This is a genomic window from Stenotrophomonas riyadhensis, from assembly GCF_040256885.1.
GTDB classification, from domain to species: domain Bacteria; phylum Pseudomonadota; class Gammaproteobacteria; order Xanthomonadales; family Xanthomonadaceae; genus Stenotrophomonas; species Stenotrophomonas riyadhensis.
The window spans coordinates 2340732-2454222 of sequence record NZ_CP155568.1; the positions used below are offsets into that span (position 1 = coordinate 2340732).

The 113491-nt window shown below is 65.9% G+C and carries 95 protein-coding genes (1 of these 95 running past the window's edge); 50 read left to right on the forward strand and 45 right to left on the reverse strand.

Going from position 1 to position 113491, the window contains the following annotated elements; translation table 11 throughout:
• The first annotated feature begins 54 nt into the window (after positions 1–54).
• Positions 55–972 (forward strand): LysR family transcriptional regulator, encoded by a 918-nt coding sequence (locus SriyCCGPB3_RS11085; protein ID WP_350260346.1) that lies wholly within the window; start codon positions 55–57, stop codon positions 970–972.
• 36 nt (positions 973–1008) lie between these two features.
• A complete protein-coding gene (locus SriyCCGPB3_RS11090; RefSeq protein ID WP_350260388.1) occupies positions 1009–1179 on the forward strand; it encodes a hypothetical protein in 171 nt (56 codons plus the stop codon).
• Positions 1180–1198: 19 nt separating this feature from the next.
• Here SriyCCGPB3_RS11090 and SriyCCGPB3_RS11095 read toward each other — a convergent pair whose 3' ends face one another.
• The 7 genes from SriyCCGPB3_RS11095 to SriyCCGPB3_RS11125 form a co-directional block, all read right to left on the reverse strand.
• Positions 1199–3082, reverse strand: a complete 1884-nt coding sequence (locus SriyCCGPB3_RS11095) for a PepSY-associated TM helix domain-containing protein (RefSeq protein ID WP_350260347.1) — start codon at positions 3080–3082, stop codon at positions 1199–1201.
• 46 nt (positions 3083–3128) lie between these two features.
• The gene (locus SriyCCGPB3_RS11100) at positions 3129–5585 is read right to left on the reverse strand and encodes a TonB-dependent siderophore receptor (protein ID WP_350260348.1); all 2457 of its coding nucleotides are present in this window, start codon (positions 5583–5585) and stop codon (positions 3129–3131) included.
• 108 nt (positions 5586–5693) lie between these two features.
• Positions 5694–6737 carry a FecR family protein gene (locus SriyCCGPB3_RS11105; RefSeq protein WP_350260349.1) on the reverse strand — a complete coding sequence of 348 codons (1044 nt, stop codon included), beginning with the start codon at positions 6735–6737 and terminating at the stop codon, positions 5694–5696.
• Positions 6734–7420, reverse strand: a complete 687-nt coding sequence (locus SriyCCGPB3_RS11110) for an RNA polymerase sigma factor (protein ID WP_164160418.1) — start codon at positions 7418–7420, stop codon at positions 6734–6736. The genes SriyCCGPB3_RS11105 and SriyCCGPB3_RS11110 overlap by 4 nt, the downstream gene beginning before the upstream one ends.
• A gap of 120 nt (positions 7421–7540) precedes the next feature.
• Positions 7541–8221, reverse strand: a complete 681-nt coding sequence (locus SriyCCGPB3_RS11115; RefSeq protein ID WP_350260350.1) for a DUF3313 family protein — start codon at positions 8219–8221, stop codon at positions 7541–7543.
• A 265-nt stretch (positions 8222–8486) separates the two neighbouring features.
• Complete coding sequence (locus SriyCCGPB3_RS11120) at positions 8487–8897, reverse strand: hypothetical protein (RefSeq protein ID WP_012511082.1); 411 nt, start codon at positions 8895–8897, stop codon at positions 8487–8489.
• Positions 8898–9072: 175 nt separating this feature from the next.
• On the reverse strand, positions 9073–10191 hold the full coding sequence (locus tag SriyCCGPB3_RS11125) for an AraC family transcriptional regulator (protein ID WP_223224614.1): 1119 nt from the start codon (positions 10189–10191) through the stop codon (positions 9073–9075).
• A 346-nt stretch (positions 10192–10537) separates the two neighbouring features.
• Here SriyCCGPB3_RS11125 and SriyCCGPB3_RS11130 point away from each other — a divergent pair, with 346 nt between their 5' ends.
• The 5 genes from SriyCCGPB3_RS11130 to SriyCCGPB3_RS11150 all read left to right on the forward strand — a co-directional run bounded on the left by SriyCCGPB3_RS11130 (position 10538) and on the right by SriyCCGPB3_RS11150 (position 17567).
• Positions 10538–11626 carry an efflux RND transporter periplasmic adaptor subunit gene (locus tag SriyCCGPB3_RS11130; RefSeq protein ID WP_350260351.1) on the forward strand — a complete coding sequence of 363 codons (1089 nt, stop codon included), beginning with the start codon at positions 10538–10540 and terminating at the stop codon, positions 11624–11626.
• Positions 11623–14670: an efflux RND transporter permease subunit gene (locus SriyCCGPB3_RS11135; RefSeq protein ID WP_350259200.1), complete on the forward strand. Its 3048-nt coding sequence runs from the start codon at positions 11623–11625 to the stop codon at positions 14668–14670. Before SriyCCGPB3_RS11130 ends, SriyCCGPB3_RS11135 begins: the two co-directional genes overlap by 4 nt.
• A gap of 2 nt (positions 14671–14672) precedes the next feature.
• The gene (locus SriyCCGPB3_RS11140) at positions 14673–16202 is read left to right on the forward strand and encodes a TolC family protein (RefSeq protein ID WP_350259201.1); all 1530 of its coding nucleotides are present in this window, start codon (positions 14673–14675) and stop codon (positions 16200–16202) included.
• A 76-nt stretch (positions 16203–16278) separates the two neighbouring features.
• The gene (locus tag SriyCCGPB3_RS11145) at positions 16279–16854 is read left to right on the forward strand and encodes a TetR/AcrR family transcriptional regulator (protein WP_350259202.1); all 576 of its coding nucleotides are present in this window, start codon (positions 16279–16281) and stop codon (positions 16852–16854) included.
• 56 nt (positions 16855–16910) lie between these two features.
• The gene (locus SriyCCGPB3_RS11150) at positions 16911–17567 is read left to right on the forward strand and encodes a TetR family transcriptional regulator (protein WP_350259203.1); all 657 of its coding nucleotides are present in this window, start codon (positions 16911–16913) and stop codon (positions 17565–17567) included.
• Between the two features lie 9 nt (positions 17568–17576).
• Here SriyCCGPB3_RS11150 and SriyCCGPB3_RS11155 read toward each other — a convergent pair whose 3' ends face one another.
• Together SriyCCGPB3_RS11155 and SriyCCGPB3_RS11160 are read right to left on the reverse strand one after the other, a co-directional pair.
• The gene (locus tag SriyCCGPB3_RS11155) at positions 17577–18881 is read right to left on the reverse strand and encodes an NADH-quinone oxidoreductase subunit D (protein WP_350260374.1); all 1305 of its coding nucleotides are present in this window, start codon (positions 18879–18881) and stop codon (positions 17577–17579) included.
• 128 nt (positions 18882–19009) lie between these two features.
• Positions 19010–19891 (reverse strand): LysR family transcriptional regulator, encoded by an 882-nt coding sequence (locus tag SriyCCGPB3_RS11160; protein WP_350259204.1) that lies wholly within the window; start codon positions 19889–19891, stop codon positions 19010–19012.
• Between the two features lie 151 nt (positions 19892–20042).
• On the opposite strand from SriyCCGPB3_RS11160, the gene SriyCCGPB3_RS11165 reads away from it, so the two are divergent.
• Positions 20043–21599, forward strand: a complete 1557-nt coding sequence (locus tag SriyCCGPB3_RS11165) for an MFS transporter (protein ID WP_153855361.1) — start codon at positions 20043–20045, stop codon at positions 21597–21599.
• 676 nt (positions 21600–22275) lie between these two features.
• Here the strand turns inward: SriyCCGPB3_RS11165 and SriyCCGPB3_RS11170 are convergent.
• A complete protein-coding gene (locus SriyCCGPB3_RS11170) occupies positions 22276–23259 on the reverse strand; it encodes a LacI family DNA-binding transcriptional regulator (RefSeq protein WP_110712379.1) in 984 nt (327 codons plus the stop codon).
• A gap of 156 nt (positions 23260–23415) precedes the next feature.
• Here SriyCCGPB3_RS11170 and ptsP point away from each other — a divergent pair, with 156 nt between their 5' ends.
• The 4 genes from ptsP to SriyCCGPB3_RS11190 all read left to right on the forward strand — a co-directional run bounded on the left by ptsP (position 23416) and on the right by SriyCCGPB3_RS11190 (position 29937).
• Positions 23416–25926: a phosphoenolpyruvate--protein phosphotransferase gene (ptsP, locus tag SriyCCGPB3_RS11175; RefSeq protein WP_350259205.1), complete on the forward strand. Its 2511-nt coding sequence runs from the start codon at positions 23416–23418 to the stop codon at positions 25924–25926.
• Positions 25923–26879 (forward strand): 1-phosphofructokinase, encoded by a 957-nt coding sequence (gene pfkB, locus SriyCCGPB3_RS11180; protein ID WP_350259206.1) that lies wholly within the window; start codon positions 25923–25925, stop codon positions 26877–26879. The genes ptsP and pfkB overlap by 4 nt, the downstream gene beginning before the upstream one ends.
• A gap of 74 nt (positions 26880–26953) precedes the next feature.
• Positions 26954–28669, forward strand: a complete 1716-nt coding sequence (locus SriyCCGPB3_RS11185; RefSeq protein WP_350259207.1) for a PTS fructose transporter subunit IIC — start codon at positions 26954–26956, stop codon at positions 28667–28669.
• Between the two features lie 14 nt (positions 28670–28683).
• Positions 28684–29937, forward strand: coding sequence for a carbohydrate porin (locus SriyCCGPB3_RS11190; protein WP_350259208.1), 1254 nt, complete (start codon positions 28684–28686; stop codon positions 29935–29937).
• 86 nt (positions 29938–30023) lie between these two features.
• On the opposite strand, the gene SriyCCGPB3_RS11195 is transcribed toward SriyCCGPB3_RS11190, so the two are convergent.
• Positions 30024–30551, reverse strand: coding sequence for a DUF6622 family protein (locus tag SriyCCGPB3_RS11195; protein WP_350259209.1), 528 nt, complete (start codon positions 30549–30551; stop codon positions 30024–30026).
• A 90-nt stretch (positions 30552–30641) separates the two neighbouring features.
• Entirely contained in the window at positions 30642–31475 is an 834-nt protein-coding gene (locus SriyCCGPB3_RS11200; protein ID WP_350259210.1) for a S1 family peptidase, read from the reverse strand.
• A gap of 190 nt (positions 31476–31665) precedes the next feature.
• On the opposite strand from SriyCCGPB3_RS11200, the gene SriyCCGPB3_RS11205 reads away from it, so the two are divergent.
• The gene (locus SriyCCGPB3_RS11205; RefSeq protein WP_350259211.1) at positions 31666–31944 is read left to right on the forward strand and encodes a hypothetical protein; all 279 of its coding nucleotides are present in this window, start codon (positions 31666–31668) and stop codon (positions 31942–31944) included.
• 31 nt (positions 31945–31975) lie between these two features.
• Here SriyCCGPB3_RS11205 and SriyCCGPB3_RS11210 read toward each other — a convergent pair whose 3' ends face one another.
• Positions 31976–32845, reverse strand: a complete 870-nt coding sequence (locus tag SriyCCGPB3_RS11210) for a methylenetetrahydrofolate reductase (protein ID WP_350259212.1) — start codon at positions 32843–32845, stop codon at positions 31976–31978.
• Entirely contained in the window at positions 32845–33759 is a 915-nt protein-coding gene (locus SriyCCGPB3_RS11215; RefSeq protein WP_180853842.1) for a LysR family transcriptional regulator, read from the reverse strand. The genes SriyCCGPB3_RS11210 and SriyCCGPB3_RS11215 overlap by 1 nt, the downstream gene beginning before the upstream one ends.
• Positions 33760–33935: 176 nt before the next feature.
• Here SriyCCGPB3_RS11215 and msuE point away from each other — a divergent pair, with 176 nt between their 5' ends.
• Genes msuE through SriyCCGPB3_RS11230 form a run of 3 tightly spaced genes read left to right on the forward strand, consistent with a single transcriptional unit; the run spans position 33936 to position 36626 of the window.
• Positions 33936–34517: an FMN reductase gene (gene msuE, locus SriyCCGPB3_RS11220; protein ID WP_350259213.1), complete on the forward strand. Its 582-nt coding sequence runs from the start codon at positions 33936–33938 to the stop codon at positions 34515–34517.
• A 58-nt stretch (positions 34518–34575) separates the two neighbouring features.
• Positions 34576–35553, forward strand: a complete 978-nt coding sequence (locus SriyCCGPB3_RS11225) for a DUF1852 domain-containing protein (RefSeq protein WP_180846777.1) — start codon at positions 34576–34578, stop codon at positions 35551–35553.
• Between the two features lie 38 nt (positions 35554–35591).
• Positions 35592–36626, forward strand: coding sequence for a methionine synthase (locus SriyCCGPB3_RS11230; protein WP_049401536.1), 1035 nt, complete (start codon positions 35592–35594; stop codon positions 36624–36626).
• Positions 36627–36681: 55 nt separating this feature from the next.
• On the opposite strand, the gene SriyCCGPB3_RS11235 is transcribed toward SriyCCGPB3_RS11230, so the two are convergent.
• From SriyCCGPB3_RS11235 to SriyCCGPB3_RS11245, 3 genes are all read right to left on the reverse strand, one after another.
• Complete coding sequence (locus SriyCCGPB3_RS11235; protein ID WP_350259214.1) at positions 36682–37710, reverse strand: tetratricopeptide repeat protein; 1029 nt, start codon at positions 37708–37710, stop codon at positions 36682–36684.
• Positions 37711–37824: 114 nt separating this feature from the next.
• Complete coding sequence (locus tag SriyCCGPB3_RS11240; RefSeq protein ID WP_433963274.1) at positions 37825–38280, reverse strand: hypothetical protein; 456 nt, start codon at positions 38278–38280, stop codon at positions 37825–37827.
• A 91-nt stretch (positions 38281–38371) separates the two neighbouring features.
• Complete coding sequence (locus SriyCCGPB3_RS11245; RefSeq protein ID WP_239506091.1) at positions 38372–38686, reverse strand: hypothetical protein; 315 nt, start codon at positions 38684–38686, stop codon at positions 38372–38374.
• A 142-nt stretch (positions 38687–38828) separates the two neighbouring features.
• Here SriyCCGPB3_RS11245 and SriyCCGPB3_RS11250 point away from each other — a divergent pair, with 142 nt between their 5' ends.
• Complete coding sequence (locus tag SriyCCGPB3_RS11250) at positions 38829–40076, forward strand: arsenic transporter (protein WP_350259215.1); 1248 nt, start codon at positions 38829–38831, stop codon at positions 40074–40076.
• 23 nt (positions 40077–40099) lie between these two features.
• On the opposite strand, the gene SriyCCGPB3_RS11255 is transcribed toward SriyCCGPB3_RS11250, so the two are convergent.
• The 5 genes from SriyCCGPB3_RS11255 to SriyCCGPB3_RS11275 all read right to left on the reverse strand — a co-directional run bounded on the left by SriyCCGPB3_RS11255 (position 40100) and on the right by SriyCCGPB3_RS11275 (position 45528).
• Positions 40100–41533 carry an OprO/OprP family phosphate-selective porin gene (locus SriyCCGPB3_RS11255; protein WP_180846783.1) on the reverse strand — a complete coding sequence of 478 codons (1434 nt, stop codon included), beginning with the start codon at positions 41531–41533 and terminating at the stop codon, positions 40100–40102.
• Between the two features lie 129 nt (positions 41534–41662).
• Entirely contained in the window at positions 41663–42439 is a 777-nt protein-coding gene (locus SriyCCGPB3_RS11260; protein WP_153855372.1) for an ABC transporter permease, read from the reverse strand.
• Positions 42423–43256 (reverse strand): ABC transporter ATP-binding protein, encoded by an 834-nt coding sequence (locus SriyCCGPB3_RS11265; RefSeq protein WP_153855373.1) that lies wholly within the window; start codon positions 43254–43256, stop codon positions 42423–42425. The genes SriyCCGPB3_RS11260 and SriyCCGPB3_RS11265 overlap by 17 nt, the downstream gene beginning before the upstream one ends.
• 14 nt (positions 43257–43270) lie before the next feature.
• Positions 43271–44332: an ABC transporter substrate-binding protein gene (locus tag SriyCCGPB3_RS11270; protein WP_350259216.1), complete on the reverse strand. Its 1062-nt coding sequence runs from the start codon at positions 44330–44332 to the stop codon at positions 43271–43273.
• 74 nt (positions 44333–44406) lie between these two features.
• Positions 44407–45528, reverse strand: a complete 1122-nt coding sequence (locus tag SriyCCGPB3_RS11275) for a 4-oxalomesaconate tautomerase (RefSeq protein WP_153855375.1) — start codon at positions 45526–45528, stop codon at positions 44407–44409.
• Positions 45529–45637: 109 nt separating this feature from the next.
• Between SriyCCGPB3_RS11275 and SriyCCGPB3_RS11280 the strand changes: the two genes are divergently transcribed.
• A complete protein-coding gene (locus SriyCCGPB3_RS11280; RefSeq protein ID WP_153855376.1) occupies positions 45638–46540 on the forward strand; it encodes a LysR family transcriptional regulator in 903 nt (300 codons plus the stop codon).
• A gap of 50 nt (positions 46541–46590) precedes the next feature.
• Here SriyCCGPB3_RS11280 and SriyCCGPB3_RS11285 read toward each other — a convergent pair whose 3' ends face one another.
• Complete coding sequence (locus SriyCCGPB3_RS11285) at positions 46591–48243, reverse strand: ABC transporter ATP-binding protein (protein WP_350259217.1); 1653 nt, start codon at positions 48241–48243, stop codon at positions 46591–46593.
• Between the two features lie 128 nt (positions 48244–48371).
• On the opposite strand from SriyCCGPB3_RS11285, the gene SriyCCGPB3_RS11290 reads away from it, so the two are divergent.
• The 4 genes from SriyCCGPB3_RS11290 to SriyCCGPB3_RS11305 are packed head-to-tail and all read left to right on the forward strand — an operon-like array spanning position 48372 to position 54309.
• Entirely contained in the window at positions 48372–50762 is a 2391-nt protein-coding gene (locus tag SriyCCGPB3_RS11290; protein WP_350259218.1) for a TonB-dependent receptor plug domain-containing protein, read from the forward strand.
• Positions 50763–50770: 8 nt separating this feature from the next.
• Positions 50771–52234, forward strand: a complete 1464-nt coding sequence (locus SriyCCGPB3_RS11295; RefSeq protein WP_350259219.1) for a DUF3526 domain-containing protein — start codon at positions 50771–50773, stop codon at positions 52232–52234.
• Entirely contained in the window at positions 52231–53586 is a 1356-nt protein-coding gene (locus SriyCCGPB3_RS11300) for an ABC transporter permease subunit (RefSeq protein WP_350259220.1), read from the forward strand. Before SriyCCGPB3_RS11295 ends, SriyCCGPB3_RS11300 begins: the two co-directional genes overlap by 4 nt.
• Positions 53587–53598: 12 nt before the next feature.
• A complete protein-coding gene (locus tag SriyCCGPB3_RS11305; RefSeq protein ID WP_350259221.1) occupies positions 53599–54309 on the forward strand; it encodes an ABC transporter ATP-binding protein in 711 nt (236 codons plus the stop codon).
• Here the strand turns inward: SriyCCGPB3_RS11305 and SriyCCGPB3_RS11310 are convergent.
• The 3 genes from SriyCCGPB3_RS11310 to SriyCCGPB3_RS11320 form a co-directional block, all read right to left on the reverse strand.
• Entirely contained in the window at positions 54306–56147 is a 1842-nt protein-coding gene (locus tag SriyCCGPB3_RS11310; RefSeq protein ID WP_350259222.1) for an asparagine synthase-related protein, read from the reverse strand. The genes SriyCCGPB3_RS11305 and SriyCCGPB3_RS11310 overlap by 4 nt on opposite strands.
• 11 nt (positions 56148–56158) lie before the next feature.
• Entirely contained in the window at positions 56159–56860 is a 702-nt protein-coding gene (locus SriyCCGPB3_RS11315; RefSeq protein WP_350259223.1) for a lasso peptide biosynthesis B2 protein, read from the reverse strand.
• 75 nt (positions 56861–56935) lie between these two features.
• Positions 56936–57097 carry a hypothetical protein gene (locus tag SriyCCGPB3_RS11320; RefSeq protein WP_012511114.1) on the reverse strand — a complete coding sequence of 54 codons (162 nt, stop codon included), beginning with the start codon at positions 57095–57097 and terminating at the stop codon, positions 56936–56938.
• A 205-nt stretch (positions 57098–57302) separates the two neighbouring features.
• On the opposite strand from SriyCCGPB3_RS11320, the gene SriyCCGPB3_RS11325 reads away from it, so the two are divergent.
• Positions 57303–58229 carry a hypothetical protein gene (locus SriyCCGPB3_RS11325; RefSeq protein ID WP_350259224.1) on the forward strand — a complete coding sequence of 309 codons (927 nt, stop codon included), beginning with the start codon at positions 57303–57305 and terminating at the stop codon, positions 58227–58229.
• Positions 58230–58535: 306 nt separating this feature from the next.
• Positions 58536–59384 carry an AraC family transcriptional regulator gene (locus tag SriyCCGPB3_RS11330; protein ID WP_350259225.1) on the forward strand — a complete coding sequence of 283 codons (849 nt, stop codon included), beginning with the start codon at positions 58536–58538 and terminating at the stop codon, positions 59382–59384.
• Between the two features lie 49 nt (positions 59385–59433).
• Here the strand turns inward: SriyCCGPB3_RS11330 and SriyCCGPB3_RS11335 are convergent, their stop codons facing one another.
• A complete protein-coding gene (locus SriyCCGPB3_RS11335) occupies positions 59434–60438 on the reverse strand; it encodes an extracellular catalytic domain type 1 short-chain-length polyhydroxyalkanoate depolymerase (RefSeq protein WP_350259226.1) in 1005 nt (334 codons plus the stop codon).
• 221 nt (positions 60439–60659) lie between these two features.
• On the opposite strand from SriyCCGPB3_RS11335, the gene SriyCCGPB3_RS11340 reads away from it, so the two are divergent.
• From SriyCCGPB3_RS11340 to SriyCCGPB3_RS11355, 4 genes are read left to right on the forward strand one after another with little or no spacing between them, the layout of a single operon-like run.
• A complete protein-coding gene (locus SriyCCGPB3_RS11340) occupies positions 60660–62822 on the forward strand; it encodes a TonB-dependent receptor (RefSeq protein WP_110712409.1) in 2163 nt (720 codons plus the stop codon).
• Between the two features lie 32 nt (positions 62823–62854).
• Entirely contained in the window at positions 62855–63733 is an 879-nt protein-coding gene (locus tag SriyCCGPB3_RS11345; protein ID WP_110712410.1) for an alpha/beta fold hydrolase, read from the forward strand.
• 2 nt (positions 63734–63735) lie between these two features.
• The gene (locus SriyCCGPB3_RS11350; protein WP_350260375.1) at positions 63736–64215 is read left to right on the forward strand and encodes a MaoC family dehydratase; all 480 of its coding nucleotides are present in this window, start codon (positions 63736–63738) and stop codon (positions 64213–64215) included.
• 36 nt (positions 64216–64251) lie between these two features.
• Positions 64252–67587 carry a hybrid sensor histidine kinase/response regulator gene (locus tag SriyCCGPB3_RS11355; protein ID WP_350259227.1) on the forward strand — a complete coding sequence of 1112 codons (3336 nt, stop codon included), beginning with the start codon at positions 64252–64254 and terminating at the stop codon, positions 67585–67587.
• Positions 67588–67591: 4 nt separating this feature from the next.
• Here the strand turns inward: SriyCCGPB3_RS11355 and SriyCCGPB3_RS11360 are convergent, their stop codons facing one another.
• Positions 67592–68266 carry a response regulator transcription factor gene (locus tag SriyCCGPB3_RS11360; protein WP_153855390.1) on the reverse strand — a complete coding sequence of 225 codons (675 nt, stop codon included), beginning with the start codon at positions 68264–68266 and terminating at the stop codon, positions 67592–67594.
• 129 nt (positions 68267–68395) lie between these two features.
• Here SriyCCGPB3_RS11360 and SriyCCGPB3_RS11365 point away from each other — a divergent pair, with 129 nt between their 5' ends.
• On the forward strand, positions 68396–70042 hold the full coding sequence (locus SriyCCGPB3_RS11365; RefSeq protein WP_350259228.1) for a fatty acid--CoA ligase: 1647 nt from the start codon (positions 68396–68398) through the stop codon (positions 70040–70042).
• A 129-nt stretch (positions 70043–70171) separates the two neighbouring features.
• Here SriyCCGPB3_RS11365 and SriyCCGPB3_RS11370 read toward each other — a convergent pair whose 3' ends face one another.
• The 6 genes from SriyCCGPB3_RS11370 to SriyCCGPB3_RS11395 form a co-directional block, all read right to left on the reverse strand.
• Positions 70172–70663, reverse strand: coding sequence for a hypothetical protein (locus SriyCCGPB3_RS11370; RefSeq protein WP_164160365.1), 492 nt, complete (start codon positions 70661–70663; stop codon positions 70172–70174).
• A gap of 219 nt (positions 70664–70882) precedes the next feature.
• Positions 70883–71788: a hypothetical protein gene (locus SriyCCGPB3_RS11375; protein WP_350259229.1), complete on the reverse strand. Its 906-nt coding sequence runs from the start codon at positions 71786–71788 to the stop codon at positions 70883–70885.
• A 48-nt stretch (positions 71789–71836) separates the two neighbouring features.
• Positions 71837–73288, reverse strand: a complete 1452-nt coding sequence (locus SriyCCGPB3_RS11380; protein WP_164160360.1) for a hypothetical protein — start codon at positions 73286–73288, stop codon at positions 71837–71839.
• A gap of 87 nt (positions 73289–73375) precedes the next feature.
• On the reverse strand, positions 73376–74950 hold the full coding sequence (locus tag SriyCCGPB3_RS11385; protein WP_164160358.1) for a S15 peptidase family protein: 1575 nt from the start codon (positions 74948–74950) through the stop codon (positions 73376–73378).
• Positions 74951–75105: 155 nt separating this feature from the next.
• Positions 75106–76287, reverse strand: coding sequence for a YadA-like family protein (locus tag SriyCCGPB3_RS11390; protein WP_239496464.1), 1182 nt, complete (start codon positions 76285–76287; stop codon positions 75106–75108).
• 108 nt (positions 76288–76395) lie between these two features.
• On the reverse strand, positions 76396–79752 hold the full coding sequence (locus SriyCCGPB3_RS11395; RefSeq protein ID WP_350259230.1) for a S8 family serine peptidase: 3357 nt from the start codon (positions 79750–79752) through the stop codon (positions 76396–76398).
• A 338-nt stretch (positions 79753–80090) separates the two neighbouring features.
• Between SriyCCGPB3_RS11395 and SriyCCGPB3_RS11400 the strand changes: the two genes are divergently transcribed.
• A complete protein-coding gene (locus tag SriyCCGPB3_RS11400) occupies positions 80091–81395 on the forward strand; it encodes a hypothetical protein (protein WP_350259231.1) in 1305 nt (434 codons plus the stop codon).
• Between the two features lie 289 nt (positions 81396–81684).
• Positions 81685–82425, forward strand: a complete 741-nt coding sequence (locus tag SriyCCGPB3_RS11405) for a DNA/RNA non-specific endonuclease (protein WP_110712422.1) — start codon at positions 81685–81687, stop codon at positions 82423–82425.
• A gap of 18 nt (positions 82426–82443) precedes the next feature.
• On the opposite strand, the gene SriyCCGPB3_RS11410 is transcribed toward SriyCCGPB3_RS11405, so the two are convergent.
• Positions 82444–83352, reverse strand: coding sequence for a hypothetical protein (locus tag SriyCCGPB3_RS11410; protein ID WP_350259232.1), 909 nt, complete (start codon positions 83350–83352; stop codon positions 82444–82446).
• Between the two features lie 133 nt (positions 83353–83485).
• On the opposite strand from SriyCCGPB3_RS11410, the gene SriyCCGPB3_RS11415 reads away from it, so the two are divergent.
• A complete protein-coding gene (locus tag SriyCCGPB3_RS11415) occupies positions 83486–84181 on the forward strand; it encodes an HAD family hydrolase (RefSeq protein WP_350259233.1) in 696 nt (231 codons plus the stop codon).
• A 7-nt stretch (positions 84182–84188) separates the two neighbouring features.
• On the opposite strand, the gene SriyCCGPB3_RS11420 is transcribed toward SriyCCGPB3_RS11415, so the two are convergent.
• From SriyCCGPB3_RS11420 to SriyCCGPB3_RS11435, 4 genes are all read right to left on the reverse strand, one after another.
• Positions 84189–84419, reverse strand: a complete 231-nt coding sequence (locus tag SriyCCGPB3_RS11420) for a hypothetical protein (protein WP_180846831.1) — start codon at positions 84417–84419, stop codon at positions 84189–84191.
• Positions 84416–84841 carry a VOC family protein gene (locus tag SriyCCGPB3_RS11425; RefSeq protein ID WP_197612049.1) on the reverse strand — a complete coding sequence of 142 codons (426 nt, stop codon included), beginning with the start codon at positions 84839–84841 and terminating at the stop codon, positions 84416–84418. The genes SriyCCGPB3_RS11420 and SriyCCGPB3_RS11425 overlap by 4 nt, the downstream gene beginning before the upstream one ends.
• A 10-nt stretch (positions 84842–84851) precedes the next feature.
• Positions 84852–85313 carry a helix-turn-helix domain-containing protein gene (locus SriyCCGPB3_RS11430; protein ID WP_197591892.1) on the reverse strand — a complete coding sequence of 154 codons (462 nt, stop codon included), beginning with the start codon at positions 85311–85313 and terminating at the stop codon, positions 84852–84854.
• Positions 85314–85382: 69 nt separating this feature from the next.
• Entirely contained in the window at positions 85383–86738 is a 1356-nt protein-coding gene (locus SriyCCGPB3_RS11435; protein ID WP_350259234.1) for a sigma-54 interaction domain-containing protein, read from the reverse strand.
• A gap of 396 nt (positions 86739–87134) precedes the next feature.
• Here SriyCCGPB3_RS11435 and SriyCCGPB3_RS11440 point away from each other — a divergent pair, with 396 nt between their 5' ends.
• The 6 genes from SriyCCGPB3_RS11440 to SriyCCGPB3_RS11465 all read left to right on the forward strand — a co-directional run bounded on the left by SriyCCGPB3_RS11440 (position 87135) and on the right by SriyCCGPB3_RS11465 (position 92586).
• Positions 87135–87665: a hypothetical protein gene (locus SriyCCGPB3_RS11440; RefSeq protein WP_350259235.1), complete on the forward strand. Its 531-nt coding sequence runs from the start codon at positions 87135–87137 to the stop codon at positions 87663–87665.
• The gene (locus SriyCCGPB3_RS11445; protein WP_350259236.1) at positions 87662–88285 is read left to right on the forward strand and encodes a hypothetical protein; all 624 of its coding nucleotides are present in this window, start codon (positions 87662–87664) and stop codon (positions 88283–88285) included. Before SriyCCGPB3_RS11440 ends, SriyCCGPB3_RS11445 begins: the two co-directional genes overlap by 4 nt.
• Before the next feature lie 42 nt (positions 88286–88327).
• Complete coding sequence (locus SriyCCGPB3_RS11450; RefSeq protein WP_153855407.1) at positions 88328–89644, forward strand: adhesin; 1317 nt, start codon at positions 88328–88330, stop codon at positions 89642–89644.
• Between the two features lie 99 nt (positions 89645–89743).
• Positions 89744–90448 carry a C39 family peptidase gene (locus SriyCCGPB3_RS11455; protein ID WP_110712431.1) on the forward strand — a complete coding sequence of 235 codons (705 nt, stop codon included), beginning with the start codon at positions 89744–89746 and terminating at the stop codon, positions 90446–90448.
• Between the two features lie 13 nt (positions 90449–90461).
• Complete coding sequence (locus tag SriyCCGPB3_RS11460; protein WP_110712432.1) at positions 90462–91211, forward strand: hypothetical protein; 750 nt, start codon at positions 90462–90464, stop codon at positions 91209–91211.
• Positions 91212–91257: 46 nt separating this feature from the next.
• Entirely contained in the window at positions 91258–92586 is a 1329-nt protein-coding gene (locus SriyCCGPB3_RS11465; protein ID WP_350259237.1) for a transporter, read from the forward strand.
• 100 nt (positions 92587–92686) lie between these two features.
• Here the strand turns inward: SriyCCGPB3_RS11465 and SriyCCGPB3_RS11470 are convergent, their stop codons facing one another.
• Positions 92687–94177 (reverse strand): hypothetical protein, encoded by a 1491-nt coding sequence (locus SriyCCGPB3_RS11470; protein WP_350259238.1) that lies wholly within the window; start codon positions 94175–94177, stop codon positions 92687–92689.
• Positions 94178–94360: 183 nt separating this feature from the next.
• Here SriyCCGPB3_RS11470 and SriyCCGPB3_RS11475 point away from each other — a divergent pair, with 183 nt between their 5' ends.
• Genes SriyCCGPB3_RS11475 through SriyCCGPB3_RS11485 form a run of 3 tightly spaced genes read left to right on the forward strand, consistent with a single transcriptional unit; the run spans position 94361 to position 97128 of the window.
• Positions 94361–95500 carry an SPFH domain-containing protein gene (locus tag SriyCCGPB3_RS11475; protein ID WP_350259239.1) on the forward strand — a complete coding sequence of 380 codons (1140 nt, stop codon included), beginning with the start codon at positions 94361–94363 and terminating at the stop codon, positions 95498–95500.
• A gap of 21 nt (positions 95501–95521) precedes the next feature.
• Positions 95522–96874, forward strand: a complete 1353-nt coding sequence (locus SriyCCGPB3_RS11480; protein WP_164160345.1) for a TFIIB-type zinc ribbon-containing protein — start codon at positions 95522–95524, stop codon at positions 96872–96874.
• A complete protein-coding gene (locus SriyCCGPB3_RS11485; protein WP_049422212.1) occupies positions 96871–97128 on the forward strand; it encodes a hypothetical protein in 258 nt (85 codons plus the stop codon). Before SriyCCGPB3_RS11480 ends, SriyCCGPB3_RS11485 begins: the two co-directional genes overlap by 4 nt.
• A gap of 98 nt (positions 97129–97226) precedes the next feature.
• Here SriyCCGPB3_RS11485 and SriyCCGPB3_RS11490 read toward each other — a convergent pair whose 3' ends face one another.
• Positions 97227–98123 carry a tyrosine-protein phosphatase gene (locus SriyCCGPB3_RS11490; protein WP_350259240.1) on the reverse strand — a complete coding sequence of 299 codons (897 nt, stop codon included), beginning with the start codon at positions 98121–98123 and terminating at the stop codon, positions 97227–97229.
• A 17-nt stretch (positions 98124–98140) separates the two neighbouring features.
• Complete coding sequence (locus SriyCCGPB3_RS11495) at positions 98141–100429, reverse strand: TonB-dependent receptor (protein ID WP_350259241.1); 2289 nt, start codon at positions 100427–100429, stop codon at positions 98141–98143.
• A 122-nt stretch (positions 100430–100551) separates the two neighbouring features.
• Between SriyCCGPB3_RS11495 and SriyCCGPB3_RS11500 the strand changes: the two genes are divergently transcribed.
• The 4 genes from SriyCCGPB3_RS11500 (at position 100552) to SriyCCGPB3_RS11515 (ending at position 105259) form a co-directional block, all read left to right on the forward strand.
• Positions 100552–101193 (forward strand): TetR/AcrR family transcriptional regulator, encoded by a 642-nt coding sequence (locus tag SriyCCGPB3_RS11500; protein ID WP_110712439.1) that lies wholly within the window; start codon positions 100552–100554, stop codon positions 101191–101193.
• A 377-nt stretch (positions 101194–101570) separates the two neighbouring features.
• Entirely contained in the window at positions 101571–102197 is a 627-nt protein-coding gene (locus SriyCCGPB3_RS11505) for a DNA-3-methyladenine glycosylase (RefSeq protein ID WP_350259242.1), read from the forward strand.
• Between the two features lie 112 nt (positions 102198–102309).
• Positions 102310–104019, forward strand: a complete 1710-nt coding sequence (locus SriyCCGPB3_RS11510) for a sensor domain-containing diguanylate cyclase (RefSeq protein WP_350259243.1) — start codon at positions 102310–102312, stop codon at positions 104017–104019.
• 79 nt (positions 104020–104098) lie between these two features.
• Positions 104099–105259 carry a M23 family metallopeptidase gene (locus SriyCCGPB3_RS11515; protein WP_350259244.1) on the forward strand — a complete coding sequence of 387 codons (1161 nt, stop codon included), beginning with the start codon at positions 104099–104101 and terminating at the stop codon, positions 105257–105259.
• A gap of 214 nt (positions 105260–105473) precedes the next feature.
• Here SriyCCGPB3_RS11515 and SriyCCGPB3_RS11520 read toward each other — a convergent pair whose 3' ends face one another.
• The gene (locus SriyCCGPB3_RS11520; RefSeq protein WP_350259245.1) at positions 105474–107417 is read right to left on the reverse strand and encodes a MacB family efflux pump subunit; all 1944 of its coding nucleotides are present in this window, start codon (positions 107415–107417) and stop codon (positions 105474–105476) included.
• A 2-nt stretch (positions 107418–107419) separates the two neighbouring features.
• Positions 107420–108601: an efflux RND transporter periplasmic adaptor subunit gene (locus SriyCCGPB3_RS11525; RefSeq protein ID WP_350259246.1), complete on the reverse strand. Its 1182-nt coding sequence runs from the start codon at positions 108599–108601 to the stop codon at positions 107420–107422.
• 236 nt (positions 108602–108837) lie between these two features.
• On the opposite strand from SriyCCGPB3_RS11525, the gene SriyCCGPB3_RS11530 reads away from it, so the two are divergent.
• From SriyCCGPB3_RS11530 to SriyCCGPB3_RS11545, 4 genes are all read left to right on the forward strand, one after another.
• Positions 108838–109404, forward strand: coding sequence for a hypothetical protein (locus SriyCCGPB3_RS11530; protein ID WP_350259247.1), 567 nt, complete (start codon positions 108838–108840; stop codon positions 109402–109404).
• 53 nt (positions 109405–109457) lie between these two features.
• Entirely contained in the window at positions 109458–110174 is a 717-nt protein-coding gene (locus tag SriyCCGPB3_RS11535; protein WP_121503629.1) for a response regulator, read from the forward strand.
• A gap of 3 nt (positions 110175–110177) precedes the next feature.
• Positions 110178–111254 carry an ATP-binding protein gene (locus tag SriyCCGPB3_RS11540; RefSeq protein WP_049421674.1) on the forward strand — a complete coding sequence of 359 codons (1077 nt, stop codon included), beginning with the start codon at positions 110178–110180 and terminating at the stop codon, positions 111252–111254.
• 189 nt (positions 111255–111443) lie between these two features.
• On the forward strand, positions 111444–112370 hold the full coding sequence (locus tag SriyCCGPB3_RS11545) for an ABC transporter six-transmembrane domain-containing protein (RefSeq protein ID WP_153855419.1): 927 nt from the start codon (positions 111444–111446) through the stop codon (positions 112368–112370).
• A gap of 226 nt (positions 112371–112596) precedes the next feature.
• Here the strand turns inward: SriyCCGPB3_RS11545 and SriyCCGPB3_RS11550 are convergent, their stop codons facing one another.
• Entirely contained in the window at positions 112597–113205 is a 609-nt protein-coding gene (locus SriyCCGPB3_RS11550) for a TetR/AcrR family transcriptional regulator (protein WP_350259248.1), read from the reverse strand.
• Positions 113206–113375: 170 nt separating this feature from the next.
• Here SriyCCGPB3_RS11550 and SriyCCGPB3_RS11555 point away from each other — a divergent pair, with 170 nt between their 5' ends.
• Positions 113376–113491, forward strand: partial view of a siderophore-interacting protein gene (locus SriyCCGPB3_RS11555; protein WP_350259249.1) — the start only. 721 nt of this gene lie beyond the right edge of the window; 116 of the gene's 837 nt are visible here — the first part of the coding sequence; the start codon lies at positions 113376–113378; its stop codon lies off the right edge, out of view.

Here is a 113491-nt window from a genome sequence, read left to right on the forward strand (position 1 = left end):
CTTGCCAACTAGCATGAAAAAGTGAGAGATATTTGTACTCCTGGCGGGATAGTCATGCGCAGCAGCTTCGACCTGAACACCGTCCGTGTCTTCGTGGCCGTCGTGGACGAGCAGAGCTTTTCCGGTGCGGCCCGCCTGCTGGCCCTGCCCTCTTCCAACGTCAGCCGCCACGTCGCCTCGCTGGAACGCCGACTGGGGGTTCGGCTGCTGGAACGCAGTACCCGTCACCTGCGCATGACCGAAGCCGGCAGGCTGCTGTACGCACGCTCAAAACCACTCCTCGACGCCCTGCTCGCCACGCAGGAAGAGCTCGGCGAAGCACAACGCGAATTGAAGGGACTGCTACGGATGAGCATGCCGAACGAGGCGCCCCGGCTGCTTGGCCCCATCCTTGCCGAGTTCTGTAGTCGCCATCCCGGCATCGAGCTGGAGTGCGACACGCGCCTGACCGGCCCGGAAGTCCTGCGGGAAGACATGGATCTTGCGCTCTTCTTCCATCGTGGGCCGCAGGACGACAGCGCGTTCATCACCCGTGAACTGGCGACATTGCCGAGCATCGTGGTCGCCGCGCCGGCGTTGCTGGCCAGGGTTGGGATGCCGCGCCAGGTGCGCGAACTGAAATCCCTGCCCTGCATCACCACCGCTTCTGCACTGAAGGGCCAACCCTGGCAGTTTGTCGACGCTGCGGGGAACATCGTGAAGGTGCCGGTGCGCAGCCGCTATCGGGTGAACAGCGGGGAGCTTGCGGTGGCGGGCGCGCGCCAGGGCCTGGGCTTCGCTATCGTTGCGGCTTACCCCTGCCGGGAAGACCTCGCCGCGGGCCGGCTGCAGAAAGTACAGCTGGATCTGAGCCCGGCGCCGCTGCAGCTGCTGGGTGCGTACAGTCACCGCCATTCGGTCACCGCGCGGGTTCGGGCATTGCTGGAGTTCATCCAGGCTCGGCTGCAGGGCGTCGGAGATAGTGCCGGGTAATACCAGAACCGCATTGCGACCGTCCGCATGTACGACATGGGTACTGCGAATCGCAACGCTCTCAACCGCTCGCAGAGCGTAGAGCAGCCGAAGGAACTACTGTGGGTGAAGGGTGCGGGCCACGTGGATCTGTATGACCGCACCGATCTGATTCCCTTTGCAGAACTGGCGGCTTTCTTCCGGAAGCGCCTGGACGGAAGCATGTGACAGGCCGACGCCCCTGCCCTCACCCTGTCCGAAGCATTGCCACCCACACCGCCATCAGGACACTCCCCGCCACCAGACTCAGCCATACTTTCCCAACACTGCGGGCACTGAAGACGCCCACAGCAATGGCAATGAACAGCACGAACCCCAGCAGTGAACTGGCCAGGACCGAAACGGACGTCCTCACACCCACCAGCGCGGGGAACAACAACGCCAGTGCCGAAGCGGTAACGGCGGTGAACACGTAGCCGCCCAGCGAGGCCGCCAGCACGCGGCTCGCCACCTGCCAGCGATAGGCCGCTTCCCGCCCGGCCGGAGGCTTGGCAGGGCGCGCCGCCTCCGGCGCCCGTGGCCAACGGCGCTGCAGCATCAGGGCCATCCTTGCCAGCAGCAGCCCGAAGGCCAGTGCGACCAGCTCCACCCCAGCCTGCTGCCATGCGCCCCGCTGCAGGTACATCAGCAGCCCCTGCCCGGTGGTTGCCAGATTCACCAGCGGCAGCGCCAGGCACAGTGCTGCGGCCAGCCACAGCTGCTCGATCCAGGCCAGGCGAGGTGGGCGCCAAAGCGCGTGCAGCACCGAGGCGGCGCAGGCCGTAAGAAAAATGCGTATTTCCCATGCGCTGCGACCGCTCATTTCCAATGGCAGCAACCGATTGCCATACAGGTAGACGATGCTTGCCAGCGCCACCCCGGCCAGCGATGTCACGTTGAAGGCTTCCACGCAGCGATAGATGCCTGCCGTGGCCGCGCCGAACTCATGCTCACTGCGCTTGCGCCGCTTGATGGAGAACAGCAGCGTGCCGATGGCGATCATCGCCGTGCCCAGCAGGCCGCTGATGAAGTACAGCCACTTCATTGGCCAGCCGCCGAAATCGGCCTTGTGCAGTGCTTCGATCGTCTCATGCACCTGCACAGCGCCAATGGCATGCGGGTGTGCGCCATGCTGTTGCAGCAGCGTGCCGCTGGCAGCATCGAACACCGCGCGGCTGGCCTCGGTCAGCAGATGCCTGTCTGCGCGCCCCTCGGTCTTGCGACCGATCACCTCCACCACGCTGTGCACGGTGCCGGGCGCCTGGACCATGATCAATGCTGGCGGCTGCCCGCTGATGGCCTGCGCGCGTTCCAGCAGTTGCTGCAGGTCTGGCAGTTGCGCGGAGGATACCAGGATGCCTGGCGGAGCCGGCTGCGCAGGCGACAGCTCGGCTTCGTAGCGCGCATAGGCGTCTTCCGCATCGCCATAGGCAACGTGCACTGGCCACGGCAGATAGCTGCTGTAGAAGAACGTCAGCCCGGTGTAGCCGATCATGAACAGGAACGGCAGGGTCAGCACGGCGCTCAGGTTGTGCGCATCCAGCCAGCTGCGTTGTCCCTTGCCGGGACGGAAGGTGAAGAAGTCCTTGAAGATGCGTTTATGCACCACCACGCCGGACACCAGCGCCAGCAGCATGCAGGCCGTGATCCAGCCCACCAGCCAGTAGCCGGCCATGCCGCCGTGCAGGGTGTAGTGGAAGGACATGAAGTGGCGCCCGCCTTCGGTTTCCCGAAGACGAGGTGGAGGCTGTGGCATGCCGGTGCCGGCATCCACCCAGCGTTCGTGCGCGGTGCCGTCGCCATCCTCCCACGACAGCTCCAGTGGCCAGCCCGGCTGGGCAGGCCAACGGATCTGCCACGCCCGGGCGTCGGCGGCGTTGGCGGCCAGCCAGTGCTGCGCACGTACCGCCTGCGTTGCGGTGTCCACCGCCGGCGAGGAGGCCGGCACGGGGCCGGCCTCCATCCATCGCGTGATCGGCTCACGGAACACGCTGAGCGTGCCGGTCAGGAAGATCGCGCACAGCAGCCAGCCACAGGTCAGGCCGCACCAGGTGTGCAGCCACGACATGCTCTGCCGAAAGCCCGCTTTCATGCCTGCCCCGTGGCGGGCAGGCCGTTGCCCCGCCGGTTGCGGAAGGTCACAGCGAGCCGCGCAGCGTCAGCATCACATTGCGGGGTTCGCCAAAGAAGTTGCCGCGGCGGATCTGGCTGATCATCGCGTAGTAGCGGGTGTCGAACAGGTTGGCCACGTTGACGCCTACGCTCCAGCGCGGATTGATCCGGTAGCCGGCACGCAGGTCCCACACGGCACGTCCCGCTGCGCCCATGCGCCAGTCCGGGTCGTCGTAGGCCGGATAGGAGTAGCTGCTCTGTGCCGATACACCACCGCCCACGGAGAACGCGTTCCACTTGCCCGGCAGCTGGTAGGACGTCGACAGGCGCAGCAGGTGGCGGGGCGTCTCGGCGCTGATGGTCGCGCCCTCATCGTCGCGGCTGGTGACGTGGGTATAGCCCGCCATCATCTGCCAGCCCGGCGCCAGTTCGCCGCTGGCCTCCAGCTCAAAGCCCTTGCTGCGCAGCTTGCCGCCATTGCGGTAGCAATCGGACGACGCCAGCGAGCCACGGCAGCTGCCCGGGTCGGATTCGTCCACCACGGCGTTGCCGGTCTTGCGGATGGAGAACACTGCGGCGGAGACATTCAGGCGGCCATCGTTCAACTCACCCTTCACGCCCAGCTCGTAGTTGGCGCCGATGGCCGGATCTAGCACCGAGCCGGACGCGGTGACGTACGAGCTCTGCGGCTGGAAGGTATCGGCGTAGCTGGCATAGACCGACCATTGCGGACCCAGGTCGTAGACAAGGCCGGCGTACGGGGTGAATTCGTGCTTCTGTTCGTAGTCGCGGCTCTTGGCGCCGGTGAAGCCATCGCTGGACTGGTACTTCACCCAGCTCAGCCGGCCACCCAGCGTGAGGTGCAGCGGTTCTGCCAGCTGCAGGCGCAGGTTGCTGTACACGCCGCTCTGCTGGGCGCGGGCGTTTTCTGACCAGTCCCACGCGGGCTGCAGCGGCTGCGCGATGGCGCTGTGGTCGGGTGCGTAGACATCAATCGGCACGTCGATGGCCAGGTCCGCCGAGCTCTGGCGGGTACGCTGGCGCGACCACATCGCGCCCAGCAGCAGCTGATGGCTGCGGCCGAAGGCGTCGAAACTGCCGGTGGTGTGCAGGTCGATGCCATCACTGCGCACGCGCGAGCGGTTGAAATAGATGTCATAGAAGCGCGAACCGATGCCGGTGGCGCGGTCCACCCCGCCCAGCGGAACCGCGACACGCTGGTCCAGGTCCGACTCGGTGCGGTTCACCGACAGGCGTGCCTTCCAGCGTTCGTTGAAGCGGTGCTCCGCCTCTGCAAAGGCTTCGTCAACGGAGCCTTCCTGGCGGTTCCAGTCCTGGATGAGCGAGGTGGAACGCTTGATGTCCAGCGCCCCGCCATCGGTGTAGCGCGGCAGGCCGAACAGCCAGTAGCCGTCGGTGTCACTGGCCTGATGACGCAGGCCAAAGGTGAGCGTGGTGTCCTGGCCCAGGTCGGCATCGATCACGCCGTAGGCGACTGGAGTCTTCGATGAGGTGCCGCGCTGGAAGTAGTCGCGGTCCTGGTAGGCGGCGACGAGTCGGCCACGTACCGTGCCAGCGGCATTGAGCGGGCCGCCACCGTCGACCTCGAGGCGATAGTTGTCCCACGAGCCCAGCGTGGCCGCCAGATCCAGATGGGCCTGGTCGCGCGGGCGCTTGCGCACCATGTTGATCGCCCCGCTGGGGTCGGCCGCGCCGAGCATCATGCCACCGGCACCGCGCAGCACTTCAACCCGTTCCAGCACGGCGGTGTCGATCGGCAGCCAGCCCACCGGGGCATAGACAATGCCGGCCACGCCATCGACCAGATAGTTGCTGTCGTCCACGGTGAAGCTGCGGATCGAGAACTTGTGGTTGCCGAAGTTGCGGGCGGTCTTGGTCACACCCGTGGTCTGCGCCAGGGCCTCGTCCAGCGTGGTGAGGTTGCGGTCGTCCAGCTGCTGGCGGGTGATCACGCTGACCGACTGCGGGGTCTGGCGGATGCTCTGCCCAAGCTTGCCCAGGCTCAGCTCACGTGCCGTGTAAGCGCCATCGCTTGGGGCATCGGCGGTCACGTTCACCGTCTGCAGGGTGGTCTGGGCGTCCTTGCTGCGCGCAGGCGCTGCTGCTTCCTGCGCCAGGGTGAACACGCCCGGACGGGTGGCATTGACACGCACGCCACTGCCCTCCAGCAGGCGCGCCAGTGCTTCCTGCGGCGTGTAACTGCCGGTCAAGGCCGGAGCGCGACGGCCCGCCACCGCCGATTCGCTGAACAGCACCTGCTGCCGGGACTGCTCGGAAAAGCGGCGCAGTGCGGCATCCAGCGGTTGCGCCGGAATATTGAACTGCACGCGTGCAGCCGGCTGCGACTGTGCAATGGCCGGCGCTGCCAGCGCGCCGGAAATGCACAGTGCCAGCAACGGCAGCCGCTTGGCGTGTACCCCCGTAGAGAACGCGCCAGCAACAAGTGCGCGCTTGATCTTCATGTACCCCATTACCGCTCCATCATGCTTGGCCGCTACTGGCCTCACTGGGGTAAACGGAAAATGGCGGTGGGGTGGGAACCCGCGCCGGAAGAAATTTTCGTTCCGGCGTCAGCGGGTCACAGGCCGTTCGTCGATGCGGTAGCCGCCTTGGGCATTGCGGGTCACCTGCACCGGCAACAGATCCGGCAGTGCTTCCAGGAAGGTGGCCGGGGCATCGGTGGCTGCGTAGCCGGAGACCGGCAGGAACTTCAGCCCTGGGTGGCCCAACGTGACGGGATGGCCCAGATACTGCCCGACCTCCTGCGCCACTTCGTCCAGCGGGGTGCGCCGGAACACCAGGCGTCCATTGCGCCAACCGCCAATGCTGTCTGCGCTTGCGGCGATGGGGCGATAAGCAGCGGTGAGCGTGGTAACGGCCAGGCCCTGTTCGGCGCGCAGGCTGACCGGCGAGGCACCTTCGGCGCGATCCGGCTGTACCCGCACGTGCCCATGCAGCACCTTGACCACGACTTCGCCCGGCCCATTGCGCACATTGAAGGCCGTGCCGACCACCGTCACCCGGCTGCGCTGGGCATCAACGGTGAAGGGCCGGTCGGCCGCCGGGGCGACCTCGAAGAACGCCTCGCCCTGGCTGAGCACCACTTCACGGCGGGATCGATAGAAATGCACGGCCAGCGTGCTGCGTGCATTGAGCGAAATCCGTGAGCCGTCCGGCAATTGCAGATCACGTATCTCGCCCGCGCCGGTGGCCACGTCCTGTACGTAGCTGGGCGCGGCGTACCAACCGTAGCCGACGTACCCCAAGGCCAGCATCGCCACGGCCGCAGCCGCCGCAACGCGTGGCAGGCGCCACGACCGTGCACGCCGCGCCGCCCTGCCCCGCCGTAGAGCGGCAGGTGCAGGTACTGCTGGGGTGATCACCGCATGCGCGTCCGAGGCCAGTACGGGGCGTGGCAGCTGGCCCAGGTCGTGCCAGGTTCTGGTCACATCGGCGAACGCCTGTCGATGTGCTTCGCTCCCGGCCAGCCAGTGCTGCAGGGCCGCCTCGTCCTTCGGTTGCCAGTCCGCATCCTGCCGCCGTACCAGCCACGCGGCCGCCGCCTCATGCAGGGCAAACGGGTCGGAACCTGCGGCAGAAGGGAGATCGGTCATCGGCAGGGAAAATCAGCATCGATGGCAGGCGCCAACGCCTCGCCCGCCTTGGTCGGACGATGCAGTTCCTGCATCTGTGCCAGGGACGCATAGCGTACCCGCACTTCGCAGTAGGCAACCGCTCGCGACAGGTGCTTGACCACCATGCGGCGGGAGATCTGCATGCGAGCGGCCACGTCCTCCTGGGTCAGCCCATCGAAGCGGCAGAGCACGAAGGCCTCGCGTTGACGTTCCGGCAGCTCGGCCAGTGCCTCTCGAAGGCGTTCCAGGCGCTGCCGCTGGGCGCTGAGCTGCAACGGGCACTGTGATTCATCGCTGGCCATGGCGTGGCCAGCCTCCTCCGCGTCTGCCAGCGGCAAGGTCTGAAGGCGTCGCCCAGCATGATGCTCGCGGTATTCGTCGGCCACGGTGTTCATCACCGTCCGGCGAAGGTAGGCGCCCTGTTGATCGCAGGATTCCAGTGCAGGGCATGCCGCAATCCACTTCACCGCACCGTCGTGCAGGGCGTCCTCACCGTCCGCACCTCTGACGCGTGCAAGACCACGGAGGATGGGGCCGCGCCAGCGGGCATAGGCTTTCGCAAGGAGGTTCCCGCCCGTTGGCAAGGCGTCTTCAGGAATGCCCGGCTCTGTGGAGGAGGCCTGTTCCGCGTTGCTGCCCGTGCCCCGGCCTAGCGTGGACACATCACCCTCAGGGCAAATGCCTGCGGTCTGCACAGGTGGCGCGGGGAATTCACGTTGGGAGCCGGAGTTCTGGCCGCCATAGGCGACGGAAGGGGGTGGATGCCGCAAGTGTAGTGAGAGTCATTTGCAATTGGAACTCCCTCCCCCCTCCCTTTCCTGCAGCCGCGGTTCGGATGAGGCCTGGGAACCGGGGTGAAGCGCACGGCAGTTGCGCTCTCCGGGAAGTTGCCGTGATCGCACCATTGGCGCGATGAACTCCACCGCCTCAATCGCGAACCGGCCTGCAAGCGCCTTGGCATGACCGTCCGGGGTGTAGCTTTTCCGGATGTCCCTCATATCGGCTTCGTCGGCGAGCAGCAGCAGTGCTACCTGCCTGCCAGTGCCTGCGTCGATCGCCTCGATCTCGAGGGAGAGCTGCCCCTTGCTCACCGGTCCCATCAGGACCGATGTGGCAATGTTCAGGCCGACAGACACCTCCTTCACCGAGGTGATCCTTGCAAGCAGCAACAGCCCCGTTCCCGGCCGCCCTGCCCCGCTCCAGCCCAGGCGCCTGTCGATCTGCCGCTGCAGCTGACTGCTTACGGCAGCCTTGAGGCGATCACCGACGCCCGGGCTCAGCGTTGCAGCCACCTCTGGCATCAGCAGGACGGGGGCGAGAGTCACCGTCTGGAAGTGCCCGTGCGTGCAGCCCGCTGGCACGATCTCCATCCGACGCTCCCCGTGGATGCTGAGACCTGCATAGGTCCTGGCCTGGTTTGACCTGACCACATGCACCGGACTGCATGCGGCCAGCAACAGCATTCCCACTCCTGCGAGGAGCCGCGGAACCCACCGCCACAAGCTGCCTTTCGCGGCGCGTCCGGAACCGGATGTTCTGGCCAGAGTGGCAGTTCGATCGCCGCCTGATGAATGACTACGGCAGCAGGGAATTGCAGAGTGCATGACTTTCGCAGGTTGAGTGGAACGGAATCAATCGAGGTCGAACATCCCCCATGTGCGGGGCTCGCCTTGGCCGGTCCGGAATGCCGGGCCCGACGATTGCAGGGTGTCGGCAGGATGTCGGCAATCACCAATGCAACATGTGCTTCGGATCGAACAGCACGCACGACACTGCCATGATGATCACGACAAGCACCGCGAATCCTGTGGCAATGGCGCCTCTGAGAAATCCAATCCGGATGAGGATGTGCTTCAACAGGGCCACCTCGCCAAGCAGCAGGACAAAGAGAAGTCCTGCTTGTGCTGCGGCAAGCAGCGCATAGACCAGTGCCCAGCACCCCCATGCGATGGCCGCCACACGAATGACGGACGCCGGAACGTCCATCAGCAGCCCCACCACGATCAGCATCGTCACCGCAATGGTGATCGTGCGCATGTTCTCAGCCACGTTCTTCAACGTGGCGCCTTCCCGCGCCAATCGATCGACCTCAAGGAATCTCGCCGCGAGTTTCGATTCAAACAGCCGTATGCGCTTCATGGTTCTACCCAGGTGAAGGAGGGGTGGCTGGAGAGGACTGCACACGCACTGGTGCAATGGACTACAGACGCGCAACCACCACCGGCAGCACGGCCCGGCGGCAGCCCCGACGTCATTGGGTGGCCCGGTCTCTACCGATGGCTACCCGCCGTGCTGGAACCAGGGTGGATGCTGTCTACCTGGATTCCCGGAACTCGGTTGGCAGGCAACCCGCCCAACGCTTGAATGCGCGGCGGAATGCACGGGCGTCGGAGTATCCAACCGCGTCTGCAACTTCGGCGATGCTCAACTCTGAGTTCAGCAGGAGATCGCGGGCCCGCTCATACCGGGCCTCATCGCGGAGTTCCCGATAACTCGAATCCTGGCGATTGAGCCGGCGCCTGAGCGTTCTCTCGCTTACATTGATCAGGCTTGCGAGTTCGCTCTGCCGGGTGGTCGTCTCGATGTCGCACCGCAGGTGGCTCGACAGCGATTCGACAATCTCATTGCGCACGCCCCGCATTGGCAGCAGCGTGTCGAGCTGGTCGCGTACGATCTTCGAGTTGATCCGGTCGAAGCCTGGCAGCCGCACACTCAACCAGTGTGAGTCGAAGGTCAGGCGGTTGATCCCTGCATCAAAGCGCACCGGGCACTGGAAGAACCGCCGGTAGACGTCCGGATCGGAGGGCTTGGGTAGGGAAAAGTCGACCCGTAGCGGTGCAAAGGAGGGGCCAATTAGGTACCTGCTGACGGCGACGAACCCAGCGAATGCATCCTCCACAAGAACGGATTCCAGCTGGATATCAAAGCGCCGGAATCGGACCTCCATCCGGATTTCACGACCCGCTTCCTCGATCGTGTGAATCAGCATGGCGCCGATTGCCTGCTGGTGGCTGAGCCCATAGTTCAGGGCTTCTCCATAGGTCTCGCAGGTGAGCATCGCCAGGCCGGGAACACCCCAGGAGATGGGTGTCTGCCGGGCTCCCAGGGCGAGGCCCAATGCAGGTTCGTCCAGCAATCGTTCTGCGCGCATGAACAGCTTGCGCATCTGCCTGTAGGACAGCCTTACATCTCTCATCGAGAGATCGCGGTACGTGAAACCAAGCCCGCGGCACAGCTCTTCCGGCGAGAAACCCCGTTCTTCAACAAGCCCAAGGATGGCCCTGGCTCCGGTCGGCACGATTTCTGCGATCTGCGATTCGTGCGTTGAGCCTGGATCGTCGGAGGGGTTCAGAGACGTCGCGTCCAACGCGAGTTCCTCACCGGGCTCACGCCAGTCCATGGAGGTCGGCAGATTCTTGGAGATGGCAGCCATCACGTTTCGAAGGGGCGTTTCGCAGTCCCCATAGTCATCCCGTGGGGGACTGATTTCAATGCAGGAGACCGCGCGTGGCCTAAACGGCCCCCCGCGTGTCCGGTAATGCTCCTGATGGGTCCGGATGATGATCCAGCGTCGATGTGACTGACTGGCTTCAGGTGGGACTGCGTTGTCCGGATGGCCGCTTTGAGTGCGCCGCCTGTCCCAGATGACCTGTACGAGCCCCGGCATGTCCGGAAGTGTCCTGTTCGTGGTCCAGGTGTCCCCCTAAATTTACGCCGCCTGCAGACCTGACCACACCGCGCTGGTCTGTGGAACTGACCACCCATACAAGGAATCGAACGTGAAAACCCATATGACCTGGTCATTGGTGCCTCGTCTCAGCGCGCTGGCCATTGCCCTGTCCGCGATGACGGGATGTTCCGATACACCAGAGAGCGGGACGGCAGAAGCCCGCACCGCGTATGTCGCCTCCGTTCGACAGGCTGCTGGCGATCAGCGCGCTTACATCGGCACCGTGCGTGCCACGCAGCGAGGACAGCTGTCCTTCCCGGTCTCCGGAAAGGTCTCCGCGGTACTTGTTGAACCGGGTGACGTTGTACGCAAGGGACAGGTGCTTGCTCGACTGGATCCGGTCCCCTTTGCAGCGCAGGAGGCGTCCGCTGCCGGCGACGTCGCACGCGCGCAGGCCGCACTGGACGAGGTCCAGCGACGCGTCGATCGACTGGATGTTGCGCAGAAGGCTGATGCGCTCAGCCCGGCGGAGATGACTGCCGCGAAGGCCGAACTGGCGGCAGCGAATGCGGCCGTCCGCAATGCCCGCGCGCAGCACGAGCTCGCCGGCTGGTCACAAGGGGAAGCCACGCTGAAGGCAACGTTTGACGGAGTCGTGGCTGCCCGAAACGTTGAAGTTGGACAGTCCGTGGGCCCCGGCGCTGTTGCCATCCAGGTCGATGGTGCGGGCCGCGAGCTGTCTGTCGCGATTCCGGGCACTGCTCCCCTGGCTGTTGGGCAGGTGGTCAACCTGATCAGCGGCTCGGACACCGTGGCGAGCAAGGTGCTCCGTGTCGACGGCCGCGTTGATGCAGGCGGCGTGCGTACCGCATACATCGCAGTGCCCGAGGCGGCGACCGTGGGTTCGACCTGGTCGGTCCGGATCACTGGAACGGATACAGGCCCAGCCAGGCTTCAAGTGCCATTTCGGGCTGTTCTGCCGTCTGCCGTTGGCGGCAAGGGCCAGGTGCTTCGGCTGGCAAAGGATGGCAAGACGACCGAGCTGGCGGAAGTAGATCTGGGTCAGTATCACGGTGACTGGATCGAGGTGAGCGGGCAGATTTCCGCCGGTCAGCGCGTCGTGGTTGCGGGTGCCAAGGCCATCCGCCCGGGCACGCAGATCAAACCGGTCGACATGAAGATGGGATCAGAACAATGAGCCTCTCTTCATTCTCATTGGCGCGTCCCCGCCTGACCCTGCTGGCGATCGTAGCGATCGTCCTCACCGGCCTCATTCTGGCGCTGGACTTCCCGTCCACTGAAGAGCCCCCCATCACCATTCGCACGGCGACGGTACTCAGCTTCATGCCGGGCGCCGGCGTGGACCGGGTCGAGCAGCTGGTCGCTCGCCCGATCGAGGAGAGCATTCGTGGCATGCCGGAGGTCAAGCGCATCCGGACGACTGTTCGTCCAGGTTTTGCGTTCACCTACGTTGATCTTTACCCCACCGTGGAATCGGAAAAGATTCCCATCGTGTGGCAGCGCTTGCGCTCACGCATGGGGGACATCCAGAGCCAGCTTCCCGAGGGAACGATTGGCCCGGTCGTGGACGACGAATTCGGGCGCGTCGCGGTGATGACCATGGGCCTGACCGGCGATGGCTATAACGCAGGCGAGCTTCGGGCAGAAGCCCGCCGCCTGCGCGATGAACTGTTCCGGCTGCCCGGGGTGGAGCGTGTCTCGCTGCACGGCGTGAGGGACGAGCAGGTCCAGATCATCCTGGACGTGCCTTCCCTGGCTGCGCGTGGGCTCAACCCCAATGTGATTGCCGATGCGGTTTCCAAGCGCAATGTCATTGCGCCGGCGGGTTACGTCGAGATCGGTGGTTCGGAGATTACGCTCAATGTGAGCGGTGACGCCGACAATCCCTCCCAGCTGAAGAGTACGCCGATTCCGCTGCCGAAGGGTGGCTCGGTGCCTCTGGGCGCCCTTGCGCGAGTGGAACGGGTGACCCAGGACCCGCCGATGACGGGTGCATTCGTCAATGGCACGCCGGCTGTGGTGATAGCGGTCTCCATGGCACCAGGACTCAACGTAGTGAGCTTCGCCGATCTGCTGCGAGGCGACGTTGAACGGCTTTCGGAAACGCTGCCGGCCGGCATGCGGCTTGTCCAGATCACGGATCAGGCCGAGGTTGTTTCCACCCAGCTGCTGCGTGTTGCCAAGGTTTTCCTGGAGACCCTGGCCATCGTCATGGCGGTCGTCGTGCTGTTCCTTGGAATGAGGACCGGCCTGATCGTCAGCGCCATCGTGCCGACCACGGTGCTGGGGACGATGGCAATCATGAAGATCCTGAACATCGATCTGCACATGATCTCGGTGGGTGCAATCATCATTGCCCTGGGCCTGTTCGTTGACAACGCGATCGTGGTTGCCGAGGACATGGAGCGGCGGCTCTCGTTGGGTGAGTCGCCGGACCAGGCTGCCGCTCATGCAGGCAGCACGATGTTCGTGCCGCTTCTGGTTTCTTCGCTGGCGATCATCCTCGCGTTCATGCCGCTGGCCATCTCCAGCACGGAAACCGGCGAGTATCTGCGCAGCCTCGGCATCGTGATGGCCATCGCGCTGCTGTTGTCGCTGGTCATCGGCGTTACCCTGATTCCGCTGCTGTGCAAGTACTTTGCCCATCACCATGCCGAACTCAGCCGCACCGCACGCGCGGTCGAGCGGCTGACGGGCTGGTACCGCGGCAAGGTCCGCTGGATCCTGGGGCACAAGGCCATCTACATCGGCGTAATGGTTGCACTGCTGGCAACCTCCGGCTGGTTGTTCACCACCGTCCCCAACGAGCTGATGCCGCCGTCCGAGCGCCATCAGCTGCAGATGGCCATCGAGCTGTCCCCGGATTCCAGCCCGGCCAATACGATGGCGGTTGCTCACCAGATCAGCAAGGTACTGGCCGACGAGAAGCTCGTTCCGGAGATCTCCAGCCATGCCCTGTACATGGGTGATGGTGGCCCACGCTTCATTCTGGCACTGAACCCTCCTACTCCCGCAGGACACCGCGCGTATGCCGTGCTGTCCCTTGCGAAGGGCGTCAAGCATGAGGCGGCCATTGAGCGGCTGCGTTCTGTGATGGCAACACACTTCCCGGATGTGCGGGTGGAGCCCAAGCGGTTCTCGATGGGGTCTTCGGATGCCGGCGTTGCGACGTTCCGCATCTCCAGCAGCGACGGCGCACATCGGATTGCCGCCGAGAAGCTGCTGCGCACGCTGCAGGACACGCCGGGGATGGTGGATGTATCCAGCGATGCCGAACGCCAGGTTGTCCAGCTTGATGTGGACGTCGATCAGCCCAAGGCCCAGGCCGCAGGCATCAGCAGCGCGGACATCGCAAAGAGCATGGACATGCTGCTGACCGGCGCAACGATCTCCCGTTATCGTGAGGGCGACACCGTTCTCCCGGTCATCCTCCGCGGAGAGGCGGCACTGCGCACGGATATCGGCCAGCTTGAGGCACTCCCGATCCTGAAGGCGGATGGCAGCGGAAGCGTGCCCCTGGGCCAGGTGGCCAAGCTTCGGTTGGCGCCGCAGCTGTCTTCAATCCAGCGAGTGAACCAGACGCGCGCGGTCACCGTGCTTGCAAAGAGCTCCGAGCTGACGGCCCAGGGGATCGCGGACAAGGTCGAGCCACTTCTTTCCGAATTCCGCAAGCAGGGTGTGCGTGTTGAACTCGGTGGCGAGATCGAGGAAAGCAAGAGTGCCAACGAAGGCATCGAGAAGCTGCTCCCGCTCTGCCTTGCTGCCATGTTCCTGTTGTTCGTCTGGCAGTTCGAGAGCATCCGCAAGAGCCTGATCGTCCTGGCGAGCATTCCGTTCGTGGTCATCGGCGCGACCTTGGCACTCAAGCTGAGTGGCACCAGCCTGACCTTCATCGGAACACTGGGGCTGCTCGCACTTGCCGGCATCATCGTCAACAACGCGATTCTGCTCATCGATGCGATCGACGAAGGCCAGCGCGATGGCTTGCCTCCTCTCCAGGCCATTGAAGAGGCTGCAGCAAAGCGCCTGCGCCCCATCGTCATGACCAAGATGGTCTGCATTCTCGGCCTTGTCCCGCTGCTGCTGTTTGGCGGTTCCATGTGGACCAGCATGTCGATCGTGATGATCGGCGGCCTTGCCCTTGGAACGCTGATCACGCTGGGGCTCATTCCAGCGCTGTATGCCGCGCTCTATCGCATTCACCCGGCCGAGGAGGCATGATCATGGCTATTGGAAATCGGGTTGCCTGCCTGTCGATTGCTGTGCTTGTGGCGCTGTCTTCTGGCTGCGCCTCTGTGGCCCCCAGGACCGAGATCCCTGACGCTGCAGCCCGGCATCATGTTGGCCAGGCCCCCACGCCGGCGGCGCTGGACGCGGATGTCCTGCCCGGAACGCCCAACAGGCAATGGTGGAAGGACTTCTCCGACCCCAACCTGGATGCACTGGTCAGCCTGGCCATGCGTGGGAATCATGACCTGAAGTCTGCCCTTGCCGCCGTGGTGGAAGCGCGGGCGCTGGCAGGCGCGGCGCGCAAGGACTATCTGCCGAGCGGTGCGCTGCAGGTCAAGGCCGAAGCCATGCAGTCCGCCCAGATCGAAGCGGATCCCTATCGCCAGGATCTTCCCCGCCCCCCTTCCCAGAGACTGCTGTCCGCCGGACAGATGTTCTCCTGGGAACTGGATCTGTTTGGGCGCATTGGCACCGCCGCAGCCATGGCCGATCGCAAGGCCGATGCGGCGGCGGCTGACGCGAGGTCAGCTGCCGCAGTGCTCCAGGCCGAGGTTGCGAAGAACTACTTCCTGCTCAGGATGGACCAGATCAACCTGTCCTCTCTTGAGCGGGAGGTTGAGCTGAGCAAGGCCCGCGTTGTGCGTGTGAAGGCCCGGTATGCGGCCGGGCTGGTCGATCGCAGGGAGGCGCTTGCGGTCGAATCCGAACATGCCGAGCTGGTGGCGCAGGAGGCGGCAACCGTTACCCGGCTGCAGGCGGACAGGGCCGCATTGGCGGTTCTTGCGGGCCGCTCGCCGACCGCGCGGGACGACACCTGGGAGGCGTTGCTGGCCCCGGCTCCACTGCCGGCCCCGCCGGGCCTTGCATCGCTTGCGCAGCCGACCGACCTCCTGGCGCGGCGGCCGGACGTCGCCAAGGCCGATGCACTACTGCGAGCAAGCCTTGGCAACGTCGTACTCGCCGAGCGTGCGCACCTTCCGCGCCTCACGCTGAATGTCTTCGGCGGCATCCTTGCACCGTTCGGTTCGCTGGGCGATTCCAGTGCAAAGCGCTTCTCGGCCGGCCCGGAGCTTCAGTGGGAGTGGTTGAGCTTTGGCCGGAAGAAGGCCAGGGAGGAAGCCGCTCGCGCCGGCAGTGATCAGAACTGGCATGCCTTCGAGCAGACCGTGCTGACGGCGCTGAAGGAGAGTGAGGACTCTCTGCATGCGTGGACGAGTTCCCAGGTCAGGATGCAGCAGGCGGTAAATGCCGAGGCACTCAGCAGCAGATCTTCGGCCTATGCCTCTTCCCGCGTGGACGCCGGAATCGAACCGAAGGATGCCGGCCTGCAGCAGCAGGCGCTGCACGAGAAGGCGCGCAGAGAGCTTGCGGCGGCACAGGCCGGGCTGCTGATGGCCCACGTGCAGGTGCAGCTGGCACTGGGGGCATGGCAGCCCGAGAACGGGGACCCGGAGATTGAAATCGGCAGGCCCATCGCTTCCCGGAAGAGCGCCGAAAGCGAAGCATCCGCGGCGCATCACTGACTGGCTCGAACGGCAACCCGCCAGGCCGTACCGGCCTGGCGGATCGTTCGTCGCCCGCTACATGAGGAAAACTCTCTTGAACGCTACCCACAGTTCGTCCGTGCGTGTGCCCGGCATACTCATCCGCGAAACGGCAGCGCTTATCGTCCGCAATGGCCGGTCTTCGGTGACCGTCAGTGAGATTCTCGAATGCTCGGGCGTCAGCCGTGGCGCGATGTTCCATCACTTCTACTGCAAGCAGGATCTCATCGACGCCACTTTCTCGTGCTGGCTGCAGAACTTCAATCAGGATGTGGAACGGAGAATGCGTGCCAACGGGCTCCGCTCCGGCGCATTCACCCACGCCTACGTGGAATCGGTGGTCGAGGGCTGCAGGCGGCACGACGTTGCAATGCTCTCGGCCCTGATCATCCGCCTGGACCTGACCCAGGTATCCGCGTCGCAGTGGATCGAGTGGATGAAGAAGAAGCTGGCCACCGAGCCGTCCGAGGCCGACGATCCCGCGCTGAAGTCTGCGCGTCTCGCCGCCGATGGTCTGTGGCTTGGCTCACTGTCCTGCCCTGCCCCAGCCAATGAACCGAAGATCGACATTCAAACGCCGCAGATCCCGGTGCAGCGCTGTGGCCACGGTCCGTCCCATCGCCTTGTCTAAGGACGCTCAGGACGCGCGGTCGCGCGCTCATCGAACAGCAGGGATGCAACCTTGCCATGGCTAGAAGAACCAGGGAGGACGCACACGCCACGCGTGAGAGGATCCTCGATGCCGCACTGGTGTGCCTGCTGCGCCATGGGCCCGCCGGCGCCACGCTGGAGCTGATCGCCACCGAGTGCGGCTATTCGCGCGGCGCGATCTACTGGCACTTCGGGTCCCGTCAGAACCTGCTGGGTGAACTTTCCGCGCGAGGGCGGCCAGATGCACCCGAAGGACTGCGGGAAGCCGCCATCCGGCAGTGCAGTGACCCGTTCAAGCTTCTGTTTGCGGACCTGGTCAGGGTCTTTGATCACACGCGCCGCACCCCACGCGTTCGCCGAAGGGTTGAGCTTCTGCTGCGCTCTGGTGCATCACATGAGCTGGGCGGCATAGGCGACGTGCTCGCGGCGTGCGCGATGCCGGAGGTCCGCATGCTGGAGCTTGTATACCAGCGTGCAGGAGCACTGGGCCAGCTCCGTGAGGGCGTTGATACAGCCACTGCGGCGCGCAGCCTTCATGCGATCGCGGTCGGTGTTCTGCTGGGATCAATCCTGGAGCCCGGCATCCTCGACCTGGAGATGGGCGGGGCACGCACCGTGGAAGACCTGCTCAGGCTGCACATGGCTGTTCCCTTCGCGGCCGCCGGAACGTGGCTCAGCCCATGTGTGGGCTGAGCCGGTTCCTCAGCGATCCACTTCGCCGAACACAATGTCGTAGGTGCCAATCATGGCGACGACATCCGCCAGCATGTGGCCCCTGACGATTTCATCCAGAGAAGAGAGATGAGCGAAGCCGGGAGCACGCAGGTGCACCCGGAACGGCTTGTTGGCGCCATCGGAGATCAGGTAGCAGCCGAACTCGCCCTTGGGTGCCTCGACCGCTGCGTAGGTCTCACCTGCCGGCACCTGGTAGCCTTCGCTGAAGAGCTTGAAGTGATGGATCAGCGCTTCCATGTCGGACTTCATCTCCTGCCGGGACGGCGGCGCCACCTTGAAGTTCTGGACCATCACCGGGCCGGGGTTGGCGCGAAGCCAGTCGACACATTGCCGGATGATGCGGTTGGACTGCCGCATCTCCGCGACACGGCACAGGTAGCGGTCATAGCAGTCACCGGCGCTGCCGACCGGAATGTCGAAGTCAACGGCATCGTACTTCGCGTAGGGGCGCTTCTTCCTCAGGTCCCACGCCACGCCCGAGCCTCTCAGCATCACCCCGGTCATGCCCCAGTCCATGGCCTGCTGCGGGGTCACAACGCCAATGCCCACCGTGCGCTGCTTCCAGATTCTGTTGTCGGTGAGCAGGGTTTCGTACTCATCAATGCGGTTCGGGAACTCGCGGGTGAAATTCTCGATGAAATCGAGCAGCGACCCTTCTCTCGCGGCGTTCAGCCGCCGCAGCTCCTTCCCCTTCTTCCAGCGTGACTCCTTGTACTTCGGCATCTGGTCAGGCAGATCACGGTACACACCGCCGGGCCGGTAATACGTGGCATGCATTCGAGCGCCGGATACCGCCTCGTAGCAGTCCATCAGCTCTTCGCGTTCCCGGAATGCATAGAGCATCACGGCCATGGCGCCCAGGTCCAGCGCGCCCGTTCCGATGTTCATGAGGTGATTGAGGATACGGGTGATCTCATCGAACATCGTGCGGATGTACTGTGCCCTGATGGGCGCCTCGATTCCCAGAAGGGTTTCAATCGCACGTACGTAGGCATGTTCATTGCACATCATGGATACGTAGTCCAGCCGATCCATGTAGCCGATGGACTGGTTGAAGGGCTTGGACTCCGCCAGCTTCTCGGTACCCCGGTGCAGCAGGCCCACATGCGGATCCGCGCGCACAACGGTCTCGCCATCCATCTCAAGCACAAGGCGGAGTACCCCATGTGCCGCAGGATGTTGGGGGCCGAGGTTCATCACGTAGTTCCGGATCTCGGTATCCCGCCGATCACCGCGCATGGGAGCGGGGCCGCCCGCCGTCGTCCGCTTCATGTTCATCCAATAGATTCCGTAGACCGAACGCATTCAGCGGAAGTGCTCAATGCTCCAAGCGTCGATGCTACTTCGACGTGGAAGGACGGTTATGGACTGCTTGGTCTGGAATGTGCGTGCGCTGCGCTTCAGCCCACCGCGCTGAGTGCACGGACCGAACACGCGCCATCGCCAGCGCGGAGCAACTGCTCCTCCAACGCTTCGATCGCGGGCGTCCGGACGGCTGCACTGCGCATCAGCCGGAAGCTCGCGGCGGGGAGCACAGGAAGCCCCAATCCACTGCCCGCAATCATCAGGCCATCCTGGATGTCATCCTGAAGAGCGACAGTGATGGCGAGCCCGGACTTCGCAGCCGATCGCAGGCCCTGCTGGTTCGCCGAGGTAAAGGTGACGCGCCATTCCAGGCCGGCTTCAACAAGTGCTCCGATGCACACGTCGCGGTGCATGCACGGGCTGGGCGCGAGTGCGAGTGGCAGCGCCTTCTCCGGTGCGTACTCAAATCCCGAGCCGATGGCCCAGACGAAACGTGTCCGCCTCAGAACCGGCCACTCAACGTCCTCCCGCAGGAACAGGTTCACCGCCAGGTCGAGTGTTCCCGCCTGTATCTGTTCGTTCAGTGCCCCATAGGACTCCACGACTACATCCAGCCGCACCGCGGGGAACCTGCGGGAGAAGCGCGACAGCATTGCGGTCAGCCGGTCGCCGGCATAGGTCTCTGGCACACCCAGGCGCACTGCCCCGGTAACAGGAGTCCTCTGGAACCGGCGAACCAGCAGGCTCTGGGCAGCAAGAATCTGCTCGGCATGTCGCAGGAAGTCTTCGCCGTCTTCGGTGAGTGTCACGCTTCTCGTGGTCCGTTTCAGCAAGGCGCTGCCCGCCTGCTCTTCCAGCTTCCGGATCTGGTGGCTGATGGCGGATTGGCTGAGATTCATGCGCTCACCCGCCTTGGTGAAGCCGCCGGTCTCTACGACGGCGACAAAGGCACGCAGCAGGTCGGGGTCAAAGAACACCGGGGCAATCCATGATGAGGATTGATCAATTCTATTAAATCAAATCATTTTTATCATCATGGAAGTCCCTCCAAGATGGCCGCTCACTTGAAACGCGCAGCTGCAGTCGACCCGGCAGTGCGCCAGATCCCGGACCTGCCTGAGGAGACCCATGACTTCCCTTTCACCTGCCGCTCGAGACCGCCTGACGCTTTCTGCGGCGTGCTTGGCGTCCCTGATGTTCGGGCTGGAAATCTCCAGCGTGCCGGTCATCCTGCCGATTCTGGAGACAGAGCTTGGCAGCAGCTTCAGCGGCCTGCAGTGGATCATGAATGCCTACACCCTCGCCTGCACGACGGTGCTGATGGCGGCTGGCGCACTGGCGGATCGGTACGGGCGCAAGCGCATCTTCGTGATCAGCCTGTTGCTGTTCGGCATCACATCCCTGGCCTGCGGCCTTGCTCGAAGCGGAACGGCGTTGATCGTGGCTCGATCGCTGCAGGGTGCGGCGGGAGGCGCAATGCTGGTCTGCGTGTTTACAGTGCTTTCCCATCAGTTCAGTGACTCCGCACAGCGCGCCAAGGCCTTTGGCATCTGGGGCGTGGTCTTTGGCATAGGGCTGGGTTTCGGACCGGTCATTGGTGCTGGCGTTGTTGTCATCAGCAGCTGGAGCTGGGTGTTCCTGGTGCATGCGCCCCTGGCAGTGGGCGCGACAGCTCTCGCCGTTCTGGGCATCCGGGAATCGCGGGCGCCAAGCCAGCGGAAACTGGACCTTGCAGGAATCGTCTCGCTGTCAGTGGCCGTCTTTTCCTTCACCTGGTACATCACCCAGGGCATTCCTGCAGGCCTTGGAAGCGCCTCTTCCATGGCGGCCGCTCTGGTTGCCGTCATCAGCCTGGCGGTATTCATCGCGGTCGAGCGCAGGGTACCGGACCCGATGTTCGATTTTTCCATCTTCGGCAACCGGCGCTTCTCGGGCGCATTGCTGGGCTCGATGGGCATGAACTTCAGTTTCTGGCCACTGATGGTGTACCTGCCACTGTTCTTCCAGCACGGACTTGGCTACTCAAGCATCGCGACCGGCCTGTCTGTCCTGGCATACACATTGCCGTCGCTGCTGCTGCCGCCTTGCGGCGAGCGTCTCGCTGTGCGCTTCGGGCCTGAGCGCGTGATCCCCGTCGGGATGTTTGCCATGGGCGGCGGGATGCTCATGATGGCGATCGGTGCAGGCGCGGAAAACGCGAGCTGGCTGACCCTGCTGCCAGGCTGCATTCTTGCGGGCTCGGGCCTGGGGGTGATCAATACGCCCATCACCAACACGACGACCAGTTCCGTGCCCAGCGACCGCGCTGGCATGGCATCCGGCATGGATACCAGCGCCAGATTCATCAGCCTGGCCATCAACATCGCCGTGGTGGGGTTGATTCTGGTGAAAGGTACTTACTACGCACTTGAAACGAACCTGCCCGGGGGCGATCCTTCGCATCTGCGATCGCTTGCCGAGGGGTTGTCCGCTGGTACAGCGCGCCTGGATGGGCTGACGGCCGCGGCCCAGGTTGTGTCCAGCGACGTTGCGCACCAGTCGCTGCTTTTCGGCTATCGGCTTGCCATGGCCTACGCGGGCGCATGTGCCTGTGCCCTGGCCGTAGTCAGTGCGCTTACGTTCCGGGGCGATCATCCCGGGCCCACATCGTCCGCCGGGGAATCGAAACTGCCAGAAGACATCTGAGGATTGAGCAGAACATGCTGCGCCCATCCGTGCGGCGCCCGTTCGTAAAACTGGCCGCGGTTATCGGCGGAATGGCAGAATGCCGTCAAGCCCGCCGCAACTTGATTGATGATGCGGCCGATGTTCTTTCGGGTCGGAAACAATCTGTGGCATGGAGGCAGGAGATGTCCATGATGCCGGGCAGGTTCTCAGCGAAGTTCGCGGCGCTCTTTGTTTTGATGGTTGCCGCCTGCACCTCCGTGCCCCCGCTGGCAGGTGCCAGGGAGGCCCGATCACCGGTCCTTGTCAAGCTCCCGCCTGAGCAGAGTGCGGTCCTTGCAACCGGGCTGCTAAGGGGAGTACTGCAGCCAATCAATGGCTGTGTCTACTTCGTGGACCCAGGTGGCACGGCTTATCTTGCGGCATGGCCCGATGGTTACTCGCTGGCCATGAGGGGAAACGTTCCCATAGGGGTGCAGGACGTACGATCGGGGAAAATGATGGCATTCGGAATCGCTGCATCATTCGGAGGAGGTCATGGAAATGATCTGCTCCGTTCGCGCCTTGCCGCGACCATCCCGGCGGGCTGCAGCGGCCCACTCATGACCATTCATTTGATACGCCAGGCAAAGGGGCAGCCATGACCCACATGTACGCGAGGGTATCCCTCCATGGACGGCCGCAAACGGCCGCCGGTTCATCGCAAGGCCGTTGATCCCCTCACCACGCACCGGCCCGTCATCACCAGCCGGCGTACCGGCAGCTCCGGCGCGCGCAGGCGCTCAAGCAACAGCGACATCGCTGCGCGCCCCATCTCTTCGACCGGCTGTTCGATCACGGTGATGCCCGGTTCGACCAGCTCGGTCCAGCGTTCGTTGTCAAAGCCCGCCAGCGCCAGCGCGTCCGGAATTGCCAGGCCTGCACTGCGGGCGGCCTTCAACGCTCCCATGAGCAGCAGGCTGTTGCTGGCGACCAGCGCCTCCGGCCGCGATGGGCCGGCCAGCCACTGATCGACCGTTGCAATGGCCGCTTCAGCCGTGGGCTCAACCTCGCGGTAATCCGGCTGAAGCCCATGTGTACGCATCGCAGCGAGATAGCCGTCGCGACGTTCGGCCGCCGTGGTGCTGGTGCTGCCGAACAGGCCGCCGATGCGGCGATAGCCGCGCGCGACCAGATGCTCGACCAGGCCCGCCATCGCGGCCGGATTGTCGAGCACCACGCTGTCGATCGATCCGCCGGGTGCGGCGCGGTCCACCAGCACCGTCGGATAGTCCAGTGTGAGCCGCTCCAGCCGGCCCACCGTGGTCCGGGTGGGCGCGAAGATCAGTCCACTGATGCGCTCCTCGTGCATCAACTGCAGATACAGCGCCTCGCGCTCGGGGTCCTCGTCGGTGTTGCAGAGGGTGACGCGCAGGCCTTCACGATAGGCAACCTCCTCCACCGCTCGGATCAGCGCCGTGAAGAACGGGTTGCGGATGTCCGCCACGATCAGCCCGATGATGCCGGTGTGCCGGGCACGCAGGCGCCGTGCCTGCAGGTTGGGGTGATAGCCGGTCTGGCGGATCGCCGCCTCCACCCGGCCACGCACGGCCTCGCTGACCGGGCCGCCGCCGAGCACGCGCGACACCGTGGACTTGGAGACCCCCGCCACGCGCGCGACGTCGTTGATGCTGATGCTCATTGGAACCGTTCCCGGAAACTTTCACTGTTCGAGGCCGGATGGCCATTCAGGACAATGCTAACGCCAAAGGACTATTGGCTTTTTGTGCAGTGCACATTGAAATGATCAGTGGGAACGTTCCCAATACGCCGCAGCACCCCTTTGCCGGAGCCCGCCTTGCAGCCCTTGACTACCCCTGCCCCCGTCAGCCGGGAATTGATCCGCCTGGATGCGCGGGCGCTCGACAAGGCCGACGCCATCGCCCAGGTGGCGCAGATGCTGGTCGCTGCCGGCTGCGTTGCGCCGGCTTACGAGGCCAGCATGGGGCGTCGCGAGGCGTTGGCGAACACCTTCCTCGGCCATGGCGTGGCCATTCCGCACGGGCTGGGCGAGGACCGTCACCTGGTGCGCCGCGATGGCATTGCCGTGCTGCAGTTCCCGCAAGGCGTGGAGTGGAATCCGGGCCAGGTCACCCGCTTGGTGGTCGGCATTGCCGCCCAGTCCGATACCCACATCACCCTGCTGCGCCGGCTGACCCGACTGATCCAGGATGACGCAACGCTGCAGCGCCTGTTCACCACGGCAGATGCGAGCGAGATCATCAGCGCGCTGACCGGCGATATTGCGACCACGGCCCCCACTGTGCCGGTGACTGACCTGGCCGACCGTTTCGACTGGACCATCGCCTATCCCAACGGGCTGCACGCACGCCCGGCCACGCGCTGGGCTGAAACAGCGCGCGGCTTCGCGGCCCGCGCACAGGTCCGCGCGGGCGATCAGGCTGCCGATGCCAAGAGCCTGGTGGCGCTGCTGCAGCTCGGGTTGCGCCATGGCGACGCGGTCAGCGTGTCTGCCGAGGGCGCCGATGCCCCTGCCTTGCTGGCCGCGCTGCGCAAGGTCATGGACGGGCTGGTGGCACAGGAAAGGGCCGATGCCGAGCGCGCGGCGCAGCGCAAGGCCGCGCCGGTTGCGGGCTGGAATCCGCCCGACGCACAGGCGGCGATCGTCGGCATCGGTGCCAGCCCAGGCCTGGCGATCGGCCCGGTGCATGTGCTGGCCAGCACGCATGCCGACGTTGCTGACCGCCCCACCCCGCTCGGCGAAGGCGGCGCACGCCTGCAGGAGGCGCTCAGCCGCACCCGCCAGCAGCTGGCCGCACTGCAGGACGACACCCAGCGCCGGCTCGGCGCCTCGGATGCGGCAATCTTCAAGGCGCAGGCCGCGCTGCTCGACGACACCGATCTGATTACCCGTACCTGCCAGCTGATGGTCGAAGGCCATGGCGTTGCGTGGTCCTGGCACCAGGCCATCGAGCAGATCGCCTCCGGCCTGGCGGCACTGGGCAACCCGGTGTTGGCCGCGCGCGCCGCCGACCTGCGTGACGTCGGCCGGCGCGTACTGGCACAGCTTGATCCGTCCGCGGCGGGTGGCGGCCTTGCCGACCTGCCTGCACATCCTTGCATCCTGCTCGCTGCTGATCTGTCGCCGTCCGACACGGCCAACCTCGATACCGGTCGCGTGCTCGGCCTCGCCACCGCGCTGGGCGGGCCGACCTCGCACACCGCGATCCTCTCGCGCACGTTGGGCCTGCCGGCGCTGGTCGCCGCTGGCGCGGAGCTGCTGACGATCAGCGCGGGGAGCGAGGCGATCATCGATGGCAGCAGCGGGCGCCTCTATCTGTCGCCGTCCGAGGCCGATCTCGCCTCGGCACGTGCGTGGATCGCCGAACAGCAGCAGATCCGCGAGCGTGAAGCGGCGCAACGCGCGCAGCCGGCACAGACCCCTGACGGCCACCGCATCGACATCGGCGCCAACGTCAACCTTCCCGAGCAGGTGCCGCTGGCACTGGAGCAAGGCGCGGAAGGCGTCGGCCTGATGCGCACCGAATTCCTGTTCCTCGAGCGCGGGAGCACGCCCAGCGAGGATGAGCAGTACGCCACGTACGTGGCGATGGCCAAGGCACTCGACGGCCGCCCGCTGATCGTGCGCGCGCTCGATATCGGTGGCGACAAGCAGGTCGCTCATCTGGAGCTGCCACGCGAGGAAAATCCGTTTCTCGGCGTGCGTGGCGCGCGCCTGCTGCTGCGCCGCCCCGACCTGCTGGAACCACAGCTGCGTGCGCTGTATCGCGCGGCGAAGGACGGCGCACGCCTGTCCATCATGTTCCCGATGATCACCTCGGTGCCCGAGCTGATTGCACTGCGCGCCATCTGCGAACGGTTGCGCGCCGCGCTCGAGGCACCCGAAGTGCCGATCGGGATCATGATTGAAGTCCCTGCCGCAGCAGCCCAGAGCGATGTGCTGGCGCGCCATGCCGACTTCTTCTCGATCGGCACCAACGACCTGACCCAGTACGTGCTGGCGATCGACCGCCAGAACCCGGAACTCGCGGCCGAGGCCGACAGCCTGCACCCGGCCGTGCTGCGCGCGATCCGCGCCACAGTGGAAGGCGCACGCCTGCATGGACGCTGGGTTGGCGTCTGCGGTGGCCTGGCCGGCGATCCCTTCGGCGCAATGCTGCTGGCCGGCCTGGGCGTGGACGAACTGTCGATGACCCCGAACGACATCCCGGCCGTGAAGGCACGCCTGCGTGGCAACGCGCTGGCCGATCTGCAAGCGCTGGCCACTACCGCGCTGGACTGCGAAACCGCCGAGCAGGTGCGTGCCCTTGATGGAGCGCACGCATGAGCGCCCAGGCCCTCACCGTTACCCTGAACCCGGCGATCGACCAGACCGTGCGGCTGGCGCACCTGCATCCGGGACAGGTGCATCGTGCCCACAGCTCCCGCGACGCCGCCGGCGGCAAGGGCATCAACGTGGCCGCCTGCCTGGCCGATTGGGGCGTGCCGACCACCGCGATGGGCGTGCTCGGCAATGGCAACGACGGCGTGTTCAGCGCGTTGTTCGCCGAGCGCGGCATCGCAGACGCTTGCCTGCGCGTTGCGGGCCGCACCCGCACCAACATCAAGCTGGTCGAAGAGGCCAGCGGCGAGACCACCGACATCAACCTGCCCGGCCTGTCACTGTGTGACGCCGATCTGGACGCGGTATCGCGCCGGCTCGACGCCCTGCTCCAGCCGGACCAGCCAGTGGTGCTGTCCGGTAGCCTGCCGTCGGGGCTGCCAGCCGATGCATGGGCGAGACTGCAGGCGCAGGCGAGCGCCGCCGGTGCGCGCGTACTGCTGGACACCAGTGGCGACGCACTTGCCGCCGCGTTGAGCGGCGCACAGGGCGCACTGCCCTACGCGATCAAGCCCAACCGCCACGAACTGGAGGCCTGGACCGGCACGCCGCTGCCGGATCGCAGCGCCCTGCGGGCTGCAGGCCACGCCTTGGTCGAGCGCGGAGTCGCACTGGTAGCGATCTCGATGGGCACTGACGGCGCGCTGTTCATTGATCGCAGCGGCGCTCTGGTCGCGCGACCGGCGCGACTGGCACGCGGCAGCACGGTCGGTGCCGGCGATGCCATGGTCGCCGGCATTGCCGCCGCATTGCTGGAGCCCTCCCTGGATCTGACGGGTTGCGCCCGATTGGCGACGGCGTTCTCGATGAGCCGGCTGGAGAGCGGCGACGCGCGACGGCTGGACCCGGCGCAGGTGCGCGCGTGGACCGGCGATGTACTGATCGAGCGGTTGGATTGAAACCCCAGCAGAGGGTGCTGCGGCTGGCCCGCCCCCTCCTGCAAGGACGAACCCGAAGAATTCCAGGAGTGCCCATGCAAGCTTCCACCGTAGTCATCGCCGCCGGCGAACGCAGCATCGAGGCGGTTCTTGCCGCCGAAGCGCTGCGTCGCGCTGCCCGCCAGCAAGGGCTCGAACTGGCGATCGAAATCCGCAGCGACCAGGGCGTGACCGGGGCACTGCCCGCCACGCAGGCCGCGGCCGCAACGCAGCTGCTGCTGGTGGGTGACGGCGAGGCGGATGCCGCACGCTTCGGAAACGCCCAGGTCGTACGCGCCAGCCTCGGTGAAGTGCTGGACGACCCGCTTGCCGTGCTGGCGCAGCTTGCCGCGACGTCGGCAACCGCGCCCACCGCGGATGCCGGCAAGCACATCGTCGCCGTTACCTCCTGCCCGACCGGCATCGCCCACACGTTCATGGCGGCCGAAGGCCTGCAGCAGGCGGCCAAGGCACTGGGCCACGCGATCCGGGTGGAAACCCAGGGCTCGGTCGGCGCGCAGGACGCATTGAGCGACGAAGAAATCGCAGCCGCCGACCTGGTGCTGATCGCCGCCGACCGCGAAGTCGATCTGTCGCGCTTTGCTGGCAAACGCCTGTTCAAGAGCGGCACCAAGCCGGCGATCAATGACGGCCAGAACCTGATCCGCAAGGCGCTGGCCGAGGCCGGCGTGCAGGCGGGTACGGCGGGTACGCCGGCTTCAGGCCGCACGACCGAAAAGGCCAGAGCCACCGGCCCCTACAAGCACCTGATGACCGGCGTGTCGTTCATGCTGCCGTTCGTCACTGCCGGTGGCCTGCTGATCGCACTGGCGTTCGCGCTCGGCGGCATCTATGCCTTCGACGATGCACACAAGGGCACGCTGGCCTGGTCGCTGTTCCAGATCGGCGCCAAGTCCGGCTTCATGTTGATGGTGCCGGCACTGGCCGGTTACATCGCCTACTCCATCGCTGATCGCCCGGGCATCGCGCCGGGCATGATCGGCGGCCTGGTCGCGGTCAACATGGATGCAGGCTTCATTGGCGGCATCCTGGCCGGTTTCATCGCCGGCTACGGCGTGCATTGGATCAACCGTGCGCTGCGCCTGCCGCGCAGCCTGGAAGGCCTCAAGCCGGTGCTGATCCTGCCGGTGCTGGGCACGCTGCTGGTCGGTCTGTTGATGATGTACGTGATCGGCACGCCGGTCGCCGGGCTGCTGGCCTGGCTGACCGACTGGCTGCGCGGCATGCAGGGCAGCAGCGCGATCCTGCTGGGCCTGCTGCTGGGCGGAATGATGGCGGTGGACATGGGCGGGCCGGTCAACAAGGCCTCCTACGCGTTCTCCACCGCACTGATTTCCAGCCAGGTCTACACGCCGATGGCTGCGACGATGATCGGCGGCATGACGCCGCCGCTGGGCATCGCGTTGGCCACATGGCTGTTCAGCAACCGCTTCACTGCCGAGGAGCGTGGCACCGCCGGTGCCGCGGGCGTGCTCGGCCTCAGCTTCGTGACCGAGGGCGCGATCCCCTACGCCGCGCGCGACCCGTTGCGCACCATTCCGGCGCTGATTCTCGGCTCGGCCGTGGCCGGTGCGATCTCGATGGCCGCAGGTGTCGAGCTGAAGGTGCCGCACGGTGGTGTGTTCGTGCTGCCGATTCCGAACGCGGTCACCCACCTTGGCGTCTACCTGCTGGCACTGGTGGCCGGCGTGGCCGTCACCGCGGTCGCGCTGCGCGTCCTCAAGAAGCCGGTCACGGCTCCCACCCTGTAAAAGGAACCTCGCCCATGACCTGCTCTTCCCGCCGCCTGTTGCCGGTAGCGATCCTGCTGGCCCTGCCGTCCGTGGCCGCAGCCGCCGACGCGAGCGACGTCCTCACCCCCAAGCTGGCGTACACCGGCGAGGCAGCCGCCACGCTCGATGGCGGCAAGCGCAGCGGCACGGCGTATGCCGGCCAGCTGATGTTCGGTGCCGACGTGGATCTGGACGTTGCGTTTGGCTGGCGGGGCGCGACGATCAAGGCCTACGGTATCAACCGCCATGGCACCAACCTGGCCAACAGCAGCACTGGCAACAGCACCTCGGTGCAGGAAATCTACGGTGGCCAGGGCACGCGCCTGGCCAACCTGACGCTTGAGCAGAAACTGCTGAACGACCGATTGGTGCTGGAAGCCGGGCGCAGCGTCGCCAACATCCATCACCTCGGTTCGGAGCTGTGCCAGTACTTCCAGGGCAATTCGGCCTGCGGCAACCCGACCTACGTGTTCCGCACCAGCAATTTCACCTGGTGGCCGGTATCGAGCTGGATGGCCGATGCCACGGCCTGGGTGACGCCCGATGTCTATGTGCGCGTCGGCGCCTACCAGGTCGATCCCAGCCAGGCCGAGGACGGCCAGCACGGCCTGAAATGGAGTACCAGTCAGGCCACCGGCTGGATCGTGCCCTATACGCTCGGTTGGCGCAGCCCTGCTTCGGCACGACTGAAAGCCCGCTACGAACTCGGTGGCTGGCAGGACAACTCGACCTATCTGGATCCGCTGCGCGATGCCAACGGCACCCCGGCGCTGCTCAGTGGCCAGGACTACGCGAGCCGCCGTGGTCGCTCCGGGGTGTTCGCCCGCTTCGAGCAGCAACTCACCGGGGATGGTGCCGGGCGCGGCCTGACCCTGTTCGGTGCGGCGCTCAAGGGCACCTCCGGCCAGCTGATCGAGGATCATTTCCTGCAGGCGGGCGTGGTGCAGAAAGGCACGTTCGCCGGCCGGCCGCAGGACAGCATCGCTTTCGTTGTGACCCAGCAGAAATACAGCAGCATCGCCTTGGAGAACCTGCGCCTTGCCCGCGCCGCGGCCGGCGGTAGCGGCACGCCGCACGGGAGCCAGGTGATGATGGAGCTGAGCTATGGCATCCAGCTCACCCCGCAGCTCCGGATCGCACCGAACCTGCACTACATCGTGCATCCGGACCAGTTCAACGAACCTGCCCGCCAGCGCGACCTGCCGAATGCGTTGATCGCCGGCATGCGGGTTGATTGGAGCCTGTAAGGACATCGGTGCCGGCCGGCGGCCGGCACCACCCTCCGGGGCTATTAACGGGGCTATTAATGTGACGCATCACGGCGGGGTGAGGCTCAGCCTGCGACCCCCAGCCCCCTCCCCGCTGCGTCCCGTCGCAGCGAGGCCAGATAGCGGCAGTACTTGCCGATGAAGAGGCCGGTGAATCCACCGGCAAGCAGCAGGTAGGCCGCACTGGCGCCGGCATTGGCGATCAATGACGGTGACACCGCGAATGCAACTTCGAAACCGTACTTCACCAGGAACGTGACCAGCAGCAGCGGCAACACGCTGTAGTCCGCGTTGCGCCAGAGCTTTCCGGTGGCGCCATCCAGAGTCAGCTTTACGTGGCCCAGCAGCAGCCACCCCAGTGCCGCGCCGGTGCCGATGCCGGCCAGCCACTCGCCCCAAGCGCGCCAGGACACTCCGTAGCGATGGCTGATCGACCAGGCGCCCCATACGGTGAACAGCGCAGGCACGACGGCCAGTTTCTGCAGTGACGTTTCGCCCGGCTTCATCGCGGCAATGCCGCGCGTGACCAGGAACGCCAGGAGAAGCCAGACCCAGGCGGGTGTCTGCGAGACGATCTGCTGGAGCATGTTCACGAGCGGTCCCCTTGTGATGAGTGGTAGCGAGGTGTCCTCGCCATGGCGCTCACTATTGGCAATCACGCGGCCCGCGGCCAGTGACAGCTGTCAGTCTTCGGGTGTTACGGGGCGGTAGTCCGGCGCACCCAGGACGCTCTCGATCCAGTCCACATAGCGCGATACCCGCACGTTGTGCACCACCTGGCCATAGAAGCCGGCTTCAAGGGCATGCTCGGGAACGGCGCTGATCCATGAGCCCAGCCCCACCAGCTGCCACGCGCCGTGTTCGCGGATGACCAGCGGGCCGCCACTGTCGCCGTTGCCCAATACGCCTTCCAGTGGGAGGCCCTGTGGCGGGGCATCGAACCGATACCAGAGGTAGCGATCATTGCCACCGGTAATGGCGTTGTATGCGCGCCGCAGCGATGTGCGATGCGGCCCGCCCAGCACCAGCCCAATCGCCCCACTGCCAGTGGCGCCCTTTCCGATCAAGGCGGCGACCTGCGTGACCTCGGCACTGCCGCGATAGAGCGACACGGGCTGCACATCGTTCACGGGGGCCGCGAGCCTGATCAGCGCAATGTCATCTGATCCGGCCAGGAACGCATGGATCTTCGCCGGGCTTCCTGTGGCCAGTGCTTCCTTGCCCAAGGCTTCCGGCATTCGCCTGTAGCCCGGATGCACGACCACACGTTCCACGCCGTAGTCCTTGCCGTTGATGGCGATGGTCTGCCCCATACCCTCCATCGGTGCGGCATGCGCTGCGGTCAGCACCCACTGCGGGGCGATCAGAACACCCTGCCCTTCACCCGGCATGTCGGCCAGGGCGGGAAATTCTGATCCCTCGATCCGGTAACGGGCATCGTCCACGTCGTGGCGGATGACCACGGCCCCGGCAGCAAGCGGCAGCGCGGCAAGCGCGAGAAACAGCCAGCGGATCATGGGTGCCTTCATCCTTGCGGTCAGTCGCTGCAGCCTAGCCGAACACGCCGGGCCAAGGGGAGGCATCCGACCAGACTCCCGTGTTCGACGACGAATGCGGGAGAACCGGCCCCGAAGCCGGGGCGGCCACAGGCCGTTAACAGCCCCGCTCTATGCTGGGGCCTCATTGGAGACCCATGAGGTACGCGGCATGACCAGACTGCACACCCTGATGTTGACCGGCTGCCTGTTGGCACTGAGCCCGCTGGCCTCCGCCGAGACCGTGAACCTGACCAACAGCGCCGACGGCGCCAATCGCGATGCGGGCATCGCGGCGGTCAAGAAGAAACTGCAGGACGCGTGCACCGACCGCAAGGGCTCGCCCGATGCAGCTTCGTTCGAGGTGGTCTTCGAGAAGACCAGCGAGAACCCGAACGTGCCCAAGCCGTACTACGTGGACGGCAGGATGAAGTGCGAACTGCCGGGCTGACGGGCCCAGCAGCGCGATCATCAATACGGCATCAGTCGCTGGCGGCCAGTGCGCGCCGCCGGTACCGCTCGATCCAGTCCAGTGATGGCGCAATGCCGCCGAAGGGGAAGAAGTGCGGGCTGACCGCGCCGTGAGCATCCGTCAGCCCACTCAGCAGGCGATCCACGAACACCTCCGGCCCCGCCGTTCCCAGCAGCCGGCCGATTGAAATGCCGTACCGCGCCAGCATCGATGCACTGGCACCCACGCCGCACATCGCGGCGTAGCGGGCCAGCCGCGCAATGCTGGCCGGGCCCGGCACGCCCATCAGTACCGGAACCGTGATGCCACGGGCGCGCAACGCATCCAGCCAGGCCAGCACGATATCGGCATCGAAGGCGAACTGGGTGATGATCAACGGCGCCATGCCCTGCGCTTCGATGGCCTGGCATTTGCGTTCCAACACGCGCCACCGATCCTCGGCGGTCATCGCCGGATGGCCCTCCGGATGCCCACCGATACCCACAACCTTGATGCCGGAGCGCTCCAGAAGCCCTGTCTCGATGAGCGAAATGCTGTCAGCAAACGGCCCGGCAGGCGTGGCCAGGTCACCGGCGATCAGCAGGCACTTCTCTACCCCCGCTTCGCTGGCGGCGCGTTCCAAGAACCGCGCAAGCGCCGCACGCGACCCGATGCGGCGGGCAGAGAGATGCGGCATCGGCTCGAAGCCGAGTTCGCGCACCGTGCGCGCGGCCGCCAGCCGGGCGTCGTCGTCCTCGCTCGCCAGGTAAGGGATCGAGATCGTCGTTCCCGGAGCGATGCGATCCGCTTCCGCGCGCAGTGCCGGCATTGCCTTGGCGCTCACTTCCAGCGAAAACCTGTTGATGAAGGCTTCCGCCCGATCAGGCGCGCGTGCGGGCATCAACGGGCTCCGCCTGCATTGCCGGCGATCGGCGTGCTGTTCCGGGCCAGTTCGACGAAGGCCTGCAGATAGTCGATGCCGGTATCGGCCTCACGCGCACCCAGGTAGATCTGCTTGGGAATGCCCTTCGCCCCCAGGCGCACCGGCACCACGTCCATGCGCGCCGCGTACTCCTCCACCAGCCAGCGCGGCATCGCGGCCACACCACGGCCGCTGGCCACCATCTGCATCATGATGTCGGTGGTTTCGATGGTCTTGTGGCGCCGCGGCGTGATGCCGGCCGGCAGCAGGAACTGGTTGTAGATGTCCAGGCGCTCGAACGGCACCGGGTAGCTGATCAGCACTTCCTGGCCGAGCTGGCGCGGCTTTACGTGATCCACCTTGGCCAGGGGATGGCTCCTGGCCACCACCAGCACCTGCTCGTAGTCGAACACGGGCACGAACTTCAGGCCCGGCTTCAGCAGTGGATCGGGCGTGACCAGCAGGTCGATCTCGTAGCCGAACAGCGCACCGATGCCACCAAACTGGAACTTCTGCTTGACGTCCACATCCACGTCCGGCCAGGCGGCCAGGTACGGCGAGACGATCTTCAGCAGCCACTGGTAGCAGGGATGGCATTCCATGCCGATGCGCAGTGCACCGCGCTCGCCCTGTGCGAACTGGCCCAGCCGCTCCTCGGCCAGGTCCAGCTGCGGCAGTACGCGATTGGCCACCGCCAGCAGGTACTGCCCGGCCTGGGTCAGGCGCAGGCTGCGGCCTTCGCGCAGCCAGACATCGGTGCCCAGCTGCTGTTCCAGCTTCTTCATGCTGTGGCTCAGGGCAGACTGGGTCAGGTTGAGTACGCCCGCGGCGGCGGTCAACGAGCCCTGCTGCTCGACCTGCTGCACGATGCTGAGGTGGATCCGTTCCAGCATGACGATGAATCCCGCTCATGGATTGGTGAAGTAATACCATTTTACGTCATGGAAGGGCATGACTAGGATCGGGTCATGCCTTCGGTTGCCTGCCAGCCCGGTCACCTCGCCGGCCTGCAGGACTGCGCCCCCGCAGATCGCCCGAAGGAGCTCCCCCTCCTGCTGAAAGCGAACAGATGACCCGCCCCCTCCGTATCGTCGCCGTCTCCGGCGGACTGCAGCGCCCCTCCAGGGCTGCAACCCTGGCCGAGCACCTGCTGGACCTGATCGGCGAGGACGTTGCCTGCGAACCGCACCTGATCGAGCTGGGCGAGCTGGCGCCGCAACTGGCCGGTGCGCTGTGGCGCTCGCAACTGCCGGCCAGCGTGGAGCAGCAGCTGATTGCCGTTGAACAGGCGGACGTGCTGGTGGTGGCCACGCCGGTCTACCGCGGCTCGTACACCGGCCTGTTCAAGCACTTCTTCGATTTCATCCACCAGGACGCACTGGTCGACACCCCGATCCTGCTCGCCGCCACCGGCGGCAGCGAGCGCCACGCGCTGGTGATCGACCACCAGCTGCGGCCACTCTTCAGTTTCTTCCAGGCCCGCACCCTGCCCCTGGGCGTGTACGCCACCGACCGCGATTTCGCCGAGGGCCGCGTGCACAACGACGCCCTGATCCAGCGTGCACGGCTGGCGGTGCAGCGGGCGCTGCCCCTGCTTGCGCTGTCCCATCGTGTAGCGCCCGCTGCCGCCGAGGCCGCTGCAGTCCTCTGAATGCCGAATGCCAGCGACCTGCATTCGGATGTCACCCCCGCAACCCGGAACGCCGCCCATGACGACCGACACCTTCACTTTCAGCATCACGCGCATCCCCTTCAACGAGGACTACCAGCCCGCTGACGGCACGCGCATCACCACCAACTTCGCCAACCTGGCCCGTGGCGCATCCCGCCAGGAAAACCTGCGCAACACGATCAGCATGATCAACAACCGCTTCAACGACCTGGCGCACTGGGACAACCCGAGCGCGGACCGTTACGCCGTTGAGCTGGACATCATCTCGGTGGAGATGCACATCGATGGAGCCGATGGCAGCGATCCGTTCCCGCTGATCGAGGTGTTGCGCCCGACCATTGTCGACACGCGTACCGGCGCTCGCACCGAGGGCATCGTCGGCAACAACTTCTCGTCCTATGTGCGTGACTACGATTTCAGCGTGGTACTGCCGGCCAGCAACGAGGGCAAGGCGACCTTCGGCATTCCGGAAGGCTTCGGTGATCTTCACGGCAAACTGTTCCAGCACTTCCTGGAATCGGAGGCCTACCGCGCCAACTTCAGCAAGGCGCCGGTGATCTGCATCAGCGTCTCCAGCAGCAAGACCTACCACCGCACCGAGAACCACCATCCCATCCTGGGCGTGGAGTACCGGCAAGGCGAGTTCTCCCCCACCGACCAGTACTTCGACAAGATGGGCCTGCAGGTGCGCTATTTCATGCCGCCGGGCAGTGTTGCGCCGCTGGCCTTCTATTTCCGCGGCGACCTGCTGGGCGACTACTCGAACCTGGAACTGATTGGCACCATCAGCACGATGGAGGCCTTCCAGAAGATCTATCGCCCGGAGATCTACAACGCCAACTCCGTGGCCGGCAAGGTCTACCAGCCCAGCCTGAAGCACCAGGACTACTCCTCCACCCGCATCGTCTACGACCGCGAAGAGCGCAGCCAGCTGGCGGTCAAGCAGGGCAGGTTCACCGAAGAGCACTTCATCAAGCCGTACCGCGCCGTGCTTGAACAGTGGGCTGCCCGCTGATCCATCGATTCCCCATTCGCCCCAGGACACAAGACGCAATGTCGACGAAGAAACTGCTCCCCACCTCCACCGCCGGCAGCCTGCCCAAGCCCTCCTGGCTGGCAGAGCCCGAAAAGCTCTGGTCACCCTGGAAGCTGCAGGATGAAGGCCTGACCGAAGGCAAGCAGGATGCCCTGCGCCTGTCCCTGCAGGAACAGCAGCACGCCGGCATCGATATCGTCAGCGACGGTGAGCAGACCCGGCAGCACTTCGTCACCACCTTCATCGAGCATCTCAGCGGCGTCGACTTCGAGAAGCGCGAAACCGTGCGCATCCGCAACCGCTACGACGCCAGCGTGCCGACCGTGGTCGGCGCCGTGAGCCGCCCCAAGCCAGTGTTCGTGGAGGATGCGAAGTTCCTGCGCCGGCAGACCACGCAACCGATCAAGTGGGCCCTGCCCGGCCCGATGACCATGATCGACACCCTGTACGACGCGCACTACAAGAGCCGTGAGAAGCTGGCCTGGGAATTCGCGAAGATCCTCAACGAGGAAGCGAAGGAGCTGGAAGCCGCTGGCGTCGACATCATCCAGTTCGATGAGCCGGCCTTCAACGTGTTCTTCGACGAAGTGAACGACTGGGGCGTGGCCGCACTGGAGCGCGCGATCGAAGGGCTGAAGTGCGAGACTGCCGTGCACATCTGCTACGGCTACGGCATCAAGGCCAACACCGACTGGAAGCAGACGCTGGGCTCGGAATGGCGCCAGTATGAAGAGTCGTTCCCGAAGCTGCAGACCTCCAACCTCGACATCATCTCGCTGGAATGCCACAACTCGCACGTGCCGATCGATCTGATCGAGCTGGTGCGCGGCAAGAAGGTGATGGTGGGCGCCATCGACGTGGCCTCCAGCACGGTGGAGACGGCCGAGGAAGTGGCCAACACCCTGCGCAAGGCGCTGCAGTTCGTGGATGCCGACAAGCTCTACCCGAGCACCAACTGCGGCATGGCGCCGCTGGCGCGTGACGTGGCACGGGGCAAGCTGCGGGCGCTCAGCGAAGGGGCCAGGATCGTGCGCGAGGAGCTCTCGGCGTAACCGCTGCAAGAGATCTGCGTCCGGACCTCTGTGCGGGGTCCGGACGCATCTGCACTCAGCGCTTGCGCGCGCGTCGCTCGGGGCACTCCTTCGGATCGAACAGATCGTAGGTCTGCTTGATGGCCAGATTGCGGATCGCCCTGCGGTTTCCCTGCGCTGCAGCCTCACAGGTCCAGTAGATATCCTCATCCTGGTCCTTGGGCACCCCACGCCCGATGGAGTACAGGTATCCCAGCTCGGCCTGTGCAGGCGCGTAGCCCGCCATTGCCGCCTTGCGATACAGGTCGGCGGATCGGGCCTCATCCTTCTCTACGCTGATACCCTTGGCATACATCAGTGCGAGCCTGGTCTGCGCCTCCACATCACCGCCATCGGCAGCCGCTGTGAATGCTTCAAGCGGGCCAAACGCGCCGGGCGTGTCCATCTCGGCACACCACACCTCGTTCTCCTTGCGATTCAGGCACAGCTCCAGACGGGCCTCCTTGACTCCCGCTCGGCCGAGCTCCTGCACGGCTGCCCTGGCATACCACTGCATGGCCTGGGCCTCGTCTTTCGTGAGGCCGGCGCGTCCCTTCTGATAGAGATTGGCAAGGCTGTACTGCCCGGCTGGCGAGCCGAGCTCAGCGGCTCGGCGGAGCCACAGGACAGCCTGGGCATCATCCTGCTGCGGGCCCAGGCCCTGCAGGTACATGATCCCGAGATCGGACTGTGCGTCCGCATTGCCCTGATCGGCAGCCTTGCGTACCCAGTGCAGGGCCTGAGCGGGATCCTTCGGCACGCCATTGCCTCGCAGATACAGCACACCCAGCATGGACTGTGCCGGCGCATAGCCCTGATCGGCCGCCTTGCGGTACCAGTCCGCTGCCTTCGCTGCGTCCCTGTCGACGCCTGCTCCGCGCAGATACCTGTCTCCAAGTTCATTCTGGGCTTCCGCGTTGCCGGCCTTCGCCGCAGCCATCACGCGATCCCGCTCGGCCGCGTTGTCATTGCCAAGTGCCGGCGTGCTGCAGGCCAGGGCAGCCAGCCCCGCACAGAGTGCAACGCGCCGCAGGGCGCCAATCCATTCTTCCGTGAACGTCTGCATTCTTGATCAACTCCAGATGGATGCCGCAGGTAGACCCGGCAGGTGCCTCGATCAGCAAGTGATCGAGGCTGGGGGCGGCATTATAGGTGCGCGCAGGACCACGTGGCCGAGGTTCTATCTGGGTAACGGGCGTGCCTGCTCCTGCGCTCGCGACATCGCAGGGGTCCGTCTCAGCGCCAGCGCCTCCTTGATCCGGCCCATCTCACGCGACCCGGCCTCGGCCAGGCGGCGGGCCTGCTGCCGCTGCTCCCGCGTGAGCGCGGAAGGTGGTGGAGTACCGGCATCCAGCAGCCGCGCCACCGCATCGCGCAACCGCAACTGCGGGCAGAGCCGGGCGGCGCACCAGCGTTCGGCGTAGCGCTTGGCCTGCCGCGCATTTGCGGCAGCCACCACCTTGGTCTGTGACATTTTCCGCGCGTCGAGGAACAGGCGGACACCGAGCACGGCATGCGGCACGATGTTGGCCACGCAGCGGCCGTTCCACCACAGGTCCCAGTGGTCACCGCTCTGCACCCAGCCGGAGGGCCGGCGGGCCGTCATGAAATCGGGAGGGCTGGAGGGCGAATGCATGGCCGGAAGAATACGGTCGGCCGTCGCATGGTCTGAGATTGCGGAGTGGCGCTGGCAACCTCACAACGCTTCTGCCACAGCGAAGCCCTTTCTACCACTCTGGGCCGAGCAGCTTCTCCACCTCGGTTTCGAGCCTCTTGGCGGCTTCCTCCTGCGAGGCCACCTTGATGCACAGCCCGGACTGGGCAGGCCCGGGGGACAACCGGTAACGGTTGATGGTGCCGCCGCCGTCGCCATCCAGTTCCACCCGGGCCACCAGGGTTCGGCCATTGGCGTTGAAGGTCCAGTCCTGGTATTCGAACATCGTTGAGTCCACCGCAACGCCTTGAATGGCTCCCACCTTATGCGGGGTGGTGGTGAAGAACGCCCGAAGAAAACGTTCGCGGAGCGTGCGTGCCAGCGGCACGCGGCAAACAGCCGAGCCTGGGCTCGGCGCTACAGCCCAGGCGCGGCTCGCAAGGTATGATGCCGCCTTCCCCGAACCACCGTGATTGCAGCGGGCGCGTCCTGTTGAGGTACGCGTCGGCGCCGCTGAGACACCCCGCCCGATGCTCGCTTCCTGCTCCTCTTTCCTCATCTGGGCGGCCGTGACCGTGGCGACCCTCGGCCTGCTGTTCCGGCCATTCCGCATTCCGGAGTACGTGTGGGCACTGGGGGCTGCTCTTCTGCTTCCACTGCTGGGAGCGGTGTCGTTCGGCACGACCTTGCACGCAGTGGCCGAGGGCCGCGATGTCTATCTGTTCCTGGTCGGCATGATGGTGCTGGCCGAGCTGGCCCGGCGCGAAGGCCTGTTCGACTGGCTGGCGTTGTACGCGGTCCGCCATGCGGGAGGCTCGGGACGACGCCTGTTCGACCTGGTGTTCCTGGTCGGCACGCTGGTGACTGTGTTCCTTTCCAACGATGCCACGGCGGTGGTGTTGACCCCGGCGGTCTACGCCGCCTGCAAGGCCGCCCGCGCCAACCCCCTGCCCTATCTGTTCGTCTGCGCCTTCATCGCCAATGCGGCCAGCTTCGTGCTGCCCATTTCCAACCCGGCCAACCTGGTGGTGTACGGCCAGCACATGCCATCCTTGATGCAGTGGCTGGCACAGTTCGCGTTGCCGTCACTGGCCGCGATCGGCGCCACCTATCTGGTGCTGCGCTGGGTGCATCGGCGCGAGATCGCGCAGCCGCTGGTGGCGGCGCCGGAGCATCGCCCGCTGACCGAAGGTGGCCGGCTGAGCGCGCTGGGCGTGTTGTTCACCGGCACCGTGCTGCTGGTGACGTCCGCACTGAACGGCCCGCTCGGCCTGGCCACGTTCTGCGCAGGCACGCTGAGTGTGGCAGTAGTGGCGATGCACCAGCGGCGCAGTCCGTTGCCGCTGCTGCGCCATGTGTCCTGGGGCGTGCTGCCGCTGGTGGCCGGCCTGTTCGTGCTGGTGGAAGCAGTGGCCCAGACCGGTGTCATCCAGACGGCGGCCAGCGCGCTGCAGGCCGTTGCGCAGGCTTCCCCACACCAGGCCAGCTGGCTGGCCGGTGGCGCGGTCGCGCTGCTGAGCAACGTGGCCAACAATCTGCCGGTCGGCCTCGCCGCAGGCTCGCTGGGCCAGATGGCCGATCTGCCGGCACAAACCCGCGCCGCATTGCTGGTCGGCGTGGACCTGGGCCCCAACCTGTCGGTGACCGGCTCATTGGCCACGATGCTGTGGCTGGTGGCGCTGCGCCGAGAGGGCGAGCATGTCAGCGCGCTCGACTTCCTGCGCGTCGGTGCGCTGGTGATGCCGCCTGCGCTGATCGGGGCGCTGTTGCTGCTCTGATCGGCGCAAGCGGCACGCAGATGCTAGAAGGCCACCTGCAGGCGGGTATTGAAGGTGGTCCCCTCGTCCCTGCCCTGCCCGGTGCCACTGCGATTGTGGGTCTGCCAGCGGATCGCTTCGAACATCACGCGGCTGAAATCGTTGAGATACCAGTTCGCGCCCAGCGTCCACGCATGCCCCGTTCCGCCAGTGGGCAGCTCGGCATAGTCCACGTCTTCATAGCGGCCCTTCAACTCCCACGCGCCGGCACCGCCGCGGGTGACCGGATCGGCCACCTTCACCCGGCCCCATGTACCGGCCTTGCCCGAATAGGCGGGCATCGCACCGGCCAGGAACCAGCCGGCCGAGATCGCCCAGGCCTGATGGTCCAGATCGTAACGGCCGCTGGCGTCGGCGCCGCGCAGGTTGCGCGTGCCCCATTCGCCGGTCGCCCAGGCCGGGCCAAAGAAGCCGGCAAGCTCGGCGCCGTAGGCGGTGCTGCGATCAGCCCCCGACAAGGTGCCCGGCGCGATCTTCACCAGGTCGTTGAAGTGCCCTGCGATGGCCGAACTGCGAACGACGCCACTCGCGCCTGCGGCGATCTCCTCGTGGAAGGCCCAGGCGCCCAGGTGCACGGTGGCGCGGTCGCTGGCCACGGGATTCCAGTGCACGCGCGTGGCCCAGGTCTGGCTGTCGTTGTCGGTGCCTGCATTGTTGAGGTCATTGCCGGCCACCGACAGGCTGGCATGCCAACCCTTGCCGTAAACACGTTCAGTCAGGCCCACGCCGAACAGGCCGCGTTGCGGCAGCATCAACGTGCCCACGACGTTGCGGTCCTGGAACGGCGTGTTGGATGTGCTGCTGGAGCCGTCGATGCCGCGGTCGTTGAGGCGGTTGCCGACGGTGAGGTCGGCTGGCAACCCGAACAAGGTGTGATCCAGCGTGGCATAGACCGACTTCCAAGCCACTGCGTTGTCGGCGAAGTCGCCCTCCACCGCCCAGCCGAGGATGCCGTAGCGCCCTTCCGCACCCAGGCGCACCGAACGGATCTCGGTACCGGAGATGTTGCGATCGCCCACGGTGGCGCCGTCGGTACTGGAGGCATCGACGAACAGGCGTCCACGTGGGCGGAAAGCCACAGTGCCGTCAGCACTGCTGAATTCCGGGGCGCCCTTGGACCACGACACCTTGGGCAGCCTGGACTGGCTGGACTCCAGTGCGGCGACCCGCGCCTCCACTGCAGGCTCGGGCGGGGCGGGCCGCATGGCCGCAATGCCCTGTTCGCCCTCCACTGCCCGCAGGCGCGCTTCCAGCTGTTGGATCTGCAGTGCCTGCTGCTGCACCAGGCGTGACAGTTCTGCCTGGCTGAGGGGCACCGGCGGGGATGACACGGCCTGTGCACCTGCAGGGCCGCTGGCCAGCAGCAGGCCGAGCGCGACCGATAGCGCTGCGCGTGGCAGCACACTGGAATGTTTCATGGCTCTCTCTCCGGCCAGCCGGCCCCCTGGCCTGGCGCTGGCCTGTTGCGGTGATGCGGGGGAATGACGGGGAGGTGCGCGCCGCCGGATCAGGCCGGCGGCGCGGCGGGCAGGCTCAGGCGGCCGTGCTCAGCTGGTGGCCTGTGCCTGGGCATTGGGACGCCAGGTGATCAGCTTGTTCTCGACCACGTCCAGCAGTGCGTCGATGACCAGCACGAAGGCGGCCAGGATGATGATGCCGGCAAACACACCTACGGCATTGAAGTTGCCCTCGGCCTGAGCGATCAGGTAGCCGAGGCCGGCCGAAGCACCGAGGTATTCGCCGATGATGGCGCCGACGACGGCGAAGCCGACCGATGTGCGCAGCGAGGACAGGATCCAGCTGGCGGCCGCCGGGAAGTACACGTGGCGCAACAGGTCGCTGCGTCCGGCACCAAGGATGCGCGCATTGGCCAGCACCACCGGATTGACCTCGCGCACGCCCTGCATGGCGTTGAAGAACGTGGTGAAGAACACCAGGGTTACGGCCAGTGCGACCTTTGACCACAGACCAAGGCCCAGCCACAGCACGAAGATCGGCGCCAGCACCACGCGCGGGATCGCATTGAAGCCCTTGATGAAGGGATCCAGGATGCGTGCCGAGCGCCGGCTCAGGCCCAGCCAAACGCCGCCGGCCACACCCAGCCCGGTGCCGATGATGTAGCCCAGCGCGGTCTCGGTCAGGGTGATGTAGACATGCTGGTAGAACGAGGTGTCGGACAGCCAGGTCCAGGCCTGCTGCACGATCGCCGTTGGCGACGGGAAGAAGAACGGATCGATCACGCCGAGCGCGATGCCGCCCTCCCAGCCACCGAACACGACGACCACCAGGGCCAGTTGGATGAACTTGTCAGTCTTGGCGTGCATAGCTCTTCTCCACTTCACCGCGCAGGCAGGCCCAGATGTCGCGGTACAGGTCAGTGAAACGGTCATCCAGCTTGATCTCTGCGACGTTGCGCGGGCGTTCCAGATCCACATCGAAGCTGCGCACGACCCGGCTGGCCGGCCCGGACGACAGCACCACCACGCGGTCCCCCAGGGCAATGGCTTCTTCGAGGTCGTGGGTAATCAGGATCACTGAGCGCCGATCCTCCTGCCACAGGCGCAGCAGCTCGTTCTGCATCAGGTGGCGGGTGTGGATGTCCAGTGCCGAGAACGGTTCATCCATCAGGATCACCTTCGGCTCCACGATCAGTGCCTGCGCCATCTGCACGCGCTTGCGCTGGCCACCGGACAACTGGTGCGGATAGCGATGCTCGAATCCGGTCAGGCCAACTTTGGCCAGCCAGGCATTGGCCTTGGCCTTGCGTTCGGCTTCGGCGACGCCGCGGAAGCGCAGGCCCAGTTCGACGTTCTGGAATGCGGTCTTCCACGGCAGCAGTGCATCCTGCTGGAACAGGTAGCCCACCGATTCCTGCACGCCGCTGACCGCGCGGCCGTCGATGCTGACCTGCCCGCAAGAAGGCTTCAACAGGCCGGCCACGGAATTGAGGATGGTGCTCTTGCCGCAGCCGGTGGGCCCGACAATGGCGAGGAACTCGCCATTGCCCACCTGGATGTCGACATCACGGACGGCAGTGAATTCACCGAAGGACATGGTCACCTTGTTGATGGCGACCATGGTCTGTGCAGGCTCCAGCTGCGGCGCGCCGTTGAACTGGCGCACGGTGGCATTGAGGGCCATGGGATTACCTCCGCTTACGGTTGGGTTGCCGGCGCCGCGGCGTTGGCACGCTCGACGAAGGCATTGGTGTAGGTCCTGGAGAGATCGATGTTGGCGCTGGCCACATCCGTGTTGAACTCGCGCAGTACCTTCAGCGGTGTTTCCAGGTCGGCGGGGGTGAAACGGCCATCGCGGGTGAAGATCGCGCGCGCATTCTCCACGGCGCGTGCATAGGTGGCGCGGTCGCCAGACACGTAGCTGTCCGGCAGTGCCGCAACGATGTCCTCGGCGCTGCTGTCGGCGATGAACTTCAGTGCCATCTGCTCGGCGCGGGCGATCTTCTCCGCCGCCTCGGGGCGCTTGTCGAGGAAGCTCTGGTTGGCATACATCACCGAGGTCGGATACAGGCCGCCATAGACCTGGCGGGCACCGTCGTCGCTACGGGCATCGATGATGATCCTGCCGACCTTGCGCTCGGTGATCAGGGTGGCGGCAGGGTCGTAGTTCACCAGCAGGTCGATCTTGCCCTGCTCCAGTGCGGCAACCGCTGCGGCGCCGGAGCCGACGCCGATCAGCGAGATGCTGTCGACCGGAATATCGTGTTGCGCCAGGAAATGGCGAATGAAGAAGTCCGACGACGAGCCGGGTGCGGTGATGCCCACCTTCTGGCCCTTGATGGTCTCCGGGCGGGCTGGATCGAAGGTGGCATTCTCGCGCCCCGCCATCACCAGGCCGGAGTTGCGCGAGAGCAGCACGAAGGCGACCACGTCCTTGCCCTTGGCCTGCATCTGGATGGTGTGGTCGTAGAAGCCGACCGCCACGTCGGTGGAGTTGGCCACGAGTGCCTGCAGCACCTTGGAGCCACCCTGGGCGAAGTTCTCGGTCTTCACTTCGAGGCCGACGTCCTTGAAATAGCCCTTGGCGTCGGCGATGAAGAACGGCAGGTTATTGAGGTTGTAGGAGCCGACGCTGATGCGCACCGGGGCACCTTCGCTGCTGCGTGCGGACGTGCCAGCTGCATCGCCGTCGGGCTTGCTGCACCCGGCCGCGGCCAGGCCCGCCGCGCACAGCGCGGCCATGAAGAACTGCTTGTACATCATCCCTCCCAGGAGTGAAGCATCTACGTTGTAATGGCAGACAGGCGCGCCTGCGCCGGCCGACCGCGTTCAGATCATGCCGCTGACGTCCATTGGCGGGCTTGGGTGGAACTGGCCATGGCAGATGCCGGCGTAGTCGCAAATACACGGCCCTCAAACAGGCGGCGTGCGGTACGCACCACGCTGGCAACCACTGGCGTGTCGCCCGAACTGCGACTGAGGCCCACCTCCAGGGCCCCGCTCGGATGTTCGAGGGTAATGCTGCCGGGCAACTGCACGCATCCGACCAAAGTGTGGGCCAGCGTGCCTGGGGTGACCGCCGCCGTGGCCAGGCCAACCGCGCCGGTGATCGCCAATGCGGTATGGCATTGGTGCGGCATGAAATAGCGCACCTGCAGATCGCCCCCATGCTGCGGTGCCGACAGCAGCACCGGCTTCGGGATGACCTTGTTGCCGGCATCGGCGATGCCCATGCGGGTCCCCGCCTCGATGCGCAGCGCCTCCAGTCGCGCCAGCAAGGCGCTGTTCGCATTCAGCTCAGCCGGCGAAGCATCACCGCGCACCCCCAGGTCTTCGGCGCGCACCAGCATCATCGGCATCGCGCAATCCACCAGGCTGACCGCCACGCCGTCAATGGTTTCCGCAGCATTGCCGCTGGGCAGCAGCTTGCCGGTCCGGGCACCTGCCGCGTCAAGGAACGACAGCCGCACCGGCGAGGCCGAGCCCGGCGCGCCGGCAATGCGCGTGTCACCCCGATACACCACGGTGCCGCCAGGCGTTTCCACTGTGGCGATGATCAACTTGCCGGTATTGACGTTGTGGATGCGCACCTGCGTCTGCGGGTCCTGCGCCTGCACCAGTCCACGCTCGATGGCGTACGGACCCACGGCGGCCAGCATGTTGCCGCAGTTCGGGGAGGTATCCACCACCTGCTGCTCCACCCGCACCTGGGCGAACAGGTAGTCCACGTCGGCCTCGGGCCGGCTGGAACGGTCGATGATGGCGACCTTGCTGGTAAGCGCGTTGCCACCACCGATGCCGTCGATCTGCAGCGGATGACCCGACCCCATCACTTCCAGCAGCAGGCGATCGCGCTCGGCGATGTCCGCAGGCAGGTCGCTGGCCAGGAAGAAGGGGCCTTTGGAGGTGCCACCGCGCATGAGTACGCAGGGAATGCTGAGCAGATCGTTGGACATACGTGTGCTAGATTGATGCGTATAGGGGATGAATGACCCCTCTGTGATTCGATACTGGCATGACGCCAATTGATCTGTGAATTGCTGATTTTTGGATGATTGATACCCAATGAGCATCAATTGCGAAATCCTGGATCTACGCGCGTTCCTGCTGGTGTCCGAGACCCGCAGCTTCCATCGCGCCGCCGAGATCCTGCATGTCTCCCAGCCGGCGCTCAGCCGACGCATCCAGAAACTCGAACAGGCCGTGGGGTCACCGTTGCTGGAGCGCACCACGCGCAGCGTCAGCACGACGGCGGTGGGCGAGAACCTGTTGCCGCTGGTGCGGCGCATGCTGGAAGAGTTCGATGGCTCGCTGTTCTCACTGCGCGGCCGCGAAGACACCCGCGGCGCGACGGTGACCATCGCCTGCCTGCCGACGGCAGCGTTCTACTTCCTGCCCAGCGTGATGGCGCGCTTCCATGAGGCGCATCCGAATGTGCGCTTCCGCATCCTGGACATTCCGGCCACCGAAGGCCTGCAGGCGGTCGAGCGTGGCGAAGTCGAGTTCGGCATCAACTTCATGGGCGCCAACGATCCCAATCTTGATTTCGACGTGCTCGCTGAAGATCCATTCGTGCTGGCATGCCGGCGCGATCATCCCCTGGCTCGCAAGCGCAAAGTGGAATGGGCGGATCTGGCCGAGCACCAGCTGATCACCGTGCACCGCACCAGCGGCAACCGCACGCTGCTGGATGGTGCGTTGGCGCGTGAGAACCTCAAGCTCAGCTGGCACTACGAAGTGACGCACCTGTCCACGTCGCTGGGCATGGTCGAGGCAGGTATCGGCGTATCGGTGCTGCCGAAGATGGCCACGCCCGATGGTGATCATCCGAGTCTGGTGACGCGTTCGATCGGCAACCCGGTGGTGTCGCGCACGATCGGCATCGTGCGCCGGCGGGGCGCCCTGCTCTCCCCCACTGCCGAGCGCTTCCTGCAGATGTTGATGAGCCAGTGGCGCGGCGATGCCTGAGCACGACGGCGGCCCTTGAACCTGCAGGAGGCCCGCATGCCGCCGCTGGCTCAGCGATCACTCTCCAGCTCGATCACCCGGTCAGCCGGGCTCACGATGGCGCGCCGATGGGTGATGGCCACGACGGTTACGTCATTCGCCAGTGCGCGGATGTGGTCCATGATCTCGCGTTCGGTGGCCTCATCCAGCGCGGAGCTGGCCTCGTCCAGGAACAGGATGGCCGGTTCGCCATACAGGGCACGGGCGATCGCGATGCGCTGGCGCTCACCACCGGACAACTTCAGGCCGCGCTCGCCCACCGTGGTTTCCAGCCCCTCGGGCAGTACTTCAATCAACGGCAGGATCGCAGCCTTGCGTGCTGCATGCCGCAGCCGATCATCATCACGCGCGCGCCCCAGCAGGATGTTGTCGGCCAGGCTTTCGTTGAGCAGGATGACATCCTGCGGAACCACCGCGACGGCGGCATGCCACGCCGCACGGTCGATCCGGGACAGGTCAACACCATCGACCAGGATCCGGCCACGTTGGGGATCGATCGACTTCAGGGCCAGCTTGAACAGCGTCGACTTCCCTGCCCCGGTCGGCCCGATCAGGAAATTGATGCCGCCACGTTCGGCCTCGAAGGACACATCGCTCACCCCGCGCCCATTGCCATAGCGGTGGCTGACCTGCTGGAACTCCAGGCGGCCGCCTTCCCCGGCGAAGCGCTGGGCATCGGCCACCTGCTGCTCCTCGGGCGCCGCCCACAGCGTTGAAAGCGGGCCCAGCATGCTCCAGGAGCGCGCGACGTCGTCGATCGAGCGGGCGATCATCTCGAATGGCATGTTGAGCTGGAGCAGCAGCAGGTTGAACAGCACGATGTCACCGATGCTGAGCGCGCCGCTCTGGTAGCGCGGCAGCAACAGCTGGAAGGTGACGATGAACTCGACCGCCAGGCCGGCGCCCAGCAGCGCGATGAAGCCGATGCGCTGCAGTACATAGGCACGCCAGCTGTCGCGCACCTCCTGGGCCTTCTGCTCGAAGCGCTGCACCATCCAGGCGCTGCCACCGAACTGCCGCAATGTCTCCATCGCATTCATGGCATTGCCGACGAAGCGGGCGTTCTGCTGCCCGGCCTCGACCGCGGCTTCGCGATGGATCCGCGCACGCCGGGTGGCAATCGCGGAAAGGGCGACAGCCACTGCGCCGTAGACCAGCACGATCAACACCACCTGCAGATTGATCAGCGCCCCCAGCGTGACCAGGGTCAGCACAATCTGCAGCGCACTGGGAATGAAGGCCACCAATCCCAGCTGCACGACGATCTTCAGCGCCCCGCGGCCTTTTTCGCCAGCCACCTGCAGCTCGGCCGCGTTGTGGTCCAGGAAGAAACTGTTGGTCTTTTTCAGCAGGCGGGTGAAGTAGCGGGTGCTGGTGATGAAGCCAAGGTTCTCGCCACTGAGGAACGACAGGTACTGCACGGTGTTCTGCAGGGCGCTGCCAGCGCCAAGCATGACCGCATACAGCAGGAAGCCGCCCGCGAGGGCGCCGACCCCGTCGCTGGGCAGACGGTCGATCAGGCGCGAGAACAGATAGGGCGCCGCAACAGTGGCCAGGCTGGACAGCACGACACTGCTGGCGATCAGCAGCAACAGCCGACGATCAGTCTTCCAGTACGCACCCAGAATCTCCGCCACGGGGGGCGGAACGGCGTTCTTCGTCATCGGCCTCGTTCCAGCATGGGGTCGGCCCCTCTCCGTCGCTCGCCTGAATGATATGATATAACATCGCCATTCAGGAGCGGCGTGACCCTGCCGCAGGCCACACTCCAATGAGATCGATGGACCGGGGAATGACGAACGCATCCACTGCCATGGCGCGCGCGCGCCTGGCGATCAGCATCGCTGCAGGCTTGCTGGCCAGCCTGCCCGCACTGGCCCAGAACCCCGGCAATGACCGCGGCGCGAAAGCGCCGGTCACACCGCCCGAGGCGCCGACCGCCACCCTGGACAAGGTGCTGGTGGTCGGCAGCAACATCCGCGATGCCGTTGGCGGCGGTGCATCGCCGGTGATCGTGATCGACAAGGAGGCCATCGACCGCACCGGCGTGGCCACCGTGCAGCAGCTGTTCGAGAAGCTGCCGCAGAACTTCGGTGGTGGCGCCAATGGTGCCAACGTCGCCAATCTCGGCGTCGACCGCGATACCGGCAACAACTTCGGCCAGGGCACCGCCCTCAATCTGCGCGGGCTGGGAACCGGCACCACGTTGACCCTGATCAACGGCCATCGCGTGACCTCATCGAACCGCTACCAGTACGTGGATGTCTCGCTGATTCCGCTCAGTGCCGTCGAGCGCGTGGAAATCCTCACCGATGGTGCCTCGGCCATCTACGGCACCGATGCGGTCGGCGGCGTGGTCAACATCATCCTGCGCCGCGACTTCACCGGGTACGAGACGGCTGTGCGCTACGGCGCTGTCACCGCCGGCAGCATGGAGGAGTACCAGGCATCGCAGTCGGCAGGCTGGTCATGGAATGGCGGCCATGTGCTGGCCAGCTATGAGTTCCTCAAGCAGAGCAACCTGCCGGCAGTGGACAAGGACTTTTCGAAGAACGTGCGGGTCAAGCCGTATGACCTCTACCCGGGATCCAAGCGCCACAGCCTGTATGTGGACGGTGTGCAGCAGCTCAGCGATGTGCTGACCCTGAACGTGACCGGCTCGTTCGCCAAGCGCGAGATGGACACCACCATTTCCGGCACCGCCGACGAAACCCGGTTGTTCCCGCACACGCGGCAGTTCGACCTGTTCGCCGGACTCACCCTGGATCTTCCACGCGGGTGGCAGGCGCGCCTGGATTCGGGGTTCGGCAGGAGCGATGTGTCCTATCAGCGCACCACCATCACTGGCAGCTCGGCCAGTACCGCGCCGCCCACGAATACCAACTCCGAATCGCGTTACCTGGACCTGGTCGCCGACGGCGAGCTGTTCAGCCTGCCCGCCGGTGGGGTCCGCGCGGCATTCGGTGCGGGCTACCGCCGCGACGGCTATGAACTGGTCGATCACCGCGGCCTGGAAAAGCCGCTCGACCTGCAGCGTACCGTGAGGTCCGCTTTTGCCGAGCTCAACGTTCCGCTGCTGAAGGATCTGCCGGGCGTGCGGAGCCTGTCCCTGACCGCTGCAGCGCGCTATGACGACTACAGCGATTTCGGTTCCACGCTGAATCCCAAGTTCGGCCTGCTGTGGGAGGCGACCCAGGGGCTTTCGTTCCGTACCAGCTACGGCCGCTCCTACCGGGCGCCGGTGTACCAGGACATGCAGCTGAACAACACCGTGGTGGTGGCGAACGTGCCCAACCCAGGCGCGCCCGGTGGCAACACGATCCTGATGATGCTGTCCAATGGCAACCCGGATCTGGGGCCTGAGCGTGCCAAGACCTGGACCGGCGGCTTCTCGTTCGCGCCGCCGTCCATACCCGGCCTCAAGATCGACGCCAACTACTACCACATCGAATACGCCGACCGCATCGGCAGTGGCTTCGGCGGCAGCTTCCCGTCGCTGTTCCAGCAGTCCACCGCGCCCTACGCAGACATCCTGACCACCAATCCCACGCAACAGCAGATCCAGCAGGCGCGCCAGCTGGGCATTTCGGGCCTGGGCCTGTTTGTCTCACGCGTGGGGCCGTACGCGCTGCCGGCTGGAATGGATGAGAGCAACAGCCAGGTGATCCTCGACAACCGCTTCCGCAACAACGCCTTTACCCGGCAGCGGGGTGTGGACTTCAGTGGGTCCTATGCCTTCGATGCCGGCCAGACCCACATCGCGGTGAACCTGGCCGGGCAGTACATCATCGAATCGAAGCGGCGCGTGACCAGTACCTCGCCCGAGGTGGATGCGGTGAACGCGGTGTACTACCCCGTGGATCTCAAGATGCGCGGCGGCATCATGCTCAGCCGGCAGCAGGCAGCGGGCGGGCTCTTCGTGAACTTCGTGGACAGTTATCGCGACCCTGCCAATGTCGCGCGGCCGCACGTCAGCTCCTGGACGACCGTCGATCTGAATCTCGCCTATCACTTCGGCCCATCGGCAGATACGCAGCGTGGCACATCGCTTGCGTTCAACGTGCAGAACCTGTTCGACCGGGATCCGCCGTTCATCGTCAACAGCATCAACACCGGCTATGACCCCACCAATGCAACAGCGCTGGGTCGCTTCCTGTCCATGACGCTGACGCACCGCTGGTAGGCCGCCGCATGCGCGCCGATACCCCTGCCCTGTCGCGGACCGTCATGGCCATCCAGCAGGCTCTCGCTGTCGCGGCAACCCAGCTTGCGCTGATGTGGCGCGAGCGGCGCGTGCTGTGGCTCGCCCTTGCCCTGTTGCTGATTGCGGGAACATCGGTGCTGAGCGGTGCCGCACGCCTGACCCTGCAGGCGCAGGAGCGCCAGGCCGTGAGCGCGGAAGAGGCGCGGTTGTGGGACAGCCAGGGCACGATCGACCCGCACGGTGCCGCGCATGTCGGGCGTGCCATTCCGGCCCCCGTGCGGCCGCTGGCTGCACTGGACCCGGGGCTGACGGATTACCTGGGAACCTCGGTGTTCATCGAGGGCCACGCACAGAACCAGGCCCGGCACCGCGCGGTTGATGCCGGCACCGCACTCAGCCGCTTCGAGGGCTTCTCTGCGGCGTGGGCGCTGCAGGTCGTGGCGCCGCTGCTGATCATCCTGGCCGGGTTCGCGACACTGTCCGGCGATATTGCCCGCGAGACACTGCGCCAGGAACTCGGCACCGGCGCCTCGGCGGGCGTGCTGATCTGCGGGCGCCTGATTGCCCTGGCGACCGCGTCGCTGCTGCTGGTGCTGGCCATGCTGCTGATCAGCCTTCCGGGGCTGTCCATCCAGTACGGCGGCGCCGCGGATCTCGCTGCCCTGCTTGCACTGGCTGCCGCCTACGTACTCTATCTGCTGGTGTTCTGCGCACTGACCGTGGGGGTCTCGGCGCTTGCAGGCTCCGCACGGACGTCACTGGTGGTGCTGCTGGGCTTCTGGGTGGTGTCCACGCTGCTGGTGCCGAGGGTGGCGCCTGCCATCGCCGAATCCCTGTACCCGACCCCCTCGGCACCGTCGTTCAGGGCCAGCGTGACCGAGGAAGCGGAGAACGGCGCGGATGGCCACGATCCGGCCGACAAACGCCTCGATGCCCTGCGCGCAACGTTGATGGCGCGCTACCGGGTCGACAACGTGGACGACCTGCCGGTGAACTTCCGCGGCGTGGCCCTGGAGTTTGCCGAGGCCAACTCGACGCGCGTCTACAATCGCCACTTTGATCGCCTGCATGCCGCCTACCAGCAGCAGGACGCCACCCAGCGCCTGTTTGGCCTTGTCTCGCCGATGTTGGCGCTGCAGTCCTGGTCGCGCGCCTTTGCCGGCACGGATTTCCCGGCGCATCTGGCGTTCCTGCGTGGCGTGGAGGACTACCGCTATCGGTTGATCCAGGCACTCAACCAGGAAGTGAAGCTGCACAAGGCGCCGCAGGGCGGAAAGCATGTGGCCGACATCGCCGGCATCACCCGTTCAGTGCAGTACCGGCCGCCGCAACAGACCCTGGCCGGTACTGCTGCCGCGCAGCGCGGAAATCTCGTCATTCTGCTGGCCTGGCTGATGCTGGGCTGCGTGGTGGTGCTCATCTCCGCACGGAAGCTGGGGAGATCGCCATGAGCGGTGTGTCGATTGCCCGCTATGAGATCCGCCGACTGCTGCGTGATCGAGCGCTGCCGGTGCTGCTTGTCCTGCTGCTCGCGCTGGGTACCTACGCTGCATGGAACGGCCGCGCATGGGTGGGCCAGCGCGAGGCGGCCATCGCCCTGATCCAGCAGGAAGAACAGCAGACGAAGGAGCACAGCCGCGCATTCGTCGGCAAGGCGCCCTCGGTGCTGCCCCGTGCACAGCCGGTGCTTGCGCCCGGCGCCATGGCACCGCTGTCGATCGGCCAGGCAGACGCCTACCCCTACACCGCCGATGTGGTCGCGCTGGGCGATCCGACCCAGCTGCTCAAGCACGTCTGGGCCGACATCGGCAATCCAGCGGCACGGGCTGCGGGACGGTTCGACCTCGCCTTCATCATCGTCTTCCTGCTGCCGCTGGTCATTCTCGTGGCCACCCACGATCTGTGGTCACGTGAGCGCGAGCGCGGCATCGCGGCGCTGGTGCTGTCGCAGCCGGTGTCGGCAACACGCCTGCTGGTGGTCAAGGTCCTGGCGCGCGGCCTGGTGGTGCTGTTGCCCGCGCTGGCCATCCTGCTGGTGGCGGCGATCGGGGCCGGCGCGCGCAGTCCAGCAGGCCTGGCCATGCTGGCGCTGACCGTCCTGCTGTACGGCGCCTTCTGGCTGGCCCTGGCACTGCTGATCGGCTGCCTTGCCCGGCGTACCACCGAGGCGGCCATCGCCGCCGGCGCGCTGTGGCTGCTGATCGTGGTCATGGCGCCGTCGCTGGCGCTGGCCACGGTGAACCTGATCGCGCCGCCGCCGTCACAGATGCAGTTCGCCACCGAGGTAAAGGCGATGCAGTCCGGCATCGCAACGCGCCAGCAGCGCGAGCATGCGACGTCGGCGCCAGTGAATTCGCCGTCCGCCGTCATCTCCGACACTGTGCGCCAGGCCTATGCCGATCGGGTTGCAGCTGACCGGGAGCTGGCGCGCCTGATTGCCTCGCATGCGCAGGCCGAGGCCGCACACCGCCAGGTTCTGGACAAGGTGCGGCTGCTGCTGCCGGCCGTCGCGACACAGGACGCGCTCGACCGCATCGCAGGCTCGGATGCCGACCGCGCGCTCGACTTCCAGGGGCAGGTCCACTCCTTCTGGCAGGCGCGGCGGCTGTTGCACAAGGCCTATCTGGATCGTGACGCGCCGCAGACCTTCGAAGAGTACGACACCCTGCCCCGCTTCCAGTTCCACGAAACAGCCGGCGTCGCCCAACGTGGTGTCCTCGCCGATCTCGCCGCACTGATCATTGCCACCCTGCTTGTCCTGCTTGCAGCCGGTGCATTGCGCAGCCGGCTGGCAACGCCCTGAGGAGACGTCCACATGCTGTCTGCAAAAAGCCTGGTCATGGAACACGGTGCACATCGGGCGCTGGATGACGTCAGCTTCGAGGTGAAGCCGGGCGAGATATTCTGCCTGCTGGGCGCCAACGGCGCCGGCAAGTCGACCACCATCAAGCTGTTTCTTGGCTTTCTGAAACCCACCTCCGGTGCGGCCGAAGTGGACGGTCTCAGTGCGCACCAGCAGCCGCAGGAGGTACGCCGTCGGCTGCTGTACATCCCCGAGACCGTGGCGCTGTACGACGAGCTGACCGGCTACGAGAATCTGGACTACTTCGCCCGCCTGGCCGGTGTCGAGGAACGCTCGCCAGCGCGGTTGAAGGACGCACTCAGGTCCGCTGGTCTGGCGACCGACGCATTCGGGCGACGCGTGGGCCTCTATTCCAAGGGCATGCGGCAGAAGGTCGGCATCGCACTGGCCATCGTCAAGGAAGCCAGCGCCCTGTTGCTGGATGAACCCACCTCGGGCCTGGACCCAACGGCGTCAGCCGAATTCCACGAGTTGATCGTGCGGCAACGCGATCGCGGCACGGCGATCCTGATGGCCACCCACGATCTGTTCCGTGCCCGTGAGGTGGCGACCACGATCGGCCTGATGCGGGCCGGTCGCCTGCGCAGGACGCTGGATGCGAGCACGATCACCGCGAACGATCTCGAGAGTCTCTATCTGGAAGAGATGAGCCGCAGCGCCTAGGCCACGGTGGCCGCCTGTGCGCCACGCTGGCCGGACCAGCGCCGCAACCACGCTTCGATATTGATCTGTGGGCCGAAGATGCCGAGCACCTGCGACGAGTGGTCCGGGCCGACCTGCTGGATGCCCGCATCGGCCAGCGCGCTGTCGAGATAGCCACGCTTGGCCAGCATTCCATCGACCAGCAGATTCCTGATGAAGTGCTGGTGCCCTTGGGTGACCGCCACGGAGTGATCATCCAGATAGGATTTCACCTTCCGCGACAGCAGCGCATCCGGCAACAGTCCCTTCATTGCACGCCGCGCGATGGTGCGGTCTTCCGCGTCCGCGATGAGCAGGTGCAGCGGAATGCGCGCGAACAGTTCGACAAGCGGCTGTGCACTGATCGGCGATACGCCATGCCAGTGGCCTGCACCTTCGAAGGGATCAAGGACGCTGGTCGGAAACACCATGCGGCCGATATGGGCCAGCTTGTAGGGTGATACGTGATGGCCCTGCGCCTGCGCATGCCGCAACCAGGCCGGCTGCAGGCCATCCTGTTCGGACAGGTCCACCCGCACCCATGTGCAGGGCTTTCCCCAACGACCATTGATGCGGGCCGGCCGCTTCAGCAGTCCCTGCACGACCGCATCCTTCAGCACGCCGTACAGTGAATCGCCGGACTGCGCGGTTTCGAAGGCGACCCGGAAGAAATCCCGATCGATGCCGCGGCGCCAGGCATAGTCGATCGCAGCGGCGTTGCCCTTGAAGCGCAGGAACACCGCATCACCGCCGACACCAGTGAACTGCACGGTGTCACCGTCGAAGGCCAGGTCACGACGGTGGAGAAGATAGCCGGAACAATGCGCCGGCCGGGCCGTGCGTGGGAAGGTCATGATCTCTTCCAGCGCGCAGTGAGGTTGCCTTCGGTACTCGATGTATTCGCAACGCCTGCCCGAGGAATCACTGGCCCCTTGCACTGCCATCCGCGCGAACAGCCGTTCGTCGGCGCCGATGCCCTCATCGTAGTGATGGACACACGTCACCTCCGGTGCCGACGGCGCCTGCAGCAGGCCGGCCAGGATGATCGAGGAATCCAGCCCGCCCGACAGCTGCAGCTGGATGCGCCGGTGCTGGCTGGCCAGTGCACCGATGCAGCCCAGCAGCGTGGAACGCGCCAGCGACACGGCTTCCTGAAGATCCTCGATCGGCGCGTCGCGGGCCAGTCGCACCACGTCCCACTGGCAGTGGCGGCCCGCCGGCTCTCCATCGCGGATGGAAACCGCCTCGCCCGCTTCGACCGCCGTGACCTCCTCGAAGCCGGTCTGCAGGCCATCACGAAACGGGTACAGCAGCGAGTACGACAGGAAGGACCAGTCAACGCTGAAATCGCGCAGGCCCAGCATCAGGCAGTCTTCCATGTTGGAGAAGACCAGCGTCAACTGGCCCACCGTGGTCAGGTAGCACGGGATCTCCGCAGTGGGATCGCGCAGGACGAACCAGCTCGATGTTTCCTGCTGGAATCCGAACGCCACGTAGCGGCCCCAGTACTGTTCGATGATGCTGCGGCCCTGGCTGCTGCAGGCGGCATGCGCTGATGCGGCATCGAGGTCCACGCGACCAGGCACGGCGCCTTCGCCGAACGTCTTGTGGAACAGCTTGCCCAATACCACCAGCGCGTTCGAGCGATCGCATTCGAAATAGCCGTGGTTGTCGCTCTGCACATGGATCGCCGCGCCGTTGTCGTTCAACACGCAGGCGGTGCCGGGTAGCCTGGCACCAATCCTTTCCACGATGCGTTCCGCCTGCGCGGTCGCAGATTCCGAGTGGGTGTTCCAGAGCACGGCGATGTATCGGTACATGGCAGGTTTCGTTACAGCACCAGGATGGGAGCCATCCGGCGCAGGTTGAAGGGGATGTCGGTCAGCACGTGATCGCCGTGCTGCAGCCAGCAGTGCGCGGCGAACGGCTGGGTTCTGACCGCGAACACCCAGGCCGGAACGATGCCGTACTTCGACAGGAATCCGTGCATTGCCAGGCAGTAGAGAAAGCACTCATCGGTCTTGCGGAAGGCTACGGGCCGGAGCCAGTCGAACATCCGCACCCTCAAGGCCAGTTCTTCAATGCTCACCGGCCTGCCGTGGCCGCGATCCGCCCGACGGCGCACGGCCGACACCGTGGAACTGAAAGGAAGGACTGTTCTGCTGCAGGCGGCATAGGCGCACGAGGCGATGAATCGACGCAGGTCGCGCGCCTTGATCGAAGGACGGCCACGCGGCTCGCCTTCGCGTGCCCAGTAGCGTGGCAGCGCAATGGCGGGGCTGGCAGCGGATTTCCCCTGCTGCGGATCCGCGGTGATCAGGCGGCGGTCGATCAAGGCCTGCAGAAGCCTGGGGGTGCTTGCGTCATCGGACTGCAGGGGCCAATCGAGAACGAGCTTGCCAAGGCCTGCGGCGCCGCGTTTTTCAAGGGAAAGATACTTTCCCGTGGCCTGGTCCAGAATCACCATCGCATCGCCGGTGACACAGACGTGGGCGTGCTTTGACAGGAAATACGGGGCGGCAGCTTGCTCCATCATGCGCTCCTGCGCCGGAACCGGAGAAGCGGTGCATGCAGGGTATGCACCGCAGATGCGACATTGCGCGGTAGATCAGGGCGACGTGGTCGGGAACACGCCGTCCCACAACGTGCCGTGGTTGTGCGCCTTCGTTTCCGAAACCACCGAGCCCAGCTCGATCAGTTCGCCACCCACACCCTGATCCTCAGGGTTCTGCTGTCCTGCCACTACACCCAGCTCAATCAGCTCGTTCATGAACATCTCCTATCGTCAGTGGATGTACCCGCGCATTGCGTTGGATCGCGTTGCATTGGATACGGAGCAGCCAAGCCACCATCGCCGCCACATTGCAGGGCGATTGCCGCCAAGGCACCGAAATGTTATGATATAACATATTATTTTGGCGTGACGAATGACGCTGCCTGCCCGCTGTCGATGCGACCCATGAGAGGCAAGAGGGATGAACACCGAGATCAGTGATGACGGGCTGGATCCCACGCTTCTGCTGAAGGGGATGTTTCTCCTGCCGAAGTTCATCCGCTTCGTACGGGAGCGTTGCCCACCGGGCCGCTTCGACGAAGCTGCGCTGGTGGAGGACTGGCGGACGGCGCGTGCCGAGGTGCTGAGGCTGCAGCAGGAGGAAGCCGGTGAGGCGGACGCCATCAATGTCCATGCGTTGCCGGATGAGATGCTGCCGCTGGCTGAGCAGGCGCTGCGGCAACCCTCGATGCACCGCATGACGAGTGTTCTGCCGCGCAGTTGGCGGATGGTCGATATCGATCGACTGGTGATCTTCCAGGAGTGCATCAACCTGCGTCACATCGACCAGCTGGCGGCATCCCTGACCGCCTCGCCCACCGCGCAGGAGGTCATGCAACTTGTCGCGCGAAGCGGCAGCCATGCACATCCGGAAGTGCGCTTCACCCAGTCCGATGGCAGCTACACCTTCGCGTCCACCTCGAACGACCTGCGTTTCCTCGATGTGGCGACCCTCGATCCGGCTGCCATCACCGACTACGAGCCGTTCGGCGCAGCCAGCCACGCCGTCGTCATCTATCTGGGTTTCAGTGACAACCTGATCAGCGCCACCCGGTTTGGCAAGCGCATGGTGCTGACCAATGGCTCCCATCGCCTGTACCTGCTGCGCCAGCTTGGGTTCCGCCATGCGCCCTGCCTCGTTACCGATGCCTCCGACAGCGACTTCAGCGAGGTTCTGCTGCCGGCAGCGGTCAAGCAGGATCGCGGATTCTACCTGGCTTCCCCGCGGCCGCCGCTGTTCAAGGACTATGTCGATCCCCGCCTGACCTGCGTCGTACCGGTCACCCGCAAGCACTACGCTCTGAGGGCCAAGCTCGACCTGCAGAGGATCACGGTTCCGGCGCTGTAATCCTGGGCCGAACCCTCCCTTTCCTGGGGCCACATCGACAGAGATGGCCGGATTGGTGAATCACCTGGCGGAACTGTCGAATGACGCCTGTCGGGTTGACCCATACGCTTCTCATCCTCAACCAGAGAGGATGTCAGCGTGATTGAACAGCCATGGGCTGCCGAACCCGCAGGAAAGGACGCTCCGATCGTCCATGTCCTGATGGGACTGATCTATGTCTGGCATAAGCGCGAACCGGGATCGGTACACGATGACGAGTAAGCGCCACCGTGCTGCCCGGCGTGGCTTTGGGGCGTAGGTACCAGCGTGGAGATTTCGATTGCGGGGCTGAGCGAGGTTGGGCCCGACTATCCGGACCGTGTCGATCTTCCGGTCATGGTGCTTGGGCTCGATCCCATTCCCGATGCCTGGGAAATGCCCTTCCATGCGCATCGGAAGGCACAGCTGCTGGTCGCCACGCGTGGCTTGATCATGCTGGAGACTGCAGCGGGCCTGTGGGTGGTTCCGCCACAGGGCGCGATCTGGATTCCCGGTGGTCTGTCCCATCGGGCCAGCAGCAGTGGACGGCCGCATGGCTTCGTGGTGTTCGTCGAACCCGGTGCCGTCCCGGGACTGCCGGCGCACTGCGCTGCGATGGCAATCACCCCGTTCATGCAGGCCCTGCTGGTGCGCGCATCCGCCCTTCCCCAGCACTATGAACCTGATAGCGCGCAGGACCGGCTGATGGCCGTGCTCCTGGATGAGCTGATCGCCGCGCCACCGGAGTGGCTCCATCTGCCCATGCCATCCGATGCGAGGTTGCGCCGGCTGGCCAATGCGATGCTGGACACGCTAGCCGAACGGGCAACGCTTGAGGTCTGGGCGAGCCGGATCGGAATGAGTGAGCGCAACATGTCGCGCCTGTTCTCTGGAGAAACTGGTTTGAGCGTAAGGCGCTGGCGCAGGCAGCTGCATGTGGTGGTGGCACTGCCGCTGCTGGCCAAGGGCCGGACAGTACAGGCCATCGCCGATGACCTGGGCTACGACAGTGCCGGGGCGTTCGTGACCATGTTCCGAAAGGCCGTGGGGGCACCACCCAAGCGCTTCCTGGCGGAACGAGGCACTCGGCAGCCGGTATCGGACGCCGACGATCAGCGGCCGCAGGAGCCACGTTGACGGATGCGGGAGCGCGTGTCTCCCGCACCGGCAAGGACTGCCCTTTCCTTCAGCGCTGGTAGTCCTTCAGGAACAACCAGGTGATCAGTGTGGCATCCGGCCCCTTCGGGTCGGTGAACGGCAGGCCGGACTGGCTGCCGCTCCACGCATGGCCCATGCCCTGCACCACATAGTGCTGCACCAGCGTCCTGCCACCGTAGGCGTAGGTATCCACCGTATACGCACGTCCACCCGGCACCTGGCCGTGATAGGTGCTGGTCGGCACGTACTTCACCGAGTCGTTGTCCAGGCCGTCGTCGGCCAGATCATTGGTCTGCAGGAACTGGCGCACGGCCTGCTGGCCGTTCACCGGATTGACGGTGAGATCGGCGCTGCCATGGAACACCAGTACCGGCAGCGGTCGCGGCGACGGCGATCCCGAGCACTGCCAGGCCAGACGGCCATTGCTGTCCGGCGAATAGATGCTGCCGGCCAGCAACGCATAGGCGCTGCCGGAAATCGTGGTCGCACCCTTGAACATGCCGCCGGAGTGGATGGCGCCGGCAGCGAACACATCCGAATAGCAGGCCAGCATGATCGAGGTCATCGCACCGCCTGCGGAAATGCCAGTGACATAGACCCGGTGCGGATCCACGCTGTAGCCCGCCTTCACCTTGTCCACGATGCCGGCCAGGATCGAGGCTTCGCCGCTGTCGCGGGCCTGGTTGATCGGCAGCTGCCAGTTCCAGCAGCGGGCCGGATTGGAGGTGACGTTCTGCCGGGGGTAGACCACAATGAACCCTTCGGTGTCGGCCACATCGTTGAAACCCGACGCCTCGCCCATCAGGTTCGGCCCGGTCACGCAGCCGTGCAGCACCAGCAGCAGGGGCAGTGGCTGGCTGTCGTCATAGCCGGCCGGCACCCATACCTGGTACTCGCGGGCGCCGAACAGATTGCCGTACAGGCCGATATCCCAATGCCCGGCAGGGCCCGCGGCGAGCGCACTGCCCGCCGTTGCCAGCCAGGTGCACAGCACCAGCACTGTTGCCTTGATCGAATCGATTCCGGATTTCATGACCAGATCCTCATGCGTGAGTCGTGGATGAAGGAGTACCGGGGACCGCTTCCGGTTGGGGGCGCGCCCAGTATCCGCATCCACCGGCCGCTGCCGACTGGACCTAGGTCCACTCGCTGCCGGCCGATGACACCGCTAGCCTTGGCTGCAGGGGTGGCAATGGGCCATCCGCACGTTCATGCCTGGGGGAGGACCGAATGAAACGGAATTGTTTGAGTCTCATGATCGGCGCGCTGCTGGCCACGGGGCCGGTACTGGCACAGGACGCGCCGACGGCAGGCAGATCCGCTTCGCCGACCAACCTGGACAGCATCAAGGTCACTGCACGCAAGCGCGAGGAAACCCTGCAGGAAGTGCCGGTGGCCGTCACCGCCTTTACCTCGGAGGCGCTGGACAGGATGAATGTCCAGGACATCAGCGACCTGGACGCGCAGGTGCCCAACCTGACCATCTACGCGGCACGCGGCGCCAGCAGCACGGTCACTGCCTACATCCGTGGCATCGGCCAGTCCGACCCCACCTGGGGCGCGGACCCGGGCGTCGGCATCTATCTGGATGACGTCTACATCGCACGTCCGCAGGGCGCGCTGCTGGACGTGTTCGATGTCTCGCGCATCGAAGTGCTGCGCGGCCCGCAGGGCACGCTCTACGGCAAGAACACCATCGGCGGTGCGATCAAGTACATCTCGCGCGGCCTGCCGACCCAGACCGAGGGCTTCGCCCAGATCACCGTGGGCAACTACAGCCAGCTGGATGCAAAAGCGGCCATCGGCGGCCCGATTGGTGGTGCCGACAGTGGCCTGCGCGCCCGCGTGGCGGTGGCCAGCATGAACCACGACGGGTTTGGCGAGAACACCTTCAACGGCCAGCCGGTCAGCGACAAGCAGATCAATGCCGCACGACTGAACGTCGGCGCGTATGCGGGTGACGACTTCGACGTGCAGTTCGCGCTGGACTGGATCGACGACCAGTCCGGCATGCGCGGCTCGAAGATGCTGGCGCCCAATCCGTTCCTGCGCGCCTATCCACCGATGGACAGCCGCTACGACATCCGCTCGGGCATGCGCAATCTCAACAACGTGGAGAGCAAGGGTGCCTCGGCCACGGTGAACTGGCGGCCGAACGAGGATATTGCGGTGAAGTACGTGGTCGCCAAGCGTGAATCGGACAGCGAGGCCAACATCGACTTCGATACCACGCCGGTCAAGCTGGCCGACGTGGGCGGCACCTATCACGACGACCAGGTCAGCAACGAGGTGCAGTTGAACTACGATGCCGGCGGCCGCGTGCGCGGCGTGGTCGGCCTGTACCAGTTCAGTGGCGAGGCCGGCGGGCAGATCCAGAACAACTACTTCAGTGCGCAGTTCGCCGACAACCAGGGCAAGGTGCTGACCGACAGCATCGCGCTGTACGCGGACTGGACCTTCGACCTGACCAGCAAACTCAAGCTGGATGTGGGCGCCCGTTACACCGACGAGGACAAGCGCGCGATCGTGCTCAACCGCCTCTACGCCGACCCGGGCTTCAGCCGGCCAGTGGCGGTGACCGCGGACTTCGACAAGAAGACCAACTTCAAGAACGTCTCGCCCAAGGTCTCGCTGGACTACCAGATCACCCCGGACATCATGGTCTACGGGCTGGCCACCCGTGGCTTCAAGTCAGGCGGCTACAACATCCGCGCCAACGCTGTGGCCGTGCCGCGCTCGGCCGAGCCGTTCGACGACGAGACCGTGGACAGCTACGAAGTCGGCAGCAAGATGGCCTTCCTCGACCAGCGCCTGTTCCTCAATCTGTCGGCCTTCTACAACAAGTACAAGGACATCCAGCTGTCAGTGTTCACCGGCCTGGATACCAATGGCGATGGCATCGACGATTCCTTCTTCGGCGACTTCACCAATGCCGGCGCGGGTACGGTCAAGGGCCTGGAAGTCGAATACCAGTACCTGCCCAGCCAGCACTGGCTGATCTCCGGCAACCTGGCCTGGCTGGACACCAAGTACGACGAGTACATGGACCGCGGCGTCAATGTGGCCAAGCAGATGAAGTTCACCAATGCGCCGGAATTCTCCGGGGCGTTCAACGTGGAGTACCGTACCGAGCTGGCCAATGGCAGCAACCTGTCGGCACGGGTGAGCTACAGCTACCAGAGCGAAGTCTGGCCGACCACCGACCTGAGCCCGGTGATCAGGCAGAACGGCTACGGACTGGTCAATGCCGGTGTGATCTGGCGGCTGGATGATGCGTGGACCTTCTCGCTGCAGGGTACCAACCTGACGGACAAGGAATACCGCACCACCGGCTACAACATTCCTGCGGTCGGTACGCTGATTGGTTTCTATGGCCCGCCGCGCCAATATAGCCTCAGCGTCCGTTACGATTTCTAGAGCATCCGATTCGATTTCCAGGAAGCCCCTGCATGATGCAGTCTTACGTAGATCTGTACTGGAACAGTGACGATGGCCTGCGCCTGCACGCGCGTGACCATGCAGCGGACGCCGGGCAGGCGCCCCGCGGCACCGTGGTCTGCATTCCCGGCCTGACCCGCAATGGTGCCGATTTCGATGCACTGGCCGAGACACTCACCGCCGAGGGCTGGCGCGTGATCGCGGTCGATCTGCGCGGTCGCGCCGGTTCGGAGCGCGCACATGACCCCACCAGCTACAACCCGCGCACCTATGCGGACGACATGGTCGCACTGCTGCGCTCGCAGAACATCGACAAGGCCGTGTTCGTCGGCACCTCGCTGGGCGTGCTGGTGACCATTACCCTCGCCTCGCGTGCGCCTGAGCGGATTGCCGGGGCGGTGCTCAACGATGCTGGCCCCAAGGTGCCACGCGAGGCGCTGGCACGGATCGGCAAGTACGCCGGCAAGCCGGTGCCACCGATGGATCTGGAGCAGGCCACGGCCTATGTGGCGTCGATCGGCAAGGCCGCGTTCCCGCGCTTCAGCAGCGATGACTGGCGAGCAATGGCGGTGCGTACCTTCCGCCCACGCAGCGATGGACTGCTGGAGCTGGACTACGACCCGGCGGTGATCCGAACGACGCGCCCTTGGCTGCTGTGGTTGCTGCGCCCGGTGCTGTGGCGTGCGGTACGCGGGCTGACCGCACGGGTGCCGGTACTGGTGGTGCGCGGTGCGCTGTCCGACATCCTGCCGGCCGATGTCGCGCGGCAGATGGCGGCCACCTCGGACAGCGCACGCTTGGTGGAAGTGCCGGACGTCGGCCATGCGCCGATGCTGTCCGAGCCGGAGGCGCGCCAGGCGATCCTGACCTTGCTGGAGCGTGTGGCGTGAGCATGGAGGACACTGGCATCGCCCTGCCTCCTGCCCTGGTGGCGTTGCAGCAGTGGGCGGCCAGCGAGCGGGTGAGTGGCGTGACCCGCGTGGACCAGACGCGCATCGATGCCTTTGCCGACGCCACCGGCGACCACAACTGGATCCACGTCGATCCCGGCCGCGCGCAGGCGCAGCTGCCGGGCGGGCAGACCATCGCGCATGGTTTCCTGCTGCTCTCGCTCACCGTGCAGGACGATGTGGCCGCCCTCGCTGGCTTCCCCGGCATCGACCACGTGCTCAACTACGGCTTGAACAAGGTCCGCTTCCTGGCACCGGTGCCAAGCGGGTCCGGGGTGCGGGTACGCTCGCAGCTGGTGTCACTGGACGCGCGCCAGCCCGGCCAGTGGCTGCTGACCCAGCGCAAGGCCGTCGAGCGGGTTGCCGATGGCGCGCTGGCACTGGTCGCTGAGCAGCTGTCACTGATCGTGGTCGCCCCCTAGCACCACCCTGCCCGGTTCTCTCCCTACACTGGAGCGATGTTGACGCCCTCCATCGTCCTCTTCGCCTGCATTGCATGGACCGCACTGCTGTTTGGCGTCGCGCTCTGGGGCGAACGCCGGGGGCATCGGCTGTCGAAGGCATGGCCGCTCATCTATGCGCTGTCGCTGGCGGTGCACTGCACCGCGTGGACCTACTACGGCGCGGCCTCGCAGGGCCTGCAATGGGGCTTCCCGATTCCACCCACCCTGGCCGGCATGGCGTTGATCTTTGCCTTCGGCCTGCCGTTCCTGCTCCGCCTGGGGCGGCTGGCCAAGCAGCACAACAGTGCCACCATCGCCGATCTGGTCGTCGCACGACTGCGTGCCGATCGCGGCCTCGGCTTCACCATCACCCTGGTGGCACTGTTCGGCATCATTCCCTACATCGCCCTGCAGTTGAAGGCTGTCAGCCAGGGCCTGGGCGCCCTGCTGGGCGATCGTTTCGCGCCTGCTGCCGCGCAGCTGGACATGTCGTTCTGGTTCGCGTTGACGATGGCCGCGTTCACCCTGCTGTTCGGTGCACGCAAGGCATCGGCCACCGAGCCCAATCGTGGCATCGTGGTCGCGCTGGGGCTGGAGTCGGTATTGAAGCTGGTGGCGCTGCTCGCCATTGGCCTCTATGCGGCGCTGTCGGTGCGCCAGGCGGGCACGCCGCTGCTGGAAAAGATGGCACAGCTGCCGCCGCCGGCCATCATGCCGGACTATCTCACCATGGTCGCGCTGGGCGCGATCTCCGCGTTTACCCTGCCGCACCAATTCCATGTCGGTGTGGTCGAGCTGCGCCAGACCTCGGACCTGAGGACGGCACGCTGGATGTTCCCGGTCTACCTGCTGCTCATCGGGCTGCCGTCGGTGCCGATGGCGCTGGCCGGTGCCGCGCAGCTGCCCGCATCGGTGTCACCTGACCTGTATGTGCTGGCGCTGCCGCAGGCCGGTGGCCACCACCTGCTGGCGCTGCTGGCCTACCTGGGCAGCCTGAGCGCGGCCACCGGCATGATGATCCTGTCCGGGCTGACCCTGTCGATCATGCTCGGCAACCATGGCTTCGGCTCACGGTTGCTGGACGGCATTGCCGGCGGTGCCGCGGCAGCCGACCTGCGTCCACGCGTGCTGGCCTTCCGCCGTGCCGGCATCCTCGCCGTGTTCCTGATGGCGTGGCTGTACAGCCGGGCGATGAGCGACACCGAGGCACTCAGCGATTTCGGCCTGATGTCCTTCACCGCCCTCTCGCAGCTGGCGCCGGCGGTCCTGCTGGCGGTGTATCGCCCGCGCACGCCCTCCCCGGCCATCATCGCCGGCATCGTGCTGGGATCGCTGGCCTGGTTGTGGCTGGTACTGCTGCCGATGGTGGTCCCTGCCACGCCCCCGGCCGCGGGCGCCGATGAACTGCACTGGCTGGCCGTCGTTTCGCTGCGCGTGCAGCCGGGGCACATCGCCCTCAGCATGGGCGCAAGCCTGGCGATCAACCTGTTGGCGGTTGCCCTGGTATCGCGGGCAGTGCGCCCATCGCAGCCCCGGCGGCGCGACGCGGTGGCTGCAGCTTCGTTGCGCAGGACCGCCGGACGCTTCCTCGGCCAGGAGCGTGCGCGCCAGCTGATGGAGGGGCCCGCCGGACAGATGCTGGATGACGACCGGGTCACTGCGGTCGAACGCGAGCTGACCGCCGTGGTCGGTGCGGGCATGGCACGCCTGCTGGTGGAGGCCGCTCGCGATGGCGGCACTGCGCCACTGGATGCGGTGACCCGTGCAGTCGGCGAAGCAACCCAGGTACTGCGCTTCAACCAGCGCCTGCTGGAGGCGGCGCTGGAGAACATGAGCCAGGGCATCAGCGTGGTCGACGCACAGCTGCAGCTGGTGGCGTGGAACAGCCAGTACGCGGCATTGTTCAAGTTCCCGCCCGAGCTGCTGCAGGTCGGGCAGCCGGTGGTCAACCTGACGGCGTGGGCGCTGGCCGAACTGAAGATCGGCGATGGCCCCGGTGACTCCCGCGACAAGGCCTTGCAGCGTCGCGTTGCCCACATGCGGCGTGGCACACCACACCTGTCCGAGCGGATCTTTCCTGACGACACCATCGTCGAGATCCGTGGCAACCCGATGCCGGGCGGTGGCTACGTGGCCACCTTCACCGACGTCACTGCGTTCCGCCGCGCCGAGGAAGCGCTCAAGCGCAGCAATGAAACCCTGGAGCGCCGCGTGCAGGACCGCACAGCACGGCTGGAACAGGCAGTGCACGCCGCCGAGCGCGCGAACGTTGCCAAGACACGCTTCTTGACGGCGGTCGGCCACGACCTGATCCAGCCACTGCATGCGGCACAGCTGTTGACCGATGCGATGTCACAGCACATCGAGTCGGAGTTCCTCGACAGCTTCCTGCGCCAGATCCGTGGTGCGCTGGACTCCACCGACGACCTGTTGTCCGGGTTGCTGGATATCTCCCGGCTTGAGGCGGGCGGGCTGGTCGCCGACCCGCGTCCGTTCGCGCTTTCGACCGTGCTCGATCCGCTCGCGCAGGAGTTCGCGGTGCTGGCGGCGGCGCGCGGGCTGCAGTTCCGCTACCTGCGGACCCGTGCCTGGGTCCACAGCGATCCGTTGCTGCTGCGCCGGGTGCTGCAGAACTTCCTCGCCAACGCCCTTCGCTACACCCGCCATGGCGGCGTCCTGCTGGGCGTGCGCCGCCAGGGGCACGCCCTGTCCATCGGCGTGCACGATACCGGCCCCGGCATCAGCGCCGAGCAGCAGGCGGCGGTGTTCGAGGAATTCCACCGCGTCGATCGCAGCAACGGCCAGGGCCTGGGGCTTGGCCTGACCATCGCACACCGCATCGCCGACCTGCTGCATGCCCCTTTGCGGCTGCACAGCACGGTGGACCGCGGCTCGGTGTTCTCCATCGCCGTGGCGCGGATCGCAGCACCAGCGGCACCGCGGATCGAACCGCCTGCCAGCGGCAGCAGCACGCTCAAGGGTATCCGCGTGCTGGTGGTCGACAACGATGCGGATGCGCTGGCGGCAATGCAGCAGTTGCTGCTGTCGTGGGGCTGCGACGTCATCGCGGTGCGTGATGCGGATGGCATCGGTTCGTCGGCGCGCGATGCGGCGCTGTGGCTGTTCGACTACCACCTCGATGACGGCGACACGGGTGTGTCACTGTTCACGCGGCTGGTTGCGGCGCACGGGCCACGGCCTACGGTGATCCTCAGTGCGGATACCGGCGGCGAGACCCGCGATGCCGTACGTGGCGCCGGTCTCTCGCTGTTGAACAAACCCTTCAAGCCACTGGCGCTGCGCTGGGCGATCAACCATCTGCTGACGGCCCGTTCCACAAACATGGCCTGACGAGTCAGGGGCTGCGCGATTCTTCGATCTGGCGGGAGGGGTCGGCCAGGCCCATTTCATGCAGCACCCGGATCGCCTGCGCACGATTGCGGACCCCGAGCCGTTCCATGATGCGGGTCATGTGCGCCTTTACCGTTCGCAGCTGCACCCCGAGCCGATCGGCAATCTGCTTGTTGAGCAGCCCCTCGGCCACCAGGCTCAGCACCCGGTACTGATGCGCGGACAGGCTGGCCAGCCGCGCAGCCAGATCAGCATCCTTGCTGAAGGGCACCACGCGTGCCACGGGCTCGCGCAGCAACGCCGGGATCCAGCGCTCGCCGTCCAGCACGGACTGCAGTGCGGCCTGCAGCTCGTTCAGGCCCGAACTCTTGGGCAGATAGCCAGCAGCACCCAGGTCGATGGCGCGGCGGATCACCTGCGGCTCTTCATTGGCCGAGACGATGATGATCGCCAGCCCTGGCTGCAGTGCGCGGATGGTGGCCAGCCCAGCCAGGCCATGATTGCCCGGCATATGCAGGTCAAGCAGCATCAGGTCGATCTGTTGGCGTTCAAGCACCTCAAGCACGCTGTCCAGCGCGTCGGCCTCGCTGATCTGCAGATCGGCAACCGCCTCTTCGGCCGCGCGATGCAGTGCGGCGCGGAACAAGGGGTGATCGTCGGCAATGAGCAGGGTTGGCATGTCCAGGCGAGAGTAGCAAATCGTCCGCCTTTGGGAAGGCGTACCTAGGTACGCTGGCGTCACGCGGGCGTGCCGATAGTGTGGTGGCATGAAGGGCGTCATCCGATGCGTCGCCCACGAGGACTCACCATGTCATTCTCCCTTGCTCCCGACGCCTCCGCCTGCCCGCTGCTGATCAAGCAGCTGCTGCACACACCGCTGGCAGTAAGCCCGGACCAGGAAATTGTCTACGGCGACTCGGTCCGCTTCGACTACCGGACGCTGCAGGCGCGCATCGGCCGGCTGGCAGGGCTGTTGACCTCGCTCGGGGTCAAGCAGGGTGACACCGTGGCGGTGATGGACTGGGACAGCCACCGCTATCTGGAGGCCTACTTCGCCGTTCCAATGATCGGTGCGGTGCTGATGATGGTGAACATCCGCCTGGCACCCGAACAGATTGCCTACACGCTCAACCACAGCGGCGCACGGGTCGTCCTCGCCAATCGCGAATTCCTGCCGATACTGCAGGCCATCGACGAACAGCTGCCGGACCTGCGCGTACGCGTTCTGTTGGATGATGCCGGCGGTCCACTGCCAGAGGGTTTCGTGACCGAGTACGAGGCCGGCCTGCGCGCAGCCTCTGCGGTCACCGATTTCCCGGACTTCGACGAGAACACCCGGGCCACGGTGTTCTACACCACCGGCACCACCGGCCTGCCCAAGGGGGTTTACTTCAGCCATCGGCAACTGGTCCTGCACTCACTGACGGGCATGGCGGCGCTGGGCAGTGCGGCCAACCAGGGACGCCTGCATCGCGGTGATGTCTACATGCCGATCACCCCCATGTTCCATGTGCACGCCTGGGGCCTGCCCTACGTCGCTACGCTGCTGGGCATCAAGCAGGTCTACCCCGGGCGCTACGTGCCCGCCCAGCTGCTGGCGCTGATCGCCCGCGAGAAGGTGACGTTCTCGCACTGCGTGCCAACCATCCTGCACATGCTGCTGGAACACCCGCTTGCGGCCGACACCGATCTCGGCAACTGGAAGGTGATCATCGGCGGTGCGGCCCTGCCGCGTGCACTGGCGCAGCGGGCTCTGGCTCGCGGCATCGACATCTTCGGTGGCTATGGCATGTCCGAGACCTGTCCGCTGCTCACGCTTGCCCAGATCGATGCGGACGCCGTGACGGATGCGGATGAGGTGCTTTCGCTGCGTACCAAGGCCGGCATTCCGGTGCCGCTGGTGGAGCTGCGCATCGTCGATCCGGACATGAACGACGTTCCCCACGATGGCATCGCCACCGGTGAGGTGGTGGTGCGCGCGCCCTGGCTCACCCAGGGCTACCTGCACGACCCGGACGCGTCCAGGGCGTTGTGGGCGGGCGGCTACCTGCATACCGGGGATATCGGCAACATCGACGAAGGCGGTTACCTGAGGGTGACCGACCGCATCAAGGATGTGATCAAGACCGGAGGCGAGTGGATTTCCTCGCTCGCTCTGGAGGACATCATCGCCCTGCACCCGGCGGTCAGCGAAGTCGCAGTGATCGGCATCACCGACACGAAATGGGGCGAGCGGCCGCTGCCGCTGGTGGTCAGGATGCCCGGCACTGAAGTAAGCGAGGCGGAGATCATCGAGCTGATCGCAGCCCGCAGCCGCGCCGGGGATATCTCACGCTATGCGATTCCGGAGCAGGTCAGTTTCGTGGATTCGATCGAACGGACCAGCGTGGGCAAGATCAACAAGAAAAAGCTGCGTGGGCTGCATGATCCGGCGGCTGGCTTGGGCCGCGCGTGACGCTCGCCTGTTCGCCGACGTCACTGTTCGTCCGGCAAGGCGCGGAGTGGCGCCCCGGGTCGATGATCTCCTGGGGCGCCACTGTTCTGCAGCAGACTCGGATCGTGCCCTGACCAGGACAGGTCACGCTCAGTCGATGCAGGGCCCCTTCGCAGCAATCTCTGTGTTGGCCCCCTTCGCACTGATGCCGGCGGGGCCCTGGCATGCGTCAAAGCTGTACTTGATCAGCTTCCACGCCCCGCTCGACCACCGGTATGTCCACGACTCGGAGGCACCGCTCGGCAAGGTATTGGAGATCGAGATGACCTCGCCCTCCACTCCGCGTGCAGGCAATGGGACCGGCGGCCCCGCCGCGCCCGCGGGCTTGAGGTTGCCTGCAGGCTGATAGGTGTGCGAGATGGTCAGTTCGCCCGTCTGCAATGCGGGCGCATAGGCGGGTGAGTTCCGCTTGATCCAATCGACAATGTAGCCGGCTTCCAGCGAATCCGAAGCATACCTGGCCTTCGCAACCACAGTGGCGGACGTCGTGCCCGCAATCGGTCCCGCACTGACACTTGCGGCGGAGACTCCGCCCAACGCGATCACCAATGGCAACGCCACGCCCAACAGCGAGAACTTCATACCCTGCTCCTTGTGTGTATGCAGCTTTCCCAATGGGCCGTCGATGGCCCGGGGGCAGTGTAGGCATTGCGGGCAGGCCTGGCATCGGCGCAGTCATGCCCATTGCTCATATCCATCAGGCTCCGCGCATGATCCAGCGCGCCGATGGCCAGGGTGCTGATTGCATGGACTGCACCACCTGCATCCGCACTGCCCGCATCAATGGCTGCCGGTCCGGCGCTACCACGCGGGAAGCGCCTTGACGCCGAATCTGAAAAGCAGGTCACGCTTGCGGTCTGGATCGAGTTCGCTGTGATCCACGGTGCTCAGCGGCCAACGTTCGTACGTGCTGCACAGGCCGGCAGGTTCGGTCTGTGCGGACACATCCCTTGCCCAGTCGACGTCCCTCGGGTCGACACCCCGCTCAAGCCACCGCTCCACATCCCGGGCAGTGCCATGGCGCAGCGCCGAATCAATGGCCAGCAGGCCGATCGCACGCCGCCCGTCCTCACGGGTCGCCTTGTTCCAGGCGGCCTCTGCGACGCCCTGCAGGAACCGGTATCGCTCTTCGGATACCGGCGGCAGGCCCTCGTGGCCATGCCCCTCGATCACGTCGGTCCGCACCAGGCAGAGCAGCTGGGCCGGTGCCAGCGTCGGGTCGTTGGCGTCCAGTGCCGCCTGCAGAGCGGGGAGATCGCCCTGCGCGATGGCCGGTTGCAGGCGCGCCCGGTGTGCGCTCATCGCTTCCAGCTTCGCGTTCATGGCGGCCAGCTCCTGGCGCGACATCGCCGAGGGATCGAACCACGCCGAATCGCAGCCCGCGAAGAAGCTGACCGCGCTGACACCTGCGGCAAGCAACAGCACCAGCCCAAGGCCGATCCGTCTTACACCCACCCACCATGCAACCGCCGCAACCAGCGTGGCACCCAGCACTGCTGCCAATGCCGCGCACAGCAACAGGATCGGCAGCAGCATCATCACCCCCATCCCGGCGTACATGCCACTCGGCCTGGCCAGCGGTACAAGTGCGCCGATCAGGTACATCAGCAGCGCCACGCCGAGCAATGCAGCGACTGTCAGCATCCAGCGACGGAAGGCTCCGAGCTGCAATGGCGGCCTGGCGGGATTGGGGGACGGGCTAGTCATGCGATCCTCTCCTACGGAATTCATCCCTGTACGGCGCCCTGCGCGCACTCACAAGGTCAACAGCCACGCTTCCAGGGCCTGCGTATCGCGCATGTCGCCCTCGTAGCGATGATCCGGCACATGCGGTTCATTCGAACCCCGCACTCGCCCCCTGAAGACCTTCATCGGCACCGAGATCCTGGCCAGTCCGCTCGGCAGCCGTTCCGGCCGCACGTCCATGTAAAGACTGTCGGCCGAAGTCTCGACGCCGACCTGCACCGCGCCGAGCCGTTTCCACAGGTCCAGCGCATCCAGGCAGGCCGAGCCACAGGCAGCATCCGCCACGACCACGACCCTGCCCTTGCGCACAGGTGCGACCGGGCCTGCGGTGGGTGCTGCACCTGCGTTGGCCGCGTGTGGCTCGCGCCACAATGCCTCGCCCCGCCCCCTTGCCTGGGCCATTCCCGCCGTCACGGATTCCAGCATGCGACGCAGCGCCGGTGATGCGTCGGGCGCCTGTTCCAGCTTCTGCTGGAAGCCGCGAAGCTGGGCGATGTTGGCCTGCGAAGTCCGCCACTCCACCCAACTGTGGTCGGGCAGCGCGTCCACCGCGGCACGGCCCCAGATCAATCGCGCCAGTTCGATGCTCCATTGCGACGCACCGCCACTGTTGCCTCGCACGTCCAGCACAACCCATGGTGCCTGCTGCAGCGTTTCGGCTTTCGGAGCAAGCTGCTCAAACAGCGCGGTCAGTTCCCTGAAGTTCTGCTCGGTCGGGTCGGCATTGAAGCTGCTGGTGGTGATCCAGTAACCGCCATCGGGCATCGCGTGCCAGCCGTTGGCCGGACGGACGCTGCGCCGGGTGTCAGCGAGCCGCTCCTTGCGCTGTGCAGCCTCCAGCGGTTGCCAGCGCAGTGCATAGGATTTCTCGCGACCATCCACCTGGAAAACGCATGTTTGCAGTACTGGCACGTAAGGATTGCCCTGCTCCAGCAACACCTCGCCACCGCCATGGAGGCGGCTGGCCTGCAGGTTCCAGCGCCCGTTGAAGTCTCCGATCCGGCGCGCAGCCAGCGTCTGTGCATCGATGCCATCACACGACAGCAATCGCGCCCCCAGTGGCGGGTGAGCGGGGCCGCCGTCCACGGTCATGACCACCTGCGTGTCGCCATCGAAGCCGGTCAGGAAGCCGGGCCAGCGCGTCGGCAGCCCGGGGGCAGCGGCAAGCGTGTTGAGACTGACGTGGCCATCGTTGAAGGAGGCCGCATAGCCCTTCATGGCCCACCAGTAACCCGCGAAACTCTCCGCCTTTCCAGCGCGGGAGCGTGCCAGTGCCAGGGCCGCGTCCAGCTGGGCGCCGAATCCGGGGTTCTGCCGATCAACGGCCCCTGGATGGCTGCCGCGCATCGCCGCATCGGCAGCCTCCAGATCCTTCTGCAGCGTACTCGGCCAGTCGATCGGCGCGTCCTGCGTGGCAGGTGCAGCCAGCACTGCACCCAGCAGCAGCCATGCAATGGCCATGGATTCATTCCTCTACCGGATCGACCTGCAGTCTCGCAGCTTTCCGCGCTGACGTACCGTGCCCGCCGCAACGGGCACGGCACCACATCAATGCAGCGGCACCTTCAATACCGACGGCGCGCTGGCCGGCGAACTGAAGGTCACCGCCCCACCCAGCTGGCTGATGCCTGCATAGCGCAGGTCCACGGTATCAACCACCAGGGTCAGGCGGCTGCCGGCCGGTAGGTTCCAGCTGCTCGCTTCCAGCCGCAGGTCGAGCGTCTTCGGCTGGCCCGGCGTGGCACCGCGCAGCGTGTACGGCTTGTGGCTGATCAACTGGCCGTTGCCCAGCACATCCTCGGCGTACAGGTAGGCATACAGCGTGGTATTGGCGCGGCTGGGCGTGACCGTCAGGCGCACTTCCGGCGTACCGTCCAGCCGTTTGGCACTCCACTGGATCGGCCCCTGCCAGACGCCGGCAGCGCTGCGGCCAACAAACGGCACGTAGGCACCCGGCGGCAGATTGATCATCTGCAGCGCGCCGGAGGCCATCGCCACGCCGGAATTGGCTGCGGTCAGCAGCCCGCTGCCGATGCGGTAGTTCCAGCCAGTATTGCTGCCATTCTCGACCAGGTCACCGGTCGGCAGCAGCAGGCCAGAGGGTGCGGTCAGTCCGTAGCTGATGGCGCTCTTGCTGGTCGCCTGCCAATCCGGATAGCGGCTCCAGCTGCCATTCTGTGACTTCAGCTGCACCGCCGGCTGGCGGTCGATGCCGTTGGCCACAGCCTTCAGATAGTGATCGAACCAGTCGCCCACCTGGTCATAGACTTCATTGGGGATGCCCAGTGCACCGAACGCTTCGTTGAGCGCGTGGTCGCCATGGCGCAGCTGCAGCTGCTTCGGCCCCTTCAGCCGGTTGAAGAAGTCAACCAGCTGGCCCGGCGGGAACAGGCTGTCGTTGAAGGCGTTGGCCAGGAACACCGCCGGCTGGTTGGCGTTGATCTCGTCGATGCTGGCCGCAGGACTGCGTTGCGCCGCCACCGGCAGCAGCGACTCCACGGCGCCCTGGTAGTTGCCGACCAGCACATTGCGGTTGATCGTGGCCAGCTCCGAGCCGGCACGTCCGGTCACCAGTCCGGCCGCCACCAGCAGGGCGATGCCCTGTGCGCTGGGGGTGTCGTTGCTGTAGAGCGACGCCTGCAGATCGGCCCAGCCACTGAGCGCTGCCACGGCCTTGATGCGCGGATCGCGCGCCGCCGCCAGCAGGCTGGTGCCCGCACCGTAGGAGATGCCCGAAACGCCGATCCGGGCCGGGTCGGCGCGGGTGTTGTCCAGCGCCCAATCGATCAGGGCGCTGACATCTTCGACCGTGGCTGGCCCAGCGATGTCGATGCTGCCGCCGGATTCCCAGAAGCCACGCGAGCTGTAGCTGATCACCACATAGCCGCGCCGCGCCAGCGACTGCGCCACCCCCACGTATTCCACGCTGGGCACCGCCCAGCTGCTGGGCATCACCAGCAGCGGATAGCGCCCGCTGCCCGCGTCCTGCGGTTCGATGACGAAGGCCCCGAGAGGCGTTCCATCCCAGCTGGGAATGGTGCGGTGGGTGGTCTTGACCGTGGCGGCCCAGGCGGTCGGCGCCAGGCCGGTCAGCAGGATCAACAGCAGCAATACCTTGCGCATCGTCGTCTCTCCCCGTCGGTGGTGGTGCAACGGGTTGGACCGTACCAGTGCGAATGGTGGGTGGCACCTTGCGACGCAGCATGACGTTTGCTGCACGTTCGCAGCGGTTGTTGGCTGAACAGGGGGCGGAGGCCGCCCCCTGCCCCATCATCGCGTCACAGGTCCACGCCGAAACCCATGCCTGCAGACTTCTCGCCATTGCTGAAGGCGCCACCCAGTGAGAAGGAGGCGCGTTCGCCGATGCGCCTGCCGTAGCCGATCGACAGCGCCTGCTCGCCCCCCTGGAAGCCGGCACCCACGGCAATACGACCACGCGGGCTCTGTGAGCCGGCAGCGTTGATGGCCATGTTCAACATCGCCGAACTCATCGCCCCCATGCGATCGATGCGCTGGTCCTGGTGGCGCAGGCGGCGCTCCATTTCCTGTTTCAACCCGTTGTTGTCCAGCGCGAACTGCGCCAGGCGCTGGTCGGTGTAGGCATTGGCCGTCGTCACCGCCTGCGCGGACTTGGTATCGGTATAGGAGTTGGCCGAGGAGAGCGTGGTTGCGCTGCTGGCATCGGTGTAGGCCTTCGAGGTCGTCACTGCCGCGGCGCTGCTCGCGTCGGTGTAGGCGTTGACGGAGTTGATGGTCGCCGTGGCCCGCGCATCGGCATAGCTGTTGGCCGAGGACAGCGTGTTGGCATTGGCGGTGTTCATCTGATTGAGGTTCACCGCATCGGTGCCCTGCGTGGCGGCGGCCACGTTGGTCAACTGGCGTTCGTTGCCGGCGCTGCCCACCGATACCGAATTGGCCCGGTCGGCGACGGAGCCATTGCCCAGTGCGACGCTGTCGTTCGCAGAGGCGATGGCACCATTGCCCACGGCGCTGCTGTTGTTGCCACTGGCTTCGGACAGGCTGCCCAGCGCGGTGCTGTTTTCGCCCGTGGCGTTGCTGCCAGCACCGGAGGCGGTGGAGAACGAGCCCGTCGCGGAGCTGCCGGAGCCACTGGCACTGCTGAAGTCACCACTGGCAGTGGCGCTGTCGCCGATCGCCGCGCTGTTGGCGCCGGATGCCGAGGCGCCCACGCCCACGGCGGCGCTCTGGTCGCCAGAGGCGCTGCTGGCTGCACCGATCGCCGTGCTGCCGGTGCCGCTGGCACTGGCGCCGGTGCCGACGGCCGCCGAAAGATCGCCGCTGGCATCGGCGCCATTGCCACAGGCCAGCGAGGCGGCACCACCGGCGCTGGCGCCGCCGTTGGACACGCCGCCGAAGCCATCGTCCAGCTGGCAGGTATCACCGGCCCACGCCGGTGCGGTTGCCATGGCCAGTGCCACGGCAAGGATGTGCTTGTGCATCGTCTTCACGGTACCCCCGAGGTCCATCAGGAAGGGTTCCCGGCAGGCGCCGGGAACGTTGGGAAACAGGCCGCCCCTGCACAGGGCGGCCTGGATGCTGCAGGCGCCTTACGGCGTTACGGTCAAGGCGACACGGACAGCAGTCTTCGGCGTGCTCGGGTCGTTGCTGCCGACACAGACGAAGCCCGAATAGCTGCCCGGCGCGAGGCCCCCGGCATTGATCTGCACCTGCGTGCTCTGGCTGCCGCCTGCGGAGATGCGGCCCAGGGCGCGGGTCGGTGTGCCGATCCAGCCGGCACCGCAGGCGTTGCTTCCGCCCAACCCATAGGCCAACCCTGGGGCGCCGGTGGTGGCGGACCAGGCACCACTGCCATCCGGGTTGATGATCGCGCCGCGGTACACGCTGTCGCCGCTGGTGGCGTTGAACCAGAACCAGCTGGTGGCCAGAGGCGCACGCACCGAGACCACCAGCCAGTAGCGGCCTGCGGGCAGGTTGACGTTCTGGCCCGCCGCGGCCATGTCCAGGTTGATGGTGGCCAGCGTGGCTGACGTTCTTACGCCGGGGCCGCTGACGGTGGAGGTATAGGTCCACAGTGCCACCTGCGGGCTCGATTCCGGATTGCCCTCCGGATTGCCGCCGACATCACGGAAGATCGACCAGTTGATGTTGGTCGATGTCGCCAGCGTGCCACCGTTGACGAAGCCGTCAGCGACGATACGGGTGATGCCGGTGGCCTCGCCCAGGGTGAAGTCATCTGCAGCGAGCTGTGCACGTGCACCCACAGACACGGCATCGGTGAAGCGTGTCGAGCGACGCCCGTTGGCGTTGTTTGCCGCCTGTGCGACCAGCGTGCGGGTACCTACTCCGGAATTGTCGATCTGCCACTCCAGCGGTGAGCCACCGGTATTGGCGATCTGCAGGTTCACCGCTCCGCTGCCACCGGTCGGCAGGGTCAGCGTGTTCGACGGCGGCGTGGCGGCAATCTGCGGCGGCGGCACCGACACAGCGATCGGCAGGCGCAGCAGTGGCTGGCTGGTATCCCCCCCCTGCGGCGCCAGGGTCAGCCTGGCAAAGCGCCAACTGCCATCGTTCGGTACCGAACCGGTGGTGACGATGATCCGCACCGACTTGCTCTCGCCCGGCGCCAGAGTGAACACCGATGGCGAGACAACCGCAGTCAGGCCCTGCACCTTCGCCGTCCAGGTCTGCCGGGTCGGCAGCACGTTGCGGAACACGCGGGTGAAGCTGCAGCTGTCGGGGCAACTGCGCTTGCCCAGGCTTGCGATGTTGAGCGACGACACTTCACCGCCATTGGCCGGATTGGCGCCCAGGAAGTTGGTCTTGGTCTCGTTCAGCACCAGGCCTGCACGCAGCGCCTGGTCCACCTGGATGCGGCCCGCGCCCATCGCGAATGGATCGGCCGGAGTGACGCCGTCTTCTTTCAGCACTTCCTGGCGCGCGGTCATCATCAATGCCGAGCGTGTCTCCTGCACCGTCCAGTCCGGACGCGCCTGGCGCAACAGTGCGGCGGCGCCCGCGTGATGCGGCGATGCCATCGAGGTGCCGTCCATCAGGCCAACGGCGTTCTCCGAGCCGGTCACCTCGTTGCCTGCGATTACCGCCAACACGCGCACGCCCGGGGCCGTGACGTCCGGCTTGACCAGATCGAAGATCCCGGCCGGGCCACGCGAACTGAAGTCACCCAGCACGTCGGGCGTGTTGCTGATCTTGCTGGCCGGATAGGCGATGCCAGCGGTTGCGTTGTTGCCAGCGCTGGCGGCGAAGGTCCGCAGTGCATTGGCGTCCGACTGATCGATGGCGAAGGCGGGAATGGTGGCCCCCGCCACGTTGGGCAGGATGGGGGCCGGCTGGTTGTTGCCGATCAGCACGGCGATCGCACCCGCAGCGGCGGCGTTGTTGACCTTGTCGCTGAAGTTGCACGAGCCACGACGGATCACCGCAATGGCGCCCTGGAAGGTGTTGGCCGCGAACGGCGCGCACCCGTCGTTGGCGCTGTCGATGCCTGCACTGACGCGCAACGGCGTGGTCGCCGGAATCGGCGTTGCGAACGGCACGCCGCCCGAACCTTCGGTCAGCAGGATGGCGGTGAGCGCCGGCGGCACGCTGCCGGGGCCGCTGACCGCAGCGAACAACACGATGTCGCCGCGGCCATGCGTGGCCGCCGCGGTGCTGCCGGTCCAGGGCTCCAGATGACCCATCGTGTTCGGGCCCGGGCCGGAGTTGCCGGCGGATGTCGCCACGTAGATGCCGGCATCGGACGCATTGAGGAAGGCCAGCGAGACAGCTTCTCCCCACGGCGCGGTACCGCCGGCAATGGAGTAGTTGATGACGTCGACAACGCCATCGGCGAGGGCCTGGTTGACCGCTGCCAGCGTCGAGGTGTTCGGGCAGAAGCCGCGCCCGGTGGACACTTCGGTGTAGCAGGCGTCGTAGGCGATGATGTTGGCGCGCGGCGCAACGCCGGAAATGTGGATCTGGTTGCCCCGGTAGGACGCGGTGTGCGGGTTGCCCGCTGCAGTGGAAGCGGTATGGCTGCCGTGGCCGTTGGTGTCACCAAAGCCGGGCTCTTCGCGTACATCCGCAACGCCACACTGGTTGCCCGGCGCACCGCAGACAAAATCGTAGCCGCCGATCAGCTTGTTGTTGCAGCGGCCTTCGTCGATGCCACCCGGTGCGCAGGTGCCAAGATAGTTGCCCGCACCCAACGGATTGATGTGCTCGTAGCCATCCTCCGCACGGGCGGTGAAGGCCGGGCTGCCGAAGTTGATGCCCGAATCGATGACACCGATCACCACACCTTCGCCACGGAACGGCGTGGGGGTGCCGTTCCACAGCGCGGGTGCGCCGATCAGCCCCGGTCCGACATCGGTATCCTGTTCGTACTCCCGGTATTCCTCGACCAGCTCCACATCGGGAAGTGCGCGTACGCGCTCCGCTTCCTGCGGATTCATCTGCAGCACCGATGCGTTGATCGCATGCTGCATGCGCCGCTCGACCTTCACGCTGCGGCCCAGTGCGGCATTGATGCGGGCCTCGTGCTGTACCTGGCGATCCGCGAGGAAGCGCACATAGTCCTGTGAACGTGCCCCCCGCACCGCAATGCGTGGTGTTGGCGCATTGCCCGTGGCCGCGGCCGCGCGCGCGGCGCTGGCGGACGGACGCATGCGTTCCGGTGCCGCGAGGCCCTGGATATCCCCCTTGTAGGTGGCCAGCGGCTCCTCGCGATAGACCACGATGTAACGGTTGGAAAGTTCGGCGAAGCCGCTTCCCGGACCGGTCGCTGCAGGCCCGGCCGGATTGCCGGCGCGTGCATCCACGGAGGGATTGCCCGTCTTCGACTGGGCGCCGGTACTGCGTATGCCCACGGCTGCGGCAGCCAATGCGGCCCCCGCCACCAGGGTCAGTGCAACCCATTTGCTTCGTTTGATCCATGCATTGCGCATCGAATACCCCTTTTCATTGAAAGCCCGAGATGCACGCCGGCGTCAGCGCCGGCGCTGTGATGTCTGGTGCTTCAATTGCGGGTGCGGCGCGTAGTCCCCGACGCCTTGCACCCCGCTGCGCCCCGGCAGCAGAATCGACACTACCTCAAAATTTGACGTGGCGCACAGTTTTTCGTGACAGCTGCAAGGCAGGGATCAGTACGCGAAAGTATGGATGCCTTCCTGCAGGGCGTAGCCATGGCCTGGGCAGCCGAAGCGGCACCGCGTTCGTTGTCCATCATTGAAGGGCAGCAGTATCCAGTGCTATGACTGTCTGTGCCCATCAATGCACGGATGCCATGGACACTCTCCGCTTCGTACTGATCGCCTGCGCTGCCTGTGCAGCAGGACCGGCATGGTCCGTTGAATCACCGATCGCCGATGCGGACGCGAGTCGAATCTTCAGGGAAGCGCGGGCACTGTGCCAGGCCGATGGCGGACAGTTGTGGGGCCAATCCCTGTGCGGGCCGATGATGCTGGTTGATCCAGGGAGCCGGCAGGTCATCGCCTCGCACGCAGACGCACAGGGTGCGCTGAAGGCGCGCGGCAACGTGTTCGCAGGCCAGCTTCCGGCCGATGCGATCGTCGCCAATACCGCCGTGGACTGGTCCGGCACACGCTGGACGCAGCTGCTCTGGCCATTGCCGCAGGACGCGTCCCGGCGCAGTACCCTGCTGGCTCACGAAATGTTCCATCGCCTGCAACCGGCGTTGCCCATCATCGCGCCGACCGAGGGCGGAAACGAACACCTCGACACGCTTGAAGGACGCTACTGGCTGCAGCTGGAATGGCGCGCACTGGCGGATGCGCTTGCGGCCACCGATGCAGTGGCGCAGCACACTGCGATGATGGATGCGCTTGCATTCCGCGCCGAACGCCACCGCCAGTTCCCTGCGGCCGCGCAGGAGGAAGCGGCGCTGGAATTGAACGAGGGCCTGGCTGAATACACCGGCGTGGTCGTCGGCAACCCGTCGCCCGCGACACGCGTCCGGGCGGCGCTGCATGACCTCCGGGCGCACGTTGCTGATCGCAGCTTCGTCCGCTCTTTCGCCTACGCCACCGGCCCGGCCTATGGCCTGCTGCTGGACCAGGCGGCCCCCGGTTGGCGCAGCGATCTCGCCCACCACGCCCAGGATCTCGGCACGCGTCTGGCCGAAGCGACCGGTGCCCCTCCACAGACGGACGTGACCGCACTGCGGGCAGCTGCCGCGCGCTACGACGGGCCAGTACTGCGCGAAGCCGAAACGCTGCGCGAACAGCAGCGCCTGGCGCAGCTGGAACACAATCGTGCGCGCTTCGTGACAGGCCCGGTGGTGCGCCTGGACCTGCGCAGCATGCGCATCCAGTTCAACCCCAACACGATGCAGCCGTTGCCTGGCCGTGGCACGGTGTATCCAACGATGCGACTGACCGACGTCTGGGGCAGCCTGGATGTCACCGACGGTGCGTTGATGCAGAGCGACTGGAAGGCGGTGTTCGTGCAGGCGCCCGCAAGTACTGAGCCGCCACTGCAGGGGCCGGGATGGTCGCTGAACCTGAAACCGGAGTGGTCGCTGGTGCCGGGAACACGCAATGGCGACTACGTGTTGAAGGCGAACCCCTGACGACACCTACAGGCGCCGCGATGCCCTAGCAGGCCTGGGTTTCAGCCAAGCCCTGCTCCATCTGACACATCTCCAGTGCTTGCGCGCTGTCACAGCTTGGTCTTTTCGTCGTTGACCGAAAGACGACAGCTTGTGACGCTTACGACACCGCACGGCCTCCACGGCCCTGTCATCGCGGTCACGTCCCACCGCAATCCGCAGCACCCGTCTCCGCAACGTCCTCCCATGACTTCGCCCCGGCCCGGTCGTGGCGGACGGCTGCGCCCTGAACTTCTGCTGGAGAACCGCAATGCGCCTCGCAAGCTTCTTCTTCGCGTTCGTCCTCAGCGCCGTCGCCGGCGCAGCCCAGGCCCAGGTCGTCACCCTCAACAAGGGCGGCTTCGTGCTCACCTACGACTGCAGCATCCACAGCGCCACCCGCTACGAATACACGCTCACCGCAGACACCGGCTCGGAAGCGCGCCCCTCCAGCTTCTACAAGGACCCGGACCTGCCCGCCGGCTGCCTGGGCCAGACCAGCACGGCCTCATATGCCAGCATCAAATCCGGCTATGACCGCGGTCATCTGGTCACCTCCAACCACATGGACTACAACGCGACCTACATCCGTCGCGCCAACTACATGACCAACATCGTTCCGCAGGTATCCAGCTTCAACCAGGGCATCTGGGTGAAGGCCGAGAACGTGGCCGAGTGCTACCGCGACATCGCGCCGGTGGATGTCTATGGCGGCGTGGTCTATGGCGATGCCTCCAATGACTACTTCCTGGCCAGCCACGGCATTCCCACGCCGGAGTTCTTCTGGAAGACGATCATCACCCGCGACCCGAACACCGGCACCGCCAAGGCGATCAGCTGGATCATCCCGAACGAAGCGAACCTGGGCAGCCTGGACAACTACCTGGTGACCATCGCCGACCTGGAAGAGCTGCTGGGCGCCAGCTATGTGGCCATCAACGCGCCGGCCTCGCTGAAGGCCATGCTGCCGGCCACGACCTGGCCGCAGCCGGCGGGCTGTGATCTGAGCTGATCCGCCAGGACGCCCGACTCAATGTGCTGGCGTTGCGAGCTGTCGCGACGCCAGCGTTCTGGCAACCCGGTACTGGGCAGCGCTGGCGGCCAGCATCGCCAGTGCCAACAGCAGCAGTCCGAACGGCCCAGGCACCTGCGCGATCATCAGCAGGACGCCAGACACGAGTATCACGATCAGCGAGGCCGTTCCGGTCAGCAGCGCTGCTGTGGCCAGCACGCGCCCCATTGCCGGAGCAGCGGAAGGCGTAATTCCGGTCACAACGCCGGCGGTTGAAGCCAGTGCCGCCAGCACCAGCGTGAGCAGCAGAACGATCTGCAGCTCCAGCCAAAGGCCATCCCCCACCGTCGGGGAACCGGACTCCAATGCCATCAGGCGAAGCTGCACGAGAATTGCTGGCAGGCACGCGCCACCGAGCAACAGCATGCCGGCGCCCACCTGACTGGCGCTGACCACGCCGGTGTGCGGCCCCTGGATTGCGCGACCGCGTTGCAACAGGAGTGCAGGCAGCAGTGCGACCGCTGTCAGCAACAGCGTGTGCAGCAGTGAAGCGGCCACCACCCAGACCAGGGAATGTGCGTCCGGTGGGCCCATCTGCAGGTACATCCACACCGACAGATGATCCAGCACGATCAACATCAGGTAGAAGGACACGCCTGACGCGAGCGGATGCCGGATCCACAGTGCGCCTCCTCGCCCGAACAGAACGGTGGAAGCCAGCACGGCCGCCGCGGCGAAACAACACAGCCGGAACGCCAACGAAACCAGGGCATCGGCGAAGCCACTGGCCCCGATCTGCATGCCATGCCCGCGCGCCACGGCCATGCCTTCAATGAAGCCCGGCAGGAACAGGCTCAGCACGGACAGCTTCGCAGCCATTGCAAATACGACGGGATAGGCGCTGAAGAACAATCGCAGCCGGTTCAAGGCTCGCTCCTGTGCAACGGTATCGGTACGCAACCGTGGACAGTCTAGCGCTCTGTCCGGCAGCGTGCCCTGCCTGCGTGGCTATGGGAAAATGGCAGGCGCCCGCCCCTATCGCATGCCCCAGGAGTTGTAGATGTCCCGTTTTCCCTTCGATGCCGTGTTGTTCGACTGCGATGGCGTACTCGTTGATTCCGAGCCACTGGTGGCCCGCGTGCTCTCGGAAATGCTGACCGAACGTGGTTGGCCGCTGACCCCGGCGCAGGCCGGCGAGGTGTTCCTGGGCCAGTCCGTGGCCCATCTGGCGGGGCTGATCGAAGAGCGCACCGGCAAGCCGTTCACCGAGGAATGGCTGGAAGAATTCCGTCAGCAGCGCAACCGGGCGCTGGAGCGCGACCTGGTTGCGATCCAGGGCGCGCCTGAGGCCGTGCGCGCGATCGGCGCCGCCACTGGCGGCCGGATCGCCTGTGCGTCCGGCGCCGACCTGCACAAGGTGAAGCTGCAGCTGGGCAAGGTCGGCATCCTTGATGCCTTCGGTGCCCATGTGTTCAGTGGCCAGGACATGCCGAACACCAAGCCTCACCCGGATGTCTATCTGGCCGCCGCCGCAGCGCTGGGCGTGGACCCGAAGCGCTGCGCGGTGATCGAGGATACCGTGACCGGTGCAACGGCTGGCGTGGCAGCCGGAGCCACCGTATTCGGCTTCAGTGAGGGCGGTCCGCACCACAGCGCGCCCGAAGCCCTGCGCGCTGCCGGTGCCAAGGTCATCTTCCAGCGAATGGAAGACCTGCCCGCCCTGCTTGCCGCCCACGCCATCGACGCCGTGGCCTGACGCAGCATCATCCCGCAGCGCCCAGCGAGGCGCTGCGGCGCTTGCCCGCGTAATGCAATGCAAACAGATACAGGCCGGTGAACAGCTGCAGGAACAGGGGGGGCAACGGCGAATAGGTGAGCCACGCCGCAGGCTCGCCCTGCCCCATCCCACGGGCGACGAAGTTGGCGATCACCGCCAGGGTGAACACGATCGAGGTCCAGCGGTGCAGCGGCCGGGCCCAACGGCCGCGGCTCATTGACGGCGCCTCGCATCGGAGCGGGCTTCGATCATCTTCCAGCCGTTGCCCGAGGGGTCACGGAATCCGGCATCAATGGCGCCGAAGCGCTCGATCGGCTCCTGGGTGAACTCCACGCCCTGTGCCAACCATTGCGAGTAGCGCGCCTGGCAGTCATCCACGGCCAGCACCAGCGGTGGCATCGCCCCCTTGGCCACCAGCTGCTGCAGCGCCTGCGCCGTGGCCGCATCATGGGTCGGTGGCCCCGGCACGAACAGGCCCAGCTGGAAGCCGTCCTGGCCGGGGCTGCGCACGGTCAGCCAGCGATAGCTGCCATTGCGTACGTCGGTGTGTACTTCGAAGCCGAGCGTGTCGACGTAGAACGCAAGCGCTTCATCCTGGTCTCGTACGTACAGGCCGACCGTGTTCACAGTGTTCGTCATGGGACCTCCCTCAGGTGGGGCCCACGTTAGCAACGGCCTGGCGGCGGCGCTTCTCCAAAACTGCGATGTTGAGGTCGGGCCGCTGGGCGGCACGCGCATGGCACTCGGGCACTACGTGCTGTGGCCCCTGTGCTGCCCGTTCCCGCTCGCGCACGTTGCCGGGGCTGTCGCCGGTGATGTCTCGGAAGATACGGCCGAAGGTGCCGAGGCTGGCCCAGCCGGTCTGCGCCGCGATCTCGGTGACCGCCAGGTCGGTATCACGCAGCAGCGCCACGGCACGCTCGATGCGACGGCTGAGCAGGTAGCGGTGCGGCGGCAGCCCGAACGCCTGCTTGAACGAACGCGCGAAATGCGCCGGCGACACCGCACTGACCTCGGCCAGGCGCGCGACCGGCCACTCCTCGTGGCTGGCGCGGTCCATCCGGTCCTTGGCACGCAGCAGGCGTCGCAGCAGTTCGGGGCTCTGGTTCATCTGGCTCGCGTGGCCACACGGGGGCGTTGACCGAAGGGTGGGCGGAGCGCCCCGCCGCGTCAACCCGGCTCAACGCTGCGCCGGCAGCTCCAGCCGGTGCTTGCGGCAGAGCCGGTACACCGTCACGCGCGAGATCTGCATCTGCCGCGCGCACTCGGAGACGTTGTAGCCGGTCTGGCGCAGGGTCTGCAGCAGTACATCGCGCTCGGCCTGGCCGCGGGCATCGTGCAGCATGGCGCTGGGCAGCGCCTGTACCGGCTCCCCCAGTTCCAGGTCACGCTCGCTGATCAGCTCGCCTTCGGCCATGATCGCCGCCCGCTGCACCCGGTTGAGCAGCTCACGAACATTGCCGGGCCAACCGAAACGCCGCATCGCCTGCAGCGCCATTGGCGAGAAACCACGCGCGCGCACGCTGTGGCGCAGCCGGAAGCAGCGCAGGAAGTGTTCGCCCAGCAGCTGCACATCAGCACCGCGTTCGCGCAGTGGTGGCATCAGCAGGCGCAGCACGTTCAGACGGTAGTACAGATCGCTGCGGAACCGCCCCTGTGCCACCGCCTGTTCCAGTTCCACGTGGGTGGCGGCCAGCACCCGCACATCCGCGCGCAACGACTGGCTGCTGCCGACGCGCTCGAAGGTGCCCTCCTGCAGTACACGCAGCAGGCTGGTCTGCGCCTCGGCGGGCAGGTCGCCGACTTCATCCAGGAACACCGTGCCGCCGTGTGCGGACTCGAACACGCCGATCTGGCGCTTGTCGGCGCCGGTGAACGAGCCGCGTTCGTGGCCGAACAGTTCCGACTGCACCAGGCTGGCCGGAATGGCCCCGCAGTTGACCGCGATGAACGGCTTGCCCGCGCGACCCGACAGCGCGTGCAGCGCATGCGCCGCCAACTCCTTGCCAGTACCGGTCTCGCCAGTGACCAGCACCGGCAGTTCCACCGGGGCGAACTTGTGCAGCACTGTGCGCACCGCATGCAGCGCAGGACTCTCGCCAATCAGCGCACGCGGCCCTTGCCCGCCACAGGCCTCATCGATCGAGGGATCATCCGCATCGAACTGCTGGCGTATCGCGCAGACCAGGTCCTGCAGCCCGAACGGCAGGGTGAACCGTGCAAGGCAGCGCTGCAGCAGGGGCAACCACGCCGGTGGTGTGACGCCGGCACCCGGTGGCAGAACCGCCAGCCACGGTAGATGCAGATGCTGCTCGATCCACGGCTCAAGCAAATGCAGGTCGGTGGCATCCAGATGGCGCAGATCCAGCACCGCAAGCAGTCGGTCACGCCCGCGCAAGCCGATCGCCATCGCAGGATCAGGGTGGATGCTGCGCACGTACCAGCCTGCAGCCGCCATCGCGCTGCGCTCGCTCGCCAGCGGCTGGCCAAACCAGAGCACGCAACGCGATGCAGAAACTTCCGGGACCGCTGCCATGCTTCCCCCAGCATCCGGACACCGTCGGCGGACTGTCAGCCAATCGCCGGCGTGCCGCCCTCCGCCGGGACCCCTACGGCCGCCACGGCGGCCTTTGTTGGGCGGATGCTAGCGCCCCGCTAAACGGCGTTGCAATGAGCAGCGCGTCAAGAAATACGCACCTGAAGCTGCACCGTTGCACTCTGCGCCGGTCGCTGTAACAGGAATGCGACAGTCATCCCGCCGCCTTGCCCCGCAGCGCTTGGCGCTGCGGAATCCCAACATTTCTGCGACGCCGCTGTAACACACCGGGGCCACCCCATCGCGCGGTCGTTTGTCTCCCCGCTTGGCGCGCAGGACTTTCGACGTTGGCACGGTTGATGCGTGGATCCGCCGCACCCATCGCGGGAGATCGGCATGGACGGCACCACCCTGATTCGTGGCTTGGCTGCGTCGCTGGGATTCACCCTGCTGGCGATCGTCACGAGTGCATCCGCCTCCGGCGCACGCCAGGGCGTGAAGCCGCAGCCGGGCGAAATCGTCCTGTTGCGAGATGTCTCCGCGCGGCCGGCCTATCGCATGGCACCGCCGGGCATGGCGCTGATCGCCGATCCGAAGCCGCAGCGCGAAATCGCCGCTGCACTGGGAGCGGGTGGCCCTGCCATCGGGATGGACGAACTCAGCGACGAGGACTACGCCGGAATGGGCGCGGGCCAGGCCAGGCCCATGGCCGCACCTGGCGGCACCACGGTCGAACGGGTCACCCAGCAGGCCCTGGGCAGCACCCTGGGACGCAGCAGCGACGGCATGGTCGGCAGCAGCCTCGGCGGCGCCATGAGTGGACCGCTGGGCGCCGTCGGCAACAGTACCCGCGGCATTGCCGATACGGTGCGTGGCGCACTGGGTCAGTTCCCGCTGCAGGGCACGGCCCCGGCAGGTGGCAAATGAGGCGCCTGTGCTGGCTGCTGCTGGGGCTCGGGCTGGGTGCCACGCCCCTGCCGGCGATGGCCGACGACTACAGTGGCATGCTCGCGTACCTGGACGTGACCCGCATCGACGGCCGCGCCCTGGCCGGCTCGAGCGGGGCCATCGCCGTGAACCAGGCGGCGGGCGACCTGAACCTCCAGGCCAATCTGCGTGGCATCGCCCGGGGCGAACGCGCCGAGGTGGCGATCAGCACGCAACAACTGCAGCAAGGCAACCGGGTGCTGTCGGCACCGTTGGCTGCCTCCGCGCAGATCGGCGGTAATGCGCTGGCAGGTGCCAGCGGCATCGCTTCAATCAACCAGGCCAGCGGCATCGCCAACACGACGCTCAACGTCGTCAGCGCGACGCTGGCCCGACAGGGCATACGCGAAACCGACGACACGGCCCTGGCCGCAGAAGGTTCCGCGTTGGCAGGGGGGCGGGACGACGCCGGTCACGGCGTCGCGACGGGCACCCGCAGCGCCGGTGTCGCCAGCACCGCACTGCGGGGATTCGACGGGATCCTGCAACTCAATCAGATCGCGGGCAGCGGCAACGACACGGCCAATGTGCTGGGCCTGGTCGTGCAGGACCGTCCGTGACAACCACCCACCGATGCACCACCCGATGAGAGAGAGGGCACCATGAAAGCGACCGTCAAACGGACCATGCTCGCCATGGCGATTGCCACTGCCTCGACCGCCGCTGCGGCCAATGGCTGGGACAACCAGAACGCCAACGCGAACATCAACCACAACCACACCGTCAGCGAAACCCGCAACGACACCCACAACCATACCGACAACGACGTACGCAACCGCACCGTCAACGTCAATGTGCAGAAGCACAGCAACATCCAGGCCGACGAGCGCAAGGAAAAGAACAACCACGGCGTCGACGTGAACCTGGAGAAAGACCTGCGCCTCAGCACCGACGTCAATTTCTCCGGTGACCCGAACATCACCGGCGACATCGACCTCGACTCCGCGGCCATCGCGGTGATCGACAACCGCCAGTCGATCAGCAACAACGCCACCAGCAACAGCCTGGTCACCAACCGCGCTTCGATCGGTGACAGCGTCGGTGCCGGTGCCTCCGGCAATCTCGGCTTCAACGTGGTGTCCGGCGACAACAACGCCCAGGACAATGCCGCGTCACTGTCCGCGGCCGACGCGTCCTTCAGCTTCGGCATGGCTGACGCCGAGGTGTTCGTCAACCAGGCCGGCTTCGGCAACGTCACCCAGAACTCGGGCGTCACCAATGCCGCCAGCCTCGGTGGCAATGCCTTCGGCGGCGCATCGGGCAACATCGGCGTGAACATCGCCTCGGGGAACAACAACGAGCAGAAGAACGCGCTCGCCGCCTCGGTCGCGACCACGGCGGTGGCGCAGTCGAGCATCAGCTCCAACCAGGTCTCCACCGGCAACACGGTCAGCAACGCCGGCTTCGTGAAGTCGTACACCGATACCGTGCAGGTCGGCATGCATGGCGGCGTCAGCGGCCTGACCCTGGCCTATGGCGCGGGCACCTACCGCGGTACCGGCAACGCCTACCAGATGGCCAACTACTACCTGGATACCTGGAATGGCGAGCTGCCGCACCCGGGTGGCAACAGCACCGGCCACATCGATCTGGACAACGAAATCCAGAACGCCACGATGAACCCGAATCGTCCGGGGGTCGGTGGCCTGGGCTTCGATACGCGTGAAAGCGGCACCAGCCAGTTCGTCGAACTGGGCGTGGCCGACCTGTACGCCAGCCTCAGCGGCACGGTCAGCACCACGCGCTGGGTGAACGTCGATGCCACCAACACCTCGGCATTGTCGGGCAGTGCCTTCTCGGGCGCCTCCGGCAACATCGGCGTGAACGTGGCGTCCGGCACCGGCAACCTGCAGGCCAACAGCCTGGCCCTGGCCGTCGCCCAGCCCAGCACCGGCGGCGGTGGTGGCAGCGGCGAGTAAGCGCAACACCCCGGCCGTCCGCCAATGGCCGGGTTCCCGGGAGCCCCTGTTCCTCCTCCCCCTTGGGACAGGGGCTCCCCCCTGCTGCCGGAGAACGTGATGATCCGTTGCCGACGCTCACTGCGCCTGCTGCCCTGCCTGTTGCTGCTGGGTACGGCATCGGCGTGGGCGGGCGATGTCCGCTTCAGTGGCGTGCTGCCCAACGGGGCACTGCTGCAGCAGAAGGTGGAGAGCATGCAGGAGCGGCGCTACCGCAACGTGGTGCGCCAGCACACCGACTACAGCTGCGGCGCGGCCGCTCTGGCGACGATCCTGCGCCATGCCTATCACCTGGATACCGATGAAGCGACGGTGATCGAGGGGATGATGGGGGTCTCCGATCCGGCGCTGGTCGCCGAGCGCGGCTTCTCGCTGCTCGACATCAAGCGCTACGTGGAATCGCTGGGCATGCGCGGACGCGGCTACCGCATCGACGAGGCTCGCCTGCGCACCCTGCGCGTGCCGGGGCTGGTGCTGATGGACGTGCGCGGCTTCCGTCATTTCGTGGTGCTCAAGCAGGTTCGCGACGGTGTGGTCGAGGTCGCTGATCCCATCCTTGGCAACCGCAGCCTGGCGCTGCCCGAGTTCCTCGCTGCATGGCCATCGCGAGCGGTATTCGTGGTGATCGGCAGCGATTTCGATCGCAACACGGTTCTGCTGCAACCCAGCGAACGGCCCAGTGCCCGCGCGCTCTACGCGCGGCAGGGGCCGATCACCGATGCCGAGCTGGTCGACTTCGGCTTCAGCCATGCCGACCTGTTCTGAAGGAGGTGCGTCCATGTTCCGTCACTCCCTGCCGATCGTCCTGCTGCTGGCGATCCCTGCCCTGCCCCTGCAAGCGGCAGAGGGCGCGCCTGGCCACGGCCTCAAGGAAATTCCGGACCCCGAACTGAACCTGATGCGCGGCCGCTACACCGTCGGCGGCAATACCGTGGCGTGGTTCGGGGTAACGATGGTCTCGCAGTGGCAGGCCGGTAATGGCACGACCCTGCAGGGTGCCCTGACCCTGGGCATGGACTTCCGCGGCGGCGGCTCGCCGAAGCTGAGTTTCCAGCCCAGCGTGCACGTCACCGCCGCTGACGCGCCCTTGCCCGGAACACACGGCCGCACCATCGACAGCAGTGGCCTGGCCAACGTCAGCGGGCTGGTGCAGAGCGTGCAGGTGGCCGGCGATGGCAACAGCGCACGCAATGCCACCACGCTGACCGTACGCGATGGCGGCGTGCCCACATTGCCAGGCGGCGACGCGCGTTCGGTCAGTACGCAACAGTCCGGCGCGACCGCCACCGCTGTACTCGATGGCAACCAGTTGCGCCTGCAGTTGCAGGTGGATGGCCAGGGCCTGGTACAGCAATGGATCCGCAATGGCAGCGTCGGCCAGGGCATCGCCCTCGCCGGTGATGGCCAGATCGCCAGCAACCAGCTGCGGCTGGAACTGGTACGCGACACCGTGGGCGGCAACCTGCCCTTGAGCCAGAACGTGGCCCAGGCAATCGCGCTGAACCGCGGCATGGGGCCGGGCCAGTAGCACGGCACGGCATTGGGGGAGACGCTCCACAACGCAGGACACGAACATGCACACCCTGATGAGGATCACCCCGTTGGCGCTGGCGGCGCTGGCGGGCACCGCCCTGGCTGCAGCGCCGACGGCCGACGACGGCGCGGACGTGCAGGCACTGGCCAACCAGCTGGAGCAGCTGAAATCCAACTACGCACAGGAAGTGCGGCGCCTGCGCGAACTGGACATGCAGGTGCAGGCCATGCAGGCGCGCTTGAGTGGGCGTACGGCGGCCATCGGGCAAGGATCGGCAGCGGGCACGGGCACGGGCACGGGCACGGCAGTCGAGCATGGCTCGACTCTACAGAGTGGTGCAGCCGTTCCGCCGGGCAGCGAGGGATACGCCAGCACCGCCGCCGAGGCGCAGCAGGCCAGGCAGGAGTCGCGGCGCAGCGTGGACGACGTGAAGCAGCAGCAGTCTGCACTGTTCTCACGCCGCTTCACCATCGAGAACAGCCTCACCTACGCCCGCTACGACCGCAAGCAGCTCACGCTCAATGGCTTCCTGGCCCTGGACGCGATCTTCCTCGGCAACATCGCCATCGAGAACGTCGAATCCGATTCGCTCACCTACAACCTGGCCGCTCGCTGGGGCGTCAGCCCGAACCTGACCCTGAACCTGGACGTGCCCTACCTCGCACGGCGCACGGTGTACCAGAAAGGCGGCGCCGGCGGAGCAGCCGCCGCCATTGCACAGGAAGAGACCAACGGCAACGGCCTGGGTGATATCGGCCTGAGCGCGAACTACCGGTTGTTCGGCGAACGCGGCTGGCGCCCGGAGACCGTGCTCACCGCCGGTGTCACCGCCCCCACCGGGCGTGCGCCCTACGGCCTGGACTGGAAGGTGATCGAGCGCGATGACGACGACTACATCCGCTTCGCCGTGCCGCGCGAGCAACCCACCGGCAATGGTGTCTGGCAGGCCAACGTCGGCCTGTCGATGGTGAAGACCGCCGACCCGGCCATCCTGTTCGCCAACCTGGGCTACGTGCACTCGTTCCCGCGGGGCTTCAGTGACATCGACAGCAATCCGGACACGGTCAACCCGGGCGACGTGAAGCTGGGTGGTTCGGTGTACTTCGGCGCGGGCGTGGCATTCGCCTTCAACGAACGCACCAGCCTCAGCCTGTCCTTCAGTGACCGCATCAGTGCCCGCGCCTCCACCCGCTTCCAGGGCGGCAAGTGGATGAAGGTGATCGGCAGCGATGCCAACGCGGCGTCACTGAACCTGGGCGTGACCTATGCGTTGAACCAGCACACCACGTTGGTGACGTTGCTCGGCATCGGGCTGACCCCGGATGCACCGGACTTCACGTTGGCGTTCAAGATTCCGTACATGTTGTAGCGGCAAGCCGGCCCTTGACGACACTACAGCCGCTTATCCACCTCCCCGCCTTGCCCGGGTCTTGCCTGGTAGGCGGGGTCGCCTGCTTCTGGCGCCCCACTCAAAGGCGCGGCACGCGCGACCCCTTTGGTGCGGCCTCCCTGCACTCTTTCACGAACAGGCCGTGCGTCGTGACTCCAGTTCCTCCCGCGCCGGGCGCATCAAATCTCCTCTCAAGCGTTGCTTCCCTTGCCTTTTTGAGACGCAGAGGTGTCACCTTCTTGTCCAGATAGTTCCACAAGCCGTCCAGAGTGGTGATCGGTGATCCGAGCATGCCTGAATTGAAGCCGCTCAACACTGGGGCGTTCCAGACATGGTCGAGGACCATAGTCCAACTCGGCGCCTGCGCATCGGCCTGTATCAATTCCTGCAGGTGCTCGACAAGCCCACTCCACGCCAACGATTCGGCTTCGCTCAGATCAATGTTGGCAGCACGCTGACCAACTTCGTAAAGTAGCCTAGTCACGACGGTCCGCAAAGCACGACCTGTCATCTCGCCGCTTCTCAGCTTTGCGACCACCGGCATGATCAAACCCAGGGCAGCCACGGCCCATTTCAGTTGCTCTTCGACATTGCGATGCTCTGGCGATACACCGAAAAGGAAGCCCGGCACATGCACCGAGCGATACCAGTCGATGCCTGCTCCGTCGGTCTCGACTATGGAGGTCTCACCTCGATGGCAGTCCAGCTGCCCCAAGGCGTCGAGGTAACGCACAAATTCAGCCGCGGGTGCGAAGATCACCGGCTCCGGTGCGGCTCCCAGCGCTGCGGGAGCCGCCGGAATAGGAAGTAGCGGGGGAAGCGTCAACTGAATCGACTGCAGCTCGTCGACCCCGGAGAAACAGGTCAGAGTGCAGGAACGTTCACCAATGGGCTGCATGACAGGAGCAGCTCCGGGCCAAGCGATGGAAATGCCCGTGAATTTGTTGGCTTGCTTCAAACCATTCCGCAGCTTGTTGAACTCAGCCGTGCCGAAGGTGCCCTTCGACTCGAGTGTGGACCACTTGCCCAGATTACTGCCCAAAACAAAGTCAGGGTTCCCCGTATTTGGTGCTGGCGTCAGCCCTTGGAGGGAAACCGCCGGGTTATGCAGAATCGAGTAATGCCAGAAATGCTTGAGGACGTCCCCCATGCCGTTGAACGTGAACCATCGCTCCGCAGCTAGCCTTGCATAGAGCATTCCCAGTACGAACGCGCAGCTGGTCTTTTCTGAGGACTCAAGAAACTTTACAAACGAAGCTCTCTTAACAAAACCGGCACCTGGTACCGGCGCAACCACATCAAGCGTGGAACGCACCAGCTGAAGACGACGTGCCAAGTGCATCGCCAGCTTTTGCCAGTCCCATGGCATCGCATTGATCCTTGCCATGCCAAACGCATTCGTGCCGTATCCACAATCCTCAGCCGCAGCAACTACCAAAGCGCTGTTTGGTGGCAGAAGAGGGTCGAGCGCCACGGTGTGAAACTGGGTACTGACGAACGTACTTCCCCCTAGTGCGAAGTTGATCGCTACCCCTGGGATCGGTACTCGAAAATCAACCTCACTGACCATGAACACTCTTCCCTGAACTGTGATTGGACGCCACGATCATGCCCGGCCCCAACCCACCGCTGCAACCTGAACACGGACGCTCGCGCAGTGCCAGCCTGCGCCCCCCTTGCTCGTACTCCTGCTGCTATATTCAGCCAAGCTCGGCAGGCACGGTGCCTGCCCTCGAATCACAGGGAGTTGGACATGGGTCTGGTACAGGCGGTGAAGGGTGCGGTAGGCGGTGTGCTGGCCGACCAGTGGAAGGACTTCTACACCGTGCCGACGGGCCTGCCGTCCACGGCGGCCCTGTTCGCGGCGGTGCCGCAGGGCACCAATGCCGGCCGCGGTTCCAACACCAGCGGCTCGTCCAACATCATCACCAACGGCTCGAAGATCATCGTGCCGGAGGGCTATGGCCTGCTGCTGTTCCAGGACGGCGCGATCACCGCGTTTGTCGCCGAACCGGGCGGCTACGAGTGGCGTTCGGACGATCTCAACTCGCAGTCGATCTTCGCCGGAGACGGCCTGGTCAGCACCTTCATCAAGCAGAGCTGGGAGCGCTTCAAGTTCGGCGGCCAGCCGGGTTCGCAGCAGGCCGCGTACTTCGTCTCGCTGAAGGAGCTGCCGGACAACCGCTTCGGCACCCAGTCGGAAATCTACTGGGACGACGGCTTCCTCAATACCCAGGTCGGCGCGGTCACCCGCGGCTCCTACACGCTGAAGATCGTCGACCCGATCCTGTTCGTGAAGAACTTCGTGCCGGCCAGCTACCTGCAGCCGGGCCAGGTGTTCGATTTCACCGACCTGGACAACGCCGCCGCCAGCCAGCTGTTCAATGAAGTGGTCGGTTCGCTGGCTCCCGCCTTCAGCCTGTACACGAACGATCCGAGCAAGGGCAACCGCATCACCAAGCTGCAGCAGGACTCGCTGGGCTTCGCGCAGAGCCTGTCGGCCGCGGTCGAGCAGGGTTACCAGTGGAAGTCCGATCGCGGCCTGGCCATCGTCAAGACCGCCATCGTCTCGATCGAGTACGACGCCAATACCCGCGAACTGCTGAAGACCGTGCAGCGCGCCGATGCGCTGTCCGGTTCGCGCGGCAATTCCAACCTGCAGGCCAGCGTCGCCCAGGGCATCCAGTCAGCCGGTGAGAACGGCGGCGCGGCAGGCCTGGTCGGCGTCGGCATGGCCTCGGGCATGTTCGGTGTCGGCGGCATGCAGCAGCCGGTCACCCCGGCTGCCGACGATCCGGTCGCCAAGCTGAAGAAGGCCAAGGAAATGCTGGACCTGGGCCTGATCACCCAGGGCGACTACGACGCGCTCAAGGCCAAGGCACTGGGCCTGTAACCGGCAGGACACGCAACCAACATGTCCGATCCCCGAAACGGCCCACCGCCGCTGCCCGGATCCGCGCCCGCGACGCCACCGCCCTTGCCGGCGGCGTCGTTGGACGGGCCGGGTTCGCCGCAGGACGTACCTCCCCTGCCCGGCAGCTTCCCGCTGGACACCTCGACGCTGCCGCAGGCCATCCGCGATGAAGTGGAAGCGCCCGATCCTGTGGCCATCGATACTTCGGCCAGCGAGCTGAAGGACGGCCTCAACCGCTGCCCGAAGTGCGGCGCCACCGACATCCGGCCCAAGGCCGGTACCGACATCCTGGTCTGCCTGTACTGCCGTCACGAATGGCATGGTGCGCGGGTCGAGGAGGAGTTCGGGCTGGGCGAGGCCATCGACCAGCTGCGCGGCACCGTCATCGCCTCCGGCGCACGCGACATCGATGCCGACACCTCGGCGTTGATGACCTTCAAGTGCACGGGCTGCGGCGCCGAAGTCACAGTCAACACCGAGAGCACGATGACGGCGCGCTGCCACTGGTGCCGCCATGTGTTCGGCGTCAACGAACAGATCAGCAATGGCGCGGTGCCTGATGCGGTACTGCCCTTCCATATCAGGAAGGACGATGCGGTCGCGCGCATCCGCCAGTTCGTCGACAAGCGCCGGCTGTTCGCGCTGAAGGCGTTCAAGGAACAGTTCACCCCGGAAAACGTGGTGGGTGTGTTCCTGCCCTACATGATCGTCGACAGCAATGTCAGCGCGGCCGTGGCCGGCAAGGGCGAGATCCAGACCCGCCAGTACACGGTGGGCAGCGAAAAGAACAAGCGCACCGTGTATGACGCTGACATCTACCAGATCGAGCGCCAGGTCGACTTCACGGTCGATGATCTGCCGCTGGAATCGTCCGCAGAACGCGGCAATCTGGATATCCGCGCCAACACCAACAACATCATCAACACCATCCTGCCGTTCGATACCAAGAACGCGGTGAAGTGGAACGCCTCGTACCTGGCCGGCTTCACCTCGGAGAAGCGCAACCTGGACGTGGAGGCGCTGCGGCCACGATTGGAGGACCAGCTGCTGTCGATTGCTCGATCGCAGGTGGAGTCCTCGGTGCGCGGTTACAACCGCGGCGTGCGCTGGGAGCAGGAACAGCTGGAAGTGCATGGCACCCGCTGGGTGTCGATGTACCTGCCGGTCTGGCTCTACTCGTACCACCAGCCCGGCAAGAACGGCGGCATGCTGCACTACATCGCGGTGAACGGCCGCACCGGTGAAACCATGGGCAGCGTGCCCGTGCAGCAGTGGAAGATGCTGCTGGCGGCGCTGACGGCCGGCACGGTCATCGAAGCACTGGCAATCCTCATCCTGATGGCGACCTCATGAGCGACGATAGCGGCCTCTGGCTGTTGGCGGCAGGTCCGGCCGGCGCAACTGCGCTGTACTGGGCGCTGTACCGCTATTACCGCAACACCGACAAATCGCATTCCTTCGAACACGAAACCGAGGTGCAGGCGAAGCCGGTCACGGGCTCGAACCAGAAGGTCGGCCAGGTGCGTGGCACGGAGGCCACGCGCATCGAAGGCGACAACGTGTACCAGTACCGGATACGGGTTGCCAGGGTAAAGCCCGACCGGTAGGGCCAGGCCGTACCTGGCTGCGGCAATGCCGGCCGCTGGCCGGCATTGCCTCGTTCGCTTGACGTCACCGGGGAGCCGGCCAGCAGCCGGCACTACCCTCAGCCGGCCTGCCCCAGCCGCACCTTCAGCTGCTGGATCTCCTGCTCGCTGACCCCGATCGACTTCAGGTAGCCCTCCGCACCACCGTACTGGCTGTGCAGTGCCGCCAGGAACTGCTCCATGTTGTCCGGTGCGGTACCGGACATGCCAGCCATCTTGCGGGCGATCTGCGGGTTCTGCTTGATCAGCGCCAAGATCTGCGCGTTCATCGCACTGTCCTTCGGCTGCCCTTCCAGATAGTGCGCGGAGATCGCGTAGTTGTGCACGATCTCGGCCTTCGGCACGCCTGCCAGGTCCAGCAGCAGGCCAGCGATGATGCCGGTACGGTCCTTGCCGGCCGTGCAATGGAACAGCACGGCACCGTCCTGCTGCGCGGCGATGCGCTGGAACACCTGCTTGAACTGCGGCTGGCTGTGGCCCAGCCACTGCACATAGGCTTCGCCGAGCGAATCGGGGAAGCTGGTCATCATCTTCTGCAGGTCCATCTTCTCCGTGCCCATCAGCGAGATGCGCTGGTAGTCGAAGCGATCATCCCTGGCCAGCAGGTCCGGTGACTGCGCTTCCTCATCGGCGGTGCGCAGGTCGATGTCCAGCTTCACGCCGGCCGCGGCCAGGGCGTCGCGGTCGGCATCGGTGAGGCGGCCGAGATCGGCGGTGCGCACGAACGCATCGGCCGGAATCGGGCCATGGCGGCCCTGCAGGCCGGCGAAGGTGCGCACGTTCCAGGCTCCCTGCAGCGGGATCACCCGCTGCGCGTCGGCAGCGACCGGCTTCACGTTGGCAGCGGCCGTCGGCTTTGCGGCGGTGGCCTGCGGTGCATCGGCAGCAACGGCGGTCACGGCCAGCGGCAGGCTGAGCATCAGGGCCAGGGCAAGTTCGGTAGAGCGGTGCTTCATGGAGTTCTCCGTTCGAATCAGAAGTTGACGGCCACGTCCAGGCCGAAGGTGCGCGGGTCATTGAAGATGCCGGTCTGGCCCAGCGCCGGGCTGTTGAGCGTGTAGAACAGGTGCTGCTCATCCAGCAGATTGCGCGCCCACAGCGAGAACGACATGGTGGTGCCGGTGCTGTTGACCGGCACATCCACCAGCGCCACCCGTGCATTCACCACGAACGAGCTGTCGGTCAGCATCTGGTCGTACTCGCTGGTGTAGTAGCCATCGGACCAGTTGCCGTCCACATGGAATTTCAGCGCCGAGAAGTTGGCGAACGGGACCAGATAGTCGACCGACAGGCTGCCCGCGTTCTTCGGCGCCAACAGCGGCTGCACGGTCACCTGCACGCCCGCACCGAACGGGTCGGTCGCTGTCTGCGCATCGATCTTCGTGTAGGCGTAGTTGAGGCCGAGCGTGAGGTTGTCGACCGGCATCACGTTGAACTCCAGCTCCGCACCCCGGGACTTGCCATCGCTCAGTGCATTGGTGGTGACCATGGTGGTGCGGGTTTCGCCGCTGTTCGGGTCGAACGGCAGCGAGAAGTCCATTTGTTTGTGCGCGATGGTCGAATCGAACACCGCCAGGTTCAGGCGGGCGCGGTTGTCCCAGAACTGCGACTTGAAGCCGAGCTCGTAGGCGGTCACTTCTTCCGGACCGAACGCGGTGTAGTTGGTCGAGCGCGAATTGGCACCGCCGGCCTTGAAGCCCGTGCTGTACTTGGCGTAGACCATCGCGTGCTCGCCGAGGTCGTAGGCGATGTTGACCATCGGGTCGAAACGGCTCCAGCGGTCCTTGAAAGCGAGATTCGTCGCCGCGCCGTTGACGGTGTACAGACTGCCCTTCTTGTCGTCACGGGTGTAGCGACCGCCGGCAGTCAGGTGCAGGCGCTGCAGTGCTTCCGGCGTCCACGTGGCCTGGCCGAACACGCCCAGGCTGTCCGTCCACGCTTTGCTGGCGCGGTCGATGCGTACCCGCGAGAGATCCAGCGGGTTGGTCGCCGGATTCACGGTGTAGCTGTTGCCACCCGGCCCCCAGACCAGCATGTTCGGGGTCTGCGCATTGTCACCGGCAGTCTCGTGGTAGTAGAACGCTCCGCCGAGGAACTGCACCTGCGAGGTATTGCCGATCAGCTGGAATTCCTGGCTGTACTGGTGCTGGTAGACCTGCGCCAGGCTGTAACGACCGAACGGCGTCCCTGTACCACCGTAAGCGGAAATCGCATCGACCAGGCCCATGTCGAACTGGCCCTGGGTGAGTTCACGGTATGAACTGATCGACTTCAGCTCCAGGTTGTCATTCAGCGTCCACGACAGGTTCAACAGATGGCCGCTGGTACGCCCGATGTTGTCTTCCTGCGGTCCACCGAGGATCGCGCTGTCGCGGCGATCCAGGCTGGCACCGGCCTTCTGCAACGGGCTGAGGTACGCGCCCGGCACCAGCACCTGGGTGTGGTACGGCGTGGTGGCGTCGTAGGAGCGATCGAACGCGTACAGCAGCGAGAAGTCATCGCTCGGCTGCCACAGCGCACTCAGGCGTGCGCCGCGCTTGTCGTAGCTGTTGAAGTCGCGCTCGCCGCGCATCGGGTTGTCGGTGGTGCCGCCACGCTTGGCCTGCACGGCGTCGATCTTGAAGCTGACATCGCCCACCTTGGGCAGATCCAGGTGCAGCGCACTGTTGTAGCCGCTGAAGTTGGACACGCCGGCGCTGACGCTGCCGCCGAATTCGCCGGTGGGCGCCTTGGTCACGATGCTCACTGCGCCGCCTTCGGTATTGCGGCCGAACAGCGTGCCCTGCGGGCCCTTCAGTACTTCAATACGCTCCACGTCGTAGAGCATGTTGCCCAGGCCCTGTGCGCGGCCCATGAACACCCCGTCGACGTAGATACCGACGCCGGCGTCGCGGGCCGGCTGGTTGGCGTCGCCGGAGGCGCCGATGCCACGGATGCCGATGTTCAGCGCCGAACTGCGGGTAGCGAACGGCGTGACCCGCAGCGACGGAATGGAGCCATCGGACAGGCTGCCCAGCGAAATCGCGCTGCGGTCCTTCAGCGCTTCGGCATCGACCACCGATACTGAGATCGGGGTCTCCTGCAGGTTGGTGGCGCGTTTCTGCGCGGTCACCATCACCTGGTCGAGGGCAACGACAGTGCGCGCGGCCTCGGCGGATGCCTCGGCGTCGGCACTGGGACTGTCTTCGGCATGGGCCAGTGCCGGCAGCGCGGCGGCAATGGCGAGGGTGAGCAGCGGGCGGTGCAGCAGGGCGTGGCGCATCGGACTCATTCGCGGAAGGAGAAGGCCGGCGCAGTCTGGGAGGCGGGAATTACAAATGAATGACCGTTCATTCACACCTTTTGTGACGTACTATCGGCCTCTGGACGCCCTGACTTCACGCAATGACGCCGAAAACCGCCGTAGCCGTACCCGCTGACGCCCCTGCCGCCGCCCATGCCGAAGCCCAGCGCCGTCGCATCCTCGACGCCGCCCAGAAGTGCTTCATCACCCGCGGTTTCCATGCCGGCTCCATCGGCGATATCGCCGCCGAGGCCGAGATCAGCCAGGGGCTGATGTACCGCTATTTCGCCAACAAGCGCGCCCTGATCCTGGCCCTGATCGAACGCCAGCTGCGTCACGACCAGGCCTCCATCAGCGAGATGCCGGCGGCCTCGGATCTGGTCGATGGCCTGCTCGCTTGCTACCAGCAATGGGCACGCGGCGAGGTGCTGCCGATCCACGGCAATGCCATTGCCAGCGTGGCGCTGTATGCGGAAATCAACGCCGAGGCTCACCGCGACCCTGTGCTGGCCGAGGTGCTGCGCACCCACGACAAGCAGACCAGCGCAGCGATCCATGCCTGGCTGCGCCAGCGTGACCTCAATCTGGGCCGGCGCGTCGACGAGGAAGGCATCGCCGGACGCACCCTGCTGCTGCGGTTGCTGGTGGAAGGCCTGGCCATGCGTGCCGTGCGCGACCCCGACCTGCCGCCGGAACGGGTCCGCGCCCTGCTGGCCGATGCGATTGGTCGTGTAATGGAGTAGTGCCGGCCGCTGGCCGGCATCTCCAGTACCGCGACGTCACGAAGTTGCCGGCCAGCGGCCGGCACTACCCAGCCTATGCAGCCCACCATTGCGGCTGCTGGCGGAAGGCATCCGTGATGCATACGTCGCCTCGCCTGCCGGCCTATCGAACGCTAGTGCCGGCCGCTGGCCGGCATCCGCAATGACCCGGCTGTCACCGGGTTGCCGGCCAGCGGCCGGCACTACCCAGCCTATGCAGCCCACCATTGCGGCTGCTGGCGGAAGGCATCCGTGATGCAGACGTTGCGTCGCCTGCCAGCCAATCGACCGGCATTACCCAACAGCTTCACCGCGAAGCCGCCACACTGCAGGCTTCTACCGCAACGTGAGCCTCAGCCGTGCTGGATGGGTTGCCCGAACATTGGAAGATTCTTCCCCGACACTTCTACCAGCGCCCATCGACCGACGTTGCGCCGGAGCTGCTCAACAAACTGCTGGTGCGCGACGATGGTCGCGCGGCGCGCATCGTCGAGGTCGAGGCCTATGCCGGCAGCATCGATCCAGCCGCACACTCCTACCGTGGGCGGACGCCGCGCACGGCCAGCATGTTCGGCGAGGCCGGCCATCTGTATGTCTACTTCACCTACGGCATGCACTGGGGCAGCAACGTGGTCTGCGGCGAAATCGGCGAAGGCGTCGCCGTCCTGCTGCGCGCGGCCGAGCCATTGACGGGGCTGGAGCGAATGCGTGAACTACGCCCCGCGGCCCGGCGCGACCACGATCTGGCCAGCGGTCCCGGCAAGCTCTCGCAGGCCTTCGGGCTGGACCGCAGCTTCGATGGCGCGGATCTGGTGAGCGGTCAACAAGGGATCGTCATTGCCAGTGATGGCACCGCACCGCCACTCGACCCGGTCGTCGGGCCCCGTATCGGCATCACCCGTGCGGTGGACTTTCCCTGGCGCTGGCATGTTCGCGACCACCGTCACGTTTCGGTGCACCCCTCGCGCGGGCCTCGCAAACCTTGACCGGGATGCGTCACGTCGGCATCACCCCGTCGTGGCGATACATAACGCGGTACGCACTAGCGTAGTGCCCGACAGCCGAAGCCGCCCTCGCCACCCTGCCCTGAAAAGCGCCATGGACGAAGCCGAACGACTGCTTGAACTCGACCGCCTGCACCTGCTCGACACGCCGCCAGAGCCTGTTTTCGATGCGATCGTCGCCGCCGCCCGTGCCGCCACCGGCATGACCATGGGGCTGATCTCGGTAGTGGCCGACGAGCGGCAGTGGTTCAAGGCCAACATCGGGCTGGAAGGCGTCAGCGAGACCGCACGCGAGATTTCGTTCTGCACCCATGCCATCCAGCAGGACACGCTGTTCGAGATTCCCGACGCGCGCCAGGACCCGCGCTTCGCCAGCAATCCGCTGGTCACCGCTGGTCCACGCATCCGCCATTACGCAGGCATCTCACTCGGCTCGGCGCACGGCGCACGCATCGGAACACTGTGCCTGCTCGACCCGATGCCCGGCGTGCTGTCGCCTTCGCAACGCGAACTGATGGTGCATCTGGCCCGGGTCACCACCCAGGTACTGGAGCAGCGCAGCACGCTGATGGCGCAGGTCGGCCAGGCCAAGGCCCTGCATCGCGAATTGAAGCGCAGCGAGGACTTCCTGGAGCGCACCAACCGCGCGGCGCGGGTGGGTGGCTGGGAAATGGACCTGGTCAGCAACGAGGTCCGCTGGACCCGCGAGACCAAGCAGATCCACGGCGTGCGTAGCAACTTCGAACCAACGCTCGAAACCGCGCTGTCGTTCTATCGCGAGGACAGCCGCAGCATCATCCGCACAGCGGTGCAGCGCTGCATCGATGAAGGCATCTCCTGGGAAGTGCAGTTGCCGATGACCACCGCCGATGAACGGGCCATCTGGACCCGTGTGGTCGGCGGCCGGCAGCAGATCGATGGGCGGCCTCGGCTGGTCGGCGCCATCCAGGACATCACCGAGGAGCGCGCCGCGCTGGATGCACTGGAGGCCAGCGAAACCCGCTACCGGCGGCTGTTCCACTACAGCCTTGGCCTGATCTGCACGCACACGCTGGATGGCGTGCTGACCTCGGTGAACCCGGCAGCCGTGCAGTCGCTGGGATTCGATGAGAGCTACATGATCGGGCGCAGCCTGTGCGACCTGATGCCGCCGGAGAAGCGGGCCGCGTTCAAGGCCTATCTTGATCGCATCGCAGTCAACCACACCGATGCCGGCGTCATCGAGCTGATCGCCGCCGATGGTACCCGGCATTTCTGGGCGTATCACAACGTGCTCGACAACGAGGCCACCCCACCCTACGTGCTCGGCCATGCGCAGGACGTCACGGCGCTGCGGATGCAGGAACAGCAGTTGCGCGAGATGTCCTTCAAGGATCCACTCACCCAGAGCTACAACCGCCGCTTCCTGCCCCGCCTGGACGAACTGATCGACCAGCCCTGGGCCTGCCTGATGTTCGATCTGGATCATTTCAAGCAGATCAACGACACCCAGGGCCATGCGCGGGGTGACACGGTGCTGGTCGAGTTCGCCGCCTTCCTGCGCTCGCCGCTGGGCGCGGCGGAGAACGTGGTGCGCATGGGCGGCGACGAATTCATGGTGGTGCTGACCGCACCGGAACCGGGTCGATTGGCCGCGCTCGAGCAGTGGTATGCGCAGCAGGCGGGGCAGTCACCCACACCGTTCTCACTGGGCGCGACCCATCACAGCCCCGGCGAGTCGGTGGCCGATACCCTGCAGCGTGCCGACAGCCGCCTGTATCGCGAGCGCGCACGCGTGCGCCAGCATCCACGGCCGGCGCCCTGATACGCCCGCCGGTGTACCGGCGCCCCCGGCGTAGCGCTATGCTCGGCAGCGGCCACCGTCGGCCTTTGGGGGAACACGCATGACCCGCGGCGTCTGCCTGGCTCTGCTGCTGTTACTGCTTCCTTCCCTCACCCTGTCAGCGCCAGCGCCTGCGCCGGTCGAAGCACGGGTGCCCTTCGCACCGACGCCCTTCGTTGGCAGCGACGGCCTGCGCCATCTGGCCTACGAGCTGCACATCACCAACTACTACGGCGACACCGGGGCGCTGCAGCCGCAATCGCTGCAGGTGTTCGGCGACGACGCCGAAACCCCGCTGCTGAGCCTGGATGCCCCGGCCCTGCGCCATTGGGTACGGCCGTCGCCTCCAGAGGATGGCGCCATCTCCATTGCAGCTGGAAAGCGCCTGGTGGTGTTCCTGTGGCTGTCCCTGCCAGCCACCGGTAACGTGCCGCACATCCTTCGCCACCGCATGCTGCTGGGCACCGAGCGCGGCGGCAGTATGGAACTGGATGGCGCCCACGTTGCGGTCAACGCGGCGCCGGTGATGGTGCTCGGTCCGCCCCTGCAAGGCGGTCGATGGCTGGCCCATGAAGGGCCCGGCGCGGCGCAGTCACACCACTGGGGCAGCCTGGTGGCGGTGAATGGTGATCTGACCATTCCACAGCGCTTCGCGCTCGACCTGGTCGGCGTCGACGAACGTGGGCGCGCCGTGCGTCCAACGGCCCGGGATCTGCAGCACACCCGCCATTCGGACTGGGTGGGTTATGCCGCCCCCGTACTGGCCGTGGCCGACGGCATCGTGCGTGCGGTCCGTGATGGGCAACCCGAGCATCCGCCGCTGACCGCGCAGCCGGAACCCGTTTCACTGACAGCGGATGGCCTGTTCGGTAACTACGTTGTCCTGGAAATCTCGCCGGGTGTGTTTGCCAGCTACGCCCATCTGCGAACCGGCAGCATCAAGGTAGAGCCCGGGCAACGGGTCCAGCGCGGACAGGCGTTGGCCCAGCTCGGCCAGTCCGGCAATTCCGCCGCGCCTCATCTGCACTTCCAGCTTTCCAACAAGGCCACGTTCGAAGGCTCCGAGGGCATTCCGTACGTCTTCCAGGCCTTCGACGATTTCGGGCCTGAAAGCGAGGCGCAGCTGTTCGGCCAAGGGGAAGCCTGGAAGCACGGCATGGCCGAGCCACGTGAGAATCAGCTGCCGCTGAACGACATCGTCATTGCCTTCCCGCCACGCTGACACGTTCACTCCACCGCAAGAATGCTCCTGTAGAGCCGAAGGCAACGGCAGGAGCCGTTGCCAACGTCGCGTGCGACGGCCCGAAGGGTGCCGGTCAGGACGACCGGGATAGCCCATGCTCGGCTTGCTGCGCGCAGCGCAGGATTCATCGTGGTCTGGCCGGAGAGCAGCCGAGCGCAGGCCCGGCTCTACAAGTCCTGCAGCGGGCCTGCGCCTACTCCGCTGCCAGCGCCTGGATCGGGTCGAGCTGTGCGGCACTGCGCGCCGGGAAGTAGCCGAAGCCAAGCCCGATCGCAGACGAACATGCCAGCGCGGCGAGCACCGGCCCCGCCGTAAACAGGAACGGCACACCCAGCGACAGCAGGCTGGACAGCGCCCCCACCCCGAACGCGAACAGCACCCCCAGCACGCCACCGAACAGGCAGATCAGCACCGCCTCGATCAGGAACTGGCGCAGGATGTCGCCCTGCCGCGCGCCCACCGCCAGGCGCACGCCGATCTCGCGCACGCGCTCCTTCACCGAGACCAGCATGATGTTCATCACCCCCACCCCGCCAACCACCAACGCCACGGCGGCAATGGCGGAGACCAGCGCGGCCATGGTCTGGCTGGACTTCATCACCGCCTTGCGGATCTGGTCGGCGTTGTAGATGAAGAAGTCACGACGGCCATGCAACCGCTCCAGCTCGGCCCCCAGCGAGGCTTCGGCGGCGTTGGTGGGTACGTTGTCGCGCACGCGCACCGTGATGCTCTCCAGGCGCTCGCTGCCCAGCAGCCGCGAGGCCGCCGAGGTATACGGCACGTAGACCGTCGGGGTTGCACCGCCAGCGAACGCATTGGCCCCGACCACACCGATCACCTCCACCGGCATGCCGCCCAGCAGCACCGTGCTGCCGATCGGGCTGCCGCTGAACAGCGCTTTGGCCGCCTTCTGGTCGACCACGCCCACGGCACGGTGCGCATCCACTTCGGCGTCGGTGAAGAAGCGGCCGGCCTTCAGCCGCAGCCCACGCACGCGCGGCATGTCGGCGCCTACGCCCAGCACCTGGGTGTTGGCACGCCGGTTGCCCTGCAGCGCCGCCACCGATCCGCTCAGGTTCGGGCTCACGCTGTCCACGTAACTCAAGGCCGCAAGATGGTCCGCATCGCCCACCACCAGCGTCTCGATCTCCGCCGAGCGCGGGTCACCGAAATCGGCGCCCGGAAAGATCTCCAGCGTACTGGCGCCCAGTTCGTTGATCTGTGATTCGACCTGCGCCTGTGCACCCTTGCCCAGCGCAACCACGGTCACCACGGCCGCGACGCCGATGATGATGCCGAGCATGGTCAGCAGCGTACGCAGGCGATGGGCCAGCATCGAGCGCACGGCCATGCGCGCGGCTTCGCGAACTGCGTCCATGCGTGCGCGGCGCTCGGTGACCGGCGACGCGCCGCGTTCGGTCCCGGGAGTTTCAGCCGCAGCACGCGATCCCCGCTCGCCGCGGTCGGCCACCACCCGGCCGTCAGCGATCTCGATCACCCGCGCCGCGTTGGCGGCGATCGCTGCATCGTGCGTCACCAGGATCACCGTGTGGCCCTGTGCATGCAGGCGCTTCAGCTCGGCCATCACCTGTTGACCACTGGCGTGATCGAGCGCGCCGGTGGGTTCATCGGCCAGCACGATCGCGCCGCCGTTCATCAGCGAACGGGCAATGGACACGCGCTGCTGCTGACCACCGGACAGCTGGCTCGGCCGGTTCGCGGTGCGTTCGCCCAGCCCCAGCGTTTCCAGCAGCGTGCGTGCACGGGCAGTGCGCACGTCCGCCTCCACGCCGGCATAGACTGCCGGCAGCGCCACGTTCTCGGTCGCACTCAGGTTCTCCATCAGGTTGTAGCGCTGGAAGATGAAACCGAAATGCTCGCGGCGCAGGCGTGCCAGCGCGTCGGGCGCCATCTGCTCGGTGGCCTCGCCGTTCACCCGATAGCTGCCCTCGGTCGGCCGGTCCAGGCAGCCAAGGATGTTCATCAGCGTGGACTTGCCCGAGCCCGAGGGGCCGATGATGGCGATGAACTCGCCGGCATCGATGCGCAGCGAAACGTCCTTCAGCACCACCACCTCGCCGGCAGCGGAGCGATAGGCGCGCGATACGCCATGCAGTTCCAGCAGTGCGTCGGCCATGCTCACATCCCCAGCAGGCTGGTCGGTTCGGATTCGCCGCCGCTGGGCGCCTGCCCGACCACCACGTTCTCGCCCTCGCGCAGGCCGGACAGGATCTGCACGGCGGTGGCGGTGCGCAGGCCGGTCGTCACCGCACGCTCCTGGGGGCGGCCCTTCGTGTCCACCACGCGCACGGTTCCGCGGCTGCCGTCCTTGCCATCCGAATCGGCCAGCGCCGTCAATGGCACCTGCAGCGCGTTGGCGACCCGCGCCAGCTGCAGGGTCACCTTCACCGTCATCGAAGGCTTCAGCTTCAGGCCGGGATTGGCCACGTCGAACAGGCCGGCGTAGTACACCGCCTTCGGCGTCTGCGCAGAGCCACCCGCATTGCCGGTGGCGACGTCGGCAATCGAGGAGGGCGCCGGTTCCAGCTGCTGCAGGTGGGATTCATAGCGGCGGCCGCTCGGCCCCAGTGTCGAGAACCACAGCGGTTGTCCCGGTGCCACCAGCTCGACGTCGGCCTCGGCGATCTCGGCGCGCACGGTCATCGTATCCATCTGCGCCAGCATCACGATGGTCGGCGTGGTCTGCATCGAGTTCAACGTCTGCCCGGCCTTGGTGACGATGGCCACGATGTAGCCGTCGCTGGGCGACACAATGCGGGTATAGCCCAGGTTGATCCGTGCGGTTTCGACCTGGGTTACGGCCTGGTCGATCTGCGCCTGCAGCGCGGCCACCTCTGAGCGTGCCGCATCGCGTGCCACGCGTGCGGCTTCGAAACCTTCCTGTGACACCAGGCGCGACGCCACCAGCTGCGACTGCCGCTGGTAAGCGCGACTGGCCTGCGCATAGCGAGCCTCGCTGGCGGCATGCTGGGCACGCAGCGTATTGGTAGCCGCCTCGGCGCTGCGCAGTGCGATGCGCTGCGGCTGCGAATCGACCTCGGCGATCAGGTCACCGGCTTGTACGCGCTGGCCCAGCACCACATGCAGGCGCTTGACCTGGCCGGACACCTGCGCACCCACCGCCACCAGCTCCTTGGGATGGACCCGGCCGACCGCCTGTACGGTCTTCTCCAGATCCGCCACCCTTGCCGGCGCGGTGATCAGCGCGGCATCATTGCCGCCGGCAAACGCCCACCATCCAGCGCCGGCGGCCAATGTGGCCACCGTAGCGGCAATGATCCAGGTCCTGCGGTTGCTCATCGAAACGCCCGGCTGCGTGCAGTCGCCCAGTGCGACCGCCGAAACCGCAGTCTGGAAGCCGCGGATGGACGTTTCTTGGAGCCACTGTGGAGATTGCATGGAGGCGCGGCAGCCGTTCAGGCACCAGCCCCGCGCCTGAATGCTGCAGCCTGCGTCCACGCAATCTCGACACAATCTCGACCGAGTCTCCATCAACGGTCGCTAGCCTCGTCGGCCTCGCCGACTGCCCGCCTGCCGTGTCCCTTTCCCATCCAGACCTGCCACCCATCGATGTGCGCCGTGCCTACCTGGCGTGGTGTGCGCCTTCGCCGTGGTTGATCGCCGTCGTGTTGGCATCGACCACCAGCTGGATGCTGGCCGCGCCGGATCCGTTACCCCCGCTGCTGGCGGGCTTCGGGGCCGCCGCCCTGGTGGGGTTCCGCAGCGATGGGCCCGGTGGCACCGGCCGTTCCGGCGCTCTCGCGTCGCTGGCGCTGATTGGTCTGGCGGTCTGGGCGGCAACGCACCCGGTCGCCGACGTCACCCTGCATCTGCTGTTCGCCCTAGCCACTCTCGTGGTCGTCGCCCTGCTGGCACTGCGCCTGCGCGCCATCCTGGGCATGGCCTCGCGGCTGCAGGCCCGGGTAAACACCACCCCCATGGCATCGCGCTGGAGCAAGCTGCCGGCGGCGGTCTCCACCCTGATGCTGCAGCAGCTGCGCGGCGCAGGTGCAGTGGAACCCAGCCTGCAGCGCACGCTGGTGCTGGCCACCCTGGCCTGGGCTGCCAACGAAGAGGCGCAGGACATGCAGCGCCGACGATGACCCTGCCCCTGATCCCGCCCTTGCCCACCCTTGCCCCGAACCCGCAGCACGCGATGAAACACGATCTCCGTACCCGACAGGCACCCTTGGTGCTGATTGCCGAAGATGAGGGCGAAATCGCCGACATCCTCAGCGCTTACCTGGCCCGTTCCGGCCTGCGCAGCGCCCGCGCCGCCGACGGTGAGGCGGCACTCGCCAGCCACCGCCAACTGCGCCCGGACCTGGTGCTGCTGGATGTGCAGATGCCAAAACTGGATGGCTGGCAGGTGCTGAGCGAACTGCGACGGATCGGCAACACCCCGGTCATCATGCTCACCGCGCTCGACCAGGACGTGGACAAGCTGACCGGGCTGCGCGTGGGCGCCGACGACTACGTGGCCAAGCCATTCAATCCGGCCGAGATCGTCGCCCGCATCCAGGCCGTGCTGCGCCGGAGTTCCCGGACCGTAGTCGAAGCGCCCAACGGACTGATCCGCCAAGGGCCCTTCGAGATCGACCTGCGCAGCCACGAGGTGACCGTGCGCCATGGCGAGCAGGTGCACGAACTGAACTTCACCCTCACCGAGTTCCGGCTGCTGGTGCACATGGCGCGTGCGCCACGGCAGGTGCATGCGCGGGCCGATCTCCTGCATGCCTGCCTGCCCGAGGGCGACGCGCAGGAACGCACCGTCGACAGCCATGTCAGCAAACTGCGGCGCAAGCTGGAGGATGTCGGCGTGATCGGCATTCCCGCCACCATCCGCGGCGTCGGCTACCGCTTCCTGGACTGAATGATGAACCCCAAAGGCAAGAGCATCGGACGCCAGATCACGCTGTCCATCACGGTGGCCTCGCTGTGTTCGACAGTGCTGTCGATCAGCGGCTTCTACCTGTTCTATTACCTGATGGAGGTGTTCTACCCGCGCTGGTATGACGAGCCAGAAACGATCATGCCGTCCGGGCTGGAATGGCTGTGGATCGGATTGACCGCTACCGTGGTCGTCATCTTCGCCACACTGGTCGCCTCGCGCCTGACCCGGCGCATCATCACGCCGTTGAATTCGGTGGCCGAAAGCCTGCGCCGGGTCGCCAGTGGCGATCTGGAAGCGCGTGCACGCGGTGGTGATACCACGATGGCCGAAGCGGCCACGCTGGTCAGCGATTTCAACTCCATGGCAGAGCGGCTGAGCCGGATGTCGGAGAACCGGGTGTTCTGGAACGCCGCGATCGCGCATGAACTGCGCACGCCGATGACCATCCTGCGGGGCCGCCTGCAGGGCATCGCCGAAGGCGTGTTCGAGCCGGGCCCGGAGCAGTTCAACAGCATGCTCACCCAGCTGGAAGGCCTGACCCGCATCATCGAGGACCTGCGCGTGGTCAGCCTGGCCGAGAGTGGCCACCTGGATCTGCGCCTGCAGCGCAGCGATGTCAGTGTGCAGGTGGCCGCGGTGGTGGAAGCCATGTCCGAGGCACTGAACGAAAGCGGGTTCTCGGTAACGCTGGACGCGCGGCCGTCGCTGGCGGATTGCGATCCGGCGCGCATCCGCCAGGCGGTGCTGGCGCTGCTGGAGAACGCGCGTCGCCATGCCATTCCCTGCCCGCTGCGGGTGCGCGTCACGCTGGCGCAGGGTCATTGCACGGTGGCGGTGGAGGATGGCGGCCCCGGTGTGCCGGACGAACTGCGTGACAGCATTTTCGAAGCGTTCCAGCGCACCGATGTCTCGCGTTCGCGGCAGAGCGGTGGCTCCGGGCTGGGCCTGGCGGTGGTGCGTGCGATTGCCGTGGCCCATCACGGAACGGCGCTATGCCGGGCCACCGAACGTGGCGGCAGTTCGTTCGAGATCCGTTGGCCGGTGCATGCGCGCCGTTGAGGCGGTAGACACTGCCCTGGTAGCGGCCCACCTTGGTGGGCATTCGCATCGCTGAACGGCGCCGGTTCCTCCACGCAATCTCCATCGTCCCTCCATACCCGCTCCAAAGGGCCGCCGATACTGGGCGTGACCAGGGAGGCGGCAGGTATCCGGCCCCCTGCCCTGCCTCCACCTCGCCCAGGCATCCCCATGAAACACCCGCACGATCCGGCGGCCGCCGCCGGCAGCATCGGCCAGCAGAACGCGGCCGCCACCCTCAAGGCCATCCTGCGCACCTACCCGTGGCAGCTCACCGGCACCTTTTCGCTGGTGGCGCTGGAAAATGCGCTGCTGCTGGCCTATCCGCTGTTTGCCGGCTTCGCGGTAGACGCGATCATTCGTGGCAACATCGGCCATGCCATCTCCTACGCCGGCGTGGTGCTGCTGTTCTGGCTGGTCGGCGCCGCCCGCCGTGCGGTCGATACCCGCACCTTCACCCGCATCTATGCCGACCTGGCGGTGAATGTGGTGCAGGCGCAGCGCAGGCTGGGCCAGGCCACCTCCACCTCGGCCGCGCGCGTTGTACTGGCCCGTGAGTTCGTCGACTTCTTCGAGAAGCACGTGCCGATCATCGCCACTGCGCTGGTATCGATGTTCGGTGCGGCGGCGATGCTGCTGGCGATCGAACCGCTGGTGGGCGCTGCAAGCCTGGTCGCGTTGTTGGGCGCGCTGTTGCTGCTGCCGTCGTTCGCACGCCGCAACGAGCAGCTGCATGGACGCCTGAACAACCGGCTGGAACATGAGATCCGCCTGGTCGACCGGGTCAGTCCCTCGGTGCTGCGTCGCCACTACACCACGCTGTCGCGGCTGCGCATCCTGCTCTCCGATCGCGAAGCCGGTGCCTTCGTGGTCGTTGGCGCGGCGGCGGCGGTGCTGTTCGCGCTCACCATTGGCCGTCTCGCCACCACCGACGGGGTTACCCCGGGCCATGTGTACGCGGTGATGACCTATCTGTGGACGTTCGTCGGCAGCCTGGATGATGCACCGTCGATGGTGGATCAGCTGGCGCGGTTGAAGGACATCGGCCGCCGCGTCAGCCCCGGCATGGATGATACGGAGCACAAGGACGCCGCGTGACCGGTAGATGCCCACCTTGGTGGGCAACGATATATCGCGGCGCCAACCAAGGTTGGCGACTACCGGGGCAACGGTGCCAACCAGGATTGGCGGTTACCTCGCGGAAGGACATCGGCCGGCGAGTCAGCCCGGGCATGGAAGATGCGGAGCACAAGGATGCCGCGTGACCGGTAGATGCCCACCTTGGTGGGCAACGATGTATCGCGGTGCCAACCAAGGTTGGCGACTACGTTGCCGTGCGCCCGGACATCGCCAATGCACCGATGATCAACGCTTCCATGCTGCGGTCGAACTCGGCTTCCTGCGCCTTCCGATCCAACGGACGTCGCGTTGTATCCACCACCGCATGCCGCGAGTACACGGTGTCGGCCAACGCCACGGCGTGATAGGCCACGGTGGACAACAGCCACGCCGCCTGCTCCAGCGGCAGGCCATGCACGTGGCTGAATTCGGCATGGTGGCGCTGGATGCGCGCCAGCATCTCCGGTGTCTTCGCGCCGTGGCTGACCAGGAACGGCGCCAGGCCCGGATTCCCGTCCACCAGCGTCCGCAGTGAACGTTGGAACGCACGCAGATCCTCCTCGATGCTGCGCCGGCCAGCGGCATCCAGCGGCGGTGCCTGCCAACGCTCGAAGATCGCCTCGGCCACCAGCTCGCGCAGTGCCGCCAGATTCGCCACATGCTTGTACAGCGCGATGTGGCTGACCCCCAGCGCCGCCGCTACGCCCACGAAGCTCAGCCCCGGCAGCGTCATGGCAATACCGGCGTCGGCGATGCGCTCGCGGGTGATGCTGGGCGGCCGCCCACGGGCAGCGGTCTTTTTCGGTGCAGCCATGCGGTAACGGTTCCTGCGCGGTGCGCGGGCAAGGGCTGTCATGGTGGTCCGCAGCGACGCCGTGGTCAACGCGTCGCTGCAGTCCGTGGACAGGCCCCGGTTGCGGCGCGATCAATTTAGTTTACTATGATGTAACTAATTCGCATTTGCAGTGTCCAGGATCGTTGTCGATGTCCGCGTCCCCCACTTCAATCACCCCGGCCGGGCCGCTGCGCGGCGCCGACCATGATCGCGGCCTGCAGGCGCTGCAGGTCCAGGTGGTCGCGGTTGCACAGCCGTGCGCCAG

Excerpts from the sequence above, each read along its gene's own strand:
- SriyCCGPB3_RS11520 (WP_350259245.1), bottom strand. The coding sequence starts at position 107,417 with ATGGCCGACGCACTGCTGGAACTGCATGGCGTATCGCGCGCCTATCGC.
- SriyCCGPB3_RS11185 (WP_350259207.1), top strand. The coding sequence starts at position 26,954 with ATGCAAGCTTCCACCGTAGTCATCGCCGCCGGCGAACGCAGCATCGAG.
- SriyCCGPB3_RS11380 (WP_164160360.1), bottom strand. The coding sequence starts at position 73,288 with ATGGCCATTGCATGGCTGCTGCTGGGTGCAGTGCTGGCTGCACCTGCC.
- SriyCCGPB3_RS11315 (WP_350259223.1), bottom strand. The coding sequence starts at position 56,860 with ATGGAGCAAGCTGCCGCCCCGTATTTCCTGTCAAAGCACGCCCACGTC.
- SriyCCGPB3_RS11335 (WP_350259226.1), bottom strand. The coding sequence starts at position 60,438 with ATGAAATCCGGAATCGATTCGATCAAGGCAACAGTGCTGGTGCTGTGC.
- SriyCCGPB3_RS11140 (WP_350259201.1), top strand. The coding sequence starts at position 14,673 with ATGGCTATTGGAAATCGGGTTGCCTGCCTGTCGATTGCTGTGCTTGTG.
- SriyCCGPB3_RS11340 (WP_110712409.1), top strand. The coding sequence starts at position 60,660 with ATGATCGGCGCGCTGCTGGCCACGGGGCCGGTACTGGCACAGGACGCG.
- SriyCCGPB3_RS11495 (WP_350259241.1), bottom strand. The coding sequence starts at position 100,429 with ATGCGCCACGCCCTGCTGCACCGCCCGCTGCTCACCCTCGCCATTGCC.
- SriyCCGPB3_RS11445 (WP_350259236.1), top strand. The coding sequence starts at position 87,662 with ATGAGGCGCCTGTGCTGGCTGCTGCTGGGGCTCGGGCTGGGTGCCACG.
- SriyCCGPB3_RS11550 (WP_350259248.1), bottom strand. The coding sequence starts at position 113,205 with ATGGCTGCACCGAAAAAGACCGCTGCCCGTGGGCGGCCGCCCAGCATC.
- SriyCCGPB3_RS11215 (WP_180853842.1), bottom strand. The coding sequence starts at position 33,759 with ATGCTGGAACGGATCCACCTCAGCATCGTGCAGCAGGTCGAGCAGCAG.
- SriyCCGPB3_RS11295 (WP_350259219.1), top strand. The coding sequence starts at position 50,771 with ATGCGCGCCGATACCCCTGCCCTGTCGCGGACCGTCATGGCCATCCAG.
- pfkB (WP_350259206.1), top strand. The coding sequence starts at position 25,923 with ATGAGCGCCCAGGCCCTCACCGTTACCCTGAACCCGGCGATCGACCAG.
- SriyCCGPB3_RS11465 (WP_350259237.1), top strand. The coding sequence starts at position 91,258 with ATGCACACCCTGATGAGGATCACCCCGTTGGCGCTGGCGGCGCTGGCG.
- SriyCCGPB3_RS11385 (WP_164160358.1), bottom strand. The coding sequence starts at position 74,950 with ATGCGCAAGGTATTGCTGCTGTTGATCCTGCTGACCGGCCTGGCGCCG.
- SriyCCGPB3_RS11275 (WP_153855375.1), bottom strand. The coding sequence starts at position 45,528 with ATGTCCAACGATCTGCTCAGCATTCCCTGCGTACTCATGCGCGGTGGC.
- SriyCCGPB3_RS11210 (WP_350259212.1), bottom strand. The coding sequence starts at position 32,845 with ATGCCCGCACGCGCGCCTGATCGGGCGGAAGCCTTCATCAACAGGTTT.
- SriyCCGPB3_RS11200 (WP_350259210.1), bottom strand. The coding sequence starts at position 31,475 with ATGATCCGCTGGCTGTTTCTCGCGCTTGCCGCGCTGCCGCTTGCTGCC.
- msuE (WP_350259213.1), top strand. The coding sequence starts at position 33,936 with ATGACCCGCCCCCTCCGTATCGTCGCCGTCTCCGGCGGACTGCAGCGC.
- SriyCCGPB3_RS11250 (WP_350259215.1), top strand. The coding sequence starts at position 38,829 with ATGCTCGCTTCCTGCTCCTCTTTCCTCATCTGGGCGGCCGTGACCGTG.
- SriyCCGPB3_RS11155 (WP_350260374.1), bottom strand. The coding sequence starts at position 18,881 with ATGAAGCGGACGACGGCGGGCGGCCCCGCTCCCATGCGCGGTGATCGG.
- SriyCCGPB3_RS11365 (WP_350259228.1), top strand. The coding sequence starts at position 68,396 with ATGTCATTCTCCCTTGCTCCCGACGCCTCCGCCTGCCCGCTGCTGATC.
- SriyCCGPB3_RS11485 (WP_049422212.1), top strand. The coding sequence starts at position 96,871 with ATGAGCGACGATAGCGGCCTCTGGCTGTTGGCGGCAGGTCCGGCCGGC.
- SriyCCGPB3_RS11125 (WP_223224614.1), bottom strand. The coding sequence starts at position 10,191 with ATGGCTGCCATCTCCAAGAATCTGCCGACCTCCATGGACTGGCGTGAG.
- SriyCCGPB3_RS11105 (WP_350260349.1), bottom strand. The coding sequence starts at position 6,737 with ATGACCGATCTCCCTTCTGCCGCAGGTTCCGACCCGTTTGCCCTGCAT.
- SriyCCGPB3_RS11435 (WP_350259234.1), bottom strand. The coding sequence starts at position 86,738 with ATGGCAGCGGTCCCGGAAGTTTCTGCATCGCGTTGCGTGCTCTGGTTT.
- SriyCCGPB3_RS11455 (WP_110712431.1), top strand. The coding sequence starts at position 89,744 with ATGATCCGTTGCCGACGCTCACTGCGCCTGCTGCCCTGCCTGTTGCTG.
- SriyCCGPB3_RS11085 (WP_350260346.1), top strand. The coding sequence starts at position 55 with ATGCGCAGCAGCTTCGACCTGAACACCGTCCGTGTCTTCGTGGCCGTC.
- SriyCCGPB3_RS11320 (WP_012511114.1), bottom strand. The coding sequence starts at position 57,097 with ATGAACGAGCTGATTGAGCTGGGTGTAGTGGCAGGACAGCAGAACCCT.
- SriyCCGPB3_RS11545 (WP_153855419.1), top strand. The coding sequence starts at position 111,444 with ATGAAACACCCGCACGATCCGGCGGCCGCCGCCGGCAGCATCGGCCAG.
- SriyCCGPB3_RS11345 (WP_110712410.1), top strand. The coding sequence starts at position 62,855 with ATGATGCAGTCTTACGTAGATCTGTACTGGAACAGTGACGATGGCCTG.
- SriyCCGPB3_RS11285 (WP_350259217.1), bottom strand. The coding sequence starts at position 48,243 with ATGACGAAGAACGCCGTTCCGCCCCCCGTGGCGGAGATTCTGGGTGCG.
- SriyCCGPB3_RS11475 (WP_350259239.1), top strand. The coding sequence starts at position 94,361 with ATGGGTCTGGTACAGGCGGTGAAGGGTGCGGTAGGCGGTGTGCTGGCC.
- SriyCCGPB3_RS11370 (WP_164160365.1), bottom strand. The coding sequence starts at position 70,663 with ATGAAGTTCTCGCTGTTGGGCGTGGCGTTGCCATTGGTGATCGCGTTG.
- SriyCCGPB3_RS11360 (WP_153855390.1), bottom strand. The coding sequence starts at position 68,266 with ATGCCAACCCTGCTCATTGCCGACGATCACCCCTTGTTCCGCGCCGCA.
- SriyCCGPB3_RS11270 (WP_350259216.1), bottom strand. The coding sequence starts at position 44,332 with ATGTACAAGCAGTTCTTCATGGCCGCGCTGTGCGCGGCGGGCCTGGCC.
- SriyCCGPB3_RS11350 (WP_350260375.1), top strand. The coding sequence starts at position 63,736 with ATGGAGGACACTGGCATCGCCCTGCCTCCTGCCCTGGTGGCGTTGCAG.
- SriyCCGPB3_RS11190 (WP_350259208.1), top strand. The coding sequence starts at position 28,684 with ATGACCTGCTCTTCCCGCCGCCTGTTGCCGGTAGCGATCCTGCTGGCC.
- SriyCCGPB3_RS11460 (WP_110712432.1), top strand. The coding sequence starts at position 90,462 with ATGTTCCGTCACTCCCTGCCGATCGTCCTGCTGCTGGCGATCCCTGCC.
- SriyCCGPB3_RS11205 (WP_350259211.1), top strand. The coding sequence starts at position 31,666 with ATGACCAGACTGCACACCCTGATGTTGACCGGCTGCCTGTTGGCACTG.
- SriyCCGPB3_RS11515 (WP_350259244.1), top strand. The coding sequence starts at position 104,099 with ATGACCCGCGGCGTCTGCCTGGCTCTGCTGCTGTTACTGCTTCCTTCC.
- SriyCCGPB3_RS11120 (WP_012511082.1), bottom strand. The coding sequence starts at position 8,897 with ATGAAGCGCATACGGCTGTTTGAATCGAAACTCGCGGCGAGATTCCTT.
- SriyCCGPB3_RS11415 (WP_350259233.1), top strand. The coding sequence starts at position 83,486 with ATGTCCCGTTTTCCCTTCGATGCCGTGTTGTTCGACTGCGATGGCGTA.
- SriyCCGPB3_RS11280 (WP_153855376.1), top strand. The coding sequence starts at position 45,638 with ATGAGCATCAATTGCGAAATCCTGGATCTACGCGCGTTCCTGCTGGTG.
- SriyCCGPB3_RS11095 (WP_350260347.1), bottom strand. The coding sequence starts at position 3,082 with ATGAAAGCGGGCTTTCGGCAGAGCATGTCGTGGCTGCACACCTGGTGC.
- SriyCCGPB3_RS11310 (WP_350259222.1), bottom strand. The coding sequence starts at position 56,147 with ATGTACCGATACATCGCCGTGCTCTGGAACACCCACTCGGAATCTGCG.
- SriyCCGPB3_RS11230 (WP_049401536.1), top strand. The coding sequence starts at position 35,592 with ATGTCGACGAAGAAACTGCTCCCCACCTCCACCGCCGGCAGCCTGCCC.
- SriyCCGPB3_RS11305 (WP_350259221.1), top strand. The coding sequence starts at position 53,599 with ATGCTGTCTGCAAAAAGCCTGGTCATGGAACACGGTGCACATCGGGCG.
- SriyCCGPB3_RS11390 (WP_239496464.1), bottom strand. The coding sequence starts at position 76,287 with ATGCACAAGCACATCCTTGCCGTGGCACTGGCCATGGCAACCGCACCG.
- SriyCCGPB3_RS11290 (WP_350259218.1), top strand. The coding sequence starts at position 48,372 with ATGACGAACGCATCCACTGCCATGGCGCGCGCGCGCCTGGCGATCAGC.
- SriyCCGPB3_RS11235 (WP_350259214.1), bottom strand. The coding sequence starts at position 37,710 with ATGCAGACGTTCACGGAAGAATGGATTGGCGCCCTGCGGCGCGTTGCA.
- SriyCCGPB3_RS11325 (WP_350259224.1), top strand. The coding sequence starts at position 57,303 with ATGAACACCGAGATCAGTGATGACGGGCTGGATCCCACGCTTCTGCTG.
- SriyCCGPB3_RS11405 (WP_110712422.1), top strand. The coding sequence starts at position 81,685 with ATGCGCCTCGCAAGCTTCTTCTTCGCGTTCGTCCTCAGCGCCGTCGCC.
- SriyCCGPB3_RS11440 (WP_350259235.1), top strand. The coding sequence starts at position 87,135 with ATGGACGGCACCACCCTGATTCGTGGCTTGGCTGCGTCGCTGGGATTC.
- SriyCCGPB3_RS11165 (WP_153855361.1), top strand. The coding sequence starts at position 20,043 with ATGACTTCCCTTTCACCTGCCGCTCGAGACCGCCTGACGCTTTCTGCG.
- SriyCCGPB3_RS11115 (WP_350260350.1), bottom strand. The coding sequence starts at position 8,221 with ATGCTGTTGCTGGCCGCATGCAGTCCGGTGCATGTGGTCAGGTCAAAC.
- SriyCCGPB3_RS11240 (WP_433963274.1), bottom strand. The coding sequence starts at position 38,280 with ATGCATTCGCCCTCCAGCCCTCCCGATTTCATGACGGCCCGCCGGCCC.
- SriyCCGPB3_RS11090 (WP_350260388.1), top strand. The coding sequence starts at position 1,009 with ATGGGTACTGCGAATCGCAACGCTCTCAACCGCTCGCAGAGCGTAGAG.
- SriyCCGPB3_RS11430 (WP_197591892.1), bottom strand. The coding sequence starts at position 85,313 with ATGAACCAGAGCCCCGAACTGCTGCGACGCCTGCTGCGTGCCAAGGAC.
- SriyCCGPB3_RS11135 (WP_350259200.1), top strand. The coding sequence starts at position 11,623 with ATGAGCCTCTCTTCATTCTCATTGGCGCGTCCCCGCCTGACCCTGCTG.
- SriyCCGPB3_RS11170 (WP_110712379.1), bottom strand. The coding sequence starts at position 23,259 with ATGAGCATCAGCATCAACGACGTCGCGCGCGTGGCGGGGGTCTCCAAG.
- SriyCCGPB3_RS11100 (WP_350260348.1), bottom strand. The coding sequence starts at position 5,585 with ATGAAGATCAAGCGCGCACTTGTTGCTGGCGCGTTCTCTACGGGGGTA.
- SriyCCGPB3_RS11425 (WP_197612049.1), bottom strand. The coding sequence starts at position 84,841 with ATGACGAACACTGTGAACACGGTCGGCCTGTACGTACGAGACCAGGAT.
- SriyCCGPB3_RS11480 (WP_164160345.1), top strand. The coding sequence starts at position 95,522 with ATGTCCGATCCCCGAAACGGCCCACCGCCGCTGCCCGGATCCGCGCCC.
- SriyCCGPB3_RS11510 (WP_350259243.1), top strand. The coding sequence starts at position 102,310 with ATGGACGAAGCCGAACGACTGCTTGAACTCGACCGCCTGCACCTGCTC.
- SriyCCGPB3_RS11470 (WP_350259238.1), bottom strand. The coding sequence starts at position 94,177 with ATGGTCAGTGAGGTTGATTTTCGAGTACCGATCCCAGGGGTAGCGATC.
- SriyCCGPB3_RS11375 (WP_350259229.1), bottom strand. The coding sequence starts at position 71,788 with ATGACTAGCCCGTCCCCCAATCCCGCCAGGCCGCCATTGCAGCTCGGA.
- SriyCCGPB3_RS11355 (WP_350259227.1), top strand. The coding sequence starts at position 64,252 with ATGTTGACGCCCTCCATCGTCCTCTTCGCCTGCATTGCATGGACCGCA.
- SriyCCGPB3_RS11490 (WP_350259240.1), bottom strand. The coding sequence starts at position 98,123 with ATGAAGCACCGCTCTACCGAACTTGCCCTGGCCCTGATGCTCAGCCTG.
- SriyCCGPB3_RS11525 (WP_350259246.1), bottom strand. The coding sequence starts at position 108,601 with ATGAGCAACCGCAGGACCTGGATCATTGCCGCTACGGTGGCCACATTG.
- SriyCCGPB3_RS11540 (WP_049421674.1), top strand. The coding sequence starts at position 110,178 with ATGAACCCCAAAGGCAAGAGCATCGGACGCCAGATCACGCTGTCCATC.
- SriyCCGPB3_RS11420 (WP_180846831.1), bottom strand. The coding sequence starts at position 84,419 with ATGAGCCGCGGCCGTTGGGCCCGGCCGCTGCACCGCTGGACCTCGATC.
- SriyCCGPB3_RS11500 (WP_110712439.1), top strand. The coding sequence starts at position 100,552 with ATGACGCCGAAAACCGCCGTAGCCGTACCCGCTGACGCCCCTGCCGCC.
- SriyCCGPB3_RS11400 (WP_350259231.1), top strand. The coding sequence starts at position 80,091 with ATGGACACTCTCCGCTTCGTACTGATCGCCTGCGCTGCCTGTGCAGCA.
- SriyCCGPB3_RS11255 (WP_180846783.1), bottom strand. The coding sequence starts at position 41,533 with ATGAAACATTCCAGTGTGCTGCCACGCGCAGCGCTATCGGTCGCGCTC.
- SriyCCGPB3_RS11300 (WP_350259220.1), top strand. The coding sequence starts at position 52,231 with ATGAGCGGTGTGTCGATTGCCCGCTATGAGATCCGCCGACTGCTGCGT.
- SriyCCGPB3_RS11535 (WP_121503629.1), top strand. The coding sequence starts at position 109,458 with ATGAAACACGATCTCCGTACCCGACAGGCACCCTTGGTGCTGATTGCC.
- SriyCCGPB3_RS11225 (WP_180846777.1), top strand. The coding sequence starts at position 34,576 with ATGACGACCGACACCTTCACTTTCAGCATCACGCGCATCCCCTTCAAC.
- SriyCCGPB3_RS11395 (WP_350259230.1), bottom strand. The coding sequence starts at position 79,752 with ATGCGCAATGCATGGATCAAACGAAGCAAATGGGTTGCACTGACCCTG.
- SriyCCGPB3_RS11260 (WP_153855372.1), bottom strand. The coding sequence starts at position 42,439 with ATGCACGCCAAGACTGACAAGTTCATCCAACTGGCCCTGGTGGTCGTC.
- SriyCCGPB3_RS11265 (WP_153855373.1), bottom strand. The coding sequence starts at position 43,256 with ATGGCCCTCAATGCCACCGTGCGCCAGTTCAACGGCGCGCCGCAGCTG.
- SriyCCGPB3_RS11450 (WP_153855407.1), top strand. The coding sequence starts at position 88,328 with ATGAAAGCGACCGTCAAACGGACCATGCTCGCCATGGCGATTGCCACT.
- SriyCCGPB3_RS11150 (WP_350259203.1), top strand. The coding sequence starts at position 16,911 with ATGGCTAGAAGAACCAGGGAGGACGCACACGCCACGCGTGAGAGGATC.